We start from the raw sequence: 115,343 nt of genomic DNA, 5'->3' as shown, positions 1-115,343 counted from the left end.
CGCAACACTCAGCGCCTCTATGCCACCGCCTACCGCGTAAGCAGCGCCTACCACCTACGCCTGTCGGAGCCGGATAATTCAGACAAAGCATTCAACTTCCAGAAAACTTTTGCCCGCGCCTTGGCCAGCAAGCCCGCTGCTACTTGGACGCTCAATCTATCTACCCCAGCCGACTACCGCGCCCACACTGTGCAGCACGCTGGGCCAGCCCTACCGCTGGGTTATTATATCATCCTGCTCAGCACTAGTCCTGATAACCCCGCCCGGGAGCGTCCGAACGTCGTAACGGCCCGGGCTTTTTTGAGTGTGAGTGAGTTGAGCCAGGTGCACCGCAGCGCGGCCTCAGGAACAGAGCTGCTGGTGCTGCACCGCCAGAGCGGCAATGCGCTGGCTGGCGTGCGGGTGCTACCCCTATTTCAGTACTACAGCCAAAAGGAAGAAGCATACAAGCAACGGCGCGGCACACCTTTGCTAACTAGCACCGAAGGAATAACTCAGATTCCAATGGGCATGAAAACCGACGACAATAACCGGTTACATAGCGTATTCCTCACGCGTGGTGCCGATTCGCTGCTGGTAGAAAACCTAAACGGCTACTACTATCCACGTCGGGCTAACACAGCTGAGGTAGAGAAACCCCAACGCCGCACCTTCTTCTACACCGACCGCGCCATTTACCGGCCCGGCCAGACAGTCTATTTTAAAGGAATCCTGACAGAAAGCCGCGCCGGCAAAAATCAGTTGCTGACGAGCCAGCCCGTAACCGTACGCCTGCGCGACGTGAACGGCCAGACCGTGCAAACGTTCAACTTCACCACGTCCGATTTCGGCTCCTTCCACGGCTCGGTGGTGCTACCCACCGGGCTGCTCAATGGCGAAATGGCCCTGGATACTGACCACGGTAGCGTGGGTTTTGCGGTGGAAGATTACAAGCGTCCTACCTTCCAGGTGACGTTTGCGCCGGTGCAGGGTACGCCCGTACTAGGGCAACAAGTAACGGTGCGCGGCACGGCCACGGCCTACGCCGGCCAAGCAATTGACGGGGCTGCGGTGCAGTATCGCGTGGTGAGGCGCACGGTGTGGCCACTGTTTGGGCGTGGCTACGGTCAACCCATCTACCCCGGTAGCGGCGCCGAAGTGGAAATCAGCAATGGCACCGCGCAAACCGATTCAGCGGGTGGTTTCGTGGTGACCTTCACGGCGAAAGGCGAGGTGGCAGGAAGCAACCACCGCGGCCCCTGGCAGCCCGGCTACGTGTTCACCGTGACGGCCGACGTGACGGATGTGGCCGGCGAGACCCGCACCGGCACGCAAACCGTGAGCCTGGGCACCAACGCTCTCACGCTACGCCTGGAAATGCCCGAGCTGCTGAATCGCGAAGATCTGCCTACGCTCCAACTGCTCAGTACCAATGCCACCGGCGAGGCGTTGGCTGCCCACGGTACATGGCGCCTCTACCGCCTCACGCCGCCCACCCGCGCCCTACGCACTCGTGCCTGGGAGCGGCCTGAGCGGGAAGCGCTGAGCTGGGAGGAGTTCAAGCAGAAATTCCCGCTCGACGCCTACGCCCAGGAGGACAATGATAGTACGTGGGTGCGCACGTTGGTAACCACCCAGGAGTTCACCACCGAGCAAAGCCCGTTGCTACCTGCGCTTGCCGCCGAGTTAGCCCGGCAGCAACCCGGTCGCTACCTGCTGCAAGCCACGGCTACCCCTAGCACTAAAACCAAGGCTGCGGAAGCTACCACCGAGCAATTCTTCACGCTGTTTTCGGCCCAGAGCGCGGCGCTGCCCGTGCCTACCCCAGACTGGTTTGTGGCGCTGCAAGACAGCGTGGCGCCCGGCCAGCCAGCCCGATTCTTGGTAGGCAGCTCCGAGGTCGATGCACGCATTCTGCTCGAAGCCGAGACCAAGGGCGAAACCCTGCGCCACGAATGGCTGACGCTTTCGGCCGGCGAGCAGCGCGTGGTAGAAATCCCGACCACTGCCGCGCTGGAAGGTGCCCAGCTCTACCTGCACCTCACGCAGGTGCGCGACAACCGCCTCTACCAGCACAACGCCACTGTGCAGGTCGTCACGCCGCCCGCGCCGCCCGCGCCGCTGCGCATCAGCCTGGCCACGTTCCGCGACAAGCTCCAACCCGGCCAGAAGGAAACCTGGCGCGTCACGATTCACAACGCCGACGACAAACCGGCCAAGGCGGAACTGCTGGCCTCGCTGTATGACAAATCGTTAGATGTGTTCCGGATGCACTCGTTTATGGAGCTGGATTTTCCGAAACCCTATTATCAACCTGTGTTGATCTGGAATGGGCAGTTTGGGACGACGGATGGGGATGAACTGTTTGGGACTAATGACGAAGAAGTCAACGTAAAAGAGGTTGAATATCCTCATCTGAATATGTGGGGATTGAATGGTGAAGACATACACCTAACAAAGACGGGCCCACCGCTGCCTGACTTGTTTGGTATAGACGGTGGGACCGGAAAGGAGCCGTCGAGAGTAGTAGCGGACCAAGAATCGTTAGGAAGAACTCTTCAAAAGAGAGTAACGGGCGTGCAAGCTCGTAGTATGTCTACCATGAGTAATTCTGTACCGCCTCCACCTCCACCTCCAAGCGCACCACCCGCGCCTGGTGAAACAGACGGCTTGCCAGATATGGATACGTTGAGAGAGTTGCCCGACCTCTCCACCGTCCCTACCCGCTCCGACTTCCGCGAAACCGCCCTCTGGCTGCCCGACCTGCGCACCAACGATAAAGGCGAAACCGTGCTGGAGTTCCAGATGCCTGAAGCCGTGACGCGCTGGCAGCTCCTGACCCTGGCCCACGACCAGCAGCTACACACCGGCACGCTGGCACGCACCCTCGTCACGCAGAAGCAGTTGCAAGTAACCACCAACGCTCCGCGCTTCTTCCGCCAGGGCGACCAGCTCACGCTCTCGGCCAAAATTAGCAACCTGACGGAGCAGGCGACGAGCGGTAACGCACAGTTGTTCCTACTTGATGCTCGCACCCAACAGCCGCTGAAAGAACTGATTGTGAGGCCGTCGCAGCAGCCGTTCAGCCTGAACGGCAACGCCAGCACGGCCCTCAGTTGGAACATCATTATCCCTGAAACCGCCGAGGGGCAGGTGCCGCTAGAGGCCATTACCTACCGGGTGGTAGCGCAGGGAGAATTAAAAAGTAAGAATGAAGAATTAAAAGGCAGACGAAAAGCTCGCCGAGAAGCCAAAAACCATCAAACCGTATCCGACGGTGAGGAAAACACGCTGCCGGTGCTGCCCAACCGCTTGCTCATCACTGAAAGCCTACCCCTCCCGATAGCCGGCGCGGGCACCAAAACGTTCGATTTGCAGAAGCTGACGAGCACCACGTCGCCCACGCGGCGCAACTACTCGCTCACGCTGGAAATGACGCAGAACCCGGCTTGGTATGCCGTGCAGGCACTACCCTACCTCATGGAGTACCCCTACGAGTGCTCGGAGCAGGTGTTCAGCCGCCTCTACGCCAACCTGCTGGCGGCCAGTATTCTGAAGCAGAACCCGCGCATCAAACCAGTACTGGCCGAGTGGCAGCGCGCCGCCCAAAGCGGCGACAAGCAGGCTCTCACCAGCAAGCTCGAACAAAACCAGGAACTGAAAGCCCTGCTGTTGCAAGAAACGCCCTGGGTGCGCGACGCCCAGACCGACACCGAGCGCATGCGTCGCCTCGCCGAGCTGTTCGACGAGTCCCGCCTGCAAGCCGAAACCACCCGCGCCCTGGCCAAACTGGCTCAAATGCAACTGCCCGATGGCGCGTTCCCGTGGTTCGAGAAGATGCCCGCCGACCGCTATATCACACAGCTCATTGTGGCCGGGTTTGGCAAGCTACGCAAGCTGAATGCCTTTGACGCCACGCAGAATCCGCAGGCGCAGCAAGTACTCAGTAGGGCGCTGGCCTACCTCGATGGGCAGATGCAGGAGGATTACGCCGATTTGCGCAAGCAGAAAAACGTTAACCTGAAAGAAAACCACCTGAGCCCTACTCAGGTGCAGGCGCTGTACGCCCGCAGCTTCTGGCCGAAACCGGCCGTAGCCAATGCTGCACAATCGGCTACTACTTATTACCAAAGTCAGCTGTTTACTTATTGGCCCCAGCAAAATCGCTACTTGCAAGGATTGGCGGCCCTCACGCTGCACCGCGCCGGCGACCCAAAAACCGCCCAGCAGGTGATGAAGGCCCTTACCGAAAACGCCCTGCACTCACCCGAATTGGGCATGTACTGGAAAGACGTGCGCGCCGGCTACTACTGGCAGCAGGCCCCCACTGAAACTCAGGCCGCCCTTATTGAAGCCTACGACGAAGTAGCTCAAAATCAGCAAGCCGTAGACGAGATGAAGCTCTGGCTGCTCAAGCAGAAGCAAACTCGCAACTGGGAAAGTACCCGCGCCACCGCCGATGCCTGCTACGCCCTGCTGCTGCGCGGCTCCGATTGGCTCACGCCTACCCAGCTCATCCAGGTAACGGTAGGCGGCGAGGCGGTGACGCCCAACAAGCTGGAAGCCGGCACCGGTTACTTCAAAAACACGTGGCCGGCGGCAGAGGTGAAGCCAGCGCAGGGCCGCGTCACCGTCACAAAACCCGATGCCGGTGTGGCCTGGGGCGCGCTTTACTGGCAGTATTTCGAGCAGATCGACAAGATTACGCCGGCTGCTACTGGTTTGCAGCTCACGCGCCAGCTGTTTCGAGAGCAGCGCACGGCCGGCGGGCCGGTAGTGGAACCCATCACCGCCGCCACGCCCCTGCGGGTAGGCGACGTGCTGGTGGTGCGCCTGGTACTACGCTCCGACCGCGACCTGGAATACGTGCACCTAAAAGACCAGCGCGCCGCCGGACTGGAATTAATCAACCAGCTTTCGGGCTACCAGTACCAGTCGGGGCTGGGTTACTACGAGAGTCCGCGCGATGCGGCCACCAACTTCTTCATCAGCTATTTCCCTAAGGGCACGCACACGTTCGAATACCGCCTGCGGGCCGCGCAGGCAGGCAATTTCTCGGGTGGTTTGTCGCAGTTGCAATGCTTGTATGCACCGGAATTTTCGGCTCATTCGGCCGGGCAGCGGGTGCAGATTGCACCGCAACGCTAAGTGATCAAACGAGCAAAAAGCAGGGTAATAAATTGAGTATGAAAGCGGTGCTTCGGCTAGAGAAGAGGTGCTTGGCAGGGTTTTGGGTTGTGCGGGGAGGCATTCCATCGTAATTTTGTAGCTTCTTAGGATTTCAAAAGTGATGCTGATGAATAAGAGTCTGATGCTTGCCGGCCTGCTGTTATGCAGCGCGCCGGTACTGGCACAAAGCCCTGTAAAAACAACGTCGGCCCCCGTGCTGGAAGGAAAAGTTGCTGTTCCCGTGTCGCCGGTACTGCCGGGTGAGGAGAACCTGACGGCGCGTGAGCGGGTGGAGCGCGATATGCTGATGCCTACCCGTCGCAGCCGCGCCGCCGCACTACAAACAGCCGAAGAAGTTGAGGAAACCACCACTACGCCCGAAGTGCACGGTCCGGCCGTGCCAGAAGAAGCCCCGGCCGCTCCTGAGACGGAAGCAAAACCCGCCGCTCCCGCACACCACACCACGTACCATCGTCGGCGTACCAGCTCGGCGCACCGCAGTAGCACTGCTCGTAAGAAAACCACCACGCGCAAAACAACGGTCCATCATACCACCACCGCACGCAAGCACCGCCGATAACAGCGTATCAAGTAGATAAACGTATGATAAAACGACGAAGGACGAGCCATTGCGGCTCGTCCTTCGTCGTTTTTAAGCAAGTAGGGTAGGGCGCCTACGCGTCTTGCGGCATGAGGCGCACCACCAGACCATCGAGGCGGGGCGTGATGCGGATTTGGCACGACAGGCGGCTGGCATCGGTGAGGATGGGTAAAGATTCCAGCATGTACATCTCGTCGTCGCTGGGCTCCAGGAGGGCGGGGCCGGCCAGCACCTCCACGTGGCAGGTGCCGCACAGGGCCATGCCGCCACACGTGGCCTGAATGTCGTAGCCGGAAGCCTTCATCACTTCCATCAGGCTCAGGCCCATATCGGTGGGGGCAACAATCTCGGTGCGCTGGCCGGGGGCATCTTCCACATATACCCGGACTTCGGTGGCGTCTAAACTCATAAGGGCGTCGGTTGTAAAACAGAGGGTAGGGCGCGGCTACCCCAGGGGGTAGCTACCCCACAAAGGTAACAGCGGGCGGCGGGTAGCGCCTACGTTGCCGTGTGCACTACCTGCCGCCCGCTGCGAGTTTAACAGTTTAGCCGAAATTATTTGCTGACAGCCACCATTTACAGCGTAGGCACCCCGTTCACAGTGGTGTACTTCAACACATATTTTTTATCTGGGTAGATGTGCTTGTAGGCACCCTGGGCCATGAGAGCTGCCTCATGGAAACCGCACAAAATTAGCTTTAGCTTGCCAGGGTAGGTGTTGATGTCGCCGATGGCGAAGATGCCGGGCACGTTGGTGGAGTAGTCTAGGGTATCTACTTTCACGGCGTTGTCTTCAATCTCCAATCCCCACTCGCCAATAGGGCCAAGCTTAGGCGTGAGGCCAAACAAAGGCACAAAGGCATCAACCGACACCTGCTCCGGCTCGCCGTTGTTACCGGTGATGGTCACGTGCGAGAGGCTACCGTTGCCGTGCACGTGCGTTACGTTGCTGCTCAGCACCAGCCGCACTTTGCCGGCTTCGTGTAGGTTCTTCACCTTCTCGGCCGAGTCGGCAGCGCCGCGGAAGGTGGTGCCGCGGTGTACCAGCGTTACTTCCTTGGCCACATCGGCCAGGAAGATAGTCCAGTCGAGGGCCGAGTCGCCGCCGCCGGCAATCACCAGGCGCTTGTCGCGGAAGTGCTCGGGGTCGCGCACCATGTAATATACGCCTTTGCCGCCCTCAAAGCTTTCCAGCGACTCCACGGCCGGTTTGCGTGGTTCAAACGAACCCAAACCGCCGGCAATGGCAATGGCCTTACAGTGAATATCGGTGCCATCGGTGGTCGTGAGCTGGAAAGAGCCATCGTCGAGCTTCTCGAACTTCTCTACCCGCTCACCCAGCGTGAAGGTGGGGTGGAAGGGGGCAATCTGCTCCATTAGGTTCTGCACCAAATCGCCGGCCAGCACCGACGGGAAGCCGGGGATGTCGTAGATGGGCTTCTTGGGATAAATCTCGGAGAGCTGCCCGCCTACCTGGGGTAGGGCGTCTACTACGTGGCAGCGCAGCTTCAGCAAGCCAGCTTCAAATACAGCAAACAGCCCAACCGGGCCAGCGCCGATAATGCAGATATCGGTGGAAATAGAACTCATCGGGAACAGCTAAAAAAGAGAAAAAACAGCATCCGTTCAGGACGTTATCTTAACAAACAGAAGGCGAAAATCGTTGGCCGAAAACAGCAGATTGCACGTGAAAAACGACAACCGATGCCATTTTGCCACCCTCACTACGTGGGGCCAGCCGCAAAGATAGCACTGCCCGCCTTACGCTTCGGCTGGAGCGCGCACTGCCGCCGAGGCCGCATAGGCAGGGCGTACAGGGCGTGCCATGCGGCGGCGCTCCACTACAGTGCCTGCGGCAGCGGGTCGGTGTGTAGCTTTTTGCTTGTGGCGCTTGCCCCACCAGATGTAGAAGCCCGTGACGGGTAGGGTAGCAATCAGCAGGCTAGCCAGAAAGGCGATGATCTTGCCGGGCATCCCAAGGGCTGAGCCTACGTGAATGTCATAATTCATCATCACCAGCAACTCGCCCTTCGGCTTCTCGCGGTAGGTTTCCACTTTCTCGAAGTGCCCCGCCGCCGTGTAGGTCAGTTGGCCGGATTGGTAGCGGTTGTTGCCCAGCGCGGCGCGCAGTACAACCGGCTGTTCGGGAGTAGGCTTGCCCGTCGAAATGGCTTTGGCCTGGGGTAGGCGCTGCCAAGCGTCGCGCAGAGCCGCATCAACGGCCTTGGGGGGTGGGGCCAGTTGGGCCGCTAGCGAGAGGTCGGGCTTTGCGCCTTCTTTGCCGCCTTTCTTGCCCTTGCCACCATGTCCACCAGGAAGTTCGGTCTGGCCGGTGGCTAGGTAGGTGACGCCCTGCTTCATCCAGTTGAACGACCATGTGAGGCCGGTGAGAGCAATAATGAGGGCCACCAGCGTAAGATAGAAGCCCACCGTGTTGTGCAAATCGTAGTTTAGGCGCTTGCGGGTGGCATTCCACTTCACCGTGAAGCGCTGCTTGCGGGCTGCTTTGTTTTTGGGCCACCATAGCACCAACCCCGAAAGGAGCAGGAATACAAAAATCAGGGTGCTCCACCCCACAATGTATTCGCCGGCAGCGCCCAGCCACAGGCCCCAATGCAGCCATTTCACTACCTGGAAAAACTCGTACTTATTATCGAGCACGCCGTTCACCTGGCCGGTGTAGGGGTTCACGTACACCGTGCGGTGGTACTCAATCATGCTCCCGAAGTAGGGCTGCCCAACGTTGCCCTTGTAGGTCATAAACGTCCAGGCGCGGGTAGGGTCGCTGTAGGTGGTGCCATTTTGCAGCGGCTTATCGGGTCCAAGAGCCGCTTGCGCTTTCTCCCACACCACGCTCAGCGGTAACGGCTGTGCCTGGGCGGGCGCCTCTACGCGCACTAAATCCTGGTGCAGGACGTCAAAAAGCTCCTTCTGAAACACATAGATGCACCCCGTGAGGGCCACAATAAACACCACGAGCCCGGACGAGAGTCCGAGCCAAAGGTGCAGCTTACCGACGAGTTTCTTGAACGTCATGCGCTGAGCGGTTAGCGGTTAGAAGTTGTAGCCGATATTCAGGCGGAAATTGGTGGGTGCCTCGGCCTGCCAGGAGTAGAAGGCCCCCGTGCGGGCAGTGCCCGCGTAGTAGCTGGCGCCACTGTAGTTGTAGCGGTTGGTGAGGTTATTCACCAGCAGGTTCACGTTCATGCGCTCGTTCTGCCACGAGATGCCGCCATCCAGCCGGAAATAGTTGTCGGGTAGCAGCAGGCCCACACCACCCAGGCCGGCGTAGCGGTCGAGCTGCCACTGGTAGCCACCCGAGAGGCCAAAGCCGCGCAGGGCGCCCTGCTGAAAGCGGTAGGTGAGCCAGCCGTTGTTGGTGTGCTTGGCCGCGCCGCCCAGCTTGCGGCCCTGGTTGCTGGGCGCCACAATGTCGCCGGCAGTGTTGCGGCGCGGGTTGTCCTTGGTTACCTCCGGGTCCAGGTAGGCGTAGTTCAGCACCACATTGAGGCCGGGTAGCAACTCACCAGTCAAGTCAACTTCAACGCCCCGCGAGCGAACTTCGCCTACCTGAATCTGTGAGTTGAGGTTGCGCTCCAGGTTTGCCCTATTGTTATCAGGCGCCAGCACATTAGTTTTGGTGATGTTGAAGGCCGTCACGGTCGACGAGAAGCGACCATCCATCCAGTCACGCTTCACGCCTACCTCGGTGTTGCGGCCGCGCTGCGGGTCGAAGGGCACGTTGTTGACATCAACTCCCGCCACTGGGATAAACGACTGGTCGTAGAGGGCATACACGGAAGTGCTAGGGGCCACTGTGGCGCTCAGGCCCACGCGGGGCGTCACTACATCGTCCTGTGCGCGGGAGCGCACGTTGTAGTTATTAGAGTAGCGAGCGGCCAGCGTCAGACGCAGGCGGTTATCGAAGAAGCCCAGCTCATCCTGCACATAAGCGCCGGCGTAGCGGAGGTATCCTTTATAAGGTCCGCTGCGGCTCAGGCTCTGCGAACGATTGGGAGTGCCCAGGGTAGCAGGCGCCGAGGTAGGGTATTGCGTGTAGGTAGGGTCGTCCAGACGGTTGAGGTCAAGGGCCATGGTGCCGTACAAGGCGAAATCGGCGTCGTACGATTTGTTCGAGGCATCGAAGCCCACAATAACGCGGTGCTGAAACGGGCCGGTCGTCACATTGCCATTCACAAATACTTGGCCCAGCGTGCTGGTGTTGTCTACGTCGTAGGAGCTTACGGAGCGTTGCAGTACATTCGGGCCAATCAGGCGCTTGGAGCGGGTAGGGGTAGCTACAAAGGAGCTATCAGCCACCCACGTCGACAGGCCGCGCATCTTGTAGGAGAGGTAGGAAACCTGGCCCGTTACTTTCCAGTTATCATTGAAACGGTGCTTTACAGTGAAGAAAGAGCTGTGGTCGTTCACGTTCGATTTGCCCATCAGCGGGTCGTATACCGATACGTTGCGCGATACGGATTTGAAGCCGTCGGGCGAGAACAGGTAATTGCCAGCTTGCGAAAACTGCGAGCGTTGGTAAGTGTATTGAGCCGTGATGGTGGTACGCTCGTCGAGCAGGTAGCGCAGCGAAGGCGCCAGGACCACGCGGTTGTTGAACTCGTAGCCGGCGTAAGAGTCGCTGGTCTGACCCATCAGGTTCAGGCGGTATTGCAGCTTGCCATCGTTGCTGAGCTTGCCGTCGATGTCGGTGGTAGCGCGGTACGTGCCGAAGCTGCCCAGCGTGAGGCCCACCGATTTGCGGCCTGTGCCGGTAGGCGTTTTAGTGACCACGTTATAAAAACCACCGGGCTCGGTATTCGCCATCAGAAATCCGCCGGGGCCCTTCACAAACTCAATCCGGTCCACAAACGACATATCCTCCATCAACGGCCCGAAGTAGTTGCCCACATTCATGCCGTTGCGCAACGAACCAAAACCCGAGTTGAACCCACGAATGGTGATGCGAGCGTACACATTATTCCAGTGGCCAGGTGCAATCACGCCGCTCACGTTGCGCGTTACGCCTTCCGTAGGATTAAAAATCTGCTGATCGGCGAGCAGTTTGCTGGTTACTACTTGAATGTTCTGTGGCGCCTCAATAAGCGGTTCGCCCAGGCGTAGCGATTCAGATGCTTGTTTTCGGTTGTAGCGGTCGTGCTCGCCCGTTACCACTACCTCCTGCAAGCGCTGGTTCGACGGGTTCAGCACGAAGTTGGCCGTCACTGTTTGGTCGGCCGATACCGTTACCACGCGCTCCTGCGTTACAAAACCTACCATACGCACCCCCAGGGTGTAGGTACCGGGTACAATATTCTCAATCCGGAAATCTCCGTTGGCATCAGTAGCCATACCCAGCGACGTGCCTTGTAGCCCTACCGAAACGCCGGCTGTAGGCTGGCCGTTGCCATCGGTAATGCGGCCCTGAACGGTGCCCTGTTGCGCAGTAGCGATGAAACTACTGCTAAGCAGCAAAACAAAAACGCAGAAAGCGCGACACAAAGAGGGAAGTGGTATGCTCATAGAGTAAACGGTAGGCGAATGATACCGCAAAGCTACAAGCTGGATTTTATTTATTTATACTTAGTCTAATTATAAATAGATGTACACTGTCTCAATCAATGTCAGACTATACTGCATCATGCTGATAAACAGATGAATTGCGTTCAGCTTGCAGCATACAAGAAATTTTGTTAGAGAAGTTATGACGATTAAGCAGCAGATTGAATGCGCCATGGCAATGCATATCTGGCTGGACGGACAATCGTTGTTAGCCATACTAGCAACGGTGCAAAGCTGTATGCTGGACCTCAACGTGGAAGTTCTGTTCCTGGATGCTCGCTACACCTACCCTATGCAAACCCAGACAAAAGTAAAGTGCTGCCTAAGCCTGCTTTAGAAGCGCCCGTAGCGCCGTCTGCGTAGGTAGTAAGCCGGGTAGGGAGTATGGGAGATGTAGTATACAGCATGACGAAAAAGGCCCTCAGAGTAATCTGAGGGCCTTTTCTTGTGGTCGCGTAGGGAGTCGAACCCCAAACCTCCTGATTCGTAGTCAGGTGCTCTATCCAGTTGAGCTACGCGACCGTTTTTCTGTTACGGTGTGCAAAGATAACAGCAGAATTTCCCGGAAAACAAGCCGCGTGACAATTTAAAGACGAAAAAACGCAAGAAAATGTGCAAGCAACTGATTTTCAGATTTAATAATTTTCGTGTTTTTCCACCTGCCGGTCCAAAGCACGCTGCACGGCCCGGTTGAAAACGTAGTACAGACCTAGTGCAGCTACAGCCAGCAGCACCAGCACCAGTATTTTGCCAGTGGTGCCCGTATCAGGATTGTGGAGTAGTGACAGTGCATCCTGCGCCTGTGTGCCTATCCAGTAAAAAAACAGGCTGCGCGGCAGCATGCCCAACACACTGGCGCCCAAAAATCGGGTGCGGTCCACTCCCAGGATAGCCAGCACGAACGTCATCAGGGCGAAGGGTAGGACGGGCGCCAAGCGCACCAACAGAATCAGCTGCCAGCTTTGGTGGCGCAGCTCCTGCATAATAGCTTCGGCCTTCGGGAAAGAGTGTACGAAGCGGAGCAACTTTCCCTGGTCGAGGCGAGTGGCCAACTCGTAGCCCAGCAGCGCCGCCAGTGCATAGGCTATAATGGTGCCCGGCAGCCCAGCCCAACCCAGGAAGAAACCCGTGAGCAGCACTGCCACCGTGGAGTGCACCAGCGAAAATGCCAGCACGAACACCATCAGCCCAAAGTACAGCAGCATTTGGGGTAGGGTGAGGTCGCGCAGCAAATTTTGGTGCTCGTAGAGCAAGTAAGTAACGGTCGAGCTACCTACAATGGGTAGCACCACCAGCAGAAACATAGACAGGAGTGAGGACGCGTTGGTCCGAAACAACGCTTTTAGAGTGGAGAGCATAGACAAAGAAAAACAGGCTAGTGAAACGACAGCCTGTTTGCTCTTACGGATTTGGCACGCGGTAGTCGTAGCAAATCTAAAACGCGGCTGAATAGGTATGGGCAGGCATCGTTTGGTAACAAGACGGCGCGCAGGGTAGTTAGTATATAGATACAATAGTAGCAAGCCGGTGCGGGCAACTTGTTGCGTTCTTACCTTTGAACGCGCGCTGCCCGGGCGCTTGCTTTCACTACCCACCCCTACGATATGAAATTCGGAACCAAAGCCATCCATGCCGGCGTGCACCCCGATCCGGCCACCGGCGCCATCATGACGCCCATTTACCAAACGTCTACCTACGTACAGACCTCGCCCGGCGAGAACAAGGGCTATGAGTACTCGCGCACGCACAACCCTACCCGCTCGCAGCTACAGGACGCAGTGGCCGCTTTGGAAGATGGCAAGCACGGCCTGGCCTTTGCCTCAGGAATGGCCGTGGTCGATTGCATCATCAAGCTGCTGCAACCCGGCGACGAAGTGATTTCCACCAACGACCTCTACGGCGGCAGCTACCGCATCTTCACCAAAGTATTTGCGCCGCTGGGCATCAAGTTTCATTTCGTGCCCATGCACGACATGGCAGCCGTGCGCGAAAAGGTGACGGACAAAACCAAGCTGATCTGGGTGGAAACGCCCACCAACCCGCTGCTCAACATCATCGACATTAAAGCCGCCGCCGAGGTAGCCCATGAGGCCGGCGCCCTGCTGGTGGTCGATAACACCTTCTCGACGCCCTACCTGCAAACGCCCCTTGCGCTGGGTGCCGACATTGTGATGCACTCCCTCACCAAGTACATGGGTGGCCACTCCGACGTGGTGATGGGCGCTTTGGTTGTAAACGACGACGCCCTGCTGCAACGCTTGGCGTTTCTGCAAAACTCCTGCGGCGGGACGCCTGGCCCCCAGGACTGCTTCCTGGTGCTACGCGGCCTCAAAACCCTGCACCTACGCATGCAGCGCCACTGCGAAAACGGTCGCGCCGTGGCCGAGTACCTGCAAGCACATCCGAAAGTAGAGAAGGTGTTTTGGCCGGGCTTCCCCGAGCACCCCAACCACGCCGTAGCCGCCAGGCAAATGCGCGACTTTGGGGGTATGATTTCCTTCGTGCTGAAAGGCGATAAGCAAGAAGACGCCATTGCGGTGCTCGAAAAACTGAAGCTCTTCACGCTGGCCGAAAGCCTGGGCGGGGTAGAAAGCCTCTCCGGCCACCCCGCCACCATGACGCACGCCAGCATCCCGGCCGAGGAGCGCCGCAAAGCGGGTCTCTCCGACTCCCTTATTCGCCTGAGTGTAGGCGTGGAGGATATTGAAGATCTGTTGGAAGACCTGGGCCAGGCAATAGGGTAGGAGTAGGTAAACCGCCTGTCGTTAAAATATAACGGGTAGCAAAGCGTCTGCTTAGCTACCCGTTCAGACAGAACGTCATTCCGACCAGCGCGAGATTTCTCCCGCTGGTCGGAATGACGTTCTGTTTTATCTGCCTGCCTGACTAAGTAATCCTTATGAAAATATCTTCCCATTTCGATGGCAAGCGCTACCGCAATGCCGTGCCTACTGCTATGTCCACAGCCACCAGCTACTGGCAGATGGCCCGGCGCTGGCTGCTAGGCAAAGAGCAGCGCGTGCCCAAGCCGGCACTAGCAGGCTTCTCGGTAGATGCCGTGGCGCTGGCCCAACCGGTGCCGCCTACTGCCCTACGGGCTACCTGGCTGGGGCACTCCACGGTGCTGCTGGAAATTGACGGCCGCCGCTTCCTGACCGATCCGGTATGGCGCCCGCGCAGCTCGCCGGTGAGCTTTATGGGGCCGAAGCGTTTCTTTCCTAACCCGCTACCCTTGGCACATATGCCGCCGCTGGATGGTGTGCTCCTCTCTCACGACCATTTCGACCACCTTGATCCCCTCGCCGTGCGGGCACTGGCGCGCACGGGCGTACCGTTCTTTTGCCCGCTGGGGGTAGGGCGCCACCTGCGTCGTTGGGGCGTGGCTCCCAATAAAATTACAGAATTGGACTGGTGGCAGACCCACACGCTGGCGCCCAACTTCACGCTGGTGGCCACACCCGCCCGGCACTTCTCCGGCCGCCGCCTCGGCCTCGATCAGGATGCCACGCTGTGGGCGTCGTGGGTGCTGCTGGGACCTGCCCACCGCGCGTTCTTCGGCGGCGACTCCGGCCCGTTTGCCGCCGCGTTTCAGCAGATAGGCGACACCTATGGCCCTTTCGACCTGACGATGCTGGAGATAGGCGCCGCCGACCCTGACTGGGCAGATGTGCACATGGGCCCTACAGTAGCCGTAGCTGCCCACCAAGCCCTGCGCGGCAGGGCGCTGCTCCCCATTCACTGGGGTACTTTCAACCTGGCCTACCACGCCTGGACCGACCCGGCCGAGGAAGTGCAACAAGCCGCCGCCTCTGCTGGCGTAGCGCTGTTGCTACCCCGGCCCGGTGAGCGGGTGGAGGCTGCGCAAGCGCCTTACGTGTCTGGGTGGTGGCGGGGGTAGGGGCTTGCTTAGTTACCGGAAAGCGGCTTGCAATCTACAAATAGCGCGTTTTCGTACGGATCATAGCGGCGTAGCATTCCAAGTTAGGTAAGCTAGCTGCTTATTCCGATAGTATGCGTTTCCTTGCTCTCCTATTTGCCTTACTACCCTTTTGGGCCTGCACGCACACCGAGGTGCCGCCTACGCCGATGGCCGCCCCCTCCGTATCGGCGGCTACTATCAGCTTTCTATCGTTAGGCGACTCTTATACTATAGGCGAGGGCGTGAGCGAACAAGCCCGCTGGAGCGTGCAGTTGGCGCAGCAGTTGCGCCAGCGCAGTACCGAGGTAGCGCCGCCCGACCTCATAGCCCGCACCGGCTGGACAACCCAGGACCTACAACGGGCTATTGTGGCCTCCGGCAATCAGCGCACTTATGAGCTGGTGTCGTTGCTGATTGGCGTCAACGATCAGTACCAGGGGCAAAGCGCCGCTGATTATCGCCCACGCCTACGCCAACTGCTGCTAACGGCCACGCGCTTTGCCGGTGGCCGTTCTGGCCGAGTGGTTGTGCTGTCCATACCAGACTGGGGACAGACGCCCTACGCGCAAGGGCGCAACCGGACACAGATTGGGGAGGAAATCGACCAGTTCAACGAGGTGGCCCGGCAAGAATGCCAGCAGGTCGGCGTTGCCTTCGTGGATATTACTGGCCTCACGCGTTCCGCCAGCGGTGATGCTTCCCAGTTTGCTCCCGATGGCCTGCACTATTCCGGTCAGCAGATGGCAACATGGGCGGAAGCGGCGCTACCCGTGGTGCAGAAAGTAGTGACCGTGAGCGCAAAGTAGTTGCACGGCTAGCAGTGGCGCGCCACTTTATAAAGTGCCGATAAGCATATAATAGGCTGAAGTAGAATAGCTTATAACTGTATCGCTACGGAAGAAGTATACTTTTTTTGTTTCAAGCAATACATCCTGCGGGATATTCTGTTCATATCGTGAAAAACGGTAGATGGTCGCCCTTGTAGGCTGTTGTTGGCATCAAGAAGGGTAGTCCTCTTCGGCAAATTTGCATCTTCTTTTATTTTCTTCTCTGAACGCGTATGCGCCAAACCTTACTCTATTCTATTATGTGTGCCAGTCTGTTGCCCGCCGCCGCGTGGGCCCAGACGCAGACCGTAACCGGCCGCGTAACTGGGCCTACCGGTGCCGCCCTACCCGGCGTGACGGTACTGGAAAAAGGCACCAGCAACGGCACCTCTACCGACGCGGAAGGCCGCTACCGCCTCGCCGTGCCCACGTCGGCTACCCTTATCTTCTCGGCCATTGGGCAAACCTCACAGGAAATTCCCCTGAATGGCCGCTCCGTGCTGAATGCGCGTTTGCAGGACGCCAGCACTGACCTCAGCGAGGTGGTGGTAACCGGCTCGCGGGCCTCCGAAGGCCGCTCCAACATCCTCACCACCGCGCCAGTCGACGTAATTTCGGCCCGTGAAATCAAAGCGTTTGCTCAAACGGATGTCACCCAAGTGCTTACCTATGTTGCGCCTTCTTTTCAGTCGTCGCGGCAGGCTGTTTCGGATGGTACCGACTTCGTGGACCCGGCCAGCTTGCGCGGCCTTGGCCCCGACCAGGTGCTGGTGCTGGTGAACGGCAAGCGCCGCCACAACTCGGCCTTGGTCAACATCAACGGCACGGTAGGGCGGGGCTCGGTGGGCACCGACCTCAACGTAATTCCCACGGCCAGCATCAAGCGCATTGAGGTGCTGCGCGACGGGGCATCGGCTCTGTATGGCTCCGATGCCATTGCGGGTGTTATCAATATTCAGCTCAAAGACGATTCGACGGGCGTGACCAGCACCGGCTACTACGGCCAGACTGCTGAATCCGACGGCAAAACCGAGCAAGTTGACATCAACGTGGGCATTGGCCTGAACAAGCGCGGCTTTCTGGACCTGAGCGGGCAGTTCCTGAACCGCGGCTACACTGACCGCTCGTTTGCGGACCGGACGCCGCTGATTTACCTGGGTAGCGGCGGGGCCTATCCGGCTTCTGCCAATACTGAGGAAGCCCGCCGCGCCCTCAAGGCGCAGGACGATGCGCTGGTAGCGGCCAATGGTTTCGACCGGCGAGACTTTCGGGTAGGGCAGTCGGCTACGCGCAACTTCGGTGGCTTTCTAAATGGTGGGTATCGGCTGGGACGTGGCTACGAGGTGTACCTGTCTGGTGGTGCCTCGTACCGCACGGGCCAGGGCTCGGGCTTCAACCGCCTACCCAACCAGGCCACCCAAAGCGACCTGACCATTTTCCCGAACGGCTACCTGCCCTTCATCAACACCACTATCTACGATCAGTCGGCTATTGTGGGCGTGCGCAACACCTTCGGTGGCTTCGCGGTTGATCTAAGCAATACCTTCGGCCGCAACGAGTTGCGCTACGACGTTAGCAACTCCGTGAATGCCTCCCTACCTCAAGGACCCGGCATTGTAAACCCAACAGATTTCTACGCAGGCCGACTGGCGTTCCTGCAAAACACTACGAACTTGAGCGTGTCGCGGCGCTTCATGGACGTGGGGCCGCTGGCTAGCCTGAACGTGGCTGCTGGGGGCGAGTTCCGGTACGACAACTTCCTGATCGGCAAAGGTGAGTACGCGTCGTATATCAACGGTGGCCGCAGAATCAACGGTGCACCTACTGCTTCTGGTGCCCAGGTGTTTCCGGGGTATCAGCCGCAGGATGAAGTGAACAAGGGCCGTACCAACGTGGCGGGCTACCTCGATTTTGAAAGTGACATCACGGATAAGCTGCTAGTACACCTAGCTGGCAGGGCCGAGCGCTACAGCGACTTTGGCGGCAATGTGAGCGGCCAACTGGGCGCGCGCTACAGCATTCTGCGAACGGTGGCCGTGCGCGGCTCCATCGGCAATGGCTTCCGGGCGCCCTCGTTGCAGCAGCGCTACTTCACCAATACCAGCACGCAGTTTGTCAGCGGACTACCCAACCAGGTGCTCACCGTTAACAATGATAACCCGATTGTGCGCAACAGCTTTGATGACTCGAGCCAGCGTGGGTTTGGGGTAGGGTCGCTGAAGCAGGAAAAGTCGAAGAACTACAGCCTGGGCCTGACCAGCAGCATCGGCCGCACCTTCACGCTGACGGTAGACGCCTACCAGATTGATATCCGCGACCGGATTGTACTGTCGTCGCAGTTTGCCAAGAGCAACCCCGCCGTGACGCCGCCTACCATTGTAGACCAAATTCTGGCCGGCCGCGATGTGAGCCGAGTACAGTTCTTTGCCAATGCCGTGAATACCCGTACCCAAGGCATTGATATTGTGGCCAATGAGCGCCTGCCCTTGGGCGAAAACAGCCGCTTGACGCTGACGGCCGCCGCCAACTTCAACAAAACGGAAGTAACCGGCTTCAACAGTACGTCCTCTACAATTAACAACGACCAAACGGTAGGGACCGGCAACCTGCAAAACACGCTCTTTGACCGGCAGCAGCGCACCCGCCTCGAATACGGCAACCCGCGCAGTAAAATCAATCTGTCGGCGGCCTACACCCGCGGCATCTTCGGCATTGAAGCCCGCACGGTGCGCTTTGGCGAAATCCGTACGGCCGATGCTAACCCAGCCCGCGCCAACCTCGACCAGACCTTCTCGGCCAAGTGGATTACGGACTTGACGCTGAATGCGCAAATCACCAAGCAAATAGGACTGGCCATCGGCTCCAACAACCTGTTCAACGTGTATCCAGACAAGATTTACGTGAACCCCCGCAACGACCCAAACAACTTCTCCGTGGACCCCAATCTGAGCTATAGCTCCTCGCTGGACAACTCCAACCGGGGCCGCTACCTGTACAGCGCCAACCAGTTTGGCTTCAACGGTGCGTTTTACTTTGCTCGCGTAAGCGTTTCGCTCTAAGCACTGTAGTATACTACTGAAACGGCCAGCCTTCTCAGAAGGCTGGCCGTTTTGCTTAAGGTAGGGAAACGTAGAGCTATTGCCCACCAGCACTCGCCGCCGAATTACTATCCAGAATCTGAAACAGCTCGTTGAGCTTGGGCGTGAGGATAATTTCGGTGCGGCGGTTCAGGGCTTTGTCGGCGGCGTTGTCGTTAGGGGCTATGGGTAGGTATTGCGAGCGGCCTGAGGCCGTCACGCGCTGGGGCGCTACTCCGCTCACGGTGAGCAAACGAGCAATTTCGGTGGCGCGCAGTACGCTCAGATCCCAGTTGTCCTGCATGCCAGCGGTGCCACGCGAGATGGGCACATTGTCGGTGTGGCCCTCCACTACCACATTCACATCGGGCTGCTCTTGCAGCACCTGGGCCAGCTTTTTGAGGGCGTCTTGGCCCTTGGGGTCCACCTTGGTAGAGCCGGATTTGAACAGCAGTTGCTCCGAAAGCGACACATATACTTTGCCATTGCGCAGCTCTACCTTCAAATCGTTGGACTTAAAGCCCAACAGTGCGTTGTTGACTTTAGCCCGCAGATCGTTCACGGCTTTGTCTTTGGCGGCCAGTGCTTGTTGCAGTTCTGCCAGCTTCGCTTCACGCGTTTTCAGGTCCGTATTAAGCTGGTCGATTTGCGTACGGCTTTTCTTCAGGTTCACATCCAGCTCGCCCAGCTCGGCTTCGCGGCGGGCCAGGTCCTTGGCTACCTTGTCGTAATCGGCCGATTTGTTGGCCATAGCCCGGTCGCTGTTCTTGAGCAGCTTATCGTACGAGTCGTTCAGCTCGCCATACAGGCTTTGGGTTTTGCGCAGGATGTTGCCCGTTTGGGTAGAGTCGTTTACGAGGCGCTTCTTATCGAGGCGAAGTTGGGCTAGCTCGTCGTTGGCTTTCTGCAACTCGGCTACTGCCTGGCGTTGGCGTTTTTCTAAATCTTCTTTGGCTTGCTGGGTAGCCGTTTGGCGAGCCTGTAATTCGTCGTATTTGCGGGAGGCTACGCAGCTGGGTAGGGTAGTGGAAGCGGCCACCACAAGAGCAGCTAGGGTCAGCGAAGAGAATTTATACACGGAATAAACGTAGGTGAAACAGCAAGAGTAACGGAATAGTCCGATAGGGCCTACCCTGTAGCAAGGTAGCCGGTTGCTGGGGCAACTTCCAATTCTTAAGGCCGGCTCAAACCATTTTTCAGACTATCTTTGTTGCTGTTCGACGCTGAATACAATGCTTGCAGTCAAGGTATTAGCCGAAATTTCTATCTGAATTTCAGAAATAGCCAGACAATTCTTCCGGCCAAAAAGCCGGCCCGTAGCCACCCTGCGTAGTATCTTTGTCGTCACACGCTAGTATCCGCCCCTCAATTCTTACCTGATGTCTTGGTTTAAACGCGTAGAAAAAGGCATTGTCACGCCCACGGAGGAAAAAAAGGAAACCCCCGACGGCCTGTGGTACAAATGCCCGGAATGCAAAACCGTGGCTACCATGGCCGAGCACAAGCGCCTGCTCTACACCTGCGCCAACTGCAACCACCACGACCGCATCAACTCGGCCGAGTATTTCGAAGTGTTGTTCGATGACAACCAGTTCACGGAGTTGGACGCCGACCTCACTTCCGGCGACCCGCTGCACTTCGTTGATACCAAGCCCTACCCCCAGCGCGTGGCGGCTACCGAGCGCGCCACCGGCCTACACGACGCCGTGCGCACGGCGTATGGCCGCAGCCAAGGCGCCGAGCTGGTGATTGCCTGCATGGACTTTAAATTTATTGGCGGCTCCATGGGCTCGGTGGTAGGCGAGAAGATTGCCCGCGCCATCGACTACGCCCGCCAGCACCGCATCCCGTTCCTGATGATCAGCAAATCGGGCGGAGCGCGCATGATGGAAGCCGGCTACTCTCTGATGCAGATGGCCAAAACGTCGGCCAAGCTAGCGCTGCTTTCCGAAGCCGGTGTGCCCTACATATCCTTGCTTACTGACCCCACCACGGGCGGCGTAACGGCCTCGTTTGCCATGCTGGGCGATTTTAATATTGCGGAGCCGGGGGCACTCATTGGTTTCGCTGGCCCGCGTGTTATCAAGGAAACCATTGGCAAGGACCTGCCGAAAGATTTCCAAAGCTCCGAATTTGTGCTGGAGCACGGCTTCCTCGATTTCATTGTAGATCGTAAAGATCTGAAGCAGAAGCTGGCAGATTTGCTGCACCTGTTGCGCCCAGCTGTAGTGGCAGAGGCTGCAACCGTGACGGCAGCACGTCGTTAAATAAATTGCCAGCAAAAGCGGCAAGCTTTTTGAAAAAGTCTCTTCAACTGTATTATTCAGATGTTGAAGAGGCTTTTTTCGTGTTGAGGTGCTTGACTTAGATAGCCTTACAGCTATAAAGCAATTTCAAATAAACATTTTTGGCCGAAGTACAGTACCCAACACCGGATAACCATCGTTTCTCTTTCCCTACATTTTTCACCAAAGTTCCTACTGATGAAATCTCCTAATGCAATTATTTCGCTGTGCTTGGCACTGATGCTGTTTCTGGGCTCGTGCGCAACCTCGCACAACCCGAACATTCCGGACGCCAACGGCACTGGCCCGCGCAAAACCGGCATGAATAAAACCACAAAGGGTGGTCTGCTGGGTGCTGGTGGCGGCGCTGTAGTAGGCGGCGTACTCGGCCGCGTAATTGGCGGCTCGGGTGGTACAGCTGCCGGCGCTATTATTGGTGCTGCCGTCGGTGGTGGTGCTGGTGCCCTCATTGGCCGCAAAATGGACAAGCAGGCCGAAGAGCTACAGCGCGATATGCAGAACGCTAAGGTAGAGCGCGTAGGCGAAGGCATTAAAGTGACCTTCGACTCGGGCATCCTGTTCGATACCAACAAATCGGATCTGCGTCCGGCTTCGATGACGGAAATTCAGAAGATGGCTGCTACCCTCAAAAAGTACCCCGACACCAACATCCTGGTAGAAGGCCACACCGACAACACCGGCACCGACGCCATCAACGACCCCTTGTCGTTGCGCCGCGCCCAGGCGGTGGCCAACTACACACAGACGCAAGGCGTAGATGCTTCGCGCATCACCACCAATGGCTACGGTTCCAAGCAGCCTATTGCTGATAACTCGACGGAAGCTGGTCGTCAGGCCAACCGCCGCGTAGAAATCGCCATTTTCGCCAACGAGAAAATGAAAAAGGCTGCTGAAAACGGCACGCTGTAAGCTCAACCATAGCGTAAGGAAAAGGGCTACTCCACACCGGGGTAGCCCTTTTGCATATAAGAGCTGGGCAAAAAGGCGCGTACCTCAACTTAGACTAGTGGCATTGCGTTATAAAGCCTAGAATTTTTCTCATTCGGGCCATTTCTGGGCCTTTTACGATACTAATGCACCATGAAGAAGTTACGTTTGCTCGCCCTTGCTGGCGCTTGTTTTTTTATGACGGAATGCCGGACTAGCACGGCCGTAGGCGCTGGTGCTGGTGCCGTGGGTGGTGGCCTGATTGGTGGTGGCAAAGGCGCTGCCATTGGTGCTGGGGTAGGCGCCATAGGCGGTTCGCTCTATGGCAAAAGCCGCGATAAGAAAAAACGCGAGCAGCGCCGGGAAGAACGCCGTAACCGTCGCAATAACTAGCCCAGCAATATACTTTTCGGGCAATAGCAGCAGAAGGACTATCCACGGTGGGTAGTCCTTCTGCTTTTAGCGTTGGTATCAGATAGCGTATTTCGCTGCTAGCTCAGTGGCGAACCAGAAGATTCTGAAGGGCAATTATTTGATAATCAAAAAGCAACTAAGAATTGTGCTGAAGGCATAACAAATAGGGGGATTTTGGCAAGGTGGTTGCCAATATGCCAATGGCAGCCCGGTGCTGTGCGTATTCTCTCCCATTTATCTGACTTTTATGAAAACCTCCCGTTCCCTACTCTCCCTGCTGCTGGCGCTGCTGTTGCTGGGTGGCCACTTTGCCGAAGCGCAAACTACTACAACCACCAAAAAGCCTATGAGCAAAACCGCGAAGGGTGGTTTGCTGGGTGCCGGTGGTGGCGCCTTGGTAGGCGGCGTACTCGGTCGCGTAATTGGTGGTAAAAACAGCACCGCCGGTGGTGCCATTATTGGCGCGGCAGTAGGCGGCGGCGCGGGCGCCCTTATCGGCCGCCGTATGGATAAGCAGGCTGCCGAGCTGAAGCGTGAAATGGCTGGTGCCACGGTAGAGCGCGTAGGCGAAGGCATCAAAATCACCTTCGACTCGGGTATTCTATTTGCTAAGAACTCCTCTACACTGACCTCAGCGGCGCAGGAGAATATTGCTACCCTGGCTGCTACCCTCAAAAAGTACGGCGACACCAACGTACTGGTAGAAGGCCACACCGATAACACCGGCACCGACGCCATTAACAATCCTTTATCGCAGCGCCGGGCGCAGGCTGTAGCCAACTATACGCAGTCGCAGGGCGTGGATGCATCGCGCTTTCAGGTGACGGGTTATGGCTCTAAGGAACCCGTTGCTGACAATTCGACGGAAGCTGGCCGCAGCGCCAACCGCCGTGTAGAAGTGGCTATCTATGCTAATGAGAAACTGAAGAAAGCTGCCGAAAAAGGCACTATCTAACAAAATTCGCATTGCCAGGTACTACAGTCGGCGGCTTCCCTACCCAGGGAAGCCGCTACTTTTTTTGGGGGTAGGGGGGCAACTCCGCGGGGCGCTTGTGGGTAGAAAGCACATGACCAACGCCGCCCCGCTTTCGCCCGCCCAGAAAACCTGGGAAGACCACTTGATCCTGAACGATTTCTACGGCGAATTATCTTCTACCCCGCGGCGCACGCCCATGCGTGAGCTCATCAGTACCGTGTTGTCGCACCGCACCACGCACGCCGACGAAGAACTGGCCTACTCCCGCATGCTAGAAACCTTCGGCGACTGGGAGGGCGTACTGGCCGCGCCTACCCCTGCGTTGGCCCATGCTATCCGCACCACGCGCTGGCCCGATACCCAGGCGCCACGCATACAAGATATTCTACGCCGCATTAAAGCCGAGCGGGGCGAGTTTACGCTGGATTTCCTGGCCGACTGGCCCACCGAGCGGGGCTTGCAATGGCTGACCGATATGCCCGGCATTGGCCTGAAAACGGCTTCGCTGGTGCTTTTGTTCAACTTTCAGAAGCCCGTGCTGCCAGTCGATACGCACGTGCACCGCATTGCCCAGCGGGTAGGGATGATTGGGCCGAAAGTTTCTGCAGATCGAGCGCACAAGCTGCTACTGGAACAACTGCCGCAGGATGCGCGCGTGCTACTCAATTTCCACAAACACAACTACTGGCACGGCCAGCGCGTGTGCCTCTACACCAAGCCCGACTGCGCCCGTTGCCCGCTCAAAGACTTCTGCGACTACTATACCGAGCACTACGGCCCCGCCACACCCGAAGCGCTGGCTGCTACCCCCAAGCGTTGGGATACGGCCTGGGGAGAGTTGCCGCATTAAGGTTTATTGAGCAGTATGATGCGTTAAGTTCTATATTATCTCAACAGATCGATTCTCGCTTTTATTTCACTATGGAAGGCATGCAATGAACTAGGTACATTAGCTTTATCGGCTTCCATGTACCAGTGCCTTTTCTCATCACCTTGTTGTATCTCCACATAATACGTGTAAGCATCAGCTACTGCATGGATGTTGACGTCTCCATTTGGCATAGCTAGCAAACTCGCGGGAATCTTGTCTGACAAGCCCTTGACTTGATCATACAAGGCTTGGCTCTTCAGTACGTATTGGCCTTGGCGTTCGGGAGATGGAAATGCTGGATATATAGTGGTAGTATCTTCATACAAATGGTGCTGCACGTTGTCAAGTTTGTAGGTTTTGAAGCATTGATCACCAAAGCACTCCATTGAGAAAGCTCCAAATACTATGTAATCTGATTGGATAGAAGGCTCTTCTTTTGAGCACGCTGAAAGCAAAGAAAAGCTTAAAAGAATAACGGCGAGTTTTAGTAGTCTCATGTGAAGTTAAGTATAGATGGTTTTAATGGTAGAGCCTTCTGCAACCAATAAGGTTGCAAGGCTTGCCATGTAGTATTATTTACCTTTGTATTCTTATGCGCCTTGTTCGTCACCCAGTTCTGTGCAACTACTACGTCACCTACCGGTGCAACGCCAAGTGCTCGTTTTGCGACATCTGGGAGAAACCTTCGCCCTATATCCAACTGGCGGATGTGGAGCAAAACATGCGCGACTTGAAGCGCCTGGGCGTGTCGGTGGTAGATTTTACAGGTGGGGAGCCGCTGCTGCACCGGCAGATACACGAGTTTGTGGGGCTGGCGCACGACATGGGTTTCATCACTACCCTCACCACCAACTGCCTGCTCTACCCAAAATACGCCGAGCGACTGCGCGGCAAAGTGGATATGCTGCACTTCTCCCTCGATGCCTCCGAAAAGGAAGTGCACGACCGGGGTAGAGGTGTGGCCTGCTACGATTTCGTGCTAGAGAGCATCCGGGTGGCGCGGGAGTTGGGCGAGCGGCCGGACATTCTGTTCACCGTCTTCCGCGAAAACCTGAAGGACCTGGAAGCCGTGTACCGCGACATCGCCCAGCCGAATAAGGTGATGCTGATTCTGAACCCAGCCTTCGAATACAACGGTGTAGACGCCGGCGAGCATCTGACGATTGAGGAACTAGATTACCTCTCTGCCTTCGGCCGTCGTAAGGGCGTCTACCTCAACGAAGCCTTCATTCAGCTCCGCCGCGATGGTGGCAACCACGTAGCTGCGCCCGTGTGCCGAGCGGCCAGTACTACCCTGGTCATCTCACCCAGCAACGAGCTGGTGCTACCTTGCTACCACCTGGGCCAGCAGAAATTTCCGGTGGAAGGCCGTTTGTTCGACCTCTACAACTCTGGCGATGTGCAGCACCTAGCCGCGCTAGAAGGCCGCCTACCCCAATGCGAGGGCTGCACCATCAACTGTTATATGCAGCCCAGTTTCGCTGTCGAAACTAGTAAGTATTTCTGGCAGGCCTTACCCAGCACCGTGAAGTATAACGTAGCCAAAGGCACTTGGAAACGGATGCTGACGCGGTGAAATGGTGAGGTTGTGAAATGGTGAGATGGTGAGTGGCAATGTCATCCTGAGTGCAGCGAAGGACCTTATCACGCCAGAACGACAAGCGTAACAACGACTCGTTCAACTGGCAGAAGGTCCTTCACTTCGTTCAGGATGACAACTGTATTTTTACGTGCCATCTCACCTCTTCACCACTCCTTATGCTTCTTCTACCTGTTCGCGGAAAACAACCTGAAATTGGCCCCAACTGCTACGTGGCCGATAATGCTACCATTGTGGGCGATGTGGTGCTAGGCGCCCGCTGTACTGTATGGTTCAACGCCATTATTCGCGGCGATGTAAACAGCATCCGTATCGGCGAGCAGACCAATATCCAAGATGGTGTGGTAATTCATTGCACTTACCAGCGGGCGGCCACGGTTATTGGCAGTCGTGTGAGCATCGGGCACCGCGCCATTGTGCACGGTTGCACTGTAGAAGACGACGTGCTGATTGGCATGGGTGCCATCGTGATGGACCATGCGGTGGTAGGCTCGGGCTGCATTATTGCGGCCGGTGCGGTAGTATTGGAAAACACGCAGTGCGAGCCAGGCTACCTCTACGCCGGCATTCCGGCACGCAAAATCAAACCAGTGACCGATGAGCAACGAGCAACCATTCAGCGCACGGCCGATAACTATGTGCAGTACGCAAGCTGGTTTAAAGCGCAATAGAAAAAAGTAAGCCGTTACCTCACATGAAATAACGGCCTACCTTCTTTGATCTTAAGACTCTACAAGTCCAGTTCCTCGGCCGTCTCTTCCAGCTCTTGTGGACGCGTCACGCGGAGCTGTACTAGCTCCACGGCGCGGCGGGAGCGTTGCAGCACCCGAAACTCGTAGTTGTCGAGAATAGCTGTGTCGCCCACGTCGGGAATGTTGCCGTAGATCATGTTTAGTAGGCCACCTACCGTCTCATAGTCGTCGCCCTCTGGGAGGGGGTAGGGGAGGTACTCGTTGGCATCGGGAATGGGCGTGGCGGTGTTCACGCGGTATTCGTTTTCTGATACCTTCTCCACTACCGGTACTTCGTTGTCGTACTCGTCCTGTATTTCGCCTACCAGCTCCTCAATGATGTCCTCAATCGTCACGATGCCCGATACGCCGCCAAACTCGTCGCTCACGATGGCCATGTGCATGTGTTTGCGCTGAAACTGGCGCAACAAGCGGTTGATTTTCTTGGTTTCTGGCACAAAATAGGCTGGCCGCATAATGCGCGACACTACAATTGGCTCGCCGCGGCGCACAATCTGCAACAAGTCTTTCACGTAGAGCACGCCCACAATGTTGTCGATGCTATCCTCGTACACCGGAATGCGCGAGTAGCCTTCGCTGTACGCAATTTCCAGTACCTGATCCTGGGGTGCGTTGATGTCGACGGCCGCAATTTTGGTGCGGGGCACCATAATCTGCTTCACCATGCGGTCGTTGAACTCGAACACGTTTTCGAGCAGCTCGTGCTCCGAGTCCTGCAATTCGCCGCTTTGCATGCTCTGGTCGAGCAATAGGCGCAGCTCCTCCGTAGTGTGTACTTCAGAGCTATGCGAAACTTGGCCGCCAAACAGGCCCGCTACCGCGTTGGAGAGCTTGTTGAGTACCCAAATCAGCGGAAACGTGATAAGGTAGAAACCACGTAGAGGCGCTGCAATGGCCATCGAAATAGTTTCGGGCTTCTGAATGGCCAACACCTTCGGTGCTTGCTCGCCAATGACGATGTGCAGCGACGTGATGACAATAAACGAGGCAGCCACTACCGAAAAGGTGTGCACCGTCACGTCGCTCACGCCAATGCCCATACTGTGCAAAATGCTCAGTACCACATCCGATACCACGCTTTCGCCAATCCAACCCAATGCCAACGATGCCAGCGTAATGCCCAACTGCGTAGCCGATAGGTAGGCATCCAGATTCTGTAGCATAGTGAGGGTCAGGCTGGCCAGCCGGTTGCCGCCCTGCGCCTTCAGCTCAATCTGCGAGCTGCGCACTTTCACCAGCGCAAACTCGGCCGCCACAAAAAATCCATTCAGCAAGACAAGCAGAATGGTAAACAAGATCTTTAAGCCCATAGGTGCGGACGCTGCAGCTCACGCGGCTCAGCGCCCTTTGTATCGCAAAAATACGAGATTATTGGCAAGCGGTTGGGGCAGTTCGCTGTTAAGTAAGTAAGCTACTGTTTGAAACCTCGGCAGGTCGAAGCGGTTAGGTCCGCAGGATAGTGTGTCAACGTGCAACTCTGACACACTAATTTTGTGTTAGTTCCTACCGTTCTTTGTGCTCCGCAAGCTCCGCCGCGTCGAAAAAAAAGTTTATGTCTACTCTCAAAAAGCTAGTACCGCTGCTGGTGCTCCTGTTGTTGCCGCTGTGGCCTGTTGCCGCGCAGGTACTCACGCCTACCAAGCTCACGGCCGCCGTCAGCAAAACCACTGCGAAGGTGGGCGACGAAATCGACCTAGTAGTGAATGCGCGCATGGAGCCCAACTGGCACCTGTACGCCACCAATTTCGACCCCGACCTAGGGCCAACGGTTTTCACGCTCACTATTCCCAAAAGTGCAGCCTATGCGCTGGTAGGTCCGCCGAAGTCGGTAGGGGAGAAGAAGAAGTTTGACGACGTGTTTAAGGGCGACGTCACCTATTTTGAAGGCACTGGCCAGATCAAGCAGCGTATCAAAATTCTCCAGCCGGGTACCCTCACCATCAAAGCTGAAGCTGACTACCAAACCTGCACCGATGTGGACGGCCGTTGCGTGCCTGGCAACGATGCCCTGTCGTTTGGTCCGATTACGGTAACCGGCACGGCTGCCGCCCCCAGCACGGGAGCCGTAACGCCACCCGCCGCTACCCCCACATCGGCTACTACCCCCCCCACGGCGACGCCCGCCACGCCTACTGCCACCGCGGCCGCAACGCCCGAATCTACGACGGCAATTGCCGCAACCGATGCCACCCCGGCACCAACTGCCGATACGGCTACCCTGGGCTCCGCAGTAACTACGGAACTGGCCGCGAGTCCGGGTGCCGTTACGGCTGTTCCTACCCCGGCGGCTTCGGTAGCGGCCACGGCCCCTGCCGTCGATCCGGCAGCGGGCGGGCTGTGGGCGTTTGCCTTTGGGGCTTTCGTGTTTGGTTTGGGCGCCTTAATTACGCCTTGCGTTTTCCCCCTGATTCCGATGACGGTTTCGTTTTTCACCAGTGGGGGCGACAGCCGGCAGCGGGGCATCACCAAGGCCGTGGTCTACGGCTTGTCCATTATCTTCATTTATGTGGTGATTGGTTTATTGGTGACGGTGCTGCTGGGGGCCGATGGCCTCAACCTCATCAGCACGCACTGGCTGCCCAACCTGATTTTCTTCGCTGTTTTTGTCACGTTTGGCCTTTCGTTTCTGGGCTTATTTGAAATTACCCTACCCCACGGCATGGTCAATAAGATTGATGCGCAGGCCGATAAAGGTGGCTGGGGCGGCGTATTTTTCATGGCTCTCACGCTGGTAGTGGTATCTTTTTCGTGCACGGGTCCCATTGTGGCTACCATTCTGAGTCTGGCCGCGCAAGGCCAGCGGGTGACGCCGGTGGTTGGGATGTTGGGCTTTTCGTTGGCGTTTGCGCTGCCGTTCACGTTGTTCGCTATCTTCCCAGCATGGTTGAAAAGCCTACCCCGCTCGGGCGGCTGGCTGAATACAGTGAAGGTGGTGCTGGGCTTTGTGGAATTGATGTTGGCGCTGAAATTCCTGAGTATGGCCGACCTTGCCTACCACTGGGACCTGCTGTCCCGCGACCTGTACATCACCATCTGGATTACGCTTTCGGGCTTGCTGGGCCTCTATCTACTGGGCCGCTTCAAACTCTCCCACGACTCCGACCTACCCCACCTGAGCGTGGGCCGGTTGCTGATGGCCGTGCTGGCCTTTGGCTTTATGGTGTACCTAGTGCCGGGCCTGTTTGGGGCGCCGCTGCCGCTGCTGGCCGGCTACCTGCCTCCCCAAACCAGCCATGATTTCTCGCTGGCCTCGGCTGCTACCCCCATGGCGCCGGCTACCCCCGCTACCAATACGCTCTGCGAAGAGCCCCGCTACGCCGACTTCTTGGAATTGCCCCACGGCCTGCACGGCTACTTCGATCTGGCCCAGGCCCAGCGCTGTGCCCGCGCGCTGAACAAGCCCATCTTTATTGACTTCACGGGTCACGCCTGCGTGAACTGCCGCAAGATGGAAGCCACCGTGTGGAGCGACCCGCAAGTGCTTAAGCGCCTGCGCGACGACTACGTGGTAGTGGCCCTGTACGTAGACGACAAAGCTACACTACCCGCCAACGAGCAGTACACCTCCGCCCACGATGGCAAGGAAAAAACCACGCTCGGCAAGAAAAACGCCGATTTGCAGCTCACCGGTTTCAACGTAAATGCCCAGCCCTACTACGTGCTGCTAGACCCGGAGGCTCCCGCCGACCTAGCGCATACATTGGCGCCCCCTATTGCTTACGAGCCCGATGTAGCCGCTTTCGTGCGCTTCCTGGATGCTGGTTTGGCGCAGTATAAGCAGCAAAATCAGCCGGTGGCGGTGCGCTAGAGGCAGCCTTCGCCGTACCATATCTGTCTATTGTCCAGTGAAAGAGGAAACAGCGTCAGCTTTTTCCTCTTTTGCGTTGTTTCGGCTCATTGCAAACCCGGTTTCTGCGCTGCTTTATGAAAAATTGCTTGTTGATTTTCCTGCTTCTATGGGGTGCCGTTGCCGGTCGGGCGCAATCTACCACCGCCCCCGATCCGAACCGCATCACGCTGGTTATTCATGGGGGCGCGGGCACTATCACGCGGGCTAACATGTCGGCGGAAAAGGAGCAGGCCTACCGCACTATGCTGAACCAAGCACTGCAAACCGGCTACGCCATGCTGAAAAAAGGCGGCACCTCGCTGGACGCCGTGCAGGCTACCATTCAGGTGATGGAAGATTCTCCGCTGTTCAACGCGGGCAAGGGGGCGGTGTTCACCCACGAAGGCCGCAACGAAATGGACGCCGCCATCATGGACGGCAACACACTGAAAGCTGGCGCCGTGGCGGGCGTTACGGTGGTGCGCAGCCCCATCACGGCGGCGCGGGCTGTGATGGACCAGTCGGAGCACGTGATGCTGGCTGGCCGCGGTGCCGAGCAATTTGCCAAAGAGAAAGGCCTCGCTATTGTTGACCCTAGCTATTTCTACACCGAGGCCCGCCACCAACAGCTCGAAAAAGCTTTGGCCGCCGAGAAAAGCGCCGGTACGCCCGATCAACTCAATACTCCTACCAAAGTAGAGGCCGCGCCCGTCAAGAAAGCCAAAACCAAAATGAAACCCGGTAAGCCGCAAAGCGCTGTCCCTTATGAAGACCAGATCTTTACGGAGGGTAGGAAGTATGGTACCGTGGGTGCCGTGGCCGTGGACCAATACGGCAACTTGGCCGCCGCCACCAGCACCGGCGGCATGACCAACAAGCGCTACGGCCGCATTGGCGATGCGCCCCTCATCGGGGCCGGCACCTATGCCGACAATAACGCCTGCGCCGTATCGTGTACGGGTTGGGGCGAGTTCTTCATCCGGGCTACGGTGGCCCGCGATGTGGCCGCTCGCATGGAGTACCAGAAATTGCCTCTGGCGCAGGCCGCGCAAGCCACCATCGAGAAGGTAGGAAAAATGGGAGGCGATGGTGGTCTGATTGCCGTAGACCGCCAAGGCAACATTGCCATGCCGTTTAATTCAGAAGGCATGTACCGGGGCTATATTAAAGCCAACGGCGACGCGCAAATTCTGATTTACAAGGAGTAAGCGTTTGCTGGCGGGTAGTGTTTTGCGGGATTACAAAGTAGCCTCGCCTGATGAGTACAATAATTGTAATGAAACGCCTGTTTTCCTGCCGAAAATACCTGAACTTTGCGCCGCTCTTTATTCGGAGGAGGGTAGGGAGGCGTAAGACAGCTATAGCTATGTGCTCAGAAAAGGGCAAAAAGAAAGGCTGCACCCACCCAGATGCAGCCTCCTAATAAAGAACGTACCCACCCAGATACGTCCCGGTACTCTTCCACTTCCCAAAATCCACCCAAAAAAGCTGTAGAAGAAGGATTCGAACCTCCACGGTGTAGTTAGCCGGCCGCCGGACCAGTTTATCCCGAATCACCACCCGCGAGAGAGGCGGGCATGTCTGCCAGTTTCATCATTCTACAATGTCTGATGTAATCGTCCGCCGTTCGCGTTTGATTATGACAAATGTAGTAGTTGAATCGTTATTATAAAATTTTATCAGACATTTGCTCAAAAATTTACATTAAATTTAATAATAGGCAGTATACATTGCCAAATGCTTAAACACACCGCTAAAAAATGGCCCGCAATTACGAACTTGATGACACCGACCGCAAAATATTAGCGCTACTGATAGCAGACGCTAAAATGCCCTACACTGAAATTGCCCGCAAGGTGCACGTATCCGGAGGTACGGTGCACGTGCGCATGGCCCGGCTGGAGGAGCTGGGGATTGTGCAGGGTGCTACCCTGCGTATTGACTATGAGAAACTTGGGTATGGCGTAACGGCCTTCATTGGTATCTACCTGCTCAAAAGCTCAATGTATAACGGCGTGGCGGAGGAGATGAAAAAGATTCCGGAAATCGTGAGCATGAACTACACGACTGGCAACTACGGCATCTTTGCCCGCCTCGTGTGTCGCGATACGCAGCACCTGCGCGAGGTATTGCACGACCAGATTCAACTGATTGAAGGCATTGAACGGACGGAAACGCTGATTTCCTTGGAAGAGTCGCTCAATCGTCCTATTCAACTACTGTAACAATTTAGTGTTCAAGCAAAAAGCCCCATTCCTGTACAGGAACGGGGCTTTTTGCTTGAATGAAGGTAGAGTGCCTTAGGCAACCGTTACCTGCGCATCCAGTTTCTGAGCCAGTACGTGCTTCGGTACAGCACCTACTTGCTTGTCTACAATCTGACCGTTTTTGAAAACGAGCAGTGTAGGAATGCTGCGGATGCCGAATTTGGCCGAAGTCTGTGGGTTAGAGTCTACGTCGACTTTGCCTACCACTACTTTGCCTTCATATTCGCCGGCCAGTTCTTCTACTACGGGGCCTACCATGCGGCAAGGGCCGCACCACTCAGCCCAAAAGTCGACCAGTACCGGCTTATCGGAGTTGATGATTTCGTCGAAGTTAGAATCGGTAATCTCGATTGCTTTGTGTCCCATGACAGTAGGAGGTTGATGATACAAGGTTAAAGTGCTTCTTACGAGCCTTGGGCCTGCAAGGTAGCAGATTGGGAGTTTAACAAGCGAACCGTAGGAAAGTTCAGACCTGCGCGCTATTTGGCTGTGGTAGCTCCTACGTGGTTTATTACAGAAAACCAGCTCGACCAAATCAGCGATAAAAACTAGTTGGTACCACTCAAATCGATGGAAGTAAGATCTGCCTCGCCCTGTGCGTTTGTAACGGTTTGCCAGACAGGAGCGGCTGTAGTAGCGGCAGGTGGCGTGAGGAGCAAGTAGGTGGGGCGCGCTGCATCCGGCACCAAAAGATAACCCGTGGTGCGTACAGTCTGTGACCCCGTGCGTAGGGCAAGAATACGGGCATAATAGGGCCACGCCAACTCCACATACTGCCCAGGACTCAAACGGGCAATTTCCTGATTATCCACGAATACGGGAATAGCTTCGGGATGAGCCGCGTCGGGCCGGCGGTATAGGTACACGTAGGCGGTATCGGGCTGGGCCGGCTTACGGCCTAGCGGGTCGGGGTAGGGCGCCAGCTGGCTGGTGCGCATGTCAAGCGCATAAGCTGTGGGCTCGCCCGTATGGTCTGGAACAGGCACTACTCGGACACCACCTGTTATCATAACACTTGCCTGAGTTTTAGATTTGGCTTTCATGAAATTGACATCAAGCGGTGCTTCGCCTACAAACGTGAAAAAATCGTGCTGACGGGTCAGCGGGAAATACGAGCCCCCTTGTTGCACGTACGCTTGGTAGCCATCTGAGAAACCCCATAAATCTTTGGGATGGGTGCGTACTCCTTGGCCATCTACCAGTACTGGTCGTACGCGCGTAATGCCTGACCATAAGTACTTGGCCGGGTGGCCATACAGTCGCACAGCTACGGTGTCCGTGAGTACGGTCACGCTGGAATCGGGCCGATTGGTGAGGAACTGCGTGAAGTTTCGGTACACCCCGCGCCGTGGCGACTCGCGCAGGATAGCCGCCGTAGGGCCAGCCGTGGAGGAACGCCCGAGCGAGGTTGCTATAGGTGCCTCATCGGCAGTGAGTTGGGTCAGCGTGCGGGCCGGGCCTTGGGCAGTAGGCGGCCAGGGTGGGGTAAGCTGCTCCAGGCATTGTTGTAGGAGGGAAGCCACGTGCCCGGCGTGCAAGGCCGTGGTTTCGAGCGCTCGCCCTGAGGTACTGGCCCCTACACTCTGCACCAAATGATAGCCATCGGCTGCGTGCAGGTACACATCGGCTGCCAGCGCCGCGCTGGCGTCTTCCGTCAACCCATTAAGCTGTTCGCCTACCCGTAGTTGCCGAATGCACAGCGTAAGGGCCTGATCGGTAGGACGGGCAGGAAGCTGACGACGCAGAAAATCCGTTAGCTCTTGCTCCAGGCCATTCCGGAAGAGTACCGCCGCCGGCTTATTGCCTAAGCCTCTGTACACAAGCCCAATACCTGGCCGCCCTGGTCGGCCATCTACTACCTGCTCCACGTGCACGGAGCGGTTGGGAAGGGTCACTGTTTGTTTGCCCAAATCTAAATAATAGACTTGGCTGCGAGCCGGTAGCATCGTTAGCAATGCTAATAATAATGTAAGTATCCCGTAAAGTGGGAGCCGCAGGGTAGGGCCTGTGCGCATCATGTAAGTAGACTTCTATGCGATAGAAGCGGCGCGGGCAATAATTACTCCAAGACAGGCCCTACTTTCTTAGATCAGCTGACAAACTTCCAGTTCCAACTCTCTCATTTTGGTGATAAACGCTTTCGGCTCGATCTGAAAGCGTCGCGAGAACATGTCTACCGCCAAGTGCTCGTGCGGCTCGGCAAACTGAATTTCCAGGCGTTTGCGGCCGGGCGCGGCCTCAATGGCGGCTTCCAGCTTATCGATCATGGGGCCAGACACGGTGCGCAGGTCCAGGCGCACGCGCACGCCTTTGCTGAGCTTTTCGGCTACTTCGCTGAGAGGCTCCATATTCAGGATTTTTAGCTCCCACTGGTCCTCCGAGCCGTAGCGCAACGATACTTTGGCCCGAATATACATCGGTGGTACCTGCTCGTTAGGGTAGTTGCGCGGATTGATAACGTGCGTAAAGCGCGTGTACTCATCCCGAAACAGCGCCAATTGCAGCGACGAGTCGTAGTCTTCCAGCGTGAAGGCCGCAAACGGCTGGCCGTTGCGGGTGGTGCGGTAGGCCACGTTCGTAATCAGCCCCGCCACGTTGATGTCTTTGTTCTTATGGTTCTCGATTTTGTCGAGCGAGGTGGTGCAGTACGAGTCGATTTCCATCTTGTAATTATCGAGCGGGTGGCCCGATAGGTAGAAACCTACCACATCTTTCTCGCGGCGGAGCTGCTCGGTGGCGGGCCACTTCTCCATGTCGGCTACCTTGGGTAGGGGCATGGCTACAGCCCCAAACGCGCCGCCGCCAAACAGGCTCTGCTGGGCCGAATCCTGATCGGCTTGGTGCTGCTGGCCCAGCTTCACGGCCTTGTCGATGAGGTTTTGGTCACCCGAGGGCGCCTCCACGAACTGGCGGCGGTGGTAGCGTTCAAACGAGTCGAACGCGCCCGACAAGGCCAGACTTTCAAATGTCTTCTTGTTCACGGCGCGCAGGTTCACGCGCTTCGCGAAGTCGAAAATGTCGGTGTATTTGCCCTTGCGCTTGCGCTCCTGCACGATTTCCTCCACGGCGGCTTCGCCCGCGCCCTTCACGGCGGCCATCCCGAAGCGAATCTGGCCCTTCTCGTTCACGTTGAACTTCATGATGGATTCGTTCACGTCGGGACCAAGTACGGCTACGCCCTGCTTGCGGGCTTCCTCAATGAAGAACGTCACCTTCTTGATGTCGCCCATGTTGTTGGTGAGCACCGCAGCCATGTACTCGGCAGGGTAGTGGGCCTTGAGGTAGCCGGTCTGGTAGGCCACCACCGAGTAGGCAGCGGAGTGGGAGCGGTTAAAGCCGTAGGCCGCAAACTTCTCCATCACGTCGAACACCTCGTTGGCTTTTTTCGCCACAATGCCGTGCAGCTTTTTGGCGCCCTCACAGAACTTCTCGCGCTCCATGGCCATCTTCTTCATGTCCTTCTTACCCATGGCACGGCGCAGCAAGTCGGCACCGCCGAGCGAGTAGCCGGCCAGAATCTGCGCCGTCTGCATAATCTGCTCCTGGTACACCATAATGCCCTGGGAGTAGTTCAGGATGGGTTCCAACAGCTCGTGCGGGTACTCCACCGGCTCCTTGCCGTGCTTGCGGTTGATGAAGTTCGGGATGAACTGCATGGGACCGGGCCGGTACAGGGCGTTCATCGCAATCAAGTCCTCGATGTTGGTCGGGCGCAAGTCTTTGAGGTACATGCGCATGCCTTCCGATTCAAACTGGAACGTGCCGATAGTGTCGCCGCGCTGGTACAGCTCGTAGGTTTTTACATCGTCAATCGGAATATCGTCGATGTCGATTTTGACGCCGTGGTTCTGCTCAATCAGGCGCATGGCATCCTCGATGATGGTCAGGGTTTTGAGGCCCAGAAAGTCCATCTTCAGCATGCCGGCACTCTCAATCACCTTGCCGTCGAACTGCGTCACGAGCAGGTCCGAGTCCTTGGAGGTAGAGACCGGAATGTACTTCGTGATGTCGTCGGGGGCGATGATGACGCCGGCGGCGTGAATGCCGGTGTTGCGCACCGAGCCTTCTAGACGCTCGGCGAGGCGCAGAATCTGGCCTTTTAAGTTATCCGGCGCTTCGTCGCGGCGAATCATGTCCAGTTCCTGCACCTCGGCAAAGGCTTTGGCCAGGGTAGTGCCTACCTGCTCGGGCACCATCTTGGTGAGGTCGTTGGTCTGGGGTAGGGGCAGCTCCATGGCCCGCGCCACGTCTTTGATAGACGATTTGGCGGCCATGGTACCGAAGGTGATAATCTGGGCCACCTGCGTTTTGCCGTACTTATTCACCACATAATCGATGACCTTCTGACGGTTCACGTCGTCGAAGTCAATATCGATATCGGGCATTGACACGCGCTCGGGGTTCAGGAAACGCTCGAACAGCAGGGAATACTTAATCGGGTCGATATTGGTGATGCCGATGCAGTAGGCCACCGCCGAGCCCGCCGCCGAGCCCCGGCCCGGACCTACCGCCACGCCAATGCTCCGGCCGTGGTTGATAAAGTCCTGGGTAATCAAGAAGTAGCCCGCAAAGCCCATCGTTTCGATGATGCGCAGCTCGTAATCCAGGCGTTCCTCGATTTCGGGCGTGCGTTCCGAGTAGCGGGGGCGGTTGCCCTCAAACGCACCTTTGTAGGTAAGGTGACGTAGGAACGCGTCGGCCGTAGGGTGCTCGGGGGGTAGGGGGAAGTTGGGCAGGAGAATATCGCGCTGCAACTTGGGCGGCGTGATTTTGTCCACGATTTCGTTGGTGTTGTCTACGCTTTCCGGCACGTCGGCAAACAGCCGGTTCATCTCCTCCTGGCTTTTGAAGTAGAACTGGTCGTTAGGGAAACCGAAGCGCGCGCGCGGCCGGGGCATCTGCCGCTCCTCGTCGATGCGCATGAGCTGGCGCCGCACCGAATCGTCGCTTGCCGCCATCGGACGGATGGTGTCGAGGTGGTCGTAAATCACCTTGTTGTCGCCCGAAATCAAGCGGAAGTAGTTCGTCTCGAAGTCGCCGACCGGAATGCTGTGTTCCTCGCCGGTGTTCACGCAGAGTAGGAGGTCGTGGGGCGCAAAGTCGTTCTGCTCCACGTAGTGCGAATCGTTGGTACAGATGACCTTGACATTGTATTTGTGCGCGAGACGCAGCAGCACCTGGTTCACATCTTCCTGGCTTTTGCCGGTGTTGTCGATGTTCATCAGGCCGTGGCGCTGGATTTCGATGTAATAGTCCTCGCCGAATACATCCAGCCACCACTTCAGCATCTCTTCCGCTTCTGCCTCCGATTTCCAGAGAATAGCCTGCGGCAACTCCGCGCCAATGCAGCAGGAAGTAGCAATTAGGCCCTCGTGGTATTGCAGCAGCAGCTCCTTATCGATGCGCGGAAACTTGGAGTACACACCCTCGATGTAGCTCATGGAGCACAGCTTAGCCAGGTTGTGGTAGCCGGCCTGGTCCTTAGCCAGCAGCAACTGGTGGCGGCGAATATCCCGCTCGCCTTTCTCGCGGCTGAATGCCTTTTTGTGGCGGTCTTCTACCAAATAAAACTCGCAGCCCACAATAGGCTTCACGTTGTATTTATTCGCCTCGGCCACAAAGTTGAAGGCCCCGAACATGTTGCCGTGGTCGGTGAGGGCTACGGCGGGCATGCCGTCGGCCTGGGCCTTTTTCATCAGGGCCGAGATGCTGGCTTGGCCGTCGAGAAGGGAATATTGGGTGTGGCAGTGTAAGTGCGAGAATACGGGCATGAGCAACGGGCGCCGCGCCGTTAGGGCGCGAAGCGGATAGTAAAGTTACCCACGAATCAGCGGACAGGAAAGGTTGTGCGGTAAGAGGTTTTGTATAAGACACCACATGCAGGCGTATTACATGCTACTGTACTATTGCCGGAAGTCGTTGGCAAACTAAACCGTGAAATTCACGGAAAGCTAGGGTGAAGGATGCCGATACCATCACTCTATTCCACGGTTCGAAAAGAGCAAGCTGAACCCGTTGAGTTTAAAAGCGTTTACCTTAGCATACATAATGTTTTGTTTTTCGGGTCCTGCCGGATTTTTCTCGATATGCAGCGCATTCTTCTCTCCGTCTCCTAACGGTTGCGTCTTTCTGCAGGCAGCAACCCTACCCTCATGAAAGTCCTTACCGCCCTCACCGACCCGGTGTATACCGAGCCCGTTGCGCCTACCCGTCTCGATACGTTCTTGCTGCGCTTCTGCCAGGACAAGCGTGACCTGCCGTTTCTCTACCTCTTACTGGAAATCTCGGCGACGCTGCTGCCTATGGCCGTGGCCTTATTCCTGCCGTTGCCGGGGTGGGCATGGTGGTCGGTGCTGGTTGTATATCTAGGGCTATCCACTTTCTATTTTAAAGGTCCGTTTGGGCTGATGCTGCATTGTACCAGCCACCGAATCTTGTTCAAGAAGAAGTATGGGTGGATGAATCAGTACATACCGTGGGTGATTGGGCCACTGTTTGGACAAACGCCCGAAACGTATTACACCCACCACATGGGCATGCACCACCCCGAAAATAACCTGCCCGACGACGAAAGCTCCACCATGTATTACCAGCGCGACTCGTGGCTGAGCTTTGGGCACTACCTTGCCGACTTCTTACTCCTGGGCTTCCCGAAGCTGTTTGGCTATCTGTCGCGCACTGGCAAAACCAAGTTTAAATGGCGGGCTTTCAAGGGGGAGCTAGCCTTCATTCTGGCCTGCGTGGTGCTGGCCTTCGTGAACCTGCCAGCTACGTTTGTTGTGCTGATTCTGCCGTTGATTGTTGCGCGCATCGTGATGATGCTGGGCAACTGGAGCCAGCACGCCTTTATTGACAGCAACGACCCCGGCAACTGCTACACCAATAGTGTAACGTGCATTAATACCAAGTACAACCATAAGTGTTGGAACGATGGCTACCACATCAGCCACCACCTCAAGCCCGCCCTACACTGGACCGAGCACCCCAACCACTTCCGCAAAAACGTGGCTGAGTACGCCCGCCAGGAGTCGGTGGTGTTCGATGGCATTCACTTCCTGCACATCTTCGCCTACCTCATGACGCGCCGCTACGACTTGCTGGCCCGCAACTTTGTGAACCTGGATGGCCGCTTCGAGTCAGATGTAGAAATTATTGATCTGCTTAAAGCAAGGACACAGCGCATTGCCCGCGTGCCGGAGCCAGTGTTGGCATAGCTATAGCTACTGAGTAGGGGTTGAGTTGTTAGTTAGCTAGTAGCAAAAAAGCCGCTGTCATCCTGAGCACAGCGAAGGACCTTCTTACATCTGAACGACAGTCGTAACAACGACTTGTTTCTATGTGAGAAGGTCCTTCGCTGTGCTCAGGATGACAGCGGCTTTTTTGCTGCCAATCAACAACTTACTTCGCTGGCGTGACGGTCAGCACCTCACCGGGGCGCACGTTGAAATCAGGCTTGTTGTTCCACTCCATAATTTGCTTGATGGTGACACCGTACTTGCGCGAGATGCCATACATCGACTCGCCGGCCTGCACCGTGTGCTGCACCGTAGTAGGGGCAGCGGGCTGGGCTTTGGCGGGGGTAGCAGGGGCAATAGGTGTAGCCTGCGGCTTTGTTGCGGGCGTGGCCGTAGGCTGAAGCGAAGCAGCTTCTTCCGGAGGCGTCACGCGAAGCTGCTGGCCGATTTTTAGAGATGGGTTTAGGGGTAGGCCGTTCCAGGCTTCTAGGTCGCGGGGGCTGATGTGGTAGAGGCGGGCAATACCGTAGAGCGTTTCCTTGGTGCGTACCGTGTGTAGGCCGTTCGGCGGAATGGCAGCGGGCGTGACGGGCGCTGCCATCACGGGGTAGGGGGCAGCGCCCGGCGCAGCGGGAGCCTCCTCAGTAGCTGTTGCCGTAGCAGGGGTAGGGGTAGGGGAGTTGCTGGCTGCCGGCGCTGGAGTGGCAGGGCGGGTAGGAGCCGGCCGGTATACGTTACGCGGGGCTGCCGGAGTTGCTAGGGCTGGGCTGGCTGCGGCGGGCATGGCCGCGGTATCTGCTACGCCAGTGGTAGCAACTTCGTCGTTCAGCATAGCAGCCGTGTCGGCGGGAGCAGATGCAACTACGGGTGCTGGTGCTGGGGCCGGAGCGGCGGGCTGGGTAGAAGGTGGGAACGTTTTGGTAGACGGCACAGGGGCTGGACCAGGTGCGGCCAGGGTAGCGCGCGTTGGGCGAGCAAAAGCTGCCAGCGCCGCTTCGTTCTGTACCGTTTTGTACTCCACGGGCACGTCGCGGGGGCGGGTGTGCTGGAGCCACAGCACCCGGCCAGGGCGCAACTCCTCGTTGCGGGCCATGCGGTTTTTGCTCAGAATAGAACGCACCCGTATGCCGTATTGCTGCGAAATGGTGGTGATGCTCTCGTTGGGCTGCGCTACGTGGTACTCCACGGCCGCTTTATCGCGCTTTTTCTGCACGAAGTAGGGCTGGCCAGCCACCACGTTATCAAACGCATAGAGGTCATTATAACGCATGAAGCGGCGCAGCTTCATATCGGCACGCTGAGCCAGGGTCTCCTTGGTTTCGCTGGGTAGGGCAATGAGAGCCCGCAGCCCGTTGATGAGCACAAAGCCGGGGTGGCGCGGGTCGGGGGTAGGCTGGGCCGAAAGGGGGGCCGTGGAGGCCACCGGCTGCTGGGCGGCCAGGGTAGCCAGCTGGGTAGGGTCGGTGATGGGCACCAGCACGGTATACACTTTGTCCGACGGCACGGCCGAGGCTAGCAGCCAGCGGTTGTGCTTGGCTAGTTCCTCGGGCGTAGTCTGAAAGCTGGCGGCCATAGCAGCCAGCGGCTGACCCGCAACAGCCGGAAACTCCTGCAACGCCAGCGCGGGGTTGCCATTCAGCCCCACGGCCTGCTCAAAGACTATTTTATGCGCCAGAAACGTGATGATGTAGGGGTGCGAGCGTTCAGTCACCTCCATCTCGGTGGCCGCGGCGTCGGTGGGTAGGGTGTAGGGCTTGGTGCCTCCAATGCCTAGGTTGTAGCTCAGCAGCACATCCAGCCAGTTGTGAAAAGCGTTGTGGCTGCGTTTGAAGTACTTGGCTGCCGCGTGCGAGGCCGTGACAATGTGCTTGCGCTCGTCTACCTGGTCGTTCATCAACAGGCCGAAGTCCGTGGCTGCTTCGCGCTTGAACTGCCAGTAGCCCACCGCGTCGTGGATGCTCTGCGCATCGCCCTGCAAGCCGCTTTCCTGCAACGCCAGGTAGCGAAAATCCAGCGGCACGCCTTCCTCCTGAAATACCCGGTCGATGATGGGAAAATACGCATCGGCCAGCAGCACGCGGGCTTGAAACGAGGCGGGGTGGCTGCGCAACGCATCTACTTTCTGCTGCACGGCGCGCTGGCCGCCGTTGCTGAGGCGCAGGGTAAGGTTGGCAAAAGGTAGGGTAGCGGGCACCGAAGGGCTACCCGACTGTGCCGCCACCAGCAAGGGCAACAGACACAGCAACAAAGCAAAAAGTCGTTTCATGGGCTACTACAGGGGCGCGCCGGACTGGTGGCGGCCCATCCAACCCCAAAATAGGCGAAAAAATCCGGGTTGGATGCAGACAATGGTAGTGCCTGTATCGAAGCAAGCAGGCCCGAAAAAAAACGGTGGTCATACAGACCACCGTTTTTCACGCAGCTATTAGTTCGATGGCCTGCCTCCACCGCCGGGCGGCCGACCACCAGCAGGACGACTACCGCCACCCGACGGACGACCACCTCCGCGGAAATCACCTCTACCCTCGCGGCCGCCCTCAGTAGGCATGTTCACGTTGCCGCGGCGCAGGTTGTAGGTAAACATCAGCATGAAATACTGTTGCAGGTTGTTGGTTACCACCCGCTCGTTGTAGGCCACCGTGATGTTGTTTTGAATGCTCTGGTTTTGCTTCAGAATATCAAAGGCATACAGCTTAATCTCGCCGCGCTGGCCGGGTAGGATGCGCTTGCCGATGCTGGCATTCCAGAGCAAATACTGCTGGCTGGCCGCCGACAACCCCTGGTTGTACTGATGCGTCACATTGGTTTGCAGGTTGATGCCCGGCCCAAACGTCCAGCTCAGGCGCACCGAGCTATTTTGCACATAATAGTTGGTGTTGAGGCGCACGTTGGTGGTGTTGCGCGCATACGTCAACCGGCCATCCGTCGAAACCGTGAAATCGAGCGTGGTGCTGATATTGCTGCTCAGCGTGATGCCCAGTCCCACGTTCGGCGACTTTGAGTAGTTCAACACCCCGTTGTTGATGCCAGGCGTGCGCGAGTAGCCCACCGAGCCGTTGAGGTTCAGGTTGGTTTTGATGAAGTTCAGCGGCAAACCATAATTGCTGAACGCCCGCACCGAAAATTGCTGACCCAGGTTCACGGGGCGCGTGAGCTGCCCGCCCAAGGGTAGGGCTACCTCGCCACCGTTGATGGTCAATACCGTGTCGCGGGGCGTTACGAAGGTGCTGTTGGTAATGTAATCGTCGGTAATGGTGCCAAATACGCCAGCAAAAAAGGAGGTCGATTTTTCGGGCTTCGAGGCTGAGTAGCGTAGCGCCAATACGTGCTGGTATTGCTGGCGCAGGTTGGGGTTACCGGTGGTCAGCTGGAGCGGATTGGCGTTGTTTACTACCTCCTGTAGCTGCCCAATGCCAGGCGCCGACGTGCGGCCGTTGTAGTTCAGGCGTAGGTTTTTCTCCCGCGAGAAGCGATACCGCACCTGCGCGTTGGGCAGAATATTATAGAACGTGCGGTTGATGCCCGGCCCGGCCGGAAACTTCTGGTCGCTGTCGAGGTCGGCCTTCTGGGCCGTTACGCCCGCCGAGGCTTGCAGCGTTTCAGTCTGGTGGCGGTAGCTGGCGCCTACCCCCTGCGTGAGATAGGTATTGGTGAAAACGTTGCTCAGGCCTGCATTGATGTCGGAGTAAGCATTGTCGGTCTCCGAGAAATCGTAGGTTTTCTTGTCCGAGTCGTTGGGCGTGTAGGCCACGTTGTAGTTGAACTGCAACAGGTCCTTTTTGCTCAGCGGCTCCGTGTATGATACGCCCGAGTTCAGCTCCCAGCCTTGCTGGTTGAGGGTAGCATACTGGTCCAGCACCGTCGTATCCGAGAGGGAGTAGAGGTTGCTGTTGCCGTCCTTGCTGTTATAGTTGGCGTTGAGGTCCAGCGAAATCGTGCGACCGGCCTTGGCAAAGCGGTGGCGATACAGCAGTTGGTTGGATGAGTTGATGCCGGTGAGGCGCGAGCGGTAGTCCGTCGATACCACGCCCCGCGGCACGTCGCCTACCAGGGTCTGGCCGTCCAGCGTACTATTGCCGGTGTTCTGCTGAAACGACAGGCGCGGAATAAACAGAATGGAATTGGCCGAGTCGATCTTGTGCTCCAGGCGCAGGTTTGCGCGGTGGTTGATGTTGCGACTGTTGACGAAAGAGTTTTCGAGGTAGCGTTGGTTTTGGGTAGCGTACTGGCGGTCGGTGCTGCTAGTAATGCGGTTATTAGTCTGATTGAAAAAGTAGCTGCCCGTCACCTGCGTTTTCTTGCCCCATTGGTCGGAGTAGTTGAGGCCCACCGCATTAGTCGTGGAGATGCCCCCGCCTTGCGGCACCAGAAAATTTCCCCCGCCACCACCGCCGCGGCCGCCGCGCCCGCCACCGCCGGCTCCTACCAGATCGGCCGAGGCAAAGTTTTGCATGTTGATGTTGTTGGACTGCGCCACCAGCGAAATGCGCTGGTCGCCATTGAAGCTGTTCACGCTCACGCTGGCCTGGTAGCGCTCCGGTCCGGCCCCCAGCACTAGGCGTCCAAACTGCCCCTTGCGGTACTGCGGCTTGGTTACGATGTTGATGGTTTTCTGCGTGTTGCCGTCGTTGAAGCCAGAAAACTGCGACTGCTCACTCTGGCGGTCAAACACTTCAACCTTATCAATAATCTCAGCCGGAATATTTTTCATGGCCGCGTCGGGGTCGGTGCCGAAAAACTCCTTGCCGTCCACCAAAATCTTCTGCACCTGCTCGCCTTGCGCATTCACCTTGCCATCTTGCACCGTAATGCCGGGCATTTTGGTCACTAGGTCGCGGGCGTCGGCGTCGGGGTTGGTCTTGAAGGCGTTGGCATTGTACTGGGCCGTATCGCCCTTCTGCACGGCGGCGGGCGTTTTGCCTACCACTTCCACGCCCTTCAGCGTAATTCCACTGGCCTGTAAGGGTAGCGTGCCCAGCGTCCGGTTTGTTTGCGTAAGCTGCACCTGCCGCCGGATGGTCTGATAGCCCAGAAACGACACGGCCAAAATGTAGCGCCCGGCAGGCACATCGGCTATGCTGAAGTTGCCCTCGGTATCCACGGCCGCACCACGCCGCACCGAGTCGGGCACCTGAATCAGCACCACGTTGGCCCCAATCAGCGGCGATTTGTCGGTGGCATCCTCTACCCGGCCGGTTACTGGCAAGGTGGTCTGGGCCAAGGCGGAGCCGCTGAGCAGCAATAAGATAACGAAGAGAAAAAGTCGTTGCATATAGAGTAGGTAGCGGCTTATTGGACGAAGGTAGATGGGGCGGGTTTAAGCCTTTGGCCTGTACTCTGCTGGAACTCTGCGGTTCGCCCAGGAATATCTACTAACTGGCAAAAGAGGCCGACGAAATATTCTGCTGGTGGTGCTGAAGCAGACCCTGGAGTGTGCCGGAGGTTGCAGGCAAGGCTACCACTGCGCCGGTTGTTGTAGCGTGCGCCTTGCTCGTGTATTCAGCTTCTCGTTTTCCCCTAGGGTTTCACATGCAGTGTGAGTAGGGTAGGGCTGAGCGTAGAGTTGTAGAAACCACAACGGCTCCTTAGCTTGTCGGATATGTTTCACTGCCCTATTCGCTTGCTATTCGTTGGCGCATTGTTAGTTAGTACACTGTTCTGCACAAACGGTATGGCAGCACAGCTACCCGCTGCCGATACAGCGCAGTTGCGCCGCCACCTCGTAGCCCTGACTACCACGCCGCAACCCCGCAACTACCTTCACGAAGCCAGCCTGAACCAAGCCGCCGATTATATCAAAGCGGAACTGGCCGCCGCTGGGGCACACCCTACAGAACAGTCCTACCAGGTGCAAGGCCGCATGTACCAGAATATTCTGAGCAGCTTTGGGCCAGTTGATGGGCCACGACTCGTTATTGGTGCCCACTACGATGTGTGCGGCGAGCAGCCCGGTGCCGACGACAACGGGACAGGTGTGGCTGCGCTATTGGAGCTGGCCCGCTTGCTTGGCCACCAGCCACTCACGTGCCGGGTCGATCTGGTGGCCTATACATTAGAAGAACCGCCGTTTTTTCGGACGCCGCAAATGGGTAGCTATGTGCATGCTCGCAGCCTGCACGAGGCTGGTGTGCCAGTGCGTGGTATGATAGCGCTGGAAATGCTGGGCTATTATGATGACCGCAAAAACTCGCAGGACTACCCTTTCAAGCCTTTGCGCTGGCTCTATGGCAGCCGCGGCAACTACGTAACAGTGGCGCAGAAATTTGGTAACGGCCGCTTTGGCCGGCGGTTTGCCCGCCTGTACAAGAAAACCGCCGCCCTACCCGTCAAGCGGTTCAAAGCCCCCGCCTGGCTGCCGGGCATTGACTTCTCCGACCACCTCAACTATTGGCATTTCGACTACCTCGCCGTGCTACTGACGGACACGGCCTTTTACCGCAACAAACAGTACCACGAAGCCGCCGATACGGTCGACCGACTGGATTTGCGCCGGTTGGCCCTCGCCGTAGATGCCGTGCTGGCGACGGTAGTGCGGCTGGCAACGGAGTAAGCTACCCTTGCCAATCAGTATAAATGCCTGATGCGCTTGTGCTGCACGAACAAGCTTGCTTGAGAATAGCATAAAGGCACTCAGCAACAACCTGTTTCAAAAAAATCATTTTTATAAAACGTTGGTAAGCAGGGGTATTTGCTTAATGAGATTGTCTGCCAGTCTGAATAGAAAAGGGCCTTTTCGGTCTAGTACTGTCTTGCAGAAAGAGGCCAACTTCTATGTAGTAAAGTCGTTATAGTCTCTACTGTGTTATATTTGTATAATAATGGTTATAAAAAATATAATTATTGCAGTAATTCACCAACGTTGGCATTTGAAAGAATCCAGCGTTGCACCAGCATAGAACAAGCATAAGCATCTTCGAATAGAAGAATTCCTGTTTTGCCTGCTGGTTGAAAAAACTCCTACATGATAAATGTTACAAAGCCTTTTCTGCCGCCTCAAGAGGAATACGACCACTACCTGCGGGGAATTTGGTCGAGAAAATGGCTGACTAACAATGGTCCGTTAGTCAATGAGTTGGAGCTTACGCTAAAAAACTATTTTGGCGTACCACACTTGTTCTACGTGACCAATGGCACCATTGCCTTACAGCTGGCTATTAAAGCGTTAGATCTGCAGGGGGAAGTTATTACTACCCCGTTTTCTTTCGTTGCCACCACCAGCAGCATTGTGTGGGAGGGGTGTACCCCGGTTTTTGTCGACATCGACCCCGCCACGTATAATATTGATCCAGCGTTGATTGAGGCCGCCATTACGCCCCAAACCACAGCCATTCTGGCTACGCACGTGTTCGGTAATCCGTGTGCTGCGAAGGAAATAAGCGCAATAGCCGCCAAGCACAAGCTGCGCGTGATTTACGATGCAGCCCACGCGTTTGGCACCCAGTATCAGGGGCGCTCTGTACTGCATCAGGGCGACATCAGCACCTTGAGCTTCCACTCCACCAAATTGTTCCACACCATTGAAGGTGGCGCGCTCATCACGCACGACGCGGGCTTGGCCAACAAGATTGCGCACATGCGCAACTTCGGCTTCCATGGCCCCGAAACGTTCCAGGGGGTAGGCATCAACGGCAAGAACAGCGAGTTTCACGCCGCCATGGGTTTGTGCAACCTTAAGTACGTGCAGCAAATCCTGGATCGGCGGCATGAACTGACCGAGGTCTACCACCGCATGCTGAAGTCTTTGCAGGTAGGCAAGCCTTTCCTGCACCCCAATGCCGGCTTCAACTACGCCTACTACCCGGTTGTGTTTGAAAGTGAGGCGGTTTTGTTGCGAATGATTGATGCCATGCACGGCGTGTACGTCTACCCCCGGCGGTATTTCTACCCCTCCCTGGAAAAGCTGAGCTACGTGCGGCCCGGCCAGAAGATGCAGGTATCTTCCGATATTGCCTCCCGCGTGCTGTGCCTCCCGCTGTACCACGAGCTATCGGTGGAGGAAGTGAAGATGATTTGTCGGGCCATTCTTCGCGCTGAACGGTATTGAGGGCGGCCTACCCAAAACGGCGGCGGTTAGCTAGGCCAACTTCCCCGGCGCTTTTACTGGTTGGTCGCAAACTTTCCGCGGCTTTATGAAGGAAAAAACCCTAAAAGACCGCGCGGCCGTGAGCATGGTATGGCTCACGGGGGAGCGATTCGGGAGCCTGATCAGTGATTTTCTGATTTCCGTTTTCCTCGCCCGAATCCTGGGGCCCAGTGAGTTCGGCCTGATAGCCATGGTAGCGGTTTTCATTGCCCTGTTGCAGCCGTTTACGGATGCGGGCCTGGGTAGCGCGCTGCTTCGGAAAAAAGACGCCACTCCCGAAGACTACGACACCGTGTTCTGGAGTAATCTGGGCTTGTCTGTTGCTGCCTACGCCATTGTGTTTGCCTGCGCGCCGCTGGTGGCGCAGTTTTACAAGCAGCCGTTGCTCACGGACATTATCCGAGTGTTGGGCATCAGCTTGATGTTGAACTCGTTGAACATCGTGCAGAACATCCGGCTGACGAAGCTGCTGGATTTTCGCACCATCAGCCTCCGCTCGCTGGTCAGTAATATTCTCTCCGGCGGTATTGGGTTGTATTTGGCCTACCGTGGGTGGAGCTACTGGGCGCTGGTGATGCGGCAACTGCTCAACGCGCTCATTACCAATGTGCTGTATTGGGCAGCGCGGGCGTGGTTTCCGTCGTTCAATTTCTCTACAGCCTCGTTCAAGGATTTCTTCGGGTTCGGCTCCAAAATGCTGCTTTCTAGCCTGCTCGATACGGGCTTTCGCAATATATATCCGTTGCTGATCGGTAAGTTCTACTCGGCTTCTGCGCTGGGGTTCTACAACCGCGCCGTGAACCTGAAAGACATTCCGCAGACCCTGGTTTCGCAGGTCACCGGCCGGGTTTCCTACCCCGTTCTGATTGAGTTGCAGGACGATCCGCCCCGGTTGACGCAAGCCTACAAGCGCCTCATGCAGCTAGTGTCGTTTGCCTACTTCCCGATTCTGATGGGCCTAATGGGCTTGAGCAAGAGCGTGATACTGGTGCTGTTTACGGATAAATGGGCCAGCGCTATTCCGCTGCTGCAAGGCCTTGCGTTCGTGGGCTTGCTCTACCCCATTCACGCCCTGAACCTGAATATCCTGACGCTCAAAAAACGGTCTGACTTGTTTCTCGTTCTCGAGATAATCAAGAAGGCATTGACGGTGGTGTTCCTGCTGCTCACCTATCGGTGGGGCGTGATGGGCCTGATCTACGGGCAAATTGCCTTGTCATTCGTGGCCCTGATAATCAATACGCATTACTCCAAGCAGCTGATTGCCTACGGCTTTGCGCACCAGCTGCGCGACTTGCTGCCTAGTTTCTGCACATCGCTTGCTATGGGCATGACCCTGCTGTGGGGTAGTGAGCAGCTACAGGTTTTCACTTGGTGGACCTTGCTGATGTGGGTCGTGGTGGGCGGGGCCATTTACCTCACGCTGTCAGCCATCTTCAACCGGAAAAAACCTGCGCTACCTATACGATTTCTCCAGGGAGAAGTACCTCACCATGCGCATGGCCGGTTGACGGCTGCTTCGCTTCACAGCGAGAAGCCGCCCGCTTACCTACTCAGCCCAAACCTAGTCTAGCCTATGAAAGTCGCCATCATGCAGCCGTATTTATTCCCCTACATCGGGTACTTCCAGCTGCTGGCCGCGGCCGACTTATTCGTGGTGTACGACGATGTGCACTACATCAAAAAAGGGTGGATCAACCGCAACCGCATTCTGCTACACGGAGCCGAGCATCTATTCACGTTGCCCTGCCTGAATGCCAGCCAAAACAAGCTCATTAATGAGGTAGAGGTAGACTGGGCAAGCAAAGAAGTGCGCAAAGTGCGCCTGACCATGGAAATGGCCTACCGAAAAGCGCCGTTTTTCGAGCAGGTCTACCCGCTGGTGCAACGCGTGTTGGAGGGTAGCGGCCCCGCTACCATTGCGGAGGTAGCCACCCACAGCATCCGGGCTGTGTGCGCCTACCTTGGCATTGATACGCCGATTGTCACTAGTTCGCAGCAGCCCTACCACAACACCCACCTCAGCAAAGGCGCCCGCCTAGTAGACATTGTGCAGCAAGAGGGCGGCGACCAATATCTGAACCCTATCGGCGGCGAAGCGCTCTATACTAAAGAGTTCTTTGCTGAGCACGGCATTGCGCTGCACTTCGTGAAATCCCTACCCATCCGGTACGCGCAACCCGTGCCAGACAACGGGTTTGTGCCCTGGCTTTCCATCCTGGATGTGCTGATGTACAACGAGAAAGAGACAGTTATGGCCTTTTTACAAGACTACGAACTCCTATGAAAAACGTACTAATACTAGGCGGACAGGGCAATGCCTCCGTTATTGGCAATGCCATATTGGATGCGGCCCAGCGGGGTAGCCAGGAATACCAGTTTTGCGGCTACGTAAACGACCGGGACGGTTGCGAAGAAATAGAAGGCTACCCCGTGAAGGGCGGGCTTCAGGATATTCCGAGGCTGCTGGAAGAAGGCTACTACTTCCTCAACACGATTTACAAGATAGACGGGCAGCGGGAGCGAATTGCGCTGTTCGAGTCGCTGAACATACCGGATGACCGGCTCGCTACCTTCGTGCACCCGACGGCTTACATCGCCGCCAACGTAGAGTTGGGGCCGGGGTGCGTGGTGATGCCCCACGCCATTATTTCGACCAGCGTGAAGCTGGGCAAGTGCACCCGCGTGATGATTGGGGCCATTGTCAGCCACAATTGCACCATTGGCGCCCACACGTTTGTGGCGGCCGGCTCTTGCTCGGGCTCCAACTTGCAGGTAGGCGAAGGCGTGCACATCAGCATGAACGCCACGGTACGGGAGTTTCTGACCATCGGCAATTACTCTACCCTGGCCATGGGCAGTGTGCTGCTGAAGGATGTAGGCGAGCTGGAAATCTGGGCCGGTAACCCAGCTAAAATGCTGCGCAATGCACAGTGAGGTGCCGCTGGTAAGCGTGCGGGTCATCACCTACAACCACGGGCGCTTCCTGCGGGAGTGCCTGGATGGAATTATGGCCCAGGAAACGTCCTTCCCCTTTGAAGTGGTAATCGGGGAAGATTGCAGCACCGACAACACCCGCCAGATTTGCCAGGAGTTTCAGGCGCGCTACCCTGATACCATCAGGCTGCTGCTGCACGCGCAAAACGTAGGTGCGCAGGCCAACGCCCGCCTGGCCCGCGAAGCCTGCACCGGCAAATACATTGCGTTCTGCGAGGGCGACGACTACTGGACCGACCCCACCAAGCTCCAGCAACAGGTAGATTTTCTGGAAGCTAATCCGGACTACGTGCTGTGCTTCCACAACTGCTGGATGAAGTTTGAGCAGCAGCCAGACCGAGAAATGGAGTTGTTTCACAACTACATCAAAACCGACTACACTCTTCCAGAATTGATTGGAAAGTGGCTTATACCTACTGCTTCCGTTGTGTTTCGCAACCACCTCTTCACCGAGTACCCCGAGTGGCTGCGCAACGCAGTGGTAGGCGACACACCCTTTTATATTCTATTAGCTTCTTTTGGCTCGCTGAAACTAGTACCAGGTATTATGGCTGTATACCGTCGGCACGATGGCGGCGCCACTAACTTGCTACACGGATATCGCTACTGGGAGCGTATGATAGAATTGTATTGTGCTATAAATGAGCATTTTAAACATCAGTACAGTAAAGAGATAATACCCGTTCTAAAGTGGTTTCACTACAAGCTAACTCAACTGGCCTTGCAAGACAACGACTTTGAAAAATATCGACATTATGCACAGCGCTCTTTTCTCTTTAACACAAAGATGTTGCTACGTTACCAGCATATCGGCATATTTCACTATCGTATTGCTTTCATGGGTCTGACAGCTATAAGTCCTCTATTTTTCAAAGTACGTGTCCAGCGACAAGTGCAAAATAAAGCGTAATTAAAAAGCCTGGAATGCTCTGAAATCAGTGATAGTCAGGACTAACTTTCATTGCTAGAGCTGACCTCAGGTTTCGACCTGCTTTTACGTCCATAAACTACCGCTTGCGCACCAGCAGCAGCCCGTCGCGCAAGGGTAGGAACACGTTTTCCACCCGCTCGTCCTGCTGCACCTTATCGTTGAAGGCACGCACGGCCCAGGCGTCTTTGTCGCCAGCCTTGATGGGGTAGGAGGATAGGACCTTGCCGCTCCAGAATACGTTGTCAATCAGGATGAAACCACCTGGCCGTACCTGCGGGAACACCAGCTCGTAGTAGGCGTCGTTGTTGATTTTATCGGCGTCGATAAACACCATATCCCACTCGCCGGGTAGGGTAGGGAGTATTTCCAGCGCTTTTCCGATGTGCAGGTGTACTTGGTTGCTGAGGCCGGCCTCGGCCACGTAGCGCCGGATACGAGTTTCCAGCTCGGGGTTTTGCTCCACGGTGTGCAGCTCGCCGTCGGCGGGTAGGCCCTCGGCCAGGCACAGGGCCGAGTAGCCCGTAAACGTGCCCAGCTCCAGCACCCGCCGCGGCCGGATCATGTGGCTGAGTATACTCAGCAACCGGCCCTGAAAGTGGCCTGACAGCATCCGGGGAGCCAGCACCTGCACGTGTGTTTCGCGGTTGAGGCGAGCTAGCAGAGGCGTTTCGGGGGAGGTATGGGCTTCGGCGTAGAGGTCGGTTTCGTCGGTCATGAAGAAGGATAGGCGGTTTGCTCGGCGGGCCAGTCGTTGCGGAGTAGCCGTACGAAGGCCGAAGTAAGCACCACGGCCAGCACACCCGCGCTGATGCTCCCTACCAGCCCCGAAATGATGAAATTCATGCCGTAGTGATGGTGGCTGTACCAGGCAAAAATCAGCACAAACATACTGAACAACGTAGCGGTAATTAGCCAGAAAATAGCTTGCTGGCGGGTAGACACGCGCGGCGGACGTCGCGTAACCGGCAACTGCCACACAAACCACAGCACTATCAGCACGCCTACTAGCGACGAGCCGTATTGCAGCCACACAAACAGCGGCCGGTTGTGCACAGTATCAATCAGAAAGGGAAGTTGATGGGCAATGCGGCCCCGCGTGTGCGTCACACCATCCCACACCAAGTGCGACCCGGCGCCAATGATAATAGCCAGCAGCAGGCGCGGGCTCCACAGGTTGCTAAGGGGCCAGTACTGGGCAGCAAAGCGCCCGAATCGACGCCGCAGAAACACCGGCATACTGCGCACCAGCGGCCGTTTCACCAGCCCATGAAACAAGCCCGTGAGCACCAGTGCTAAGGGCAAGTCAAGCACAAAAATACCTACCGTAGAATGCCCAAACCCACCGCCCGGCCGCAACCGCAGGAAATACTCAAAATCGGGCGACATGCTGCCCAGAATCAGGCCCGTAGCCGACAGCCAGCGGCGGCCTTTGTACAGCAACGGCACTACAATGGCCGGGTGAGCAAGGGTGAACGGCATACGGAGGAAGGGTAAGACAGCAAGGCACAGTAAGCCCGCAAAGTAACACGCAATCAGGTAGAGAAGGGAACCAGATGAAATTTCAACACTTGGAAGCCGGCTTTGCCTTGGGCGAAATAATACTTTGTGACGCGGAATAATCCCTCGTAGCGAAACATCTCCCCACCCTCGTACCTCACCTTATGTAGCACCCGTACGGGCCGGCCGGTTTCTTGGCTGCGGCGCAGGGCTAGGTTACGCCCCGTCATTTCCTGGTTGGTCACCTGTCGACCAGTGCGTAGGTCGCGTCCGCCGCTGCCGGAATAGATGATTTCCTCCTCCGCAAACTCATCATCCTCGTACGCGCCGGCCAGCACAATCGAGTCAGCGCCTTCGGCCTGCGTGCCGCTTACGCCCGCCCGCCGTGGCCGGTGCATTCCTACCAGCGACAACGCTAAGCGGTTCTCGAATAAGTCGCCCGGCCGGTAGGAAGCAATGTGGCCGAAAATAGGCATGCTAATAAGTTGGTAAAGGGGTAAAAAGGTGGCTGTCTTAAAACGGCTGTCATCCTGAGCTTGCGAAGGACCTTATCACGCTAGAACGATAGACGTCCTGCCGTGATAAGGTCCTTCGCAAGCTCAGGATGACAGCCGTAAGCTTACTCACCACTCACCTTACTCAGGCACGTACTGCAACACGCTCAAGTTATCCTCTCGCAGCACATCGTTGGCCATATCCAGCAACTCCGTAGCGGTGATAGTGCGCACCCGATCAAAGATTTCGGTGATGGGCTCCACGCGGTTCAGGTCCAGCGTACTCTTGGCGAGGAGCTGCATCAGGCCGCCGTTGCTTTCTTCGGCCATGGCCAATTGGCCCATGAGCTGCTCTTTGGCAGTGTGTAGCTGCAAGCCGCCGAGCGGCTTTTTACGCAGCCTTTTCAGCTCCTTTTGCACCAAGCCAATAGTACGGTTTACCTGCTTTTTCTCGGTGCCGAAGTAGATACCGAACATGCCCGTATCGGTGTAAGGCGAGTAAGTGGAGTCGATGGCGTAGACCAAGCCGAACTTCTCGCGCACACCCAGGTTCAGACGCGAGTTCATGCCGGGACCGCCCAGCACGTTGTTGAGCAGGAAAAACGGAATCCGGCGGTCATCATCAATAGCATAGGCCGGGCCACCGATGAGGCAGTGCGCCTGCGTGATAGGCTTACGCTCCAGCAGCTCGCGGCGCTGGTAGCCAGCAAAGCTGGTGCGGGGCCGGTCGCCCAGTTGGGCAGGTAGGGGCGCCAGGTATTTCTCGGCCAGGCGCTTCACCTCCTTAAATGGCAGGTTACTCACGGAACTGAACACCAACCGGTCGGTGCGCACATTTTCGCTCAGGAACTGCCGGAAATCAGCCTGCTGAAAGCTGCTTACGCTCTGGCGCGTGCCTAGGATGTTGTGCCCTAGGGCGTGCTGCCCAAAAATTACCTCGTCAAAATCATCAATAATAGCGTCGTCGGGCGCGTCGAGGTACATCGACATTTCTTCCAAGATCACGCCGCGCTCCTTCTCGATTTCTTTCTCAGGGAATACTGAGTGGAAGGTGAGGTCAGTCAGCAGCTCGAAGGCCCGCTCGAAATGCGTGCTGAGCAGCGAGGCGTAGAAGCAGATTTTTTCCTTGGTGGTGTAGGCATTCAGCTCGCCGCCAACGGTTTCAAGGCGGTTGAGAATGTGGAAGCTCTTGCGGCGCTCAGTGCCTTTAAAGGCCATGTGCTCCCAGAAGTGCGCTAAGCCCTGCTGCTCGGGGCGCTCATCGCGCGAGCCAATATCAAGCAGAAAGCCGCAGTGCGCGATTTTAGTGTGAGGTACCTGTTTATGGAGTACCCGAATGCCGTTGGGCAGTTCGAGCAAATCGTAGTCGAGCATTCGTCGGGAAAAGCAGAAAAGTAGAAAGGCAAAAACCTCGGCGGGCCGGGGTAGGGGCCGGCTGGGCTACTATAACAGCCAAGCCCGGTGCGTAGTTGCAAAGGTACGTGCTGCATGAGGGCAACGTACAAAAAGAGCAACAAAAGCCAACGAAATACGCCGCTGCCTTAGGCCCGCATCAGTTCGCGATATACCACTTCCTGGGGCGCGATCATACGCTGCAGCCGTTCTGCCTCGGCCAGTGGGGCCAACAGTTGGGCTGTGCCGATGCCCCGGCCGCACAGAAAATGCGTGAGCGGGCATTGGGCATACCCCGTCACGTCGCAGGAGCGGCACTCTAGGTCTGCTGCCGATTCTACTACCCAGGCCTGTGGGCTGAGCGGCCCGAAGCCGAAGGTGGGTGCCGTAGAGCAGTACACCGCGCAGGTAGGCGCCGCCACCGCCGAGCACAGGTGCAGCATGGCCGAATCGAGCACGTAGTTGAGTACGGCCCCGCGTAGCAGCGCCGCCGTAGCCAGCACCGATAACCGCCCAGCCAGATTAACAACTCCCGAACGGTGGCTACGTGCGGCTAGCTCCGCGCACAAGGCGGCGTCGGCGGTAGTACCTACCAGGTATACTGGGTAGCAGGAGGGTAGGGCGGCCAGCAGCTTCAGCCATTGCTCGGTAGGCAGCTGCCGGGTGCGCTGGTCGGCGCCGGGTGCCAGGCATAAGTAGTTACCCGCCAGCGTATAGGGCATGGCTGCCTCCACATCGGCGAGGGTAGGGTAGAGGCGTGGCAGCGTAAGGGGCGTGTAGGCGGGTGGAGCCAGCAGTTGCAGGTTGCGCGCCACCTCGTGCGTATCAGTTGCAATGAAATACGGAACGGCCCGCGTGAAGCCCGTAGATAACGGATTTTTAGTAAATCCAATTCTTTCCTCGGCGCCAGAAAAAGCGGTTAGCAAGCCTGTGGCTGTAGAGTGCTGTAAATTAATGACCCGGTGGTAGTTAACCGCCCTGATCTGCCGCAGTAGCTGATGGGCAACGGGTAGTTTGATCTGTGATTTTTCTACTGTAAGTATCTGATTTATAAAAGGATGATTTTGTAACACACTAGTGTGTTCTTGCTGAATCAATACATCTAAAATACTGGTTGGTTCTATCAGGCGAAGGTATTCGATTAGAGCTGTGAGCAGAATAACATCAGCCAACGAGCCAGTTTGAATAAGTAGGGTAGAGCGGTTAGGGAGCATTGCTGTATCGGAAAAAGCCAACTGTTTAGAAAAGCAACTTTATTGGTATAGTGCAAAATGACGGCCAAATTTTATTCCTTCCCTTATAACCCGTAACATCGATAGGCTATGCGTATTCCTTTTCGGCTTCCAAACTAGCTGGGCAACATGTTGATGCGTGCCGGTTTTATGCTCTCCTTGCACCAATTTCACTCCCTCTACTCATCTGCATTTCGTTACAAAAGCCGAGGTGGCGTCACTGGTGCTACTGCTGTTGCCGGTTGGTGTATCTGCTATTGTGCATTCTCTGCCTAAGTCTATGTGGGAAGGAGAAGTGGGCGTTTTAGTCGGTGGCTCCGGCGGCGGCACGGACCATTTGCTGCCTACTACAACCTGCTTACTTCTTCTGCTACCCTATTAGGGGTTGCAAGCGCTGGCGGGCACCGCTTGCAACACCCACGCGCATGCTCTCCTACTTCCATTTGGCCAGCACCGCACCGATGAATACCTAGCACTGCTACCCCACCCGCCCTGCCTTATGCACCTCAGCAATGCCCAACTGGTGGCTGCGGCGTAGCGCTTGCTGGTGGGGTAGGGAATAGCTTTTCGGGACAATCGCCGGCTCAATCTGTTAACTTGCTGCGGCGCTATTTTGGCGTCGTCCTCATCTTCTATCCTGTCTTTTCCATGCGCTACGGCCCCATCGACCCACAGTTATTCATCGAAAACCGCCGCCATTTCAAGGTCTTATTACCCCCGGCGTCGCTGGCTATTTTCAATGCCAACGACATCATGCCCACCAATGCCGACGGCACCATGGCGTTTCGGCAAAACAACGATTTGTTCTACCTGTCCGGCGTCGATCAGGAGGAAAGCATCCTGGTAATCTTCCCCGATGCCAAGTTGCCGCAGTACCGCGAAATTCTGTTCCTGCGCGAAACCAGCGAGCATATTTTGGTGTGGGAAGGCTACAAGCTCACCAAAGACCAGGCCCGCCAACAGTCGGGAGTGCCCACCATCATGTGGCTCGACTCGTTTAAATCGGTGCTGCCGGCCCTGATGAATGAGGCTGAAAATGTGTATTTAAACACCAACGAGCACATTCGGGCTGTGGTGGAGGTGGAAACTCGCGATGCTCGCTTTGGCAAGTGGCTGCGCGAAGCCTACCCCCTGCATCAGTACCGTCGCGTGGCTCCACTCATGCACCGGCTGCGCGCTATTAAAAGCGATGAGGAAGTCCGGCTGATGCGCCAGGCTGCCGACATCACCGATAAAGCGTTTCGCCGCCTACTGGGCTTTGTGAAGCCGGGCGTGATGGAATACGAGATTGAGGCCGAAATCTTTCATGAGTTCCTGCGCCATGGTTCGCGCGGGCCGGCCTACAGCAGCATTATTGCCTCGGGCGAAAATGCCTGCATCCTGCACTACGTTAGCAACGAGCGTGAGTGCAAAGATGGCGATGTGCTGCTGATGGACTTTGGGGCCGAATACGCCAACTACGCCGCCGATTTGTCGCGCTCCATCCCGGTGAATGGCAAGTTCACCAAGCGCCAGCGCGATGTGTACGAGGCTGTGTTGAGCGTAATGAAGTTTGCCACCTCGCAGCTAGTGGCTGGCAACAATATTGAGGAGTACCACGCCGCCGTGGGGCGCCGCATGGAGCAGGAACTGATTAAGCTGGACCTGCTCAACGCAAACGACGTGAAGAACCAAGACCCCGCCGCGCCCCTGTATAAGAAATACTTTATGCACGGCACCTCTCACTACCTGGGCCTCGATGTACACGATGTAGGCGACAAATACCGGGTGTTTGAGCCGGGCATGGTGTATACCTGCGAGCCGGGTATTTACATCCGGGAAGAAGGCCTTGGCATACGCCTGGAAAATGATATTCTCATCACGGAAACCGGCAACGATGACCTGATGAAAAACATCCCGTTAGAGGCAGATGATATTGAGCGCCTGATGCAAGCCGGACGCTGATACAGCGCTATCACCAGCGTTCAACTGAAATTCCCGCCGTGCTGCCAACGTGTAGCATGACGGGAATTTTAATTTCTGATCGGAGTTTCTGAGGCTCTGTTTGTTATATTCAATGAATAAAATATATTTTTTTATGCTGGAAAATAAGGCCTAAAATGCGGTCGATTTGCTTGAAAATGGGCTTTATAGGGTAGTAAATCAGTGTAGGGTATACGTGACCGAATACGCACTTACTACAACTTTATTCTCCCTAGAACGGTATAGGCAGCATATTCCGCCTCATACTCTCTCCCATATTGAGCGGATCTACTACAAGTTTTACCCAATTTTTTCTCTTCTATGAGACACCTTTTAACCACAACGGCGGCACTCGGACTAGCCATGTTCGCAGCCGCCCCCAAAGCCCAGGCACAGACCTCTGACCACAAGACGGTGATTGGCCTCTCAGCCAATGCCTTCCAGTATAAAGGCAACCTGGGTTCTGATTATTGGGACTTCAGCCGCTCCAAGTGGGGCCCTGGTATCTCTATCAACCAGTACATCGCTCCCGGCCTCAGCATTGGTCTGCAAGGCAGCTATGCTGAGTTGAAGAAGTCCATCGGTACCAACAGCAGCACCTTCGCCACGAACATTGTGAGCGCCAATGTGCCGATTAAGCTGATGCTGAACAATGGCTGGGCCTTGAAGGAAGATGCCTTCGTGCAGCCCTACATCTTGTTGGCTCCTGGCATTCTGTACTACAGCCGTGAAGGTCAGTACCGTTCCAACAACGTAAATACCAACATCAACGCTGACGAGACCAAATTTGCTGGTCAGGCTGGCTTGGGTATCAACTTCCGCATCAGCGACAACATCGGCATCTTCGTGCAGACTTCGCAGGTAGTAGGCTACAAAGCCAACCTCGACGGTAGCGTAGGCGGCGACAATGATGGCTGGGATGACCGTTTCTTGCAGCACTCGGCTGGCCTGAACATCGCGTTTGGCAAGCCGAAGGATGAGGACATGGACGGTGTTCCAGACCGCAAAGACAAGTGCCCCGGCACTCCTGCTGGTGTAGCAGTAGACGAAAACGGCTGCCCACTTGATGGCGACGGCGACGGTGTTCCAGATTACCAGGATAAGTGCCCCACCGAGAAAGGCTTGGCTTCGCTGGAAGGCTGCCCCGACCGTGACGGTGACGGTGTACGTGACTCAGAAGACGAATGCCCCGACCAGGCTGGTCTGCCCGCACTGCGCGGCTGCCCTGACTCTGACGGCGACGGCGTAGCTGATAAAGACGACAAGTGCCCCAACACCCCTGCTGGTACCCAGGTTGACGCAACCGGCTGCCCAGTAGTAGTAGACTCTGACGGTGACGGTGTGAATGACGACGTGGATAAGTGCCCCGGTACTCCGGCTGGCGTGACGGTTGACTCGACTGGTTGCCCGCTGCCTATCCCCGCTGAAATCCGCAAGCTGGAGCAACCCATCCGCTTCGAAACCAATAGCACAGTAATCCAGCGCAGCTCGTACACTACCCTCGATAAGATGGTACAAGTACTGAACGACCACCCCGAGTATAGCCTCCGCATCTCGGGCTACGCTGACAGCCGCGGTACCGATGAGTACAACCAAGGCCTGTCGGAGCGTCGCGCTGAGTCGGCTAAGACGTACTTCACTGGCAAAGGCATCGACACGAACCGTATCCCAACGGAAGGTTTCGGCGAAAGCAAGCCAGTTGTTCCGAACACCTCGCGTGCTAACATGGCGAAAAACCGCCGCGCCGAGTTCAAGTTCGAATTCTACATCCCTAGCCAGCCGCAACCCTAATCCTGCACTGCGCTAAAGCAAAAGGGGCGAACCATTGGTTCGCCCCTTTTTTGTGTTGATTGAATTCTCAGATTACGGCGCGGTTTCGCGTACCACATTGGGTAGGAACTCCGCCAGTCGCTCGGCCTGTGCCCGCGTAAAGTTGCCGCTTACATCGAGCAGCACAAACGAGTCGGGGGCGCTGTTGAGGTGGCCGGTGGCTACCATCTCCTGCACTTGGTCGCCCTGCTGCCGAACGGCGTAGCGTAATGCCGTATCGTTATCAGGGGCCGATACGGCCAAGGGGGTGTACCGCTCGTTTTTTAGCAAACCGTCTACTTCCTGGCTCAGCCCTTCGTTGGTAAGCTTCAGCGCCCCCGATGAAGTAGGTGTAAAGGCCAACACCTTACAGCTTCGAATAGCCGTTAGCGCCTGCGCTAGGTCGTTGTCGCCACCTAGCTTGCCCAGGCGGCCCAGCAGCAGCCGCGTAGTCAGCCCCGCCGACCACTCGGTGGTGCGGAAGCCGGGGCGGCCATCGTACTTGCGAAAAAACTCGGCCACGGTACGGGCCGGCGTGCCGAGGCCACTGGCCCGGCAGCCACTTAGCAGCAGCGCCAGCGCGGCTACTAAGGAAAAAGCATAGCGTTTCATGCGCCTAAATTGCGCCAAATTCCGCTGCTATGCTTTGGGCAACTTACTTCGCAGTCATTTTGTCGAACGCCACAGCATTCAGGAAATACACGTCGCGGTTGGTACCATTGGTGGCTCTAATGTGCTGGTAGCCAAAGGCCAGAAAGCGACTGCCGTACCAGGCCAGCATACCTTGTTGGGTGGCGTTGTTGGCCTTTTCCTTGTTGTCGCTGAGGGTGGTTTGCACGGGCACCATCAGGTCGTTGGAAGAGGCATTGGCACCGTCGATCAGCTTGTAGCGAATGCGATACTCATCGAGGTAGGCCAATACAAACCGCCGGCCATCGGGTAGGGGACGCAGCTGCACCATCTCCACCAAATCATAGCTGCGAGCATCTTTCAAGACAAACGTATTGTCCCACAACAGATTACCCTCATGGTCGAAGCCGCAGACGATGGCGTGGGTAGTATAATAGCCCTCGGTGTTGTTGCCGTAAGCGCCCAGCGGAACACCTGAGTTGGGCTGGTAGGGCACCGTGTTGCGAAAGCGCTGATTGTATACCTCGCCTACCAGCACATACCCATAGGAGGTGGGCAATAGTTCGTGCGTGAGCAAACGGTAGTGCAGGCGGAGGTTGCGGTTGGTGGCGCGCATTTGCTCGCCACGTACTTTCAGCCGCACTGCTCGCTTGGGCGACACAAAATCGAAGAAGTGCTTCAGGTTCAGGAAATCGTAGAAGCGCAGGCTGCGGCGGCTGCCCGTGAGGGTAGGCGCCTCGTTCAGATCAGCCACAAACAGGCCCTGGGCGTAGCGCGTGTCGCGCAGGCTGTAGGTGCCCAGCAGCAGCCGGTCGCGGAGGCCAGGGCTGAGTTGGGCCATAAGCAGGTTCCGGTCGCTTTCGGCCTGCACAAACTCCGAGCGTAGCAGCTGGCCTTCCGCCGACAGCTCTTTCACTTGCAGGCGTGTTTTGTAACCGTTGGTCTGGCTGCTGATGAAATCGACGCGCTGCGCTAATGGGTCGACGGCAAAGGTGAAGTTGGTAGGCAGCTGCTCGTAGATGGCGGGCAGCGCGCTAATGCGGTTGCGGCGCAAGTTCAGCAGCAACGCTGTCAGATGATTTTCAACCATCACCGTCAGGAACGCCTGCCCGCGCAACACCCGAAAATCGTAGATACTGCGCACATCTTCCGCCTCAAACATGTGCGCGTACAATACGCCCGTCTGAGCATCCAGCTCGGCTATCCACAGCTGCTTGCCCAGCAAATCGGGCCGGAACAGCGCGTAGACTGTCATGCCATCGGAGGTGAGCCGATCAAAGGAAAAGCCCTTGGGCACCTCCAGCGGCGACGACCACACGGGTCGCAACTGGTAGTCGTATTTTTGAAAGCTGAGCGTAGTAGTGAAAGCGCCGGGCTTCAGCTGCTCCACTAGCAACACCACACTACTATCGGCGGGTAGGGGCTGAATGCTGACTTCGCTGTTGTAGGCATCCAGGGGTAGCTCCAGACGGGCGGGCTGCGTGGGCTCCTCGGCGGCCAGCGCCGAGCCTATACACAGCCAGAGCAAGGGTAGTAAAAATAGCTTCATCGATAGGTGTAGAAAGGGCGTAGTGGTAGAATTACGATAAATCAACCAGAAAAGCCAGCGCCCACGGGTTGGTTTATTACTACCTGATGCTAATCGACACCGTTTTCCACAAAAAAGCCGGCCGTACGTGAAGTAAAGCCGGCTTAGATAACAGCTGGAAGGGCCTAGAGAGGTAGGTCTCTTACCTTGCGCCTAGCTCTAATAAGGTGTCAAACTCCTCGGGCCGAAGCGGCATCACCGACAGCCGCGACTGACGCAACAAGGCTATTTGAGTTAGGCGCTCATCGGCCTTGATTTGGGCCAGCGACACGGGTTGGGGTAAGGCCTCGCGGGGGGCTAGGGCTACGGCTACCCACGGGCTGCCCGTTTCGGCAGTAGTGTCGGGGGCGGCGGGGGCTACTACTTCGGCTACGCCTACTATTTCTTTGTCGGATACGCTGTGGTAGAACAGCACCAGATCCTGGGGTTGCATCTGCTGCAAAAAGTTGCGGGCCTGGTAGTTGCGCACGCCCGTCCAGTCGGTGCGGCCTTCTTGCAGAAAATCCTGCCAGGAGTATTTTTCGGGTTCGGATTTAACGAGCCAGTAGTTCATAGAAAGCAAACGGAAAATGAGAACTACAAACTTATAACAAAGCGGCCTACCCGGATTATGCCAGGTAGGCCGCTTCAGTAGGGTAGCAATTGCTATCTTAGGTAGCGGGCGCGCAGCAAATCACTGGTGGCCGATACAATCTGCACCTGAAAATCGGGCCTGGAGTTGTCGTTGAGATGCACGTAGAAAATCGTTTTATCATCATTCTGCGACCAAACGCCCTGGTGTTGGGTAGGGCCAGGACCAATACCGGGCGCGATGTAGAGCAGGGTGCCATCTTTCTCAAAGCGGAAGCCGTCGCCGCCTTCAAATGGCATATTGTAACGCACTGGTTGCTCAACCCACGTGTAGTTATCCGGGCGGTAGGTAGGCGTTTCATCCGACTTGGCCTCGTAGGAATTCAACCATAGTTGACCAAACAAGTACGAATTCACTGCCTCCGGCGACACGGTCTCATCATCCGCGGAGCAAGCACTAAACAATAAGTTGGCGAGCAAAAAGCAGCCGAGAAGTACTAAAAAGCGCATATACAGTAGTGAATCTAGACAAGCAGTGACGTAACGTAAAAAGGAGCCATATCTTGCCCCAAACGTTGCACGTGGCTATTGCACTTGCTCTACTTTTAAGACTTCTGGCGTTAGCTCAACAACTTTCAACTTGTATTCGGAGCCATACTGCGCGGAAAGATGGCCGTGAAGGATGTTCGAGCTCTCCCAGGTCCATATCCCTACTTCTTCCGGGATAGAACCTCCATCATCAGGAGCCGGGCTGTAGTGAACTAAACGCCCATCCGTATGGAAAAGATAACCTGAGCGCGGCCACGAGGGCGGAAACGAGTAACCTTTAGGCCGATAAACCTGAATAGCGCTGTTCGCCGCTTCTTCTTCGTGCGACCTCAGCCAGATTCGGTCAACTAGCTGGGTCTGCGTCGGCGCAACATCAGCGTCCGACTCGCAAGAAGCCAACTGTAAAAACAGAAATACTGCAAAAAATAGTGTTAGCAGACGCATGTAAGAGAAGGAGTAATAATTTCAACCAAGAGCCTCCTTGCTGCCCCAAACGTTGCACGCTACTTTTCTAGCCGTCGTACTTTTAACACATTATTTTCCAGGGAGACGATTTCCAGGCGGTAATCTGGCTCCTGTTTGTCTTCCAGGGAAATAAGAACGGTGTTGTCGCCGTCCATTTTCCAAGTGCCTTCGTGGCCTTCCAAGCCATCGGTGGGGGCAATGTCGTATTGCGTGAACAAGCCGGCGCGGTCGAAGGCAAAGCCAGTGCGGCCCCGTGAGGGCGGAAACGCATAGGTGTTGGGCCGGTAGACCAAGACGCCCTCCTGGTCTTCCTCGTGGGCGTGCAACCAAGTGCCTTCCAGTTTGCGCAGGTTGATACTGGACTGCGTGCAGGTAGCGGCCAAAAACAAGATGCTTAGGAAGGCAAGGAAAGTAAAAAGACGCATAATACTCAGAGCAAGGAGATGAAAACGGCACGGGCAACAAAAAACGCAGCGCCCGGCTCGAAACCTACGTAGTGTTGTATACGGTAACTACCGCGCTGGGGTCCGCTGGAGCAAAACCGGGCTTAAGCTACCAGTTTGCCCGTATCTTTACCGAGCTGCGTTCTGCCTGGCACCCGGCATCCGGCGCGACCCAAACTCCTAAGTTCCCTACCCCGTGACCAATCGTGACCTGATTCGGGCTTTCAAACTGGCGGCCCAGCTGCTGGAGCTGCACGACGAGAATCCGTTTAAAATCCGCGCCTACGAAGGCACCGCCAATGCCCTTGATCAGCTCAACTTTCAGGTGGCCGACGTGGACCGCACCGGTCTGCCCGACCGCACCGGCCTGAGCAAAAGCGCCGCCGCCCGCGTGGCCGAGCTACTTGATACGGGCTCGTTCGATGAGCTGACGCGCTTGCTAGCCATTACGCCACCCGGCGTAGTGGAACTGCTGAACATCAAAGGCATCGGCCCCAAGAAAATCCGTCAGTTGTGGCGCGAGGCTGGTATTGAAAGCCCCGAGCAACTGCGCGAAGCTGCCGAGCAGGACCAAATCAGCAAACTGAAAGGTTTCGGCAAAAAGACCCAGGACCTGATTTTAGCCGCCCTCGAATTTACCAGCCAAAGCAAAGGTAAGCTGCTGTTTCCGCAGGCCGAAGCCCTGGCCGCCGACCTGCAAGCCCGCCTCCGCGAGGCGCTACGCACCGAGCAGGTGGCCGTGGCCGGGGAGCTGCGCCGTTGCCTCGAAACCATCGAAACTATTGTGCTGGTAGCCGCTACCTCTACTCCCGACCGCGGCCACGATGCCCTGGATGCGCTAGAAGGCCTGGCCGCCGAGCCTACCCAGTGCGGGGTATATTGCTGGCGCGGCACCACCACCGAATCGGGTGTGAAAGTGGAGGTGCATTTCGTGACCAAGGAAAACTTCACCAACCAGCTGTTCCTGCTTACTGGCAACGAAGAACACCTCACCGAGGCCCTACCCGGCGCCATGCCCGGTCAGCCGGCCACATTGCGCCAAGTGGTCAAGAAAGAGCGATTTTATCAAGAGGAAGCCATCTACGAGAAAGCCGGCCTGCAATACGTGGTGCCCGAATTGCGTGAGGGTAGGGGGGAACTAACTCTAGCCAAAGAGCAGAAAATACCGCGCCTGCTGGAAGACACCGACCTGCGCGGCTCCCTACACAACCACAGCAACTACTCCGACGGTGCCCACACCCTGCGCCAAATGGCCGAGTGGCTGCGCGACCACCAGTACCAGTACCTCGGCATCTGCGACCACTCGCAGGCGGCGCACTACGCCAATGGCCTCTCACCGGAGCGCGTGCGCCAGCAGCAACAGGAAATCGACCAGCTAAACCAGGAGCTAGCCCCGTTCCGCATTTTCAAAGGGATTGAGTGCGATATCTTGAGTGATGGAGCGCTGGACTACACGCCCGACGTGCTTAGCTCCTTCGATTTCGTGGTGGCTTCCGTACACAGCAACCTGCGTATGGACGAGCGCAAGGCCACCGAGCGAATGCTGCGCGCCATCGAAAATCCCTACTGCACCATGCTGGGTCACCCCACCGGCCGCTTGCTGCTGCGCCGCGAAGGCTACCCGCTTGATTTCAAAGCCATTATTGATGCCTGTGCCAAGCATGGCGTCATCATCGAAATCAACGCCAACCCCTGGCGCCTCGACCTGGACTGGCGCTGGGTGCGCTACGCCCTCGACCAAGGCGTGCGCCTCAGCATCAACCCCGACGCCCACCACACTGACGGCTACGCCGACATGCGCTACGGCGTGCTGATGGGCCGCAAGGGTATGCTGACACCCGATATGACGTTTAATGCGTTATCAGTGGAAGAGGTAGCGGCGTATTTCGCCGAGCGAAAAGCTAATATCAAACCGCCCCTGGAATATAAAAAGTCGTTGTTTGAGTAGGGGCGCGTGGCCCGCACCTATCGTTGCTGAGGTTGTTTTTCTAGTTTGATAACGTTGCCCACACCGCCGTTCAACGACGGGCGCGTGTAGCGCGTCCCTACCGCATGAAAATTCTGGTTCTGCGCTTTTCCTCCATCGGCGACATTGTGCTGACTACCCCCGTGGTGCGCGCCATCCGGCAGCAGGTGCCCGGTGCGGAGGTGCATTTCTGCACCAAGCCCGCCTACCGCGGCTTGGTCGAGTCAAACCCTTACATCAAGAAGGGCCACTACCTCACGGGCTCCCTACGCGAGTTGGCAGCAGAGCTACGCGCCGAACGATTCGACTACATCGTTGATCTGCACAATAACCTGCGTACTAGGTTGTTGAAACTGCAACTCAACGTGCCCAGCAGCAGCTTCGATAAGCTGAATTTTCAGAAGTGGCTATTGGTACGCTTCAAAATCAACCGCTTACCCCACGTGCACATCGTGGACCGCTACCTGGCCGCAGCCGCGCCCCTGGGCGTGCGCAACGACGGCAAGGGCCTTGATTACTTCATCCCCGAAAAAGATGAGGTAGACCTAGCCACGACGCTACCGGCTCATTTCCAGCGCGGCTACGTGGCCTTCGCTATTGGGGCACAGCACGCCACCAAGCGCCTGCCCGTAGAGCGCATCATTGAGCTGTGCGGGCAACTAGGGCGGCCCGTGGTGCTACTTGGCGGCCCCGAGGACGAAAGCACCGGCCACGTGGTGGAGCTGGCTTTTGAGAAGGAAGCGGCCACAGCAGTACCGCCTACCGCCCAAATTCCCGACAGCCCATACTATTTTCCTAAGACCCCAAGGCCCCAAGATCCTAAGACCCTCATCTACAACGCCTGCGGCAAGTTCAACCTGCATCAGTCTGCCTCGCTGGTGCGGCAGGCGCAGCTCGTAGTCAGCCACGATACGGGGCTGATGCACATTGCGGCGGCTTTCAAAAAAGAGATTTTCAGCGTGTGGGGCAATACGGTGCCGGCTTTTGGGATGTACCCCTACCGCACGGAGTTTCGGGTGCTGGAGGTGGAAGGGCTGGCGTGTCGGCCGTGTTCCAAAATCGGTTTCGGGCAGTGCCCGCAAGGACATTTCAAATGCATGCGCGACATTCGCTTCGATCTGGATTTGCCGCCCGCTCGGGATGGGCGGTAGGTACAGCTTTTCGTTGTTATAAATTGATGCAATCAGCGCATTCGTGGGTATGAAAAAGAAGAGGCCCGCTCGAAGCGGGCCTCTTTGCGCAAACAAAGATGAACTTGGTAGCACGGATAAATCAGGATAGTCAGCAAGAAAAGCTGGAATTACCCAATCTTGCTGAATCCGCAGTACGAATGCAATACCTCCGGCAACGCAATGCCATCTGCTGTTTGATTGTTTTCCAGCAGAGCCGCTACAATGCGGGGTAGGGCCAGCGCCGAGCCGTTGAGCGTGTGCAGCAACTGCGTTTTGCCACCTTCGGCGCGGTAGCGCAGCTTAAGACGGTTGGCCTGGTAGGTTTCAAAATTGGAAGCCGAGCTAACCTCCAACCACCGCTGCTGGGCGGCGCTCCACACCTCTAGGTCGTAGGTGAGAGCTGAGGTGAAGCCCATGTCGCCGCCGCAGAGGCGCAGCACACGGTAGGGCAGTTGCAGCTTTTGCAACAGGCTTTCGATATGCGCCACCATTTGCTCCAGAATAGCATAGCTTTCTTCAGGCTGCGTAATCTGCACGATTTCCACCTTGTCGAACTGGTGCAGACGGTTCAGGCCGCGCACATCGGCGCCCCAGCTGCCAGCTTCGCGGCGAAAACAGGGCGTGTAGGCGGTGTTGCGGATAGGTAGCTTTTCCGTCGGAATAATCTCGTCGCGGTAGAGGTTGGTGATGGGCACCTCCGAAGTCGGAATAAGGTAGAGATTATCCTGTGCATCGTGGTACATCTGGCCCTCTTTGTCGGGCAGCTGGCCGGTGCCATAGCCCGAGGCCTCGTTCACCAGAATCGGGGGCTGCATCTCGGTGTAGCCGGCGGCGCGGGCTTCGTCGAGGAAAAAGTTGATGAGTGCCCGCTGCAACCGCGCACCCTGGTTTTTATACACCGGAAAGCCCGCGCCAGTGATTTTCACCCCTAGCTCGAAGTCGATGATGTCATACTTCTTGATCAGCTCCCAATGGGGTAGGGCATCGGCGGGTAGCTCGGGTTTGTCGCCTATCTCGCGCACCACTTCGTTGTCCTGGGCTGTGCGGCCCTCAGGCACGCTGCTGTGGGGCAGGTTAGGCAGCTTCCAGAGCACTTGTTGCAAACCCTGCTCCACCTGGGCCAGCTCGTCGGCGTGCTGTTTGGTTTGCTGCTTGAGGGTAGCGGTGCGGACTTTCAGCTCCTCGGCTTCGGCCTTGTTGCCGGCCTTCATCAGGCCACCAATCTGGCGGGCCAGCTCGTTGGCTTCGGCCTGAGCTGAGTCGTGCTCGGTTTGGAGCTGGCGGCGGCGCTGGTCGAGGTCAAGAACGGCCTGCACGTCGGCTTCGGCAGTTTTGTAATGCTTTTTGGCGAGGGCGGCCAGCGCCTCGGCGGTGTGCTCGCGCAGGACGGAAACTTGCAACATAAGACGGAGATATCGCGAAATGGGAGAACGCAAAAGTACGCAGCCGGAACGGAAGCTACGTGCCCAGCGTTAGACTGCCAGTACCCACACTAGTCCGGGTGGTCTGGATTTTTCAAAAATCCATGTATCTCATTTGGCAAAGTGCGCGTATTACCCTAACATTGCGTTAAACAAGCCGGCCGCTGTTGCCGGGCCTACAGGTAATTTGTACTGTTGTGAGGCCCATGCCGATTTTCCAGCGCCTCCCCAGTACCTCCATTCTTTCTTAGTCTGATTTCGCGTTTCGCGCCGCCCGGCGGTTGCCTTCGTTGCCCAACGTAAGCCTAAGCGGCCGCGTGTTCGGTCCCGAGCCCGCCTTTTCGCCCCTACTACCTATTATGTACACTATTGACGAGTTGAAGAACCGTCTGCTGTCCGAGTTAAAGGAAATTGCAGAAGAGCTTAAGGTTGGTAACTTCCGCAGACTCAGCAAACAGGATCTGATTTACAAGATTCTCGATCAGCAGGCCATTCTGCCTGCCGATCAGCTACCTCAAAAAAACACAACTCCTGTCCCCGCAGAAGTAACTGAGGCACCGGCTGCGCCTCGTGCCAATGGCCGTGCTACTCGGGCTGCCGCGCCGCGTCGTGGTGGTGCCAAAGCAGCGGCTCCGGCGGCCAGCGCTCCGGAAGCGGAGGTGGCTGAAGCGGAAGCACCCGCTCCCGCAGCCGTAGCTGCGGCCCCTGCGCCGGAACCAGAAGCTGCCCCAGCACCCACATCGGAAGTTGCGGCATTTGCCCCTGCGCTGGAATCGGAAGCTACTCCTGCGCCCTCCGTAGAAACCCCTGCCGGCAACGACCGCCCCATTAAGCTCTATCAGCGCCCCGAGCGCCGCCCCCGCAATGGGCAGAGTAGCCGGGAAAACGCACCGGAAACAGCAGTTGCTGCCAGCGACGTAGCAGTAGCCGACGAGCCAGTAGCATCTGAAACTGCCGCTGCCCCCTCACCCGTTCTCCGCGACCAGCCCACGGCTTTTGTGCGGGAGGGCCGGGAGCCGCGCCCCGAGCGCGACCGTGACCAGAACCAGAACGGCCGCGATGGTCGCGAAAACCGGGAAGGCCAGCGCAACGACACGCCCCGCGAGTATCGTAGCAACGACCGTCCTCAGCGCAACGATGCCCCGCGTACCGATGGCCGGGAGCCGCGCCCCGAACGTGACCGTGACCAGAACCAGAACGGCCGCGACAACCGCGAGCCGCGCCCTGAGCGCGACCAAAGCCGCGCCGACCGTGACCAGCGCCGCGAGGAGCGGTTTGCTGCCCGCGAGCAACAGCGCCAGCAGCGCCGCGAGGAGCAGCAACAGAACCCTCGTCAGCAGCAGGCCGCTCCTGCCCGCAACGATCTGGATATCACCATTCAGAGCGAAGGCACGCTGGAAATGATGCCCGACGGTGGCTATGGCTTCCTCCGCTCGCCGTTCTACAACTACCTGGCCTCGCCCGATGATATTTACGTGGCGCCCCAGCAGGTAAAGCAGTTCGCTTTGAAAGCCGGCGACACGGTCAAATGCACCATTCGTCCGCCCCGCGAAGGTGAGAAATACTTTGCCCTGGTAAATGTGGAAAACGTGAATGGCCGCTCACTGGAAGAAGCTCGCGACCGGATACCCTTCACCAACCTCACACCGCTGTTTGCAGAGGAACGTCTGAAGCTGACCACCAAGCCTGGCCAGTATAGCACGCGTATTCTGGATCTGTTTGCCCCCATTGGCAAAGGCCAGCGTGGGTTGATTGTGGCTCAGCCCAAAACCGGTAAAACGGTGCTGTTGCAGGAAATTGCAAACTCCATTTCCGAGAACCACCCCGAGGTCTACCTCATTATCCTGCTGATTGATGAGCGCCCGGAAGAGGTAACGGACATGGCCCGCTCGGTGAAAGCCGAAGTGCTCAGCTCTACCTTCGATGAAACCGCTGACCGACACGTGAAAATTGCCAGCATTGCGCTGGAAAAAGCCAAGCGCCTGGTAGAGTGCGGCCACGACGTAGTGATTCTGCTGGACTCGATTACGCGTCTGGCACGTGCTTATAATACGGTGCAGCCAGCTTCGGGCAAGATCTTGTCGGGTGGTGTGGATGCCAACGCGCTGCACAAACCCAAGCGTTTCTTCGGGGCGGCCCGCAACGTGGAAAACGGCGGCTCGCTCACCATCATTGCCACGGCTCTTATCGAAACCGGCTCCAAGATGGACGAGGTGATTTTCGAGGAATTCAAAGGTACCGGCAACATGGAATTGCAGTTGGACCGCAAGCTGGCCAACAAGCGCATCTTCCCCGCCATCGACGTGCCGGCCTCCGGTACCCGCCGCGAAGATTTGCTGATGAGCAAGGAAGAGTTGAACCGTATCTGGGTGCTGCGCAAGTTCATGTCCGATATGACGGCCTCCGAAGCCATGGAGTTCCTGAAAGACCGCATGAAAGGCACTAAGGACAACGATGAGTTCCTAATTTCGATGAACGGCTAACTTCTTACTGTAGCCAGAGTAGAAGAACGTCATTCCGACCAGCGGGAGGAATCTCGCGTGCTGACAGAGGGTAGTATCTTACCTCCGTCCTCAGCACGCGAGATTCCTCCCGCTGGTCGGAATGACGTTCTGTTTTGTTAATAGCTTACCCTATACTTTTGCCATATGGAACAGACCGCCGACCGCCCCGAAATCCTCTACCTCTTCGATCCGTTGTGTGGCTGGTGCTACGGCATGAGCCCCGTGATTCGGCAGGCGCAGCAGGCGTTTGCAGGCCGCGTAGACGTATCGGTGCTGTGCGGCGGCATGCTGACGGGCAACGACGTGACGTCCATTGGTGAAAGTTGGGACTTCTTGAGCGGGGCGGCCGCACAGATTGGTGAAGTAACAGGGGCGGAGTTTGGTGCCGCCTACCATACGGTAGGGGAAGAGGGCACACTGCGGCTTGACTCGGAGCCACCGAGCCGTGCCATCACTGTATTCCGCCAACTAGATGGCGACCAGCAGCGCACCATCCAGTTTGCCCACGACGTACAAACCGCCTTGTTCCGCGATGGCCAGAATCTAAAGGACCTCTCTACCTACTTACCATTGCTTGAGCCATACGGCATTGATGCAGCTACTTTTCAGCGCCTGTGGGCCGCGCCTGAAACAGCCCAGGTAGTGCAACAGGAATTTGCTACTGTTAATCGGCTCAACCTGGAAGGCCTACCCACTACTGTGCTGCGCGTGGGTAACGAGGGCTATATCCTGGCCAAAGGCTATCAACCCTACACAGTATTTGCGGCCGGGCTGGAGCAGGCATTAGCTGAGAAAGCCGGAGGGTAGAGAATAGGCGCTTCTAACTACCGAAGCCGCCTAACTGCACCACCTGCTTTTTGAGGGGCGAATATGCAATGCGGCGGCGGTCTTCTTTGCCTACCAGATATTGAAACCCGATGGTATCGGCGCGGCGCTGGATGTCGGCCCACGTGTTGCGGTCGAGGGGGTTGCCGGCGGGGAAAGGAGTAGCAGTGGGTAGGGCAGGCTGATGAAAATTCTGATCGGCAAAAAACTCATCCATGCGGCGGCGCACGTAGGCCTCGCGGGCCGCAGGGGTAGGGGGCGTGGTGCCAGCCATATCATACACCATTGCCGCCTCCAGATCAGCCGCCGACAATACCTCGTGAAAGATGATCTGCCCGGTATGGTCGGTGATAGTGAAATCGAGTTGCCCACTCAGCGCATCGTTGCCGCGCAATACTAGCCTGAATACATCGGGCATGCCGGGGGTAGAAAACTCGTGGCGTTTCTGCACTACCTTCAGCGTGTCGGACTGGGCCGAGACGCTGCCGGCGCGGGTGGTGTCAGGCGCTTCCAGCGACGTGTCGGCCGCCGTTGTATCGGCAGCCAGGGGCGAGGTACCCGAATATTGGCTATTCTGCTGATAACATGCACTAGTGAGCAGCAGGCAAGAGAGAGCAACAAGAGGGCGCATACCGTGGAGGAGAACAGGAGGAGTTAGCTAATACGGCAAGTGCTTGGCCGACGTTTTCGGCGGCGCGTTACCACCAGCGCCAGAGCAACATTACCACAAACGCGGCGCTCAGGCACAACGACGATACCTGGTTCATGCGCATGGTATGGTCGAAGTTGGCGGCGCTGGCATCGTGCCACACCAACCAAGCCCAGCGGCCAAACAGCCCCACCACGGGTAGGGTAGCCGTCAGAAACAGCAGCGCGTGCGGCCACTCGTTGCGCTGTGCGTATACGGCCACCAGCAAGGCTGCCCCTACCCCCAGCGCCACGCCCGCAAACACAAACGTACCCCGTATGCCCAGGCGCAGGCTCAGCGTCCGGTCGCCGCGGCGGGCATCTTCCTGGTGCTGATATACCTGCGTGAGCGGGTAGGAACCGCATAAGAACAGTGTGCTCACCATAGCCAGCAGGAGGTTATCAGAGGCCAAAATAGCCGCAGGAGAAGCGCCTACCCCCACCTGCGTCATCAGAAAGGTATAGGCACCCTGAAACACCACGACTACCAGCGTGCTCACGAGCGGGTACTTTTTCAGGCGAATACCCTCGTAGCTGTACGCCTTCGATACCAGCAGATACACGGCTACCAGCCCCGCGAAGGGTAGGGACAGGAGCGCCCCGCCCAACACAGCTAGCCCATCGAACAACCACACCAAATGCAGCAGCTCCCGCGATACTGGTGGTGGCTGGCGCAGGCCGCCAATGCTGCCTTCGTCGCGGTCGTAGTAGCTGTTGTAGCCGTTGGAGGCAGGGTAGGCCAGCAGGTGCAGCACCACAAATACGCCCACCGCCCGCCACGGGCTGAACGGCTCGCGCAAGGCGCTCAACCCAAACCAGAACACTGGCATCAGGTACACCGAAAACGGAATCCGCAGCAGCGGCAACGCCCGACGGTACTTGTTATACAGCAAGGAAGAAGCAAAATGAGAAGCAAGCATGTAGTTGCGCAGCTTCGGGTAGGGTTTCTGTTTTCTCTACGGTGGTTGAGGTAAGGAAGGCCGCACCAGCCGTAAAGTTGACAGAATCGCCTTTAATTTTTACTTCTCGATCTGTAATTGACTTTTCGGCCAGCCCGTGAGGTAGAGCACCTGCGAGCCCGACCAATGGCGCGCCTTGCCCACGCGCCACTCAAAAGCGCCGCTAGGGTCGGCACGATGGGCCAAGGCCAGGAGTTGGTTGGGTGGATAAAGCCGCAGAATCGACACGACGCCATCCCAGACGGTGCACATCGGAATCAGGGGAACGAGGTAAGTGAACAGCAGCCGGCTCCAGCGAAATGGGCGAATAAAGGGCGTGATGCATAGCAGCGCCACGGGCATTACTAGGGCCGCCAATGCTACTTCATGCCAGTGCTTGCCGGCTCCCTCAAATACGCCAATGCCTGCCCGTTGCCGCACGGCATCGGCCAGAATAGCCTCGGCTACCGCGGGAGGAAAATGATGAAAGGCCGAAAACACTACCCGAAATCCCGGCAGGGTAGCTGGCACGCGGGTAGCATCTACGGGCGTAGGCAAAAAGGCAAGTCCGCCGCTTGTGCGCTCGTGCAGGTGCTGCCAGGCGGCAGGCTGGGGATAGAGGTCGGTGAGAGTGACGTGCAACTGCGGCAAGTCCTGCACTTGCAGCGCCCGCCATACGCCTTCTGTGCCGCCGCCGGCGCCGGCACACAGCTCCAGCAACTCGGTTTGGCTGGTGTGACGCAGTGCCTCACGCAGAATGGGCACAATGGGCTGATAAATTTTCAACCCCGAAATCATGAAGCGCAGGTAGTCCATCATGCCCGCCCGCACCGCCTTCGGAAACCACGGCAGGTCCTCAAACTCGAACAGTTGCAAGCGGAGCTTCATGCTGCAATTGAGTTTTGCAGCGCGTCGCGGTTGACGTACAGGAATGCTATTGAAGGCAAAACAAACGCTAGCACAGTGCCGTGCCATAGGTGACACCAGGCGCTGGTTTGTGCCAGGTTATTCTCCTGAGGAATTGCCTCAATTGCTAAATCATCTTCCATAAGCGGGAGGCATAACAGCAGTATATATGCCTACTGCTACGCCACCCCGCCCGAAACGTTGACCTTTACATGCCTAGGCGGCGTGCTGGAAACGTGGGGGAGCCGGCTCACACAGAAAGTAAACCGCGGCCAACGCTGCCGCCAGATACGGCAGCGACATGGTGAGCAGACTGCGCAGATCAACCACTGGCAAATGATGCATGACAAAGAAGTTGGTGAGCCCATAGCAACCCAATACGGCTGCTGTGCCAATGGTACGCCGGGCCGAGCAGGTAGGCAACTGGCCTAGCAAGCTGAAAAGAGGTACGCACAAGGGCAATACTACCAACGAAACCAAAGCCGCCAGCAAGCCGCTAAACAAGCCAATAGAGAAATCGGCCGGACGGTCGAGCGCGAAGTCGAGGGTGAGCAGTATAGTGCCGCCAAGGTTGCTGAGTAGCCACAGCGAAAGAGCCTTGCGTAGAGAGTAGTTGGTTAGTGAGTTAAGAAATAGCATATAACAAAGGGTAAGAAAGTTGGGAGAAGCAGTGGGAGTAAAAAAATGTTGAAATTCTATTATTTGGAAAATTAGAACAGAAATGGGAAAAGTGAAACTGTATCTCGATTTAATATACGAAATGACGGTTTTGCAGGATTTTTATCAAGTGGAACTTTTTTTATAAAGCGCATTCCAGCGCTGGCTACGAGATATTTTCAAACGTATTTTTTGAAAAAGTAAAAACTGTCAACTGGGCTACAGCACTTGCCTGGTAAGCACTTTTATGGCAAAGCCTGGGAATGGGGAATAGCATTTCCGTAAGGCCGTCTCATTTTGGTAGCAACTGTAGGCATTGCTACTGCTAAGAAATGAGCTAGTGGTCATGAAGAGTTTGCCAAAGCGTTTAACCCTCGATGGCATTGTTAGGGAGATCAGCAAGACGATCAGGTCAGCAGAAATCGTCACAATGTTTGGAAATGGCGTGACGATTTAACAACTTTGCAATACAAAGTGCTCTGTACGCTATGAAGCCAGTTACTGATCCGCTCGCCCAACTCACGGAAATTCGCGCTATCATGGAGCGCTCGTCGCGGTTCATCTCGCTTAGCGGCCTGTCGGGGGTAGGGGCGGGGGTAGTGGCGCTAGCCGGGGTAGCCATAGGCAACTGGTACCTCAACAGTCAGTACGGCGAAGGCGGCTTTATGCGGCTAATGAATGGCGACTATGCCAGCCGACTGGAAGCGCTGCCGTTTCTGCTGGGTTTGGCGGCTGTCATTATTGTATTGGCACTCGGCGTGGCTTTCTTCTTCACCCAGCGCCGCGCCCGGCAAAACGGCATGGCCTTGTGGGGGCCACTCGGGCGACGGCTGGCAGTCAGCTTGGCCATTCCGCTGACAGCGGGTGGGTTGTTTTGCTTGATGCTCTACCTGCGTGGGGCCGCCGGACTGGTGATACCGGGCATGTTGCTGTTCTACGGGTTAGCCCTGCTCAACGCCAGCAAGTATACCTTAGACGAAATTCGGTGGCTGGGCCTCACCCAAATTGGGTTGGGACTGCTCGCAACCTTGCTTCCGGTTTGGGGGTTACTGTTCTTTGCCTTCGGGTTCGGACTGTGCCACATCGGCTATGGCCTGCTCATGTATAACCGTTACGAACGTTCCCGCCCCGCGTGAAGTACGCCATTCATACCCTTAATAAAGCGTTCGACAACCGCGTGAGGCTGGGCGTAATGGCCGTGCTCATGACCACCGACTCGGTGAGCTTCAACGACTTGAAAGAAGCCCTGGACCTCACCGATGGCAATCTAGCCAGCCACGTATCGGCCCTGGAAAAAGCCGGCTACGTGACCGTTAGTAAGCAGTTTGTGGGTAAGAAACCCAATACTACTTATACAGCCTCAAGCGAAGGCAAGCTAGCCTTTCAGGACCACCTGAATGCGTTGGAAAAGCTGCTGAAAGGAGGGTAGGCTCTTTTTTTTGTGTATAAACTTTGAAATACAAAGTACTTTAATAAAAATAAAATATGGCAACTTATTCACCCAGCGCCGCCTACCACTCCGCAACCGCGCCCGCCGTGCCACCTTTTCCGCTCACGGCTCTGCAAAAGCTGGCTTTGCCAGTAGGCGCCATCCTATTTGATATATTGTTCTGGCATGAGCGCATGGCGCTGAACATGCTGGTATACACGCTATTTGTGCTGGGCGTGAGTGTAGCCGGACTGCCGCGCACAGCGCCACAGTGGCGCTCAGGCTACTGCTGGCTGCTATTGGCGGGTACCGTGCTGAGCGCCAGCTTGGTAGCCGTGTATGCCTCCAGCGCAGCGCAGTTAGCGGCGGTGGTATCGCTTGCCGGATGGTTGGGCTACCGCAACCAGCCTCACCTGCGCCTAGTGCTCTATGCTGTACTCACGGGTGTGGTTAATCTGGCACCGGCCACGCAACGCCTACTCCAACTGTTGCGCCTGCCGGCTAACCTGAGCGGTAGGGTAGGGCGCGGCTGGTTCTACGGCCGGTTGCTGCTGTTGCCACTGGTCGCGCTGGCGGGCTTTCATTTGCTGTTTGTACTGGCTAATCCGAAGTATGCAGCTCTCACCACTCGCTTTTGGGAATTGGTAGGTGAAGCGCTAGATATGCTATTTAGCCGCTTATCGGTGCCGCACGTGCTGTTTTTTCTGCTGGGGTTGGTGCTCACGGCGGGCGCGCTGCTCATCCTGCCGATACACTACTTCGCGGATCATGAGTCGCGCTTCGGGGAGTTTGTGCAGCGGCAGCGCGACCGGGTAGCCTCGCTGGGCGTGCGCCGCCCCGATTTCCGCGCCGACCGTTTTCCGCCCCTGGGCCTGCGCCGCGAGTACCTGATGGCCATGAGCCTACTGGTGCTGGTGAACCTGCTGCTGCTCGTGGTCAACCTCATCGACATCAGCTGGATCTGGATCGACTTCCGGCCCGCCGCCGACTTCGACCTCACGCAATTTGTGCATGAGGGCACCTATGTGCTCATCCTAAGCATTTTGGTGGCGATGGGGATTGTGCTGTGGTATTTCCGGCGCAACCTCAACTTCTACCCTAAGGGTCTGCCTACCCTGCGGTGGCTGGCTACTGTGTGGGTGGTGCAGAATGCGGTGCTGGCTGTGTCGGTGGGGCTGCGCAACTACTATTATATTGTATACACGGGCTTAGCCTACAAACGCATCGGTGTATATGGCTTTCTGCTGCTGACTTTCTTCGGCCTGCTCACGGTGCTACTGAAAATTTGGCAGCGGCGCTCAGCCTACTCTCTGGTTCGCCTGAACGCGCTGGCGGCCTACGCGGTGCTGCTCCTGCTGGCCGCCGGCAACTGGGAAATCTGGATGGTGCGCTACAACCTGCAACCCCGTTTCCACCGCGTCGACTACGGTTTCTTGCTGGATATGCCCGACCGCGTGCTGCCCGAGCTAGCCGCTGCGGCACCTACCCTCGCCGGCCGCGAGCTAGTGCAGGAAAACGACTACAGCCAGTGGGTAGCTCTACCCGAAGCTGAAGCGCAAGCCCGCCTGCGCCAGCGCATCCAGGACTTTCGAGCACTGGAAACGCAGCGCCACTGGCCTAGCCGCTCCTTAGCCGACTGGCAAGCTATTCGTTCCCTTCCACTTCACGCCACTATCCATGCTAACGAACCTCGCCCTTAGTCTGCTCGCGCTGCTGAGCTGCGGCGGCGGGGTAGTGGCCCTGGCCGTAGTACTCACGTGGCAGGAACACGCTGCCACCCCCGATGTGCGCTGGCGGCGGCTGGTGTACCTCGTGCTACCCGTCACGGCGCTGGTAGTCGGCCTCATACTCGGGTCGTTGACGCTTGTGTTTCGGTACTGGACGCCGGCTACGGCCGGGTAGAATCAAAATACACGATACAGATTGATAGCTTCTATTAATCCTATGTGCTGTTGCGCACTACTTACTCAGATTAAGATTAAGGATAATATTCCCGAAAAATGAACAGTAAACATATCGCTAGTAGTGAGCGCCTGTCAGAATTGCCAGAGCAGAAGCGCTTTAGTATACCTAACAATAGAATCATGAAGTGGCTGGTAGCCACTCAGCAGTTCAAAGATTCTGTCACCATCCTCGAATTAAATGTTCTTCTATTGTTCGGAATTCTTTGTGGTATCGCCATACCGGGGCTGATTCTTTTTTTTCTGCGCTGGCGGTTGGTATTGGGTAAGTGTAACGGAAAACGGACAGTAATACTTTGGGGGCTCACACTTCTACATGAGTCATTTTGTGTACTGCTTTTTTCATTGCAGGAAATGCAGTCAGATGCACTAACTCAAGGCATAGCAGGCCTGCTGGTTATAGGCTATTCAATAGGCGTAGGAATCAGCTTAATAAGTTTAATCCTCATCTCTATCAGCTCGTCGCAGATGAAAGAATGTAGGCCCTCATAAGGAAAAGCAAATGAGAGTGTTAGTGCATTTCTTACTGCGAACGTTCCATCTGATTCCGCCACTGCTATGGTGGGCAGTGGCGGGCGTAGTGGTAGGCGCCCTGAATCTGCTATTTCAACTGGAACTATGGCCGCACACGCCAGGCGTTGAGCCAGTAGCTTTAATGCTAATAGTGGGTTGCCTACCCCTGGGGCAGTGGGGGGTGGTCATTACTCTGGAAAGAATCCGGCAAACCGTGCGCCATACGTTCTGGTGGATGTGCTGGTCACTGGCGTGGTTGCTGAGCATTCTGATCTTTGCGGGGATGGTTGCAGTCTGCTTGTTCAGCTTCGCGATTATCCTGAGCTAATGAAAGGACTTTATGGAACAGATACGCTGATGCAGTGCTTTTTCGTTCTACCCCTTCTGACTACCGTTCTGTGTCCGCCCGCGCCTAATCTGGTATATTTGTTCCTGCCAGGCCCCTACCCGTTGCGCGGGCCGGTCCCAACGCGCTCCGCATGTCCGCTCCCGACCTTCCGAAACAAGAGAATTCTGCTTCTGCCCCGCCTCGCCGCCGTTGGCCCAACCGCTTGTCGCGCTTTATGTGGGCGCTGTTCATCATTGGGGTAGGCGTATTTCTGCTCTACCCTATTTTGGTGAGCACCAACTTCCTGTTTTTGTTCGGAAAGTCGCCAAGCCTGGAGGAGCTAGAAGATCCCAAAGTAGAGCAAGCCTCGGAGCTGTACTCGTCCGATGGCGTGCTGATGGGCACGTACTTCCGCGAAAACCGTTCGCCGGTAGCGTATAATAAAATTTCGCCTTTGCTCATCAAAGCTCTCATTGCCACCGAGGACGTGCGTTTCTACGAGCACTCCGGCATTGATGCCACCGCCTTGGCCCGCGCCGTTGCGGGCGTGCTCAGCGGCGACACCCGCAGCGGCGGCGGCTCCACCATCACCCAGCAGCTCGCCAAGAACCTCTACAAAACCCGCCGCGGCGAAACTCGCGGCGGCCTGGGCCACATTCCCGGCGTAAGCACTATCATCAGCAAAACCAAGGAATGGCTGACGGCTGTAGAGCTGGAAAAGCGCTATACCAAAGAAGAAATTCTGCGCATGTACCTCAATACCGTGGAGTATGGCTCCAATGCCTTCGGTATCAAGGTGGCAGCTAAAACCTTTTTCAGCACCTCGCCCGATAGCCTGGCGCCCCAGGAAGCGGCCATGCTGGTAGGCCTGCTCAACAACCCTACTGCCTTCAACCCCCGCTTTCACCCCGAAGCGGCTATTAAGCGCCGCAACCTGGTGCTTACGCGCATGGGGCAGGCGGGCTTTCTGCGGCCCGCTGCCGCCGATTCTCTGCAAGAGCTGCCTATTGCGCTGCAATACCACGTGGAGCGCCACATCGATGGGCCGTCTACCTATTTCCGGGGGGCCATCAGCCAGGCGCTGAACACGTGGTGCGAGCAAAACGGCTACGACCTCTACCGCGACGGCCTGCGCGTGTACAGCACCATCGACTCGCGCATGCAGGAGCATGCGGAGTATGCGGTGGAAAAGCACATGAAGAACTTGCAACGGCGCTTCGACGCATTCTGGCGCAACCGCAACCAGAATCCTTGGGTGAACGAAAAGGGCAAGGAGATTCCGGATTTCATTGAAACCCAGATGAAGCGCACCCAGCAGTACAAGATGCTGGCCGCGCAGTTCAAAGGGCAACCCGCCCGCCTAGATTCGGCTTTGCACGCCAAGCGGCCCATGAAAGTGTTCACCTGGAAAGGCGACAAGGACACCACGCTGGTACTCTCGCCGCTGGATTCGCTGGCTTACTACAAGCACTTTTTGCAGGCCGGCATGATGACCATGGACCCCTTCACCGGTCAGGTGAAAGCCTGGGTAGGCGGCCTCGATTACCGCTTTTTCCAGTATGACCATGTAAAGCAGGGCAAGCGCCAGGCGGGCTCCACGTTCAAGCCCTTCGTCTACCTCACAGCCCTCGACAACGGTTACGCACCCTGCGACCGAATTCGGGATGAGCGCATCACCATTAAATACGTGGAAGACGGCAAGCCCATGGAATGGAAGCCCGACAACGTGACGCGCTCCTACACCGGCATGAATATGACGCTCCGCTACGCCATGGCACGCTCCGTGAACTCCGTGACGGCCCAGCTCACGGAGTTGGTGGGCTGGGACAAGGTGGCCGAATATGCGCATAAGGTAGGTATCCGGAGTAAGCTGCTGGGTGTGCCAAGCATTGGCCTGGGCTCGGGGGGCGATGTGAGCGTGTACGAGATGGTGAATGCCTATAGCACCTTCGTGAACCAGGGCTTCCGCCCCGAGCCGCGCCTGATTACGCGCATCGAGGACCGCAACGGCAACGTCATTGCCCAATTTGACCCGCGCCAGAAACGGGTTATTTCGGCTGAAACTGCCTGGCTGATGACGTATATGCTGCGCGGGGGTATGGAAGAGCCCGGTGGCACCTCACAGGCCCTGTGGGATTACGAACTCTGGAAAAACAACAACCAGATTGGCGGTAAAACTGGCACTACCTCCAACTATTCCGATGGCTGGTATATGGGCGTCACCAAGGACCTCGTAACCGGCGTATGGGTAGGCGGCGAGGACCGCAGCATCCACTTCCTGCATTCCGAGCAGGGCGAAGGCGGCCGCATGGCCCTGCCCATTTTCGGCCTCTACATGGAGAAAGTCTATCAGGACAAGGAACTGGACTACAAAATGGGGCCGTTTCCAAAGCCCACGGTCAAGATAAACAAGAAGTACCAGTGTGTGACGGAAGCTCCCCGCCGCCAGCGCGAAGCCGTGGACTCGCTACGGATTGACAACCTGTTGGATCAGATAAATTCTGGTAGGAGTAGCGTACCGGATAGTTTGTAGCATCTCCATAAATCAAAAAAAGACCGTCATTTCTAGCGCAGAAATGACGGTCTTTTTTATTTATCTAGGTCTTACTCCTCCGGCTCGTAAATCTCTTCCAGTGCCTCTTGCAAGTGCGGATATTCAAACTGAAAGCCGTGTTGCAATACCTTATCGGCGCTTACGCGCTGGGAGGCTAGCACAATCTCGCTCATCTCACCCATTAGCAGTTTCAGACCGAAGGCGGGTACTTTGGGAAGTACTAAAGGGCGGTGCAGCACCTCGGCCAGCGTTTCGGTAAACTCGCGGTTGGTGACTGGGTGAGGCGCCACGCCATTGTAAACGCCGCGCCACTCGTTTTCCTCCATGGCCTGGATGAACAGCCGGCACAGATCATCAATGTGAATCCAGGACATATACTGCTTGCCCGAGCCCAGCGGTGCGCCCGCGCCCAACTTTGTGGGCTTGGCAATAGCGGGTAGGGCGCCGCCGTCGGCGCTGAGCACAATGCCAATGCGGATAACCACCGTACGAATGCCTAGGGCCTGCACGCGCTGGGCTGCTGTTTCCCACTGCCGGGCCACTTCGGCCAAAAAGTCGTCGGGGTCGGGGGGGAAGTTTTCGTCTACTGTGTCGCTACCTTGGTCGCCGTAGATGCCGATGGCCGAAGCCGACAGGAACGTCTGCACGCGGTGGTTGTCGCGGGCTAGGGTGCGGGCCAGCAGGTTGGTGCCCTGCAAGCGGCTGTCGATAATCTCCTTCTTTCGCTCATCTGTCCACTTCCCATCCGATACGCTGGCACCGGCCAGGTTAATCACGTAGTCGGCGTAGGGAACGGCATTTTCGTCGATATCGTCGTGGCGCGGGTCCCAATGAAAGCGGCGGAACCGCTCGGCGTGGGCCTCGCGGCTCAGTAGCGCCACTTCGTAGCCAGCATCAATCAGCATTTCGGCCAGTCGGGTGCCAATCAGGCCAGTGCCGCCCGAGATGAGTACTTTTCGCGACATGCAGAAGGGAATTGCAGAGTGTAAGGAAGGGTCGTGATACAAACAAACGGCTGTCGAGCGGCAGAGTTGTAGCCGCCCGACAGCCGCAAGCTAACCCATAGGCTGTAATTGGCAACGAGGATGCCGGCTTACTTGCCAATCAGGCGCAGAAACTCCTGCCGTAGTTGGGCATCCTGGCCAAAGGCGCCGCCGTACTCGGCCGTGAGCGTGCCGCTACTGGTATCGTTCACGCCCCTACTCATCACGCACAAGTGGTCGGCTTCAATGAGCACGGCCACGTCATCGGTGTGCAGCGCATTCTTTAGCTCCTCAGCAACCTGGCGCGTCAGGCGCTCCTGCACCTGCGGGCGGCGAGCGTAGTACTGCACCACCCGGTTCAGTTTGGACAGCCCTACCACGTGCTCGCCGGGTAGGTAGGCTACGTGGGCTTTGCCAATGATGGGCACGAAATGGTGCTCGCAGCAGGAGAAAACCGTAATGTCGCGCTCTACCAGCATCTGCTGATAGTTATAGCGATTCTCAAACAAGCGTACCTCCGGCCGGTGCTCAGGGTTTAGCCCCCGGAACCACTCCTGCACGTACATTTTTGCTACCCGGTGGGGTGTACCTTTTAGGCTATCGTCGGTGAGGTCGAGGCCCAGCAAGTGCATAATCTCACGAAAATGACCGGCAATGGCGTCAATTTTCGTTTCGTCGGTCAGCGCAAAGGCATCGTCGCGTAGGGGAGTGCGCAGCTCGGGTGCCAGATGGGTATCGGGGCCGTCGGAGTGGGACGAAACCGGCTCCGTCGGGTTAAAGTTGTCCATGATATTCTACAAAGTTGCGGTCGGTTTCGTAGAGCGTTACCGACAGGTGCAGATCGGCGGCGAGGTGCGGGCGCAGCCGATTCCAGATAACGACGGCAATGTTTTCGGCCGTAGGGTTGAGGTGGCTGAACTCTGCCACATCCAGGTTAAGGTTTCGATGGTCAAAGATACCCAGAATCTCGCGTTTCAATAGCCGGCTCAGATCCTTCATATCATACACATACCCGGTTTCGGGGTCCACCGCACCACGCAGGCGCACGGTAAGCTCATAGTTGTGCCCGTGGTAGTGTGGGTTGTTGCACGCGCCAAAAACCTGTTGGTTTTGCTCGTCGCTCCAGGTAGCGTTATATAAACGATGCGCGGCGTTGAAATGCTCTGTGCGGCAAACTGTGACTTGCATAGGATAGGTACAACCGGTGGGAGTAGTAGAAGTTTTGGGCTGCTTGGCCAATAGTAAAAAAGCAAATGGCGAACAAAAAGTGCTGGTAAGATTAGAGTTGAATTGTTTTTGGCAGTTAAATAATATGCTATAGTATTTATTGAACAAAATTCAAGAATCACTGAAAAAATCAATTGTGGCGTAGCATTTGTAGTAGTAAAGGAGGTTAGATTTGGTCAGTTAAAATAGCTAATAACCACGTTTACAATACTGAAACCTCTTCATTTCAACATACTTTGCCGCATATGAAACGAAGCCTACTTCTCTCTTTCTTGCTATTGGCTTTGACCGTTACGGGCTATGCTCAACGCTCGCCTGTAGATGAAACGGAAATGGCTGTGAAAGGCATTCCCCGCAAAGGCCAACGCGTAACAGTGCAGTTGGACAACAAGCGGGTGGAAGATGCCTGGGCCAAACAATTAAACGAAAAGTTTGGTAGCAAGCTGAAAAACGACAAGGGTATTTACACACTTGACGGCGTAGTGATTGAGGAAATATCCAAAACACCTATTCGCGTGATCAGCAAGGTAGATGCTGCACCGACTGGTACCGCCGTGTGGTGGTCTGTCGACCTAGGCAACGCCTACCTCAGCAAAGAGTCGACCCCAGCGCAGTGGAAAGCCTCGGAGGATTATCTAAAGACGTTTGCCCGCATGCTTTTACCGCCAAGACTTGGCTGTGCAGGTGCAGGAGGCTGAGAAAGCACTTTTGGCTTCGCAAAACAACCACAGCGCGGTAATTTCCAAGCAGGATAACATCAAGAAAGACATTGAAAAGAACAAAGCGAAGAAAATAGAGATTCAGCAGCAGTTGGCGCAAAACGCCGCCGAGCTGCTGAACCTCAACAACCAGGTAGACATCAACCTGAAAGAGCAGGAAGCTGCCCGCGCCGACATTGTGAATATGCGCGTAGCACTGGAAGCAGTGAAAGACCGCATGAACAAGCTGGAGTAAGCTAGTGCTACGTAAGAATATGAGAACCCCGCCTAACCAGGCGGGGTTTTTTGTTGCCCTTGCATGAGAATACGATTCTTAATACCTAGCTTCTTGTACCTGTTGTTGCGCAAACTGCTCATCCTTCCAGCCAGCTACGCGCACGCTCCCGGCGGCGGTGCCCGTTTGCCGGAACCACTGCTCCAGCATTGGCCGCACATGGGGGTAGTCTCGCTGTATTGCTGCCCATGTAGTAGCGCCAGGTAAAATGCGCAGACTCGGGCGTGCGGGCACTGCCAGGAGTACCTGCCGGGGTATACCGCCCTCATCGAGCCGCAATAGCGCCACGGGCAAAATCTCCAACACAGTGCCAGTCGATTGGCTTTCAGCCAGGATAAGCGCAGCGAGGGGCTGGCCGTGGGGGTGGCGTTTGGTAGGAGTAGTATGGGTACCGGGCACAAAGGCCAGATTGCCGGGGTAGGGGAGGAACTCCACCATGCGGTCGGTGCCAGCGCGCTGCACTTTGCGGAAGGTGCGCGTGGTGGGGTCGTACTGTTGTATGTGGTTGGTGCCAGCCGGAATTTCGACTACGGCTTGCAACAGGTGATGCTCAGTGGAAAAGGTGGGGAGGTCGGCGTAGTCGGTGCGGCAACTGCATAACAGGTTCAGCGTGCCCAAAAGCAAAGAAAGAAGGGGTAGGCGCATAGGCAAAGGGTAGGAAATGGTGGGTAGCCATTTGGCAAGCGAAGAAGGTCAAGTTTACGGAATACTGCTCAACTACAGTATCCCAACCTTTCCCTACCAGTCGCGTTTGCATAAGCACTTTCCACCTGCTGCCTTGGCAGCATAACGCCTACAACCCATGTCTTTTCATAAAGAACCCAAAAGCGATACTCAGCACCAAAACCACTTGGACGGCTCTACCAAAATCCTGAATTCTGATTTGCAGGAAGAAGCCAACCGCGCCGGCCTGGACAACACGCTTCAGAACTGGATTCAAGATATAAAGGATGCAGACAATCCCGAATTTCACCAGATTGTCACGAACTTACAGGATTTGAAAGCCCATTTCGGCTCGGGCACGCTCGATAAAAGCATCATCAAGCGCCTACTTAACCGTTTGGGCGAAAACACGGTGAAGGCAGCTGTATTTGCCGAAAATCCTAACACAGCCGAGCGCGTGACAAAATTAGGCGAGGCGCTGCTATCAGCTAGCAAGCAAGTGCAGAGCAACGAGAACACGCCCGCACAAGACCTGGCAGAAGATTCGGCTACCAATAAATAGTTGGTACAAGCCCAATAAAAAAGCCTACCCCGCAAAGGGTAGGCTTTTTTATGGATGCTATACAAGCACGCCTTATTTCATGCGGCGCTCCTTGATACGAGCAGCTTTGCCCGACAGGCCACGCAGGTAGAACAGACGAGCGCGACGTACTTTACCACGACGAATCAGCTCAATCTTCTCGATGTTGGGCGACAACAGCGGGAAAATACGCTCGGTACCGATCTGGTTCGAGATTTTACGCACCGTGAACGTCTCGCCGTTCGAGCTGGCGTTCTTGCGCTGAATTACTACGCCCTGGAACTGCTGAACGCGTTCCTTGTTGCCCTCGCGGATTTTCACGTGGACGTTGATGGTGTCGCCGGCGGCGAAAACGGGGAAGCTGGCGCGGCGCTCCTGGGATTCCTGCTGGATAAAATCGAGTAGTACGCTCATGACTGAAAAAAAATCAAATGGACGGCGCCGCCGTCCGGCTAGGTTTCGGGTAAAGAGGCGCAAATATAGCCCTCTATTTTGAAGATTGCAAGTCTGGAAGATAAATGACTGATTTGTTAAATGGTTGAAAGGCTGTGTGATTGACTGTTTTGCCATTCAATAGGCAAACCAACAACTCACCTTTTCGCTGAGTAGCTATTCAATCGTTTAACAATTCAATCATTTAATTCAATAAATCGGGCCGGCGCTGCTGGGTGCGGGCTAACGCTTGCTCGTGCCGCCACTCTTCCACGCGTGGGGTATTGCCGGAAAGCAAGATATCGGGCACCGATTGCCCGCGCCACTCGGCTGGCCGGGTATATACGGGCGGCGCTAGCAGGTTGTCCTGGAAAGAGTCGCTGAGGGCCGATTCTTCATTGCCGAGTACGCCCGGCAGTAGGCGCACCACGGCGTCTACCAAAACCGCCGCACCTAGCTCGCCGCCACTTAGCACATAGTCGCCAATGCTGATTTCGTGGGTGATGTATTCCTGCCGGATGCGCTCATCAACGCCCTTGTAGTGGCCGCAGAGCAGCAGCAGGTTCTCACCCAACGACAAACGGTTGACCAACGGCTGACGTAAGGTTTCACCGTCAGGCGTGAGATAAATGATAGCATCGTAGGAGCGCTGGGCCATCAATTCATCAAAGCACGCCGCAATGGGCTCCACACGCAGCACCATGCCCGCACCACCGCCAAATACGTAGTCGTCGATTTGGCCGTGCTTGTTGATGGCGTAGCGCCGCAAATCGTGCACGTGCAACTCTGCCAATCCCTTCTCCTGCGCCCGCTTCATGATGGAATAGGCAAAAGGACTCGTCAGTAACTCGGGTTGGCAGGTGACAATATCGATACGCATGATGAATGAATTGGCGGTTAGCTAATGGCTTTCGCTTTAGTAGAAAGTCATCAGCTAAGCTGAGCTAAGAACCCAGGTAAATATCGAGTAGCCCTTCGGGCAGGGTTACGTAGAGCTTCTTGGTGGCTTGGTCGGCGCGGGAGATGAGTTCGTCGGCCACCGGAATAAGCACCTCCTGCTCTTTGTAGCGCATACCCATGACATCCTGTTGCGGAAGCTCGTAAAAGGACTCCACAATGCCCAGCTCGCCCAGGTTTTCGTCTACTACTGTGTAACCTATTACATCGTGGAAGTAGAACTGGTCTTCCTCCAGCTGAGGCAAATCGGCCAGCGGGCGGTAGAGGACGGCATTGCGGAGCGGCTCAGCATCTTCTACCCGCTCAATGCCCTTTAGCTTCAGCAACACCCGATCGGCGGTTTGAGGCTGCACACGCTCCACGGCGTATTCCCGGGGCTGGTTGGGAGTAGCAGGTAGAGCCAACCACACCGCTTTCAGCTTGCGGTAGTCGTTCACGTCGTCTACGTCCAGAAAAGCCACCACCATGCCGCGTAGGCCGTGGGGCTTCACCACGGTGCCTAGCTGATAATATTCGTCGAGATTCATAAGAAAGGGCTAAACGTAAAAAGCAGAAGGCTTAGAAGGAAGGTTACGCGGGAAAGCCCGTCATCACCTTCTTCCAAGCCTTCCGACTTTTACCTACGTAGCAGCGGGCAATTAGGCGCCAGCTTCTTCTGTGGTTTCGGCAGCAGCTTCAGTTGCTGCCGAAGCTTCTGCCTCAACAGCAGGAGCGGCGGCAGCAGCAGCGGCAGCCTGACGCTGACGGATAGCCTCAGCACGCGCTTCACGCACTTTGGTTTCGGCAGCTAGTTGAGCCTGACGCTTCTCGGCTTGGGCAGTACCCAGGCTCGTGCGCTTGTCCTCAATCTTGGCGTTCTTCTGCTCCATCCACTCGTTGTAGCGCTGGTCGGCAGTTTCCTGCGAGATGGCGCCTTTGATTACGCCAAGTTGCAGGTGCTTGCGGTAGAGCACACCACGGTACGAAAGCATAGCCCGAACCGTGTCGGTAGGCTGAGCGCCCTTCATGATCCAATCGAAAGCTTTGTCGCCGTCGAAGTTGATGCTGGCAGGGTTGGTGTTGGGGTCGTATGTGCCGAGCTTCTCAATGAAACGGCCGTCGCGGGGAGCGCGGGCGTCGGCTACTACGATGTCAAACTGAGCGGCCTTTTTACGGCCGCGGCGGGCGAGGCGGATTTTAACTGCCATAAACCGGGTTGGTTAAGCGACGCAACTCGTGCGTCTGGTTGAAAGTGAGGCGCAAAGGTACTCACAGATTTTGCAGATTGAAAGGATTGCGCCGAAATAGATTTATGTCCGTGGTATGATAGCTATTGCTTCGTAATCAATGCAAAAGAAAAGGCCGCTACCAGACAGTAGCGGCCTTTTCAGAGGAGGTGCCAAAGCGCTAAGCAGCAACGCGCAACTTGCTTCTGGTAGGCGTTTTGCGCTTGATTTTAATAATGCGTGCTTTGTCCAGCGTCCAGATGAACATATAGGTAGGGTCAAACTCCCACCACTTCACACCGAAGTTGACGCGCATGGGCAGCTTGTGGTGGTTGTTCTGGAACAGCTCACCGAAGGCCAGGAAGTCCAGCGCCAGTGTGTTTTTGGAATGGTCGTGGTTGTCGAAGTTCTGGTAGCCGTATTTGTGGCCGCCCCAGTTCACGATGGCACCGTGCAACGGACCCATCAGGAAGTGCAAGGGTAGGAGCAGGTACATCCACCAGGCCGTAGCAAAGTTGATGTAGAACAGCACATAGGCCGTGCCCCAGCCCAGACGCGACATCCAGGAATCGCCGATTTTCTCGATCAGGCGCCACTCAGGATAATTGCCTTCGAAGCGCTCCGCCAGCTCGTAGTTGCGATTGAGCACGTCGTTGTAAATATTCTTGGTTTTCCACATCATCGTGAAAGCGTTCGACGAGTAGAGCGGTGAGTGCGGGTCCAGTTCCGTGTCGGAGAAGGCATGGTGCATACGGTGCAGCAGCGCATAAGCACGCGGCGACAGGAACGATGAGCCCTGGCAGATGTACGTGAACAGGAAGAAGAACTTCTCCCAGAACTTGTTCATCGTGAACATCTTGTGCGCCGCATATCGGTGCAGGTAAAACGTCTGCGTGAACAGCGACAGATAATAGTGGGCAACGAAGAAAATGAGGATCGGCATGGATCAAAAGAGTTAGAAACGCCGTGAAAAATCGAGGTGAGTTGCCCGAACAAAGCAAACGGGCTATGTTTAGTTCACATTCACTTCACAAACCTACGGCCAGAGCGTACGTTGTTCAATAATCCTGACCAAAAGGCCAAAATATTATTAAAAGGTGAAGCCGTGGAACAATAAGATGTAGAGTGTTAGGTAGGAAAAAGCGTGTCATCCTGAGCGGAACGAAGGACCTTATGCCCGCAGAACGAGTTGTTGTTACACTTGTCGTTCTACGGGCATAAGGGCCGTCGCTCCGCTCAGGATGACAGACGGTTTTGTCACCTAAGAGTAAACTTGCCAACCAATACGTTTCTACAAATACGCCTGGGCGGCTTCCCAGTGAGCTACATCGGGTAGGGGCGCCTGGAAGCACATAGCTTCTTTGGTGACGGGATGACTAAATTCCAGTTGCCGTGCGTGTAGGGCAATGCTGACGTCGGGTAGGGGAGCCAGGAAGCCATATTTCACATCACCCACGATGGGAGTACCTAAGCCCGTGCTCAGTTGCGTCCGGATCTGATGCGGCCGGCCGGTGATAGGGTTTACCTGCACCAGCCAGCGCGAACCGGCCTGGCCCAGCACTTGGTAGTCCAACTCCGACTTTTGGCCCTGCGGGTGCAACTTGGGGTAGGCTTTGGTAACGTTGCGGATGGGGTCTTTCACCAGCCAGTGTGTGAGGTGCCCTTCCAGCGACTCGGGCGCTTTACCTATCAGCGCCCAGTAGGTTTTGTGCACCTTATTATCCCGAAACATCTCGTTGAGGCGGCTAAGGGCTTTGCTGGTCTTAGCCAATGCTACTACGCCACTCACGGGCCGGTCGAGGCGGTGCGCCACGCCGATGAAGGCAGCGCCCGGCTTTTTGTACTTAAACCGTAGGTATTCCTCCGCTTTGGCCGATAGCGGCTCATCGCCGGTGGCGTCGCCCTGCACCAGCAAGCCGGCGGGTTTGTTGATAATCAGTAAGTGGTTGTCCTCAAATAGGATTTCACGGCCCTCGGCCCAGATATTCGGACGATTCACGGATAGGGAATTAAAAATTAATAATTAAAAATTAAAAGCTGAGGACATAGTAGAGTAGATATACTGTACAGCTAATTATTTTTAATTCTTCATTCCTCATTTTTAATTGATTAATACGCTTCTTCTTGGGTAGGGAAGTCGCGGCTTTTTACGTCTTGTACATAGTGACGCACGGCGTCGCTCATGATTTCGTGTAGCTCGGCGTAGCGCCGCAAGAAGCGGGGCTTGAATTCTTTATTGATGCCCAGCATATCATGTACTACCAACACTTGGCCGTCCACATCAGGACCAGCCCCAATCCCGATTACGGGAATGGTAAGCTGCTCGGCTACTTGCTTAGCCAGCTTTGACGGAATTTTTTCCAGTACTACCGCGAAGCAGCCGATTTCTTGGAGCAACAGGGCATCTTCAATTAGCTTTTGCGCCTCGGCTTCTTCCTTGGCCCGCACTGAGTAGGTGCCAAATTTATAAATACTCTGCGGGGTAAGGCCCAAATGACCCATTACCGGAATGCCCGCCGTGAGAATTCGCGTGATGCTGTCCTTGATTTCAGCGCCGCCTTCCAGCTTTAGCGCGTGCGCACCGCTTTCCTTCATCACACGCACAGCCGAGCGTAGCGCCTCCGACGAATTGCCTTGGTAGGAGCCAAACGGTAAGTCTACCACCACAAAGGCCCGTTTTACCGCCCGTATCACCGACTGCGCGTGATAGATCATCTGATCCAGGGTGATGGGTAGGGTAGTCTCGTGGCCGGCCATCACATTGGAGGCCGAGTCGCCCACCAGCAGCACGTCGATGCCAGCGCCGTCCAGAATGGAGGCCATCGAAAAGTCGTACGCCGTCAGCATCGAGATTTTCTCGCCGCGCTGCTTCATGGCCAGCAGCTGGTGGGTGGTCACGAGCTTCACTTCTTTGTGTTGAGACATTTTAGGGTATTGGGGTCTTAAGGACGTAGGGGGTCTTGCGGACGTGTGGGTAGGCAACGATGCAAACAATCTGTGGCACCAGAAACTCACGCGGTAGCAGGAACAGGGCCCAAAGCTCCTAAAAAATCAGGATTTAAGTGGTACGATCCCACTCACCGGTCCTTAGTTGTTCAGGAAGGTCTTGTTGCGGTTTAGCTTCAAGCTCTGCAACAGCGCCGATTTGGCCGCAATGGTCACGTAGTAGCCCTGCGTGTAGCCAAAGGGGCGCCAGTTGCCGGTAATCTGCCAGCAGTGCAAGTCGCGCGAGAAGTCTAAGGATGTGAAGGTGACGGTATTATTCTTGAAATCATAGCCCGTGCTGTACCCCAGGCGCAGATTATCGGTGAGTTTCACGGAGCCGCTCAGGCTGAGCGCTACGGCCGTTAGCGGTGCCGGTCTGGTATAAAATAGGTTGGTAGCGCGGGTACCGGGGTCTATGTAGCTTGCGGTAAAGCTGGTGCTCAACTCCCAGGGTAACGTAAAGTCCATATAATCCTCGTACGGATTCACTGGAATCGGCGTGCCTAGCATGGGGTCGTTGGTAGGCGCCACGGCGCGCGGTACCGTCGATTTCTTATTGCCGGATGTTGGGTTGAACTGGTAGGAAAGCTGCACCGCAGCCGTGGTAAGGCGAGCAAGACGACGCTTGGGCTGATCGAAAAGGTAACGGTTGATCAATGTGCCTGTGGAGTCTCGCTGATACACGACGAAATTACCATTGATCAAAATATTGAGCTTGCGCGCCACCTGCGTACGGAACGTGGCGGTAATCGGCGCAAAGTTCAGCGAGTCGACCGCAAAGTTGTAACCAGTGCTAAAATCGAAGCCATCAATCAGGCTTACTTTTTTGAATGGGGTAGTGCCGGTGGTATCCTGATTATCGCGCACCTTCATTTCCACAGAGTTCTGGAGCGAGAACGTTAGGGCGCTGGTGCGGCTACCGCTGGGTACGCCGTAAGCAAAGCCGTTGTAGCGCGATAAGGCCAGTTGGTTGACAAGCGTACCGGGGGTAAGAGGAGTTAGATTGCCGCTTCGGTCTCTTATTGGTTGCCCATTATCGTCTCTTGCAAATTGGTTATACAGCAAACCCTGCGAGTTCACCAGTGTGCCTGTATTCAGCAGTGTGAAGTAGGCATCATTCGCGGCGAAGTTGGGAGAATATTGATAGTTAAGGCTGGGTGTAATCTTGTGGCGAATGGCCTCAATTTTCTTTCCCTTAATTTGATAGATACCATACAGGTTGGTGCCCATATTCACACCACCCGAGTAGTTATACACTCGGTTAAAACCCGTGACAGTATCAATGCGCACGGCGCGGGCCTCCTCTACGTAGCTATAATCGAGACGTTTAAAGTACCAGGTTTCGCCGTAATTGATGGAAGGTTGGACGGTCAGGTATTTTAGGAAGGCTACCCGATCGAGCAAGCCACCAAAGACTTGATCGGCAGTATAGCTGCCCAACGAAATCTGAAACTGATGCTGGATGCCGGTTTGCGCGTTGCGCAGCAGCGTATTGATATTGGACAGTTTGACAGGTAGGATTTGCGAGGTATTGGTGCCACCGATGAGAGGTATAGCTCCACCCTCCAGTACCCGCGACGGAATAGAATTGCTGATTCGGTTTCGAGCCGTGAGAGTATACGCCACTGCAAACTGCTCATAAATTTTACCCTTTGGCTCCAGCCCAAACAGGCTGTACAGATATTGACGGGCCACACCTACTGTCACGTCAGGTAGGGTGAAGTCCATCGTACCCGTGGTAGTATTCTGGCTTTGGCTGGCCTGAATGGAGTAGTTGATAGGCAGGTAGCGCAGTTGCTTAGAGTAGGAAATATTGGAGCTGAACGCCGGCGTGAGGTAGTTGCGCGCGTTGAAGTTGTTTTGCCGGTTATAGTTGTTGCTACCCGCTTGCACGCTGGCCGAGAACCGCCCACCGCCAGGGCGCGCCACCGGCGTGTGCGACCAGCTCAGCCAAAACGTGCGGGGCGTGTACACGCGGCCTGCTGTACTTTCCAGCTGTATACCCCCCGGGTTCAGAATGCGTTGGGCCGGGCGCTGGTCGTAACTGAAGCTGAACAGGCCGGAGTAGGCGTAGCGCTTGGTATACTGCGCCTCGGCCTGCCCGCGGAAGCCGCCAAAGGTTTCGGCATTGCCAGAGTATACGTCGCCGGTGAAGCGGACACCAATATTCTGGTTGGGCACCCAGTAGTAGCCCCCGTTGCGTAGGAAAAACCCCCGGTCGGCACTCTGCCCGAAGGTAGGGATGATGAGGCCCGAGGCCCTGCCCTTGCGTGGGGTAGGGAAGTAGCCAAATGGTAGGCCCAGAGGGGTAGGAATACCACCAATCACCAGGTTGAACGGGCCGGTAATCACCTTCTGGCCCGGTATCACCTTCATCTTGGCCGTGTTGATGTAGAAGTGCGGATCGGCGAGGTTGCAAGTGGTATAACGGCCATTGCGGCCGTATATCTCGTCGAGGTCGTTTTTCTTGACCACCTCGGCGTGCACAAATCCCTCACCCTGCTGCGTCACTACTTCCCCAATTTTGCCTTTGCGGGTTTTGAAGTTGTAGTCAATCTTGCCGGCCTGGTAGGTGGTGGCGCCCTGCTTGAACAGCGGCTGCCCCTGCGTGCGCCCCGTAGAATCGGGTACCCCCACGGCCGACATCAGGTTTTTATTATAGTCGACGGTGATAATGGCCGCTTTCAGCGACATGTCGCCGTAATCAACAGTTGCCTTGTCGTAGAGCTTGGCAATCTTGGCGTCGATGTCGAACTCAATGGAGTCTTTGGCAGCGTACTTAACAGTGGTCTGAATGGGACCCTTGGGCCGGGCTGCCACTCGTAGCGAGTCGGCTACGCGCACAGAATCCGGCACGGGTTGCAGCGTTACGACGCGGGCGGTATCATTGGCATTGGGCCGAATGATGGGGCCGGGGCGAACGTCGGCGTTGGCCGGCACGGCAGTGGTTTGCGGACGCTTATTGGTTTGGGCTATTGCATGCCCTGCCACCCCTACCCATAAGAGTAGCAGTAGGATAGTGGAGGGCAATAGCTGCCGGATAAAGCGTAAAAAGAATAACGAAGACAAAGGGATGGTCCGGGCCACGTAGTTTTAATTCGTTTATTTTGTGGCTGCTTACAAAGGTAGCGGGTAGCTGCTCCAACTAACGAAAACTGTGCGGAATATTGTCATTGTCTGCACCGCTGTGCTGGTGTTTTTTGCCGGACCGTCGGTGGCCCTTGCGCCGGGTGTGGTGGCGCACACTGCTAAATTACCACCCCAAAAGTACCGGATCAGAACCGTAGTGCTCGATGCCGGGCATGGTGGCAAAGATAGAGGCTGTGCCGGCTCCGCGGCCCGCGAGGCCCAGGTAGCTCTAAAAACCGTGCTGGAACTTGGCCGCCTGATTGAGCAAAATATGCCCGACGTGAAGGTAGTGTATACCCGCAAAACCGATGTATTTGTGGAACTAGCCGACCGCGCCGGGATTGCCAATAAGCACAACGCCGACCTATTTATTTCGGTGCATTGCAACTCGGGGCCATCGGTGGCCTACGGCACGGAGGTCTGGACGATGGGTCCGCACAAAACCGAGGCGAACCTGGCCCTAGCCAAGCGCGAAAACGCCGTAATTCTGCAAGAAGACGATTATAAAGAGCGCTACAACGGTTTCGACCCCCGCTCGCCACAGAGCCATATCCTGTTTTCGCTGTTCCAGAGTGCGTACATGGTAAACAGCATACGCTTTGCGCAACACGTTGATGCAGAGTTTAAAACCCGCGTGCAGCGCCACTCGCGCGGCGTGAAACAGGCGGGCTTTCTGGTGCTCTGGAAAACGGCTATGCCGTCGGTACTTATCGAGTTAGGCTTCCTGACTAACCGCAAGGAAGAACAATACCTCAACGATAAATCGGGGCAGTCGTATATGGCCTCGGGAATATACCGTGCTTTCCGCACGTATCGTAACGAGTTGGAAGGCACCAGCGAAGGATAGTCCATCCAGCTGTTGCATCAGCCTTTTCAGTTTCCCAGTGCTTTATTATCTCATCTTTATTCTGACCGAACGTGTCAAAAGAAATAAAAGTAGCGTTGCTGGGTATCGTAGCCATAGCAATCCTGTTCATTGGGTTCAACTTTCTGAAAGGCTCTAATCTGCTGTCTTCAGACCGCACGTACTACGCAAAATACGATAACGTAGATGGTTTGGCTGTGGGCAACCCAGTGGTACTGAATGGTATCAAGGTAGGGCAGGTGAAGCAGATGGAGCTGTTGCCCAGCGAGCACAACCGCGTAAAAGTGGCGTTGGAGCTTGCCAAAGATGTGGTGGTAGGCGACTCTACCACGGCCAGCTTGTCGGGCTCGTTGCTGGGCAGCAAGACCATCACGCTGTTTCTGGGCAAAAACTCTAAAGTGTACGACGGGGGCGAAGAACTACGCTCGTACACGGTAGCCAGCATCACGGATGCGTTTCAGGCCAAAGCCCTACCTGTGCTTGGCACCGTAGACTCTACGCTGATTAAAGTGAACAGCTTCCTGAGCAAGGATGCCCGTCTGAGCTTGCAGCAAACGCTACAGAACGCAGAGGGGTCGTCGGAAGCCTTCAAGAATTTGCTGCTGATGAACCAGCGCAACATCAACCAGATTACGACCAACATGGCCCGCCTCACCCACGACCTGGCCGTGACCAGCCAGAAGTTTGACAAGATTGCGGCCAACTTCAACCAGCTCAGCGACTCATTGAAACAAGCGCCCATTGGCCCTACCATGCGTAAGCTCAATGCGACCATGACTGAAGCGCAAACGGCCATGACTACCCTAAACCAAGGTTTGGCAAATCAGGAAGGCTCGCTCAACAAACTCATGAATGACGATTCGCTCTACAACAACCTCAACGCGACGGCAGCCAGCACCAACTCCCTGCTCACTGATTTTCAGGCTAATCCCAAGCGCTACGTGCACTTCTCGGTGTTTGGCGGTGGCAAAGACAAGGTGAAGAAGGAAGTAACCAAAAAGCCTAACGGCGAGGTAGAAGTTGAGACGAAGCGGGTAGATGGTACGCCCGGCGGCATTGTGCAGCCTGCCACTACCCCCGCCGGCCAATAAGCATTTATCCGGTCAGTTATTTTGATAGATTTGAAATCCGCTCGAAAGGGCGGATTTCTTGCTTTTTACGAATAGTAAAACGGTGAAATTATGAGCTAAAAAAACGCGTGTCATCCTGAGCTTGCGAAGGATCTTATGCCAGTTGAACGACCATCGTACGAACGACGCACCCTTGCGTGATAAGGTCCTTCGCTCCGCTCAGGATGACAGGCGCTTTTGCTATTCACACACTCACAATTTCACTACCTCACCACCCACCCTACCCCCACCCACCCATGGATATCGAATTCAACAAAAACGAAGACCACCTCAAGCAACTCACCTACCAGCTCTCGAAGCGTTTGCAGAAAATAGCGCTTGGGGGCGGCGAGAAGCGCATTGCCAAGCATAAGGAGAAGGGCAAGCTGACTGCCCGCGAGCGGATAGCCTACCTGCTCGATAAGGATGCGGAAACGGTAGAGGTAGGCGCGTTTGCCGGCGAAGGTATGTACGCCGACGAAGGCGGCTGCCCCAGTGGCGGGGTAGTGGTGGTACTCGGGTACGTGCAGGGTAGGCAGTGCGTGGTAGTGGCCAACGATGCCACCGTAAAGGCCGGCGCGTGGTTTCCCATCACGGCCAAAAAGAACCTGCGGGCACAGGAAATCAGCATTGAAAACCGTCTACCCATCATCTATCTGGTTGATTCGGCGGGGGTGTACCTGCCGATGCAGGACGAGATTTTTCCAGATAAAGAGCACTTCGGCCGCATCTTCCGCAATAATGCCGTGATGTCGTCAATGGGCATTGTGCAGATTTCGGCCATTATGGGGCCGTGCGTGGCGGGCGGGGCCTACCTGCCCATCATGTCCGATGAGGCCATGATTGTGGAGGGTACGGGGTCGGTGTTTTTGGCGGGTTCCTACCTCGTGAAATCGGCCATTGGCGAAACCATCGACAACGAAACGCTGGGCGGCGCTACCACGCACTCCGAAATTTCGGGCGTCACGGACTACAAGTTTGCGACGGACGAAGAGTGCCTCAACCATATCCGCAACATTTTCGATAAGCTGGGCGATACGCCCACAGCAGGCTTCAACCGTGCTGCTGCTGCTGAGCCGAAAGCGAATCCGCAGGACATCTATGGCCTCCTACCCGCCGACCGCGCCAAGCCCTACGATATGATGGACATTATCAACCGGCTGGTTGATGATTCGGAGTTTGAGCCTTATAAGGACCTCTACGGCCAGACGCTCATCTGCGGCCTGGCCCGCATTGATGGTTGGGCGGTAGGCATTGTAGCCAACCAGCGCAAAATCGTGAAGTCGAAGAAAACCGGCATGCAGATGGGCGGTGTCATCTACTCCGACTCAGCCGACAAGGCGGCGCGCTTCATCATGAATTGCAACCAGAAGCGCATTCCGCTGGTGTTCCTGCACGATGTGTCTGGCTTTATGGTAGGCAGCCAGAGCGAGCAGGGCGGCATCATTAAGGATGGCGCCAAGATGGTGAATGCCATGGCCAACAGCGTGGTGCCGAAGTTCTCGGTGATTGTGGGCAACAGCTACGGCGCCGGCAACTACGCCATGTGCGGCAAAGCCTACGACCCACGCCTTATTGTGGCCTGGCCGACCGCCCAACTAGCCGTGATGAGCGGAGCCGCCGCCGCCAATACGCTCTTGCAAATCCAGGTAGCCTCTCTGAAAGCCAAAGGCCAGGAAATCACGCCCGAAGCTGAGAAGGAGCTACTCGACACCATCAAGGCCCGTTACGAGGAGCAACTCTCGCCCTACTACGCCGCCGCCCGCCTCTGGGTAGACGCTATTATTGACCCGCTGGAAACGCGTAAGGTCATTTCGCAGGGCATAGCCGCGGCCAATCATGCACCGATTGAGAAGGCGTATAATGTGGGGGTGATTCAGGTGTGAGAGCAGTTCCGATTCTATCTCTGTTCCTACCTTTGCCACTCACCCAGCCCTACCCTTTGTGACCGAACAAAATCCTTCCGCCTTCGAAAAAGCCCGCGCCGGCCTGTGGGTCAGCCTGCAAAAACACTTAGCGGCCGTATACAGCGCGGAGAAATCTTTCTTGGCGGCTACCGCTTTCGTTGAGGCGTTTCCGTTTGCGCTGCATGCAGCCACGGAGGAGCAACAAGCCGATTACCAACAGACCCGCCGCGCCCTGCGCGACCTATACACCGACGAAACCGCCCAACTCGGCACACTGGTAAAAGCCATTCGCACCAAGGCCTACACTGAGGACGAGAAGAAGCAACTGTACCTGCTGCTGCTGGGCTACCTGGATATTGCTGCCAGCGTGTTTGCGCTGCTAAGCACGCACGTGCCTACCAAGCTACCCGAAGACGAAGAGCTAGCTACCACGATAGATACGTTTGAGCGTGTCCGCAAATTTGCCCGCCTGAATGTGAAGGGCCTGGCTGGGCTGCTAGGGTAGGGAGTATCAAAGTAGATTGCAACTGGCCTGCCCGGCGCAGATAACGTCTGGTTGTATCTTGGGGCACTTATCTAGTTGTATTTCTCATGGCTAAGAAATCCGTTCCTGCCTCGCCTCAAATTGTGCACATCCCAGCGGCGGGGGCAACTGGCAGCACCCTTTCCAAAGAGCAAAAGGCCTTCAACCGCTTCACCAAGCGTATCAGCAAGCTGGAAAAGGAAGTAGCCGATTTTCGTGAGGCTGCTACCCACCTGCGCCAGCGGGTGCAGAACGAATATCGCCCCTTGCAACAGCAGCACAACGACCAGCGCGCCGCCCTAGTGCGCGTGCTCGACCATGCGCACGACGAATACAGGCTCACCAAAACCGAGCGCGACAAAATCGTGGACATCATTGTGTATGGCTGTGTTGACTTGCTGGACTGGGGCTACGACGATCTAGAGCCCATTTTCGATAAGCACGACCCGCCCCTGAGTGCCGAAGAAGCTGCTGAGGTGGAAGCTGCCAACGTGGAGGCCGATGCCGAAACCGCCGAGATGATGAAGGCGCTGTTTAGTCAGCAGTTCGGAATTGAGTTTGAAGCCGATGCTGATGTGAGCACGCCCGAGAAGTTGCAGGCCTACGTGGCGCAACAGATGGCCGCGCAGGAAGAAGCGTTTGCCGCCGAGGAAGCACAGCGGGCCGAGCGCCGGGCCAAACGCAAAAAGAGCCCCAAGCAGCAGGCGGCCGAAGAGAAAAAGCAGGCCGAAGAAAAGAACATCACCAAGGCCGTACGCACGCTCTACATGGACCTAGTAAAGCACCTGCACCCCGACCGGGAGCCCGACGAAGCAGAAAAAGCCCGCAAAACCGAGCTGCTGAAACAAGTGACCACGGCCTACGAGGCCAATGAGCTATTAACGCTGCTGCGCCTCCAGCTAGAGCTGAATCGCATCGACCAGGCCCACCTCGAAAACATGGCTGAAGAGCAGTTGCGCTACTACAACAAGCTGCTGCGCGAGCAGGCCCGTGAGCTGGAGGATGCCCTGCAAGCCGAGCGGATGGACCTGTCGGCCTTTTCTGGGCAGCCGTGGTATGCCCTTACCTCGCCTGCCGCCATGGACCTGGACTACCGCCGCCAGAAAAGTCAGCTGCAAGCCAAAATCAAGCAGTTAGCCGCCGAAGTGCTAGCCTTTGGGCACGACCCGGCCGCGGTGAAAGCCTTTCTGAAAACATACAAGATTCCGAAAGATGGGCCAGGGCCGATGCTGGTGTCGTTGCTGCTGTAGAAAGCTGTACAATGGGATACAATATAATCTGTATAGCAGGTGTGTTTTTTCTGGTGGTTAGCCTGCTTTCCTTGAGAAGCAGAATACATACCATCAAGACCCAGGAAAGTACGACAGCAACAGTTATCAGAATAGATTGTGAAAAGGATAATGAGGGCGATAATACCTATAGGGCAATTTTTAGGTATACCACACGCAACAATCAGGAACTCATCTATACCCAGACTTCCTCTACCAATCCGGCAGCATGGGAGGTAGGCGAACAAGTGCGGATTGTATATGATCCGGAAAATCCCGTTGATGCCATCATGCTAAGCTTTTTCGAAGCCTTTGGGATGATAGTTATTCTGTTGATAGTCTCACTCGCAATGCTCGTGGTAGGGGGCGGTCATTACTTTGCAAATAAGCTGTTTGAAAGTATCAGCAACTGATTGTTGATACGGTACTGAAATGTAGATCTGTGTTTCAGTCGTAACAAGGTGTACATCCACTGAAAGGCGTAGACCACTGGGCCTATCCTTGGTAGCGTTTTGCGGAAGCTGTTGTTCAATTACTCTGTGTAGGCATTAACCCAGCAACGCGTCCCTACCCCTACACTTCCCGTATAGTCTTCAAAACAAGAATTGAAGACGATGGCGAAGAAGAAAGTATCCGAAATACTGATTGATACGCTGCTGGCTGCTGGTGTGCAGCGCGTGTACGGCGTAGTAGGCGACTCCCTCAATGGCGTGACAGACATTATCCGGCAGCGCGACGGCATTGGCTGGGTGCACGTGCGGCACGAAGAGGCCGGTGCCTTTGCGGCCGGTGCCGAAGCCCACCTTACCCAAGAATTGGCCGTGTGCGCGGGTAGCTGCGGCCCCGGCAACACCCACCTCATCAACGGCCTCTACGACTGCCACCGCAGCCGCGTGCCAGTGCTGGCCATTGCCTCCCAAATTCCGAGTGCAGAAATTGGAACGCAGTACTTCCAGGAAACCCACCCCGAGCGACTGTTTCAGGAATGCAGCGACTACTGCGAGTTGATTTCTACCCCCGAACACGCCGTGCGCGTGATTGAAAGCGCCATCCAAACTGCCTTAGTAAAGCGCGGCGTGGCCGTGATTGTGCTACCCGGCAACGTGTCGGAGATGGAAATAGAGGCGCCCGAGCCGCGCCTACCTGCTCGGCACCGTTCCGCTACCCTGCGCCCTTCGGACGCCGATATAGCCGATGCCGCTACCATGCTGAACGGGGCGGAGAAAATAACCATTCTGGCTGGGGCCGGCTGTGCCAAAGCGCACGCCGAGCTAATGCAGGTAGCCAGCGCGCTGAAAGCGCCTATTGTGCACGCCTTGCGCGGCAAGGAGTATATCGAGTACGACAACCCCTACGATGTGGGTATGACCGGCTTGCTGGGCTTTGCCTCGGGCTACCACGCCATTATGAACGCCGACGTGCTGTTAATGTTGGGCACTGATTTCCCTTACACCCAATTCCTGCCACAAGAGTCCAAAACCATTCAAGTGGACTGCCGCGCCGAGCACATTGGCCGCCGCACTCGGGTAGACATTGGCCTGGCTGGCGACGTGGGCGAAACCATTCGGCAGTTGCTACCTCACCTAACCACCAAAACGGAGCGAGCACACTTGGATAAGGCGCTCAGCGACTACAAAGACTCACGCGAGAACCTGGACGAGTTGGCCATCGGCAAGCCCGGCGACGACTCCATGCACCCGCAGTACCTCACCAAGCTGGTCAACGAACTGGCCGCGGAAGATGTCATTTTTACCTGCGATGTGGGCACGCCTACTGTGTGGGCAGCCCGCTACCTTTCCATGAACGGCCAGCGGCGTTTGCTGGGCTCGTTCAACCACGGCAGCATGGCCAATGCCATGCCCCAGGCCATTGGCGCGCAGCTGGTCTACCCCAACCGGCAAGTAGTAGCCCTGGCCGGCGACGGCGGCTTCGCCATGCTCCTCGGCGACCTATTGACGCTGAAGCAATTGAACCTACCCGTGAAACTCGTTATCTACAACAATAGCTCCTTAGGCTTTGTAGAGCTTGAAATGAAAGAAGCCGGTCTGCTACCCTTCGAGACAACGCTCGACAACCCCGACTTCGCAGCCCTGGCCGAAAGCGTGGGCATTCGGGGAATACGCGTAGCCGACCCCGGCGACCTGCATGCTTCCTTGGCTGAAGCCTTTGCGCATCCTGGCCCGGTGGTGATTGACGCCATCGTGAAACGCGCCGAGCTGTCGATGCCGCCTACCATTGAGCTAGAACAGGCCAAAGGCTTCAGCCTCTACGCCCTGAAAGCTGTGATGAGCGGCCGCGGCAACGAAATTCTGGACTTGGCAAAGGACAACCTGAACCTGTTGGGACTGTAGAGCATCTAGCCCGTCATTCCGAGCTGGATAGTCAAAAATGCCGCGTCAATAGCTTTTAAATGAACATTTGCCGTAGTTAGCGGTGTTGACAGTAGCCGGTTTGGTGCGAGGCATCAAACCGGCTACTTTTATTCAGTATCTCCGCTCTGCCAGTTCTGGCTCCCGCCGCCGAAGCCTCGGCTATGTCTATGACCAACAAAGAAATAAAAGCGCTTATCTCGCTGCTCGATGATCCGGAAGTAGCGCCTCAGATTCAGGGCACTATCCAGAATCTGGGAGAAAGTATTATTCCGTTTTTGGAAGAATCGTGGGAAGAAACGCTGGACCCGCAGCAACAGCAACGCCTCGAAGACCTCATTCATAACCTGCAATTCGATGGGCTGAAGCAGCGCCTGCGCGTGTGGCGCGACACGGGCGGCGACAGTTTGCTGGAAGGCATGTGGCTACTAAACTCCTACCAGTACCCCGATGCCGATTTTCAGGCTCTGAACCGCGCCATTGAGCAGCTGCGCTTCGAAGCCTGGACCCAAATGCGCCCCGGCATGCACCCCGCCGACCAAGTGCAGGTCCTCAACTACGTGTTGTTTCGTACGCACAAGCTGGCGGCCAACACGCAGAATTTCCACTCGCCGGCCAACTCCATGTTGCACTTAGTGTTGGAAACCCGGCGCGGCAACCCGCTCACGCTCTGCGTTATCTACCTGCTGGTGGCCCAGCGTCTGATGCTGCCCATCTACGGCGTGAACTTGCCCAACTTGTTTGTGCTGCTTTTCAGGCCCACCAATCCCAACGTAGAGCCGTTCTACATCAATTGCTACAACCGCGGCCTAATCCTGTCCCGCACCGATATTGAGCACTACATTGCTCAACTCAACCTCACGCCCAACGAAGTATTCTTCGAGCCCTGCTCGCACCTCGACATTGTACGCCGTGCCCTGCGCAACTTGCAGTTGAGCTTCGAGAAAATGCAGGAACCTGCAAAAGCTGGCGAAGTAGCTGAATTGCTGGCTATCCTGACAGACGAAGGTGAACCGCTGACGGATAATGAAGGGGAGGAGTAAGGGTAGGAAGTTTGTGAGGGTATGGGGGTAGGAGGATAGGAAATAAAGAAGTGTGTCATCCTGAGCGTAGCGAAGGACCTTCTCACGCGTGAACGACAAGCGTACCAACGACTCGTTCTGCCGTGAGAAGGTCCTTCGCTGCGCTCAGGATGACAGAATTATCTATCTACCCACCTAATTACTACCTCTAAAACTTCTTAATCAAACAGCCCGCAACGCGGGTGTCGGCTATGCCAGCGGGGCGGCCAGCTAGCAGGTTGTCGAGCACCTGGGCGAGGTAGCGCTGGCGCACGTCGCTTTCCACTTGGGGGTTGTCGTCGATGGCGCCTTTGTAGCGCACGGTGAAGCCGTTACCGGCGGGTTGCAGCACTACTACCTCTGGGGTTTTGGTGGCGCCGAGCTGGTTACTCACCTTCTGGCCTTCGTCGGTGAGGTAGGTGATGTTGTTGCTGTCGCTTTTCAGCACGAGCTTTTGCGCGTCGCTGGCCGCATCTATGTTGATGGGGGCATCGATATACAGGAACTGTACGCCTTGCCCGCCGTACGTGGAGGCCAGCGCATTGAGGCGGCCTTGGTACGACTTGGAAAAGGGGCAGTTCTGGTTGATAAACACCACCACCACGGCCTTGCTACCAGCGTAGCTGCTGAGCGACACCGACGCGTTGGCCGCGTTTTTCAGCGTGAAATCGGTGACAGTGCGCGTGCCTTGGGCGCGTGCTACCCCCAAGCCCACAGTGCAGAAAACCAGGGTAGCAGCAGCGAGAAGCGAAAGTCGGCGGAAAGACATAGCGGGAAGTAAGAGGTGAGAAGCGTCGAGTGCGAAGCGATGAAGCAAATGGCTATTGCTCCAAGTTCATCAATTCAACGCAATACGTGAGCACATAGCTAGGCGCCGGGCGCAAGTAGGTCAGCTGGTGCTGGCTGCGGGAGTTTTCGAGCAGCAGGTGAGCCGTCAACTCGCCTGCCTCCCGCAGCCAAAACGGGTCGAGCAATAATTGCTCTTTGAACACCAGCCCCCGGCGACTATGCAGCTTATAAAGCGTCTCCTTGGCACTCCAATAGAGGCTGTATTTGGCTGCATCGTCGCCGGCATCGGCCCGTTCGGCTTCCGATAGAAACCGTGGGGCCAGTTTTTGTGCTTTTCCACGAATTAATTCAACATCTATGCCAACTCTGCCTTGGGCCGCAACTATTCCGGCCACCCACTCGCCGGAGTGCGACAGCGACACGGCGTAATGGGGTAGGGCAGGGAGATAGGGGCGGCCATTGGCGTCGTTGGCCAGGGTAGCGGGGGCGGCCGTCAGTTCGGGAAGCAGCGCGTGCAACAGCAAGCGGCCCGCGGCCCACTGCGCCGCGCGGGTAGGGTCGCGGCCGGCCGGGTACAGGGCCTGGTACACGGTAGGGTAGGGGAGCTGCGGCAGCAGTTCGACGGTGGTTTCGGTGAGGCGCCACAGGCCGAGGATGGCGCCGTGGGGCAGGGGAGTGATGGAGTGCAGGGGCATAGGGTAGGAGCGCCGCCCACCCGAAGTGGCGCGGCACAAGCAAATCTGGCGTAATTTCGCCTAAATTCTCGTGCGCATGTCCGTTCCCGCTCGTCCTCAGGTCCAGAAACTCGCTACCCTCACTGGGCACCGCGACTGTGTGTATACCCTGAGCGGCGCCCCCAACGAAACCACGTTTTACTCGGCTGGGGCCGATGGGCTGGTGGCTAGTTGGAATGTACTGGAACCCGAAGCCGATGGCACGCTGGTGGCGAAGGTAGAGAAGTCGGTGTATGCATTGCGCTACCTGCCGGGGCGGCAACTGCTGGTACTGGGGCACAATTACGAGGGCGTGCAGGTGATTGATCTGCACAACCGCCAGTTGGCGCACGCCACGGCCCTACCTCCGCTGGCTATCTTCGATCTGGCGTACTCCGAGGAAGCGCAACGCCTATTTGTGGCCCTGGCCGATGGCACGTTGGCCGTACTGCGCGCCGCCGATTTCAGCCTGGAAAAGCTCCTGCGCCTCGCCGACAAAAGTCTGCGCTGCCTGGCCCTGCACCCTACCCGCCCAGAGCTGGCCATGGGCAGCAGCGATGCCACCGTGCGCGTGCTGGACGTGCACACGCTGGATGCCCTGCACACGCTCCCCCACGCCACCAACTCCGTTTTCACCGTGGCCTACTCCCCCGATGGCCGCTACCTGCTGGCCGCCGGCCGCGACGCCCACCTGCGCCGCTACGACGCGGCCGCTGGCTACGCTCTAGCCGACACGTTGGTAGCGCACATGTTCACCATCAACCACCTCACGTTCTCCCCCGATGGCCGCTATTTGGCCACGTGCAGCATGGACAAATCCATCAAGCTGTGGGAGGCCGATACCCTGCGCCTACTGCGGGTGGTAGACCGGGCGCGCCACGCCGGCCACGGCACCTCTGTGAACAAGTTATTTTGGTCGGGGCAGCAAAATCGGCTAGTTTCGTGTAGCGACGACCGCAGCCTGGCGGTGTGGGAGCTTACGTGGGCTGACAGTTAATGGCTGTTAGCTGTTGGCTTTGTGGTTGATAACCAAGCAGCGTATTGCTATGCTGCAATATATCGTCAGGTTGTGGCGTATTCTCAATAAATGCAAAGGCTGCTGGCTATGAGCTAACAGCTACTAGCCAACCGCTACCCATGAAAATATCTGCCCTCGACATTCGGCAAAAGACCTTTGAAAAAGCCTTCCGGGGCCTCGATGCCGACGAAGTAAACGCTTTCCTGCTCACCCTTTCGCAGCAGTGGGAGCGGATGGGCGACGAAAACCGCGACCTGCGTAACAAGCTCGACTACGCCACCCAGGAAGTGCAGAAGATGCGCGAGATTGAAAGCTCGCTTTACCGCACCCTCAAAACCGCCGAGGACACCGGCCAGAATATCACCGAGCAAGCTCAGCGCAACGCGGAAATCCGGCTGCGCGAGGCCCAGCTGCAAGCCGAGGAACTACTGTCGCAGGCCCGGCAAAAAGCCCGCACGCTGGTAGAAGATGCCTATAAGCAAGCCGAGCGTAGTGTAACGGAAATGCAGGTGGAGGTGAGCCGCCTCAACCAAGAGCATCAGCGCCTGGAAGGTGCGCTGGATTCCCTGGTGCGCGACTTGCAGCACTTGGCTACCGACACCATGGAGAAGGCCGACAAAGCCCGCAACCGACCTAAAGGCGGCACGGCGGCCATCCTTTCGCAAGCGGCTAGCGTAAAGGTGAGTAAACCCGAACCTTCACCTGAAGCCACTCCTACTATGCATATTGACACTGCTGCCACTTCCTCGGCCGCTGCCGTAGGCGGCGCGCTGGTTGCCACCCAATTTGGCAGCGACGCCGTTACCACGGGCCGCCCCATCGGTCCGCAGCCCGGTGCTTACAACCCCAAGCCCGGCCAGCAACCCGACCCCGGCGCACCCGCGCAGATTCCCGGTCCGGAAATCAGCCCCGACCCTATCCCCAACGAAAACCCCGGCCAGGTGCCGCCCTCGCGCATTGATGAGCCGTCTCCCTCGCGCATCATCGAGCCCGACTCGCCTAACGTAGAGCCCGTGCGGCCGGATATTCAGCCCGTAGGTCCTAGTCACCCCGAGATTGTGCCGCCTGCTCCGGCGCCTCAGCCCGGCACGGGCAGTCCTGGCCCTGGCTTCAAAGCCGAGCCTGCGGTGGCAGAAAAGTCGTTTTTCGACGAAATTTAGACGAACTAAAAACGCCTGTCATCCTGAGCTTGCGAAGGACCTTATTACGGTAGAACGACTAGCGTACTAACGACTCGTTCTACCGTAATAAGGTCCTTCGCAAGCTCAGGATGACAGGCGTTTTTATTCACTACTCACAATCTCACCACTCATCATTTCACCATATGGGCCAGATTGCGCTGGAAGGCATGGAGTTTTTCGCTTTTCACGGCTACTACGACGAAGAGCAGAAGATCGGCAACAAGTATGGTGTCGATCTGTATATCGACACGGACTTACACGCCGCCGGGGCTTCGGATAAGTTACAGGAAACCGTGAATTATGAAGTGCTGTACCGAGTGGTGGCGGAGGAAATGCAAGCCCCGGCCCGGTTGCTCGAACACCTTGGGCACCGCGTGCTGGACCGGGTGCTGGCGGAGTTCCCCTACATCCACGGCGCCCGCGTAAGCGTGTCGAAGTTCAACCCGCCGCTGGGCGGTATCTGCCACCGCGCCCGCATTACGTTGGAACGGCGTCGGTAGGTTAGTTTTTGGTAAACAAGAAAAGGTGTCATCCTGAGCGCAGCGAAGGACCTTCTCACGTGTGAACGAAGAACGGTAGAACAAGTCATTGTTCCGCTAATCGTATTCACGTGAGAAGGTCCTTCGCTGCGCTCAGGATGACACCTTTTCTTATTTACCAAAAACCGTAAACAAACAGCCAAAAACAAACCAAAAATTATTTTTTGCGGGGCTTGTAACGAATGCCGAAATCGACGGTACTCCCTTCAACTCTCCCCCAAACGCCTACCCTTTCCGCCGTGCACAGCCCCAGCGACGAAACCTTGATGGCGCAGGTCCGCGACAACGACCTCGATCAGCTCACGCCGCTGTTCGAGCGTTACCAAGGACCGCTGTTTGGGTTTCTGCTGCGGCTGACGAATGACCGCGACACGGCGCAGGACCTCGTGCAAAACGTGTTTCTGCGGGTGTTGAAATACCGCGCCAGCTACCAGCCTACTCAGCCGTTTAGGGCGTGGGTGTACCAGCTGGCCCGCCACGTGCACGCCGACCACTGGCAGCGCCAGCCCGTGCCGGCCGGCGACCTGGAAGCGGCCGAGCGCACGCCTACCCTGCGCCGCGCCGCCCTGGCCGGGGTGGCAGCCAGCTCCGATGGTGAGCACCTGCAAGAGGCCCTGGCGCTGCTGCCCGCTGCCCAGCGCGAAATCCTGGTGCTGCACCGCTTCCAAGGCTTCGACTACGCCGAAATAGGGGAGATGCTGGGCTGCTCGGAAGGAACCGCCCGCGTGAAAGCCCACCGCGCCCTGGAGGCGCTCCGCAAAATTTACTTCAGCTAATACTCTGACTGCTCTGTGATGCTCGACGATAACAACCACTTCCTCACCTCACCCGAATGCGCTGCCTTGGAGCCCTTGCTGGCCGACTATGCAGCTCAGGCCCTGCCGCCGGCCGATAGGGCACGGGTAGCAGCACACTTGCCCCAGTGCCCTAATTGCCAAGCACGGGTAGCTCAGTATGCCACTTTGCTGGACGCATTCGAGGCTGAGCCGCTTGCTATGCCGCCGCTCGCTCTGCGCGACAACTTTCTGGCTATGCTGAACGCAGAGAAGGAATTGCTACCCGCCGTTGCGCCGGTAGTGACGCCTGAGAAGCAGCCAGTGCCGCTGTATCCGGCGGCGGCGAGCAAAAACGGGTTGTGGCTGCGCATTGCCGCCAGCATAGCGCTACTGGCAGTAGGCACCGTGCTGGGGCTGCTCCTAAACCGCCCGGCCGCGCCGGTTGCGGCGGTTGCACCCGCCAGAGAGGCGCAGACCTTAGCGGCGCAACTCACGACTGCTACCCAGCAGCCGGCCACCGCCAGCCAACGCATTCAGCTGGTAAGCGACGCCCCTGGTAGCTCCCGCCCCGGCGACCCTACCGTGCTGGTGCTCATCAACACCCTGAATGCCGACCCGAACCCCAACGTGCGCCTGGCCGCCGCCGAAGCCCTCTACCGCCTGCGGGCCGATTCGTTGGTCGGGCCAGCTCTCATCCAGGCCCTACCCGTGCAGACCGACCCCAACGTGCAGATCACGCTGATTGAGCTGCTGGTGAAGCTGCGCGACAAGCAGGCCCTGCCCCAGCTCCGGCGCCTCTCCCAACGCCCCGACGCCCTACCCGCCGTGCGCGACCAAGCCAAGCAAGGCGTCAGCCTCCTGATTTAACCAGAACGGTTTCCTATACACTGTCCCATTGATTCGCCTACCCTGTAGCGCCAGCAATAGCGACATCCTTCAGTAAAATTTTCTCTCTCACTCACGCAGTGCTATCTACCGAAGTCCGCGGCTTCGGATGGTTGCTTCCTGCTCTTCCTCAACGTCAACTATCCATGAAAAAGCATCTGTTTCTCTTGTTCGTCAGCGTGCTGGCTGCCTGCTCAACCGTTCAGGCCCAGGAATTCAAAATTAAACTCACTGGTAATGACCGCAAAGTGGTTATCGAAATGCAGAATAGCGACCACGTAACCGTGGAAGGCTACGATGGCGACGAAGTACTAATCAAGGGTGAAGGGGGTAGGGCCACCGAGGAAGCGCCCAAACGCGCCGAGGGGTTACGGCCCGTGTACAACTCGACGGTAGACAACACTCGCCTGGGACTAGGTGTGACCAAAGAAGGCAACACCGTTCGCATTGTGAAAGCCTCGCGCCGGGAGGGTGGCTACGTGATTCGGGTGCCGCGCACGGCCGATGTGGTGTACCGCGAGGCCCAGTGGGGCGGCAACCACGTGCTGCTGCAAAACCTGCAAGGAAAACTGGAAGTGATGATGAAAAACGGCGATGCCAAGCTCCTGAACGTGACTGGCCCCGTGGTAGCCAACAGCACCAGCGGCGACATTACGGTGGTGTACTCCACATTGAAGGCCGGCCCCAGCTCCATCAGCAACATCAGCGGCGCTATTGATGTAGCCATGCCGGCCAGCACCAAAGCCTCCCTGACCATGCGGACTATTTCGGGCGAGGTATACACCGACTTCGACATTGCCCTACCCAAGCCGGCCAATGCCAACAGCCTCGTGCAGATTGGCGGCCAAACCCTCAACGGGGCCGTGAACGGCGGCGGCACGGCCATTTCACTGAAAAACGTGAGCGGCGACGTGTACGTGCGCAAATCCAAATAGCTCTCAGCATCAAAGTGTAGTCTTTCTTCTCACCAGCTATTCTTCTTCCCATGTTTCGTTTTTTGCTATTGCTGTCGGTCCTGGTAGGGCTGAGCAGCCTGGGGGCGTACGCCCAAAAAGTACTGGAACAAACCGCTTCGATGAAAGCCGGCCAGCGGCTGAATTTGGAGTTGAAACAGGCGTCGACCATTAAAATTCATGCGGGTAGCGGCTCGCAGGTGGTGCTGCGCGCCACGGCTACCATCAACGGCGGGCAGCTAAACGACGCGCTGCTGCTCACGACCAGCAAAACCGACGAGGGAATTACTATCACCTCGGCCTTCGATGATAACCTGGTGAAAAAGAGCCAGGGCGCGGAGTGTCCAGACGGGCAGGGCTACACCCGGTGGGGCGGCAGCTGGCGCAATGGCAAAGCGGAAGGCCCGGCCTTGTGCTTCAAGATTGAGGTAGACGTGACGGTGCCGACCGGCGTGGCGGTGCGCGTGAACACCATCAGCGGCAATATTGAGGTAACCGACCTGACGGCTCCGCTGGAAGCCAAAAGTATCAGCGGCTTCGTGGATGTGAGCTGGCCGGCCCGACAGGGGGCAGAGGTAGCGTTTAAAACTATTACCGGAGAGGTGTATACCGATCAGGACATTGCCTTCGTCAACCGCAAAGAGAACCCTATTGTGGGCTACCAGCTACGCGGTACGCTGGGTGGCAACGGCGGCCCCGCCGTCCGCCTCGAATCCATCAGCGGCGACGTGTTCTTTCGCAAGCGAAAGTAGATAATCGGACTTATGTAACCCTGACAGGGGCTTGAAGCCCTGTCAGGGTTGTAGGTGCCGGGCGGCTTCCAGCAGAATAATATTTTAATCAACGAAATATTTCGTAGATACTATTGCATTTATAGGAACAGTACTATATGTTTGTATTACGAAACTGTTCGTACTGACAAAGTATTTCTTATCCTTTCTCGCTGGCGTGCCTGTTGAGATGCCTGTTATCCGCCCTATTCCTATTCCATCGGCTCCATTGCCAGGCACCGCGCAACTGCTGTAGCGTTGCTTTCTACTACTCCTCTGCCTTCTCGCTGCTACTGCCCGCTTAAGTGGTAGTACGGTCCACTGCGTGCCTTCATCAGAGCCATTTGGCTCCTTATAACTCCCTGATATGCTGAAATATATCGCCCTGTTATGGGTGCTGCTGGGCGTGCTGTGCCCGGTTGTAGCCCAAACCACTAGCACCAGTCGCATTACAGGCACGGTGCTTAACGCCACCACCAAACAACCCGTGGAATTTGCCACGGTAGCGCTGCTGAGCAAGGCCACCAGCAAGCCACTGGACGGGACCGTTTGCAACGACAAAGGCGCTTTCGTCTTTGAGAAGGTAGCACCGGGCGAGTACAGCGTTTCCATCAGCTTTGTAGGCTTTGAGACGAAGGTGGTGGAGAACGTGACACCGGGCACGGTAACTGTAAATCTAGGCCAAGTATTGCTGACACCTACCACGCAGCAACTGGGTGAGGTGCAGGTGGTAGGGCAAAAGGAACTAGTAGAAACCCACGCCGACCGCATCGTCTACAACGCGGAAAAGGACATCAGCAACGCGGGCGCCACGGCTGCAGAAATGTTGCGGAAGGTACCCTTGCTCACCGTTGATAACGACGGCAACGTGGAGTTGCGCGGCTCTACCAGCGTGCGGGTGCTCATCAACGGCAAGCCCAGTTCCATCCTGGCTAGCAGCGTGGCCGACGCCCTGCGCCGCCTACCCGCCGACAAGGTCAAAGCGGTGGAGGTAATTACGTCGCCGGGCGCGAAATACGACGCCGAGGGTTCGGGCGGGGTGATTAATATTATTCTGAAAAAGAATGACTTAACGGGGATGACAGGCTCTGTGGACGCCACGGCGGGCACGCGCTATAGCAATGTCAATACAAACCTGACTATTCGGCGGGGGAAGCTGGGTATCACGTCCGAAGCGGGTTCTTATGCTCACTACAACCGCAGCCGGGGCAGCATCGACCGCACCGATTTTCTAGGAGACAACCAAACGGCCCAACTTAGCCAGCAAAACAGTCGGCGCAACGGTGGTGGTGGCATCTACGCCCGCCTGGGCTTCGACTACGACCTGACCGAAAAGGACGCCGTGACCGTGGGCGCCTACACCGACCTCTACCGCTCTACTGCCACGCAGCACCTGGCTTCTACCTACGTGGCGCCGCTGAGCTTCGACCAGTTTGCCCGCGACATTCGCCGGCCGTGGGGCGCCAACTGGTGGCCCGAGTTCAGCCTGAACGGCAGCTACACGCACACTTTCAAGCCGAAGCACGAGCTGAGCCTGCTAGCCCTGCAAAACTACGTGTCGAACACCACCGCCTACCGCCTCGACCAGACCCGCCCCGAGCAGGGCCTCGACTACCTCGAAACCGGCAACAACCGCAGCCGCAGCCGCGAAACCACCCTGCAACTTGATTACACTCAGCCTCTCGATAGCACCAGCGTACTGGAGCTTGGCGCCAAAACCATCCTGCGCAACGAGCGAAGCGACTACCGCATTCAGGCCGACAGCCTCAATGGGGAAGGGTTTGCGTTATTGCCGTCGCGCTCCAACGAGTTCAACTACCAGCAAAACGTGGTGGCTGGCTATGCTTCCTATGGTCTGCGCTTGCTCCGAAGCTATAACCTGAAAGCCGGGGCAAGGGTAGAGCACACCCGCGTGGATGGCGACTTCTTGACCAGCAGCACCAGCGTACGGCAGCGCTACACCAACTTTATTCCTACCCTGAACATCTCCCACGAGTTTGGTAAGGAAAAGGAGCACAAGCTGAATGTGGGCTATTCACGTCGGCTCCAGCGTCCATCTATCTATCTGCTGAATCCCTACATCGACGTGAGCAATCGGCGCGTGGTGAGCACCGGCAACCCCAACCTGACGGCCGAACTGACCAACGCCTACGAGTTGGGCTATAGCACGACCATCCAGAAAACCACGCTGAACATGTCGGTTTATGCGCGCAGTGCCAGCAACGCGTTTCAGCGGGTGGCGCGCACGGTGCCCACCAGCCAGGTTTTCCCTACCGATACCAGCAATACCACGGTCTTCTTTACCAACCCAGAAAACGTGGGCCAGCGCGCTACCTACGGCGCCAACGTGTACGGCTCGACCAAGCTGACGGATAAATGGACGCTGAACAGCAGTATCAACGCCTATTACGTGTCGGTGAAAAGTAAGGAGCTGGGCGCTTCCAATCAAGGCTGGGTATACAACGGTAACCTCACGTCTGCTTGGACCTTCGAGCATGGGTTGAGCGCGCAGGCTGCCGTATATATCAACTCGCCGCGGGTGTTTCTGCAAGGCCGTACCAACGGCAACGTGTGGCACAACCTATCGGTGAAGAAAGAGCTGTTTGACAAGAAAGGCAGCCTCACGCTGGGCCTCGACAACCCATTTGC

General features: G+C 56.6%; 100 protein-coding genes and 1 tRNA gene (2 of these 101 only partly in view). 57 read left to right on the top strand and 44 right to left on the bottom strand.

Annotated features, from left to right (window positions below):
• Together F1C16_RS13655 and F1C16_RS13650 are read left to right on the top strand one after the other, a co-directional pair.
• Nucleotides 1-5,127, top strand: partial view of an alpha-2-macroglobulin gene (locus F1C16_RS13655; RefSeq protein ID WP_185281191.1) — the 3' portion only. Its footprint begins 1,161 nt before the window's first position; 5,127 of the gene's 6,288 nt are visible here — the last part of the coding sequence; its start codon lies off the left edge, out of view; it ends in the stop codon at nucleotides 5,125-5,127.
• A 148-nt stretch (nucleotides 5,128-5,275) separates the two neighbouring features.
• Nucleotides 5,276-5,728: a hypothetical protein gene (locus F1C16_RS13650; RefSeq protein ID WP_185281190.1), complete on the top strand. Its 453-nt coding sequence runs from the start codon at nucleotides 5,276-5,278 to the stop codon at nucleotides 5,726-5,728.
• A 94-nt stretch (nucleotides 5,729-5,822) separates the two neighbouring features.
• Here F1C16_RS13650 and F1C16_RS13645 read toward each other — a convergent pair whose 3' ends face one another.
• The 4 genes from F1C16_RS13645 to F1C16_RS13630 all read right to left on the bottom strand — a co-directional run bounded on the left by F1C16_RS13645 (nucleotide 5,823) and on the right by F1C16_RS13630 (nucleotide 11,272).
• Nucleotides 5,823-6,158, bottom strand: coding sequence for a 2Fe-2S iron-sulfur cluster-binding protein (locus F1C16_RS13645; protein ID WP_185281189.1), 336 nt, complete (start codon nucleotides 6,156-6,158; stop codon nucleotides 5,823-5,825).
• Between the two features lie 167 nt (nucleotides 6,159-6,325).
• Complete coding sequence (locus tag F1C16_RS13640; RefSeq protein ID WP_185281188.1) at nucleotides 6,326-7,339, bottom strand: NAD(P)/FAD-dependent oxidoreductase; 1,014 nt, start codon at nucleotides 7,337-7,339, stop codon at nucleotides 6,326-6,328.
• A 171-nt stretch (nucleotides 7,340-7,510) separates the two neighbouring features.
• Entirely contained in the window at nucleotides 7,511-8,785 is a 1,275-nt protein-coding gene (locus tag F1C16_RS13635) for a PepSY domain-containing protein (RefSeq protein WP_185281187.1), read from the bottom strand.
• Nucleotides 8,786-8,803: 18 nt separating this feature from the next.
• Nucleotides 8,804-11,272, bottom strand: a complete 2,469-nt coding sequence (locus F1C16_RS13630; RefSeq protein ID WP_185281186.1) for a TonB-dependent receptor — start codon at nucleotides 11,270-11,272, stop codon at nucleotides 8,804-8,806.
• A 181-nt stretch (nucleotides 11,273-11,453) separates the two neighbouring features.
• On the opposite strand from F1C16_RS13630, the gene F1C16_RS13625 reads away from it, so the two are divergent.
• Entirely contained in the window at nucleotides 11,454-11,648 is a 195-nt protein-coding gene (locus tag F1C16_RS13625; RefSeq protein ID WP_185281185.1) for a hypothetical protein, read from the top strand.
• Between the two features lie 111 nt (nucleotides 11,649-11,759).
• Here the strand turns inward: F1C16_RS13625 and F1C16_RS13620 are convergent.
• Together F1C16_RS13620 and F1C16_RS13615 are read right to left on the bottom strand one after the other, a co-directional pair.
• Nucleotides 11,760-11,833: transfer RNA gene (locus F1C16_RS13620), tRNA-Arg, on the bottom strand.
• Between the two features lie 113 nt (nucleotides 11,834-11,946).
• A complete protein-coding gene (locus F1C16_RS13615; protein ID WP_185281184.1) occupies nucleotides 11,947-12,669 on the bottom strand; it encodes a TVP38/TMEM64 family protein in 723 nt (240 codons plus the stop codon).
• 246 nt (nucleotides 12,670-12,915) lie between these two features.
• Here F1C16_RS13615 and F1C16_RS13610 point away from each other — a divergent pair, with 246 nt between their 5' ends.
• The 4 genes from F1C16_RS13610 to F1C16_RS13595 all read left to right on the top strand — a co-directional run bounded on the left by F1C16_RS13610 (nucleotide 12,916) and on the right by F1C16_RS13595 (nucleotide 19,116).
• Nucleotides 12,916-14,055: a cystathionine gamma-synthase gene (locus F1C16_RS13610; protein WP_185281183.1), complete on the top strand. Its 1,140-nt coding sequence runs from the start codon at nucleotides 12,916-12,918 to the stop codon at nucleotides 14,053-14,055.
• Between the two features lie 155 nt (nucleotides 14,056-14,210).
• On the top strand, nucleotides 14,211-15,209 hold the full coding sequence (locus F1C16_RS13605; RefSeq protein ID WP_185281182.1) for an MBL fold metallo-hydrolase: 999 nt from the start codon (nucleotides 14,211-14,213) through the stop codon (nucleotides 15,207-15,209).
• Between the two features lie 113 nt (nucleotides 15,210-15,322).
• The gene (locus F1C16_RS13600) at nucleotides 15,323-16,036 is read left to right on the top strand and encodes a GDSL-type esterase/lipase family protein (RefSeq protein WP_185281181.1); all 714 of its coding nucleotides are present in this window, start codon (nucleotides 15,323-15,325) and stop codon (nucleotides 16,034-16,036) included.
• Between the two features lie 254 nt (nucleotides 16,037-16,290).
• Nucleotides 16,291-19,116, top strand: coding sequence for a TonB-dependent receptor (locus tag F1C16_RS13595; protein ID WP_185281180.1), 2,826 nt, complete (start codon nucleotides 16,291-16,293; stop codon nucleotides 19,114-19,116).
• Nucleotides 19,117-19,192: 76 nt separating this feature from the next.
• Here F1C16_RS13595 and F1C16_RS13590 read toward each other — a convergent pair whose 3' ends face one another.
• Nucleotides 19,193-20,212, bottom strand: coding sequence for an OmpA family protein (locus tag F1C16_RS13590; RefSeq protein ID WP_258048910.1), 1,020 nt, complete (start codon nucleotides 20,210-20,212; stop codon nucleotides 19,193-19,195).
• A gap of 301 nt (nucleotides 20,213-20,513) precedes the next feature.
• Between F1C16_RS13590 and accD the strand changes: the two genes are divergently transcribed.
• The 5 genes from accD (at nucleotide 20,514) to nth (ending at nucleotide 24,607) form a co-directional block, all read left to right on the top strand.
• On the top strand, nucleotides 20,514-21,401 hold the full coding sequence (gene accD / locus F1C16_RS13585) for an acetyl-CoA carboxylase, carboxyltransferase subunit beta (RefSeq protein WP_185281179.1): 888 nt from the start codon (nucleotides 20,514-20,516) through the stop codon (nucleotides 21,399-21,401).
• Nucleotides 21,402-21,617: 216 nt separating this feature from the next.
• Complete coding sequence (locus tag F1C16_RS13580; RefSeq protein WP_185281178.1) at nucleotides 21,618-22,349, top strand: OmpA family protein; 732 nt, start codon at nucleotides 21,618-21,620, stop codon at nucleotides 22,347-22,349.
• A 171-nt stretch (nucleotides 22,350-22,520) separates the two neighbouring features.
• Nucleotides 22,521-22,760 carry a YMGG-like glycine zipper-containing protein gene (locus tag F1C16_RS13575; RefSeq protein ID WP_185281177.1) on the top strand — a complete coding sequence of 80 codons (240 nt, stop codon included), beginning with the start codon at nucleotides 22,521-22,523 and terminating at the stop codon, nucleotides 22,758-22,760.
• Between the two features lie 268 nt (nucleotides 22,761-23,028).
• A complete protein-coding gene (locus tag F1C16_RS13570) occupies nucleotides 23,029-23,736 on the top strand; it encodes an OmpA family protein (RefSeq protein ID WP_185281176.1) in 708 nt (235 codons plus the stop codon).
• Between the two features lie 112 nt (nucleotides 23,737-23,848).
• Nucleotides 23,849-24,607, top strand: coding sequence for an endonuclease III (gene nth / locus F1C16_RS13565; RefSeq protein ID WP_185281175.1), 759 nt, complete (start codon nucleotides 23,849-23,851; stop codon nucleotides 24,605-24,607).
• A 35-nt stretch (nucleotides 24,608-24,642) separates the two neighbouring features.
• On the opposite strand, the gene F1C16_RS13560 is transcribed toward nth, so the two are convergent.
• Nucleotides 24,643-25,125: a hypothetical protein gene (locus F1C16_RS13560; RefSeq protein WP_185281174.1), complete on the bottom strand. Its 483-nt coding sequence runs from the start codon at nucleotides 25,123-25,125 to the stop codon at nucleotides 24,643-24,645.
• Between the two features lie 95 nt (nucleotides 25,126-25,220).
• On the opposite strand from F1C16_RS13560, the gene F1C16_RS13555 reads away from it, so the two are divergent.
• Together F1C16_RS13555 and F1C16_RS13550 are read left to right on the top strand one after the other, a co-directional pair.
• On the top strand, nucleotides 25,221-26,204 hold the full coding sequence (locus F1C16_RS13555; RefSeq protein WP_185281173.1) for a radical SAM protein: 984 nt from the start codon (nucleotides 25,221-25,223) through the stop codon (nucleotides 26,202-26,204).
• 182 nt (nucleotides 26,205-26,386) lie between these two features.
• On the top strand, nucleotides 26,387-26,899 hold the full coding sequence (locus F1C16_RS13550; RefSeq protein WP_185281172.1) for a gamma carbonic anhydrase family protein: 513 nt from the start codon (nucleotides 26,387-26,389) through the stop codon (nucleotides 26,897-26,899).
• A 59-nt stretch (nucleotides 26,900-26,958) separates the two neighbouring features.
• Here the strand turns inward: F1C16_RS13550 and F1C16_RS13545 are convergent, their stop codons facing one another.
• Entirely contained in the window at nucleotides 26,959-28,290 is a 1,332-nt protein-coding gene (locus F1C16_RS13545) for a hemolysin family protein (RefSeq protein WP_185281171.1), read from the bottom strand.
• A 242-nt stretch (nucleotides 28,291-28,532) separates the two neighbouring features.
• Between F1C16_RS13545 and F1C16_RS13540 the strand changes: the two genes are divergently transcribed.
• The 3 genes from F1C16_RS13540 (at nucleotide 28,533) to F1C16_RS13530 (ending at nucleotide 33,034) form a co-directional block, all read left to right on the top strand.
• The gene (locus tag F1C16_RS13540) at nucleotides 28,533-30,788 is read left to right on the top strand and encodes a protein-disulfide reductase DsbD (RefSeq protein ID WP_185281170.1); all 2,256 of its coding nucleotides are present in this window, start codon (nucleotides 28,533-28,535) and stop codon (nucleotides 30,786-30,788) included.
• 116 nt (nucleotides 30,789-30,904) lie between these two features.
• Nucleotides 30,905-32,017: an isoaspartyl peptidase/L-asparaginase family protein gene (locus F1C16_RS13535; protein ID WP_185281169.1), complete on the top strand. Its 1,113-nt coding sequence runs from the start codon at nucleotides 30,905-30,907 to the stop codon at nucleotides 32,015-32,017.
• Between the two features lie 552 nt (nucleotides 32,018-32,569).
• Nucleotides 32,570-33,034 carry an AsnC family transcriptional regulator gene (locus F1C16_RS13530; RefSeq protein WP_185281168.1) on the top strand — a complete coding sequence of 155 codons (465 nt, stop codon included), beginning with the start codon at nucleotides 32,570-32,572 and terminating at the stop codon, nucleotides 33,032-33,034.
• Between the two features lie 75 nt (nucleotides 33,035-33,109).
• On the opposite strand, the gene trxA is transcribed toward F1C16_RS13530, so the two are convergent.
• The 3 genes from trxA to dnaE form a co-directional block, all read right to left on the bottom strand.
• Nucleotides 33,110-33,442 carry a thioredoxin gene (gene trxA / locus F1C16_RS13525; RefSeq protein WP_185281167.1) on the bottom strand — a complete coding sequence of 111 codons (333 nt, stop codon included), beginning with the start codon at nucleotides 33,440-33,442 and terminating at the stop codon, nucleotides 33,110-33,112.
• 182 nt (nucleotides 33,443-33,624) lie between these two features.
• Nucleotides 33,625-34,986: a hypothetical protein gene (locus F1C16_RS13520; protein WP_185281166.1), complete on the bottom strand. Its 1,362-nt coding sequence runs from the start codon at nucleotides 34,984-34,986 to the stop codon at nucleotides 33,625-33,627.
• 174 nt (nucleotides 34,987-35,160) lie between these two features.
• Nucleotides 35,161-38,847, bottom strand: coding sequence for a DNA polymerase III subunit alpha (gene dnaE, locus F1C16_RS13515; protein WP_185281165.1), 3,687 nt, complete (start codon nucleotides 38,845-38,847; stop codon nucleotides 35,161-35,163).
• A 381-nt stretch (nucleotides 38,848-39,228) separates the two neighbouring features.
• Here dnaE and F1C16_RS13510 point away from each other — a divergent pair, with 381 nt between their 5' ends.
• Nucleotides 39,229-40,290 carry a fatty acid desaturase gene (locus F1C16_RS13510; RefSeq protein WP_185281164.1) on the top strand — a complete coding sequence of 354 codons (1,062 nt, stop codon included), beginning with the start codon at nucleotides 39,229-39,231 and terminating at the stop codon, nucleotides 40,288-40,290.
• 184 nt (nucleotides 40,291-40,474) lie between these two features.
• On the opposite strand, the gene F1C16_RS13505 is transcribed toward F1C16_RS13510, so the two are convergent.
• A complete protein-coding gene (locus F1C16_RS13505; protein WP_185281163.1) occupies nucleotides 40,475-42,577 on the bottom strand; it encodes a LysM peptidoglycan-binding domain-containing protein in 2,103 nt (700 codons plus the stop codon).
• Nucleotides 42,578-42,736: 159 nt separating this feature from the next.
• Nucleotides 42,737-45,583 (bottom strand): TonB-dependent receptor, encoded by a 2,847-nt coding sequence (locus F1C16_RS13500; RefSeq protein WP_185281162.1) that lies wholly within the window; start codon nucleotides 45,581-45,583, stop codon nucleotides 42,737-42,739.
• A 399-nt stretch (nucleotides 45,584-45,982) separates the two neighbouring features.
• Here F1C16_RS13500 and F1C16_RS13495 point away from each other — a divergent pair, with 399 nt between their 5' ends.
• The 6 genes from F1C16_RS13495 to F1C16_RS13470 all read left to right on the top strand — a co-directional run bounded on the left by F1C16_RS13495 (nucleotide 45,983) and on the right by F1C16_RS13470 (nucleotide 52,301).
• Nucleotides 45,983-46,861 (top strand): M28 family peptidase, encoded by an 879-nt coding sequence (locus tag F1C16_RS13495; RefSeq protein WP_258048909.1) that lies wholly within the window; start codon nucleotides 45,983-45,985, stop codon nucleotides 46,859-46,861.
• Nucleotides 46,862-47,272: 411 nt separating this feature from the next.
• The gene (locus F1C16_RS13490) at nucleotides 47,273-48,355 is read left to right on the top strand and encodes a DegT/DnrJ/EryC1/StrS aminotransferase family protein (protein WP_185281160.1); all 1,083 of its coding nucleotides are present in this window, start codon (nucleotides 47,273-47,275) and stop codon (nucleotides 48,353-48,355) included.
• 85 nt (nucleotides 48,356-48,440) lie between these two features.
• Entirely contained in the window at nucleotides 48,441-49,967 is a 1,527-nt protein-coding gene (locus tag F1C16_RS13485) for a lipopolysaccharide biosynthesis protein (protein WP_185281159.1), read from the top strand.
• Nucleotides 49,968-49,970: 3 nt separating this feature from the next.
• Nucleotides 49,971-50,681, top strand: a complete 711-nt coding sequence (locus F1C16_RS13480; protein WP_185281158.1) for a WbqC family protein — start codon at nucleotides 49,971-49,973, stop codon at nucleotides 50,679-50,681.
• Nucleotides 50,678-51,331, top strand: coding sequence for a hypothetical protein (locus F1C16_RS13475; RefSeq protein ID WP_185281157.1), 654 nt, complete (start codon nucleotides 50,678-50,680; stop codon nucleotides 51,329-51,331). The genes F1C16_RS13480 and F1C16_RS13475 overlap by 4 nt, the downstream gene beginning before the upstream one ends.
• Nucleotides 51,321-52,301 carry a glycosyltransferase gene (locus F1C16_RS13470; RefSeq protein ID WP_185281156.1) on the top strand — a complete coding sequence of 327 codons (981 nt, stop codon included), beginning with the start codon at nucleotides 51,321-51,323 and terminating at the stop codon, nucleotides 52,299-52,301. The genes F1C16_RS13475 and F1C16_RS13470 overlap by 11 nt, the downstream gene beginning before the upstream one ends.
• A 97-nt stretch (nucleotides 52,302-52,398) precedes the next feature.
• Here the strand turns inward: F1C16_RS13470 and F1C16_RS13465 are convergent, their stop codons facing one another.
• The 5 genes from F1C16_RS13465 to F1C16_RS13445 form a co-directional block, all read right to left on the bottom strand.
• On the bottom strand, nucleotides 52,399-53,037 hold the full coding sequence (locus F1C16_RS13465) for an O-methyltransferase (RefSeq protein WP_185281155.1): 639 nt from the start codon (nucleotides 53,035-53,037) through the stop codon (nucleotides 52,399-52,401).
• Complete coding sequence (locus tag F1C16_RS13460; RefSeq protein WP_185281154.1) at nucleotides 53,034-53,801, bottom strand: DUF4184 family protein; 768 nt, start codon at nucleotides 53,799-53,801, stop codon at nucleotides 53,034-53,036. The genes F1C16_RS13465 and F1C16_RS13460 overlap by 4 nt, the downstream gene beginning before the upstream one ends.
• 53 nt (nucleotides 53,802-53,854) lie before the next feature.
• Nucleotides 53,855-54,295 (bottom strand): YDG/SRA domain-containing protein, encoded by a 441-nt coding sequence (locus F1C16_RS13455; protein WP_185281153.1) that lies wholly within the window; start codon nucleotides 54,293-54,295, stop codon nucleotides 53,855-53,857.
• A gap of 159 nt (nucleotides 54,296-54,454) precedes the next feature.
• Nucleotides 54,455-55,687: a pitrilysin family protein gene (locus F1C16_RS13450; protein ID WP_185281152.1), complete on the bottom strand. Its 1,233-nt coding sequence runs from the start codon at nucleotides 55,685-55,687 to the stop codon at nucleotides 54,455-54,457.
• Nucleotides 55,688-55,854: 167 nt separating this feature from the next.
• Nucleotides 55,855-56,919: a glycosyltransferase family 9 protein gene (locus F1C16_RS13445; RefSeq protein WP_185281151.1), complete on the bottom strand. Its 1,065-nt coding sequence runs from the start codon at nucleotides 56,917-56,919 to the stop codon at nucleotides 55,855-55,857.
• A 403-nt stretch (nucleotides 56,920-57,322) separates the two neighbouring features.
• On the opposite strand from F1C16_RS13445, the gene F1C16_RS13440 reads away from it, so the two are divergent.
• The 3 genes from F1C16_RS13440 to F1C16_RS13430 all read left to right on the top strand — a co-directional run bounded on the left by F1C16_RS13440 (nucleotide 57,323) and on the right by F1C16_RS13430 (nucleotide 60,690).
• On the top strand, nucleotides 57,323-57,475 hold the full coding sequence (locus tag F1C16_RS13440) for a hypothetical protein (RefSeq protein WP_185281150.1): 153 nt from the start codon (nucleotides 57,323-57,325) through the stop codon (nucleotides 57,473-57,475).
• Between the two features lie 110 nt (nucleotides 57,476-57,585).
• Nucleotides 57,586-58,881 carry an aminopeptidase P N-terminal domain-containing protein gene (locus F1C16_RS13435; RefSeq protein WP_185281149.1) on the top strand — a complete coding sequence of 432 codons (1,296 nt, stop codon included), beginning with the start codon at nucleotides 57,586-57,588 and terminating at the stop codon, nucleotides 58,879-58,881.
• A 339-nt stretch (nucleotides 58,882-59,220) separates the two neighbouring features.
• Nucleotides 59,221-60,690: an OmpA family protein gene (locus F1C16_RS13430; protein WP_185281148.1), complete on the top strand. Its 1,470-nt coding sequence runs from the start codon at nucleotides 59,221-59,223 to the stop codon at nucleotides 60,688-60,690.
• Nucleotides 60,691-60,762: 72 nt separating this feature from the next.
• On the opposite strand, the gene F1C16_RS13425 is transcribed toward F1C16_RS13430, so the two are convergent.
• The 6 genes from F1C16_RS13425 to F1C16_RS13400 all read right to left on the bottom strand — a co-directional run bounded on the left by F1C16_RS13425 (nucleotide 60,763) and on the right by F1C16_RS13400 (nucleotide 64,935).
• Nucleotides 60,763-61,320, bottom strand: a complete 558-nt coding sequence (locus F1C16_RS13425) for a DUF4252 domain-containing protein (protein WP_185281147.1) — start codon at nucleotides 61,318-61,320, stop codon at nucleotides 60,763-60,765.
• A 43-nt stretch (nucleotides 61,321-61,363) separates the two neighbouring features.
• Nucleotides 61,364-62,887, bottom strand: coding sequence for a hypothetical protein (locus F1C16_RS13420; RefSeq protein ID WP_185281146.1), 1,524 nt, complete (start codon nucleotides 62,885-62,887; stop codon nucleotides 61,364-61,366).
• 181 nt (nucleotides 62,888-63,068) lie between these two features.
• Nucleotides 63,069-63,479: an EVE domain-containing protein gene (locus F1C16_RS13415; protein ID WP_185281145.1), complete on the bottom strand. Its 411-nt coding sequence runs from the start codon at nucleotides 63,477-63,479 to the stop codon at nucleotides 63,069-63,071.
• A gap of 92 nt (nucleotides 63,480-63,571) precedes the next feature.
• Nucleotides 63,572-64,006, bottom strand: coding sequence for a hypothetical protein (locus F1C16_RS13410; RefSeq protein WP_185281144.1), 435 nt, complete (start codon nucleotides 64,004-64,006; stop codon nucleotides 63,572-63,574).
• Nucleotides 64,007-64,081: 75 nt separating this feature from the next.
• Complete coding sequence (locus F1C16_RS13405) at nucleotides 64,082-64,489, bottom strand: hypothetical protein (RefSeq protein ID WP_185281143.1); 408 nt, start codon at nucleotides 64,487-64,489, stop codon at nucleotides 64,082-64,084.
• A 59-nt stretch (nucleotides 64,490-64,548) separates the two neighbouring features.
• Nucleotides 64,549-64,935 (bottom strand): hypothetical protein, encoded by a 387-nt coding sequence (locus F1C16_RS13400; protein ID WP_185281142.1) that lies wholly within the window; start codon nucleotides 64,933-64,935, stop codon nucleotides 64,549-64,551.
• A 214-nt stretch (nucleotides 64,936-65,149) separates the two neighbouring features.
• Here F1C16_RS13400 and polX point away from each other — a divergent pair, with 214 nt between their 5' ends.
• Nucleotides 65,150-66,901, top strand: coding sequence for a DNA polymerase/3'-5' exonuclease PolX (polX, locus tag F1C16_RS13395; RefSeq protein ID WP_185281141.1), 1,752 nt, complete (start codon nucleotides 65,150-65,152; stop codon nucleotides 66,899-66,901).
• 104 nt (nucleotides 66,902-67,005) lie between these two features.
• Nucleotides 67,006-68,070 carry a glycosyltransferase family 9 protein gene (locus F1C16_RS13390; protein ID WP_185281140.1) on the top strand — a complete coding sequence of 355 codons (1,065 nt, stop codon included), beginning with the start codon at nucleotides 67,006-67,008 and terminating at the stop codon, nucleotides 68,068-68,070.
• 149 nt (nucleotides 68,071-68,219) lie between these two features.
• On the opposite strand, the gene serS is transcribed toward F1C16_RS13390, so the two are convergent.
• Nucleotides 68,220-69,494, bottom strand: a complete 1,275-nt coding sequence (serS, locus tag F1C16_RS13385; protein WP_185281139.1) for a serine--tRNA ligase — start codon at nucleotides 69,492-69,494, stop codon at nucleotides 68,220-68,222.
• Nucleotides 69,495-69,871: 377 nt separating this feature from the next.
• On the opposite strand from serS, the gene rho reads away from it, so the two are divergent.
• Together rho and F1C16_RS13375 are read left to right on the top strand one after the other, a co-directional pair.
• The gene (gene rho, locus F1C16_RS13380) at nucleotides 69,872-71,995 is read left to right on the top strand and encodes a transcription termination factor Rho (protein WP_185281138.1); all 2,124 of its coding nucleotides are present in this window, start codon (nucleotides 69,872-69,874) and stop codon (nucleotides 71,993-71,995) included.
• Nucleotides 71,996-72,160: 165 nt separating this feature from the next.
• Nucleotides 72,161-72,823: a DsbA family protein gene (locus F1C16_RS13375; protein WP_185281137.1), complete on the top strand. Its 663-nt coding sequence runs from the start codon at nucleotides 72,161-72,163 to the stop codon at nucleotides 72,821-72,823.
• A 13-nt stretch (nucleotides 72,824-72,836) separates the two neighbouring features.
• Here the strand turns inward: F1C16_RS13375 and F1C16_RS13370 are convergent, their stop codons facing one another.
• From F1C16_RS13370 to F1C16_RS13355, 4 genes are all read right to left on the bottom strand, one after another.
• Nucleotides 72,837-73,472 carry a hypothetical protein gene (locus tag F1C16_RS13370; RefSeq protein ID WP_185281136.1) on the bottom strand — a complete coding sequence of 212 codons (636 nt, stop codon included), beginning with the start codon at nucleotides 73,470-73,472 and terminating at the stop codon, nucleotides 72,837-72,839.
• A gap of 67 nt (nucleotides 73,473-73,539) precedes the next feature.
• Nucleotides 73,540-74,448 carry a UbiA family prenyltransferase gene (locus F1C16_RS13365; RefSeq protein ID WP_185281135.1) on the bottom strand — a complete coding sequence of 303 codons (909 nt, stop codon included), beginning with the start codon at nucleotides 74,446-74,448 and terminating at the stop codon, nucleotides 73,540-73,542.
• A gap of 99 nt (nucleotides 74,449-74,547) precedes the next feature.
• Complete coding sequence (locus F1C16_RS13360) at nucleotides 74,548-75,354, bottom strand: class I SAM-dependent methyltransferase (RefSeq protein WP_185281134.1); 807 nt, start codon at nucleotides 75,352-75,354, stop codon at nucleotides 74,548-74,550.
• A 234-nt stretch (nucleotides 75,355-75,588) separates the two neighbouring features.
• Nucleotides 75,589-76,011 carry a hypothetical protein gene (locus F1C16_RS13355; RefSeq protein WP_185281133.1) on the bottom strand — a complete coding sequence of 141 codons (423 nt, stop codon included), beginning with the start codon at nucleotides 76,009-76,011 and terminating at the stop codon, nucleotides 75,589-75,591.
• A 506-nt stretch (nucleotides 76,012-76,517) separates the two neighbouring features.
• Between F1C16_RS13355 and F1C16_RS13350 the strand changes: the two genes are divergently transcribed.
• The 7 genes from F1C16_RS13350 (at nucleotide 76,518) to F1C16_RS13320 (ending at nucleotide 82,793) form a co-directional block, all read left to right on the top strand.
• Complete coding sequence (locus F1C16_RS13350) at nucleotides 76,518-77,165, top strand: hypothetical protein (RefSeq protein WP_185281132.1); 648 nt, start codon at nucleotides 76,518-76,520, stop codon at nucleotides 77,163-77,165.
• Nucleotides 77,162-77,458, top strand: a complete 297-nt coding sequence (locus F1C16_RS13345) for a transcriptional regulator (RefSeq protein ID WP_185281131.1) — start codon at nucleotides 77,162-77,164, stop codon at nucleotides 77,456-77,458. The genes F1C16_RS13350 and F1C16_RS13345 overlap by 4 nt, the downstream gene beginning before the upstream one ends.
• Before the next feature lie 56 nt (nucleotides 77,459-77,514).
• Nucleotides 77,515-79,158 carry a DUF4173 domain-containing protein gene (locus F1C16_RS13340; RefSeq protein WP_185281130.1) on the top strand — a complete coding sequence of 548 codons (1,644 nt, stop codon included), beginning with the start codon at nucleotides 77,515-77,517 and terminating at the stop codon, nucleotides 79,156-79,158.
• Entirely contained in the window at nucleotides 79,136-79,360 is a 225-nt protein-coding gene (locus F1C16_RS13335) for a hypothetical protein (RefSeq protein ID WP_185281129.1), read from the top strand. The genes F1C16_RS13340 and F1C16_RS13335 overlap by 23 nt, the downstream gene beginning before the upstream one ends.
• A 182-nt stretch (nucleotides 79,361-79,542) precedes the next feature.
• A complete protein-coding gene (locus tag F1C16_RS13330) occupies nucleotides 79,543-79,911 on the top strand; it encodes a hypothetical protein (protein ID WP_185281128.1) in 369 nt (122 codons plus the stop codon).
• A gap of 22 nt (nucleotides 79,912-79,933) precedes the next feature.
• Nucleotides 79,934-80,260, top strand: a complete 327-nt coding sequence (locus F1C16_RS13325) for a hypothetical protein (RefSeq protein ID WP_185281127.1) — start codon at nucleotides 79,934-79,936, stop codon at nucleotides 80,258-80,260.
• A gap of 151 nt (nucleotides 80,261-80,411) precedes the next feature.
• Nucleotides 80,412-82,793, top strand: coding sequence for a penicillin-binding protein 1A (locus F1C16_RS13320; protein ID WP_258048908.1), 2,382 nt, complete (start codon nucleotides 80,412-80,414; stop codon nucleotides 82,791-82,793).
• A gap of 71 nt (nucleotides 82,794-82,864) precedes the next feature.
• Here F1C16_RS13320 and F1C16_RS13315 read toward each other — a convergent pair whose 3' ends face one another.
• The 3 genes from F1C16_RS13315 to F1C16_RS13305 all read right to left on the bottom strand — a co-directional run bounded on the left by F1C16_RS13315 (nucleotide 82,865) and on the right by F1C16_RS13305 (nucleotide 84,985).
• Nucleotides 82,865-83,779, bottom strand: coding sequence for a TIGR01777 family oxidoreductase (locus tag F1C16_RS13315; protein WP_185281126.1), 915 nt, complete (start codon nucleotides 83,777-83,779; stop codon nucleotides 82,865-82,867).
• A gap of 128 nt (nucleotides 83,780-83,907) precedes the next feature.
• Entirely contained in the window at nucleotides 83,908-84,585 is a 678-nt protein-coding gene (gene folE, locus F1C16_RS13310; protein ID WP_185281125.1) for a GTP cyclohydrolase I FolE, read from the bottom strand.
• On the bottom strand, nucleotides 84,572-84,985 hold the full coding sequence (locus tag F1C16_RS13305; RefSeq protein WP_185281124.1) for a 6-carboxytetrahydropterin synthase: 414 nt from the start codon (nucleotides 84,983-84,985) through the stop codon (nucleotides 84,572-84,574). The genes folE and F1C16_RS13305 overlap by 14 nt, the downstream gene beginning before the upstream one ends.
• Nucleotides 84,986-85,269: 284 nt before the next feature.
• Between F1C16_RS13305 and F1C16_RS13300 the strand changes: the two genes are divergently transcribed.
• A complete protein-coding gene (locus F1C16_RS13300; RefSeq protein ID WP_185281123.1) occupies nucleotides 85,270-85,722 on the top strand; it encodes a hypothetical protein in 453 nt (150 codons plus the stop codon).
• Nucleotides 85,670-85,978 (top strand): hypothetical protein, encoded by a 309-nt coding sequence (locus F1C16_RS13295; RefSeq protein ID WP_185281122.1) that lies wholly within the window; start codon nucleotides 85,670-85,672, stop codon nucleotides 85,976-85,978. Before F1C16_RS13300 ends, F1C16_RS13295 begins: the two co-directional genes overlap by 53 nt.
• Before the next feature lie 78 nt (nucleotides 85,979-86,056).
• Here F1C16_RS13295 and F1C16_RS13290 read toward each other — a convergent pair whose 3' ends face one another.
• Nucleotides 86,057-86,662, bottom strand: coding sequence for an inorganic diphosphatase (locus F1C16_RS13290; protein ID WP_185281121.1), 606 nt, complete (start codon nucleotides 86,660-86,662; stop codon nucleotides 86,057-86,059).
• A gap of 157 nt (nucleotides 86,663-86,819) precedes the next feature.
• Here F1C16_RS13290 and F1C16_RS13285 point away from each other — a divergent pair, with 157 nt between their 5' ends.
• Entirely contained in the window at nucleotides 86,820-87,242 is a 423-nt protein-coding gene (locus F1C16_RS13285) for a hypothetical protein (protein WP_185281120.1), read from the top strand.
• A 72-nt stretch (nucleotides 87,243-87,314) separates the two neighbouring features.
• Here F1C16_RS13285 and rplS read toward each other — a convergent pair whose 3' ends face one another.
• From rplS to F1C16_RS13245, 8 genes are all read right to left on the bottom strand, one after another.
• On the bottom strand, nucleotides 87,315-87,674 hold the full coding sequence (gene rplS, locus F1C16_RS13280; protein WP_185281119.1) for a 50S ribosomal protein L19: 360 nt from the start codon (nucleotides 87,672-87,674) through the stop codon (nucleotides 87,315-87,317).
• A gap of 223 nt (nucleotides 87,675-87,897) precedes the next feature.
• On the bottom strand, nucleotides 87,898-88,572 hold the full coding sequence (gene trmD / locus F1C16_RS13275) for a tRNA (guanosine(37)-N1)-methyltransferase TrmD (RefSeq protein WP_185281118.1): 675 nt from the start codon (nucleotides 88,570-88,572) through the stop codon (nucleotides 87,898-87,900).
• Nucleotides 88,573-88,636: 64 nt separating this feature from the next.
• On the bottom strand, nucleotides 88,637-89,176 hold the full coding sequence (rimM, locus tag F1C16_RS13270; RefSeq protein ID WP_185281117.1) for a ribosome maturation factor RimM: 540 nt from the start codon (nucleotides 89,174-89,176) through the stop codon (nucleotides 88,637-88,639).
• 111 nt (nucleotides 89,177-89,287) lie between these two features.
• Nucleotides 89,288-89,836 carry a 30S ribosomal protein S16 gene (locus F1C16_RS13265; RefSeq protein ID WP_185281116.1) on the bottom strand — a complete coding sequence of 183 codons (549 nt, stop codon included), beginning with the start codon at nucleotides 89,834-89,836 and terminating at the stop codon, nucleotides 89,288-89,290.
• Between the two features lie 199 nt (nucleotides 89,837-90,035).
• Nucleotides 90,036-90,797: an acyl-CoA desaturase gene (locus F1C16_RS13260; RefSeq protein WP_185281115.1), complete on the bottom strand. Its 762-nt coding sequence runs from the start codon at nucleotides 90,795-90,797 to the stop codon at nucleotides 90,036-90,038.
• 348 nt (nucleotides 90,798-91,145) lie between these two features.
• Entirely contained in the window at nucleotides 91,146-91,853 is a 708-nt protein-coding gene (locus F1C16_RS13255) for an RluA family pseudouridine synthase (RefSeq protein ID WP_185281114.1), read from the bottom strand.
• Between the two features lie 110 nt (nucleotides 91,854-91,963).
• The gene (panB, locus tag F1C16_RS13250) at nucleotides 91,964-92,779 is read right to left on the bottom strand and encodes a 3-methyl-2-oxobutanoate hydroxymethyltransferase (protein ID WP_185281113.1); all 816 of its coding nucleotides are present in this window, start codon (nucleotides 92,777-92,779) and stop codon (nucleotides 91,964-91,966) included.
• Between the two features lie 162 nt (nucleotides 92,780-92,941).
• Nucleotides 92,942-95,869, bottom strand: a complete 2,928-nt coding sequence (locus F1C16_RS13245) for a putative LPS assembly protein LptD (RefSeq protein ID WP_185281112.1) — start codon at nucleotides 95,867-95,869, stop codon at nucleotides 92,942-92,944.
• 184 nt (nucleotides 95,870-96,053) lie between these two features.
• Here F1C16_RS13245 and F1C16_RS13240 point away from each other — a divergent pair, with 184 nt between their 5' ends.
• The 8 genes from F1C16_RS13240 to F1C16_RS13205 all read left to right on the top strand — a co-directional run bounded on the left by F1C16_RS13240 (nucleotide 96,054) and on the right by F1C16_RS13205 (nucleotide 105,052).
• Nucleotides 96,054-96,815 carry an N-acetylmuramoyl-L-alanine amidase gene (locus tag F1C16_RS13240; RefSeq protein ID WP_258049129.1) on the top strand — a complete coding sequence of 254 codons (762 nt, stop codon included), beginning with the start codon at nucleotides 96,054-96,056 and terminating at the stop codon, nucleotides 96,813-96,815.
• A 71-nt stretch (nucleotides 96,816-96,886) separates the two neighbouring features.
• A complete protein-coding gene (locus F1C16_RS13235) occupies nucleotides 96,887-97,924 on the top strand; it encodes an MlaD family protein (RefSeq protein ID WP_185281111.1) in 1,038 nt (345 codons plus the stop codon).
• Nucleotides 97,925-98,199: 275 nt separating this feature from the next.
• On the top strand, nucleotides 98,200-99,828 hold the full coding sequence (locus F1C16_RS13230) for an acyl-CoA carboxylase subunit beta (protein ID WP_185281110.1): 1,629 nt from the start codon (nucleotides 98,200-98,202) through the stop codon (nucleotides 99,826-99,828).
• A gap of 58 nt (nucleotides 99,829-99,886) precedes the next feature.
• The gene (locus F1C16_RS13225; protein WP_185281109.1) at nucleotides 99,887-100,354 is read left to right on the top strand and encodes a hypothetical protein; all 468 of its coding nucleotides are present in this window, start codon (nucleotides 99,887-99,889) and stop codon (nucleotides 100,352-100,354) included.
• Nucleotides 100,355-100,440: 86 nt separating this feature from the next.
• Entirely contained in the window at nucleotides 100,441-101,622 is a 1,182-nt protein-coding gene (locus F1C16_RS13220) for a hypothetical protein (protein ID WP_258048907.1), read from the top strand.
• Nucleotides 101,623-101,633: 11 nt separating this feature from the next.
• On the top strand, nucleotides 101,634-102,053 hold the full coding sequence (locus F1C16_RS13215) for a DUF3592 domain-containing protein (RefSeq protein ID WP_258048906.1): 420 nt from the start codon (nucleotides 101,634-101,636) through the stop codon (nucleotides 102,051-102,053).
• A 201-nt stretch (nucleotides 102,054-102,254) separates the two neighbouring features.
• On the top strand, nucleotides 102,255-103,991 hold the full coding sequence (gene poxB / locus F1C16_RS13210) for a ubiquinone-dependent pyruvate dehydrogenase (protein WP_185281107.1): 1,737 nt from the start codon (nucleotides 102,255-102,257) through the stop codon (nucleotides 103,989-103,991).
• Nucleotides 103,992-104,179: 188 nt separating this feature from the next.
• Nucleotides 104,180-105,052 (top strand): transglutaminase-like domain-containing protein, encoded by an 873-nt coding sequence (locus F1C16_RS13205; protein ID WP_185281106.1) that lies wholly within the window; start codon nucleotides 104,180-104,182, stop codon nucleotides 105,050-105,052.
• A gap of 187 nt (nucleotides 105,053-105,239) precedes the next feature.
• Here the strand turns inward: F1C16_RS13205 and F1C16_RS13200 are convergent, their stop codons facing one another.
• Together F1C16_RS13200 and F1C16_RS13195 are read right to left on the bottom strand one after the other, a co-directional pair.
• On the bottom strand, nucleotides 105,240-105,839 hold the full coding sequence (locus tag F1C16_RS13200; RefSeq protein ID WP_185281105.1) for a redoxin domain-containing protein: 600 nt from the start codon (nucleotides 105,837-105,839) through the stop codon (nucleotides 105,240-105,242).
• 52 nt (nucleotides 105,840-105,891) lie between these two features.
• Nucleotides 105,892-106,554: a 4'-phosphopantetheinyl transferase superfamily protein gene (locus F1C16_RS13195; RefSeq protein ID WP_185281104.1), complete on the bottom strand. Its 663-nt coding sequence runs from the start codon at nucleotides 106,552-106,554 to the stop codon at nucleotides 105,892-105,894.
• A gap of 76 nt (nucleotides 106,555-106,630) precedes the next feature.
• Between F1C16_RS13195 and F1C16_RS13190 the strand changes: the two genes are divergently transcribed.
• The 8 genes from F1C16_RS13190 to F1C16_RS13155 all read left to right on the top strand — a co-directional run.
• Nucleotides 106,631-107,569, top strand: coding sequence for a WD40 repeat domain-containing protein (locus tag F1C16_RS13190; protein ID WP_185281103.1), 939 nt, complete (start codon nucleotides 106,631-106,633; stop codon nucleotides 107,567-107,569).
• 140 nt (nucleotides 107,570-107,709) lie between these two features.
• Nucleotides 107,710-108,750, top strand: coding sequence for a DivIVA domain-containing protein (locus tag F1C16_RS13185; RefSeq protein WP_185281102.1), 1,041 nt, complete (start codon nucleotides 107,710-107,712; stop codon nucleotides 108,748-108,750).
• 164 nt (nucleotides 108,751-108,914) lie between these two features.
• Entirely contained in the window at nucleotides 108,915-109,271 is a 357-nt protein-coding gene (gene folB, locus F1C16_RS13180) for a dihydroneopterin aldolase (protein WP_185281101.1), read from the top strand.
• Nucleotides 109,272-109,492: 221 nt separating this feature from the next.
• Nucleotides 109,493-110,086, top strand: coding sequence for an RNA polymerase sigma factor (locus F1C16_RS13175; protein ID WP_185281100.1), 594 nt, complete (start codon nucleotides 109,493-109,495; stop codon nucleotides 110,084-110,086).
• An 18-nt stretch (nucleotides 110,087-110,104) separates the two neighbouring features.
• Nucleotides 110,105-110,953: a HEAT repeat domain-containing protein gene (locus tag F1C16_RS13170; protein WP_258049128.1), complete on the top strand. Its 849-nt coding sequence runs from the start codon at nucleotides 110,105-110,107 to the stop codon at nucleotides 110,951-110,953.
• A 164-nt stretch (nucleotides 110,954-111,117) separates the two neighbouring features.
• Nucleotides 111,118-111,906 (top strand): DUF4097 family beta strand repeat-containing protein, encoded by a 789-nt coding sequence (locus tag F1C16_RS13165; RefSeq protein ID WP_185281098.1) that lies wholly within the window; start codon nucleotides 111,118-111,120, stop codon nucleotides 111,904-111,906.
• Nucleotides 111,907-111,956: 50 nt separating this feature from the next.
• Nucleotides 111,957-112,676 (top strand): hypothetical protein, encoded by a 720-nt coding sequence (locus tag F1C16_RS13160; protein WP_185281097.1) that lies wholly within the window; start codon nucleotides 111,957-111,959, stop codon nucleotides 112,674-112,676.
• 385 nt (nucleotides 112,677-113,061) lie between these two features.
• Nucleotides 113,062-115,343, top strand: the 5' portion of a protein-coding gene (locus F1C16_RS13155) for a TonB-dependent receptor domain-containing protein (RefSeq protein ID WP_185281096.1). 184 nt of this gene lie beyond the right edge of the window; the window shows 2,282 of its 2,466 coding nt (coding positions 1-2,282); it begins with the start codon at nucleotides 113,062-113,064; the stop codon falls past the right edge of the window.

Source organism: Hymenobacter sp. NBH84, from assembly GCF_014217645.1.
Lineage (GTDB): Bacteria > Bacteroidota > Bacteroidia > Cytophagales > Hymenobacteraceae > Hymenobacter > Hymenobacter profundi.
Note: the sequence above shows the minus strand (reverse complement) of the source record. Positions and strands in the feature narration are given on the sequence as shown.

Bases quoted from the DNA above. Each gene is read 5' to 3' on its own strand.
- F1C16_RS13500 (WP_185281162.1), bottom strand. From the start codon at position 45,583: ATGCAACGACTTTTTCTCTTCGTTATCTTATTGCTGCTCAGCGGCTCC.
- F1C16_RS13170 (WP_258049128.1), top strand. From the start codon at position 110,105: ATGCTCGACGATAACAACCACTTCCTCACCTCACCCGAATGCGCTGCC.
- trmD (WP_185281118.1), bottom strand. From the start codon at position 88,572: ATGCGTATCGATATTGTCACCTGCCAACCCGAGTTACTGACGAGTCCT.
- F1C16_RS13300 (WP_185281123.1), top strand. From the start codon at position 85,270: ATGAAACGAAGCCTACTTCTCTCTTTCTTGCTATTGGCTTTGACCGTT.
- F1C16_RS13185 (WP_185281102.1), top strand. From the start codon at position 107,710: ATGAAAATATCTGCCCTCGACATTCGGCAAAAGACCTTTGAAAAAGCC.
- F1C16_RS13410 (WP_185281144.1), bottom strand. From the start codon at position 64,006: ATGCGCTTTTTAGTACTTCTCGGCTGCTTTTTGCTCGCCAACTTATTG.
- F1C16_RS13505 (WP_185281163.1), bottom strand. From the start codon at position 42,577: ATGAAACGACTTTTTGCTTTGTTGCTGTGTCTGTTGCCCTTGCTGGTG.
- F1C16_RS13285 (WP_185281120.1), top strand. From the start codon at position 86,820: ATGTCTTTTCATAAAGAACCCAAAAGCGATACTCAGCACCAAAACCAC.
- F1C16_RS13365 (WP_185281135.1), bottom strand. From the start codon at position 74,448: ATGCTTGCTTCTCATTTTGCTTCTTCCTTGCTGTATAACAAGTACCGT.
- F1C16_RS13290 (WP_185281121.1), bottom strand. From the start codon at position 86,662: ATGCGCCTACCCCTTCTTTCTTTGCTTTTGGGCACGCTGAACCTGTTA.
- trxA (WP_185281167.1), bottom strand. From the start codon at position 33,442: ATGGGACACAAAGCAATCGAGATTACCGATTCTAACTTCGACGAAATC.
- F1C16_RS13510 (WP_185281164.1), top strand. From the start codon at position 39,229: ATGAAAGTCCTTACCGCCCTCACCGACCCGGTGTATACCGAGCCCGTT.
- F1C16_RS13460 (WP_185281154.1), bottom strand. From the start codon at position 53,801: ATGCCGTTCACCCTTGCTCACCCGGCCATTGTAGTGCCGTTGCTGTAC.
- poxB (WP_185281107.1), top strand. From the start codon at position 102,255: ATGGCGAAGAAGAAAGTATCCGAAATACTGATTGATACGCTGCTGGCT.
- F1C16_RS13360 (WP_185281134.1), bottom strand. From the start codon at position 75,354: ATGAAGCTCCGCTTGCAACTGTTCGAGTTTGAGGACCTGCCGTGGTTT.
- F1C16_RS13200 (WP_185281105.1), bottom strand. From the start codon at position 105,839: ATGTCTTTCCGCCGACTTTCGCTTCTCGCTGCTGCTACCCTGGTTTTC.
- F1C16_RS13465 (WP_185281155.1), bottom strand. From the start codon at position 53,037: ATGACCGACGAAACCGACCTCTACGCCGAAGCCCATACCTCCCCCGAA.
- folE (WP_185281125.1), bottom strand. From the start codon at position 84,585: ATGGACAACTTTAACCCGACGGAGCCGGTTTCGTCCCACTCCGACGGC.
- F1C16_RS13480 (WP_185281158.1), top strand. From the start codon at position 49,971: ATGAAAGTCGCCATCATGCAGCCGTATTTATTCCCCTACATCGGGTAC.
- F1C16_RS13625 (WP_185281185.1), top strand. From the start codon at position 11,454: ATGACGATTAAGCAGCAGATTGAATGCGCCATGGCAATGCATATCTGG.
- F1C16_RS13355 (WP_185281133.1), bottom strand. From the start codon at position 76,011: ATGCTATTTCTTAACTCACTAACCAACTACTCTCTACGCAAGGCTCTT.
- F1C16_RS13335 (WP_185281129.1), top strand. From the start codon at position 79,136: ATGCTAACGAACCTCGCCCTTAGTCTGCTCGCGCTGCTGAGCTGCGGC.
- F1C16_RS13350 (WP_185281132.1), top strand. From the start codon at position 76,518: ATGAAGCCAGTTACTGATCCGCTCGCCCAACTCACGGAAATTCGCGCT.
- F1C16_RS13645 (WP_185281189.1), bottom strand. From the start codon at position 6,158: ATGAGTTTAGACGCCACCGAAGTCCGGGTATATGTGGAAGATGCCCCC.
- F1C16_RS13375 (WP_185281137.1), top strand. From the start codon at position 72,161: ATGGAACAGACCGCCGACCGCCCCGAAATCCTCTACCTCTTCGATCCG.
- F1C16_RS13490 (WP_185281160.1), top strand. From the start codon at position 47,273: ATGATAAATGTTACAAAGCCTTTTCTGCCGCCTCAAGAGGAATACGAC.
- folB (WP_185281101.1), top strand. From the start codon at position 108,915: ATGGGCCAGATTGCGCTGGAAGGCATGGAGTTTTTCGCTTTTCACGGC.
- F1C16_RS13320 (WP_258048908.1), top strand. From the start codon at position 80,412: ATGTCCGCTCCCGACCTTCCGAAACAAGAGAATTCTGCTTCTGCCCCG.
- accD (WP_185281179.1), top strand. From the start codon at position 20,514: ATGTCTTGGTTTAAACGCGTAGAAAAAGGCATTGTCACGCCCACGGAG.
- F1C16_RS13165 (WP_185281098.1), top strand. From the start codon at position 111,118: ATGAAAAAGCATCTGTTTCTCTTGTTCGTCAGCGTGCTGGCTGCCTGC.
- F1C16_RS13640 (WP_185281188.1), bottom strand. From the start codon at position 7,339: ATGAGTTCTATTTCCACCGATATCTGCATTATCGGCGCTGGCCCGGTT.
- F1C16_RS13230 (WP_185281110.1), top strand. From the start codon at position 98,200: ATGGATATCGAATTCAACAAAAACGAAGACCACCTCAAGCAACTCACC.
- F1C16_RS13195 (WP_185281104.1), bottom strand. From the start codon at position 106,554: ATGCCCCTGCACTCCATCACTCCCCTGCCCCACGGCGCCATCCTCGGC.
- F1C16_RS13220 (WP_258048907.1), top strand. From the start codon at position 100,441: ATGGCTAAGAAATCCGTTCCTGCCTCGCCTCAAATTGTGCACATCCCA.
- F1C16_RS13635 (WP_185281187.1), bottom strand. From the start codon at position 8,785: ATGACGTTCAAGAAACTCGTCGGTAAGCTGCACCTTTGGCTCGGACTC.
- F1C16_RS13445 (WP_185281151.1), bottom strand. From the start codon at position 56,919: ATGCTCCCTAACCGCTCTACCCTACTTATTCAAACTGGCTCGTTGGCT.
- F1C16_RS13415 (WP_185281145.1), bottom strand. From the start codon at position 63,479: ATGAACTACTGGCTCGTTAAATCCGAACCCGAAAAATACTCCTGGCAG.
- F1C16_RS13555 (WP_185281173.1), top strand. From the start codon at position 25,221: ATGCGCCTTGTTCGTCACCCAGTTCTGTGCAACTACTACGTCACCTAC.
- F1C16_RS13545 (WP_185281171.1), bottom strand. From the start codon at position 28,290: ATGGGCTTAAAGATCTTGTTTACCATTCTGCTTGTCTTGCTGAATGGA.
- F1C16_RS13370 (WP_185281136.1), bottom strand. From the start codon at position 73,472: ATGCGCCCTCTTGTTGCTCTCTCTTGCCTGCTGCTCACTAGTGCATGT.
- F1C16_RS13470 (WP_185281156.1), top strand. From the start codon at position 51,321: ATGCACAGTGAGGTGCCGCTGGTAAGCGTGCGGGTCATCACCTACAAC.
- nth (WP_185281175.1), top strand. From the start codon at position 23,849: ATGACCAACGCCGCCCCGCTTTCGCCCGCCCAGAAAACCTGGGAAGAC.
- F1C16_RS13610 (WP_185281183.1), top strand. From the start codon at position 12,916: ATGAAATTCGGAACCAAAGCCATCCATGCCGGCGTGCACCCCGATCCG.
- F1C16_RS13190 (WP_185281103.1), top strand. From the start codon at position 106,631: ATGTCCGTTCCCGCTCGTCCTCAGGTCCAGAAACTCGCTACCCTCACT.
- F1C16_RS13475 (WP_185281157.1), top strand. From the start codon at position 50,678: ATGAAAAACGTACTAATACTAGGCGGACAGGGCAATGCCTCCGTTATT.
- F1C16_RS13330 (WP_185281128.1), top strand. From the start codon at position 79,543: ATGAAGTGGCTGGTAGCCACTCAGCAGTTCAAAGATTCTGTCACCATC.
- F1C16_RS13425 (WP_185281147.1), bottom strand. From the start codon at position 61,320: ATGAAACGCTATGCTTTTTCCTTAGTAGCCGCGCTGGCGCTGCTGCTA.
- F1C16_RS13390 (WP_185281140.1), top strand. From the start codon at position 67,006: ATGAAAATTCTGGTTCTGCGCTTTTCCTCCATCGGCGACATTGTGCTG.
- F1C16_RS13560 (WP_185281174.1), bottom strand. From the start codon at position 25,125: ATGAGACTACTAAAACTCGCCGTTATTCTTTTAAGCTTTTCTTTGCTT.
- F1C16_RS13580 (WP_185281178.1), top strand. From the start codon at position 21,618: ATGAAATCTCCTAATGCAATTATTTCGCTGTGCTTGGCACTGATGCTG.
- F1C16_RS13160 (WP_185281097.1), top strand. From the start codon at position 111,957: ATGTTTCGTTTTTTGCTATTGCTGTCGGTCCTGGTAGGGCTGAGCAGC.
- F1C16_RS13600 (WP_185281181.1), top strand. From the start codon at position 15,323: ATGCGTTTCCTTGCTCTCCTATTTGCCTTACTACCCTTTTGGGCCTGC.
- panB (WP_185281113.1), bottom strand. From the start codon at position 92,779: ATGTCTCAACACAAAGAAGTGAAGCTCGTGACCACCCACCAGCTGCTG.
- F1C16_RS13260 (WP_185281115.1), bottom strand. From the start codon at position 90,797: ATGCCGATCCTCATTTTCTTCGTTGCCCACTATTATCTGTCGCTGTTC.
- F1C16_RS13215 (WP_258048906.1), top strand. From the start codon at position 101,634: ATGGGATACAATATAATCTGTATAGCAGGTGTGTTTTTTCTGGTGGTT.
- F1C16_RS13570 (WP_185281176.1), top strand. From the start codon at position 23,029: ATGAAAACCTCCCGTTCCCTACTCTCCCTGCTGCTGGCGCTGCTGTTG.
- F1C16_RS13550 (WP_185281172.1), top strand. From the start codon at position 26,387: ATGCTTCTTCTACCTGTTCGCGGAAAACAACCTGAAATTGGCCCCAAC.
- F1C16_RS13530 (WP_185281168.1), top strand. From the start codon at position 32,570: ATGGCCCGCAATTACGAACTTGATGACACCGACCGCAAAATATTAGCG.
- F1C16_RS13485 (WP_185281159.1), top strand. From the start codon at position 48,441: ATGAAGGAAAAAACCCTAAAAGACCGCGCGGCCGTGAGCATGGTATGG.
- serS (WP_185281139.1), bottom strand. From the start codon at position 69,494: ATGTTGCAAGTTTCCGTCCTGCGCGAGCACACCGCCGAGGCGCTGGCC.
- F1C16_RS13205 (WP_185281106.1), top strand. From the start codon at position 104,180: ATGACCAACAAAGAAATAAAAGCGCTTATCTCGCTGCTCGATGATCCG.
- F1C16_RS13630 (WP_185281186.1), bottom strand. From the start codon at position 11,272: ATGAGCATACCACTTCCCTCTTTGTGTCGCGCTTTCTGCGTTTTTGTT.
- F1C16_RS13455 (WP_185281153.1), bottom strand. From the start codon at position 54,295: ATGCCTATTTTCGGCCACATTGCTTCCTACCGGCCGGGCGACTTATTC.
- F1C16_RS13535 (WP_185281169.1), top strand. From the start codon at position 30,905: ATGAAAAATTGCTTGTTGATTTTCCTGCTTCTATGGGGTGCCGTTGCC.
- F1C16_RS13650 (WP_185281190.1), top strand. From the start codon at position 5,276: ATGAATAAGAGTCTGATGCTTGCCGGCCTGCTGTTATGCAGCGCGCCG.
- F1C16_RS13495 (WP_258048909.1), top strand. From the start codon at position 45,983: ATGGCAGCACAGCTACCCGCTGCCGATACAGCGCAGTTGCGCCGCCAC.
- F1C16_RS13605 (WP_185281182.1), top strand. From the start codon at position 14,211: ATGAAAATATCTTCCCATTTCGATGGCAAGCGCTACCGCAATGCCGTG.
- F1C16_RS13315 (WP_185281126.1), bottom strand. From the start codon at position 83,779: ATGTCGCGAAAAGTACTCATCTCGGGCGGCACTGGCCTGATTGGCACC.
- F1C16_RS13435 (WP_185281149.1), top strand. From the start codon at position 57,586: ATGCGCTACGGCCCCATCGACCCACAGTTATTCATCGAAAACCGCCGC.
- F1C16_RS13540 (WP_185281170.1), top strand. From the start codon at position 28,533: ATGTCTACTCTCAAAAAGCTAGTACCGCTGCTGGTGCTCCTGTTGTTG.
- F1C16_RS13340 (WP_185281130.1), top strand. From the start codon at position 77,515: ATGGCAACTTATTCACCCAGCGCCGCCTACCACTCCGCAACCGCGCCC.
- rho (WP_185281138.1), top strand. From the start codon at position 69,872: ATGTACACTATTGACGAGTTGAAGAACCGTCTGCTGTCCGAGTTAAAG.
- F1C16_RS13265 (WP_185281116.1), bottom strand. From the start codon at position 89,836: ATGGCAGTTAAAATCCGCCTCGCCCGCCGCGGCCGTAAAAAGGCCGCT.
- F1C16_RS13615 (WP_185281184.1), bottom strand. From the start codon at position 12,669: ATGCTCTCCACTCTAAAAGCGTTGTTTCGGACCAACGCGTCCTCACTC.
- F1C16_RS13430 (WP_185281148.1), top strand. From the start codon at position 59,221: ATGAGACACCTTTTAACCACAACGGCGGCACTCGGACTAGCCATGTTC.
- F1C16_RS13575 (WP_185281177.1), top strand. From the start codon at position 22,521: ATGAAGAAGTTACGTTTGCTCGCCCTTGCTGGCGCTTGTTTTTTTATG.
- F1C16_RS13175 (WP_185281100.1), top strand. From the start codon at position 109,493: ATGCCGAAATCGACGGTACTCCCTTCAACTCTCCCCCAAACGCCTACC.
- F1C16_RS13305 (WP_185281124.1), bottom strand. From the start codon at position 84,985: ATGCAAGTCACAGTTTGCCGCACAGAGCATTTCAACGCCGCGCATCGT.
- F1C16_RS13400 (WP_185281142.1), bottom strand. From the start codon at position 64,935: ATGCGTCTTTTTACTTTCCTTGCCTTCCTAAGCATCTTGTTTTTGGCC.
- F1C16_RS13420 (WP_185281146.1), bottom strand. From the start codon at position 62,887: ATGAAGCTATTTTTACTACCCTTGCTCTGGCTGTGTATAGGCTCGGCG.
- rplS (WP_185281119.1), bottom strand. From the start codon at position 87,674: ATGAGCGTACTACTCGATTTTATCCAGCAGGAATCCCAGGAGCGCCGC.
- F1C16_RS13595 (WP_185281180.1), top strand. From the start codon at position 16,291: ATGCGCCAAACCTTACTCTATTCTATTATGTGTGCCAGTCTGTTGCCC.
- rimM (WP_185281117.1), bottom strand. From the start codon at position 89,176: ATGAATCTCGACGAATATTATCAGCTAGGCACCGTGGTGAAGCCCCAC.
- F1C16_RS13405 (WP_185281143.1), bottom strand. From the start codon at position 64,489: ATGCGTCTGCTAACACTATTTTTTGCAGTATTTCTGTTTTTACAGTTG.
- F1C16_RS13450 (WP_185281152.1), bottom strand. From the start codon at position 55,687: ATGCTCGACTACGATTTGCTCGAACTGCCCAACGGCATTCGGGTACTC.
- dnaE (WP_185281165.1), bottom strand. From the start codon at position 38,847: ATGCCCGTATTCTCGCACTTACACTGCCACACCCAATATTCCCTTCTC.